At 45.4% G+C, this 115,343-nt stretch carries 105 protein-coding genes and 1 tRNA gene (1 of these 106 running past the window's edge); 54 read left to right on the top strand and 52 right to left on the bottom strand.

Annotated features, from left to right (window positions below; translation table 11 throughout):
• On the bottom strand, positions 1-340 hold the 5' end (the start) of the coding sequence (locus BLV62_RS13705) for a molybdopterin molybdotransferase MoeA (protein WP_089762530.1). The gene continues 866 nt to the left of window position 1, outside the view; the window shows 340 of its 1,206 coding nt (coding positions 1-340); it begins with the start codon at positions 338-340; the stop codon falls past the left edge of the window.
• Positions 341-389: 49 nt separating this feature from the next.
• Between BLV62_RS13705 and moaC the strand changes: the two genes are divergently transcribed.
• Both moaC and mobA read left to right on the top strand, forming a co-directional pair.
• Positions 390-875: a cyclic pyranopterin monophosphate synthase MoaC gene (moaC, locus tag BLV62_RS13700; protein ID WP_089762529.1), complete on the top strand. Its 486-nt coding sequence runs from the start codon at positions 390-392 to the stop codon at positions 873-875.
• Entirely contained in the window at positions 859-1,464 is a 606-nt protein-coding gene (gene mobA, locus BLV62_RS13695) for a molybdenum cofactor guanylyltransferase (RefSeq protein ID WP_089762528.1), read from the top strand. Before moaC ends, mobA begins: the two co-directional genes overlap by 17 nt.
• Here mobA and BLV62_RS13690 read toward each other — a convergent pair.
• On the bottom strand, positions 1,461-1,862 hold the full coding sequence (locus BLV62_RS13690) for a molybdenum cofactor biosynthesis protein MoaE (RefSeq protein ID WP_089762527.1): 402 nt from the start codon (positions 1,860-1,862) through the stop codon (positions 1,461-1,463). The genes mobA and BLV62_RS13690 overlap by 4 nt on opposite strands.
• A 16-nt stretch (positions 1,863-1,878) precedes the next feature.
• A complete protein-coding gene (gene moaD / locus BLV62_RS13685; protein ID WP_089762526.1) occupies positions 1,879-2,112 on the bottom strand; it encodes a molybdopterin converting factor subunit 1 in 234 nt (77 codons plus the stop codon).
• A 79-nt stretch (positions 2,113-2,191) separates the two neighbouring features.
• Here moaD and BLV62_RS13680 point away from each other — a divergent pair, with 79 nt between their 5' ends.
• Together BLV62_RS13680 and moaA are read left to right on the top strand one after the other, a co-directional pair.
• A complete protein-coding gene (locus BLV62_RS13680) occupies positions 2,192-2,557 on the top strand; it encodes a DUF7009 family protein (protein ID WP_089762525.1) in 366 nt (121 codons plus the stop codon).
• Between the two features lie 4 nt (positions 2,558-2,561).
• Complete coding sequence (gene moaA / locus BLV62_RS13675) at positions 2,562-3,527, top strand: GTP 3',8-cyclase MoaA (protein ID WP_089762524.1); 966 nt, start codon at positions 2,562-2,564, stop codon at positions 3,525-3,527.
• A 2-nt stretch (positions 3,528-3,529) separates the two neighbouring features.
• Here moaA and BLV62_RS13670 read toward each other — a convergent pair whose 3' ends face one another.
• The 6 genes from BLV62_RS13670 to BLV62_RS13645 all read right to left on the bottom strand — a co-directional run bounded on the left by BLV62_RS13670 (position 3,530) and on the right by BLV62_RS13645 (position 9,833).
• The gene (locus BLV62_RS13670; RefSeq protein WP_089762522.1) at positions 3,530-4,273 is read right to left on the bottom strand and encodes a sulfite exporter TauE/SafE family protein; all 744 of its coding nucleotides are present in this window, start codon (positions 4,271-4,273) and stop codon (positions 3,530-3,532) included.
• A 2-nt stretch (positions 4,274-4,275) separates the two neighbouring features.
• Positions 4,276-5,361 carry a HesA/MoeB/ThiF family protein gene (locus BLV62_RS13665; protein ID WP_089762520.1) on the bottom strand — a complete coding sequence of 362 codons (1,086 nt, stop codon included), beginning with the start codon at positions 5,359-5,361 and terminating at the stop codon, positions 4,276-4,278.
• A 42-nt stretch (positions 5,362-5,403) separates the two neighbouring features.
• The gene (locus tag BLV62_RS13660) at positions 5,404-5,952 is read right to left on the bottom strand and encodes a GNAT family N-acetyltransferase (RefSeq protein WP_089762518.1); all 549 of its coding nucleotides are present in this window, start codon (positions 5,950-5,952) and stop codon (positions 5,404-5,406) included.
• Between the two features lie 205 nt (positions 5,953-6,157).
• Positions 6,158-7,423, bottom strand: a complete 1,266-nt coding sequence (gene serS / locus BLV62_RS13655) for a serine--tRNA ligase (RefSeq protein ID WP_089762516.1) — start codon at positions 7,421-7,423, stop codon at positions 6,158-6,160.
• 44 nt (positions 7,424-7,467) lie between these two features.
• Positions 7,468-9,135 carry an NAD+ synthase gene (locus tag BLV62_RS13650; RefSeq protein ID WP_089762514.1) on the bottom strand — a complete coding sequence of 556 codons (1,668 nt, stop codon included), beginning with the start codon at positions 9,133-9,135 and terminating at the stop codon, positions 7,468-7,470.
• 17 nt (positions 9,136-9,152) lie between these two features.
• A complete protein-coding gene (locus BLV62_RS13645) occupies positions 9,153-9,833 on the bottom strand; it encodes a porin family protein (protein WP_089762512.1) in 681 nt (226 codons plus the stop codon).
• A gap of 72 nt (positions 9,834-9,905) precedes the next feature.
• Here BLV62_RS13645 and gldB point away from each other — a divergent pair, with 72 nt between their 5' ends.
• Entirely contained in the window at positions 9,906-10,922 is a 1,017-nt protein-coding gene (gene gldB, locus BLV62_RS13640; protein WP_443092638.1) for a gliding motility lipoprotein GldB, read from the top strand.
• Positions 10,923-11,019: 97 nt separating this feature from the next.
• Here gldB and apaG read toward each other — a convergent pair whose 3' ends face one another.
• Both apaG and BLV62_RS13630 read right to left on the bottom strand, forming a co-directional pair.
• Complete coding sequence (apaG, locus tag BLV62_RS13635; RefSeq protein WP_089762508.1) at positions 11,020-11,406, bottom strand: Co2+/Mg2+ efflux protein ApaG; 387 nt, start codon at positions 11,404-11,406, stop codon at positions 11,020-11,022.
• Positions 11,407-11,488: 82 nt separating this feature from the next.
• Positions 11,489-11,776: a hypothetical protein gene (locus tag BLV62_RS13630; RefSeq protein ID WP_089762506.1), complete on the bottom strand. Its 288-nt coding sequence runs from the start codon at positions 11,774-11,776 to the stop codon at positions 11,489-11,491.
• 148 nt (positions 11,777-11,924) lie between these two features.
• On the opposite strand from BLV62_RS13630, the gene BLV62_RS13625 reads away from it, so the two are divergent.
• Both BLV62_RS13625 and BLV62_RS13620 read left to right on the top strand, forming a co-directional pair.
• Positions 11,925-13,205 carry a UDP-N-acetylmuramoyl-tripeptide--D-alanyl-D-alanine ligase gene (locus tag BLV62_RS13625; protein ID WP_168927843.1) on the top strand — a complete coding sequence of 427 codons (1,281 nt, stop codon included), beginning with the start codon at positions 11,925-11,927 and terminating at the stop codon, positions 13,203-13,205.
• 112 nt (positions 13,206-13,317) lie between these two features.
• Positions 13,318-16,662, top strand: a complete 3,345-nt coding sequence (locus tag BLV62_RS13620; RefSeq protein ID WP_225889580.1) for a TonB-dependent receptor — start codon at positions 13,318-13,320, stop codon at positions 16,660-16,662.
• Between the two features lie 538 nt (positions 16,663-17,200).
• Here BLV62_RS13620 and mce read toward each other — a convergent pair.
• The gene (gene mce, locus BLV62_RS13615) at positions 17,201-17,602 is read right to left on the bottom strand and encodes a methylmalonyl-CoA epimerase (RefSeq protein ID WP_089762502.1); all 402 of its coding nucleotides are present in this window, start codon (positions 17,600-17,602) and stop codon (positions 17,201-17,203) included.
• A gap of 101 nt (positions 17,603-17,703) precedes the next feature.
• Here mce and BLV62_RS13610 point away from each other — a divergent pair, with 101 nt between their 5' ends.
• From BLV62_RS13610 to BLV62_RS13575, 8 genes are all read left to right on the top strand, one after another.
• Positions 17,704-18,894, top strand: a complete 1,191-nt coding sequence (locus tag BLV62_RS13610; RefSeq protein ID WP_089762500.1) for an IscS subfamily cysteine desulfurase — start codon at positions 17,704-17,706, stop codon at positions 18,892-18,894.
• Positions 18,895-18,951: 57 nt separating this feature from the next.
• On the top strand, positions 18,952-19,692 hold the full coding sequence (gene gldF / locus BLV62_RS13605; RefSeq protein ID WP_089762498.1) for a gliding motility-associated ABC transporter permease subunit GldF: 741 nt from the start codon (positions 18,952-18,954) through the stop codon (positions 19,690-19,692).
• A 13-nt stretch (positions 19,693-19,705) separates the two neighbouring features.
• Positions 19,706-21,418, top strand: a complete 1,713-nt coding sequence (gene gldG, locus BLV62_RS13600) for a gliding motility-associated ABC transporter substrate-binding protein GldG (RefSeq protein WP_089762496.1) — start codon at positions 19,706-19,708, stop codon at positions 21,416-21,418.
• A 66-nt stretch (positions 21,419-21,484) separates the two neighbouring features.
• Positions 21,485-22,423 carry a TerC/Alx family metal homeostasis membrane protein gene (locus BLV62_RS13595; RefSeq protein WP_089762493.1) on the top strand — a complete coding sequence of 313 codons (939 nt, stop codon included), beginning with the start codon at positions 21,485-21,487 and terminating at the stop codon, positions 22,421-22,423.
• Between the two features lie 62 nt (positions 22,424-22,485).
• Positions 22,486-24,972, top strand: coding sequence for a bifunctional UDP-N-acetylmuramoyl-tripeptide:D-alanyl-D-alanine ligase/alanine racemase (locus BLV62_RS13590; RefSeq protein ID WP_089762490.1), 2,487 nt, complete (start codon positions 22,486-22,488; stop codon positions 24,970-24,972).
• 61 nt (positions 24,973-25,033) lie between these two features.
• Positions 25,034-25,690, top strand: coding sequence for a lipoprotein signal peptidase (locus BLV62_RS13585; RefSeq protein WP_089762488.1), 657 nt, complete (start codon positions 25,034-25,036; stop codon positions 25,688-25,690).
• 417 nt (positions 25,691-26,107) lie between these two features.
• Complete coding sequence (locus BLV62_RS13580; RefSeq protein WP_089762487.1) at positions 26,108-28,969, top strand: TonB-dependent receptor; 2,862 nt, start codon at positions 26,108-26,110, stop codon at positions 28,967-28,969.
• Between the two features lie 64 nt (positions 28,970-29,033).
• Complete coding sequence (locus BLV62_RS13575) at positions 29,034-29,930, top strand: sulfite exporter TauE/SafE family protein (RefSeq protein ID WP_089762485.1); 897 nt, start codon at positions 29,034-29,036, stop codon at positions 29,928-29,930.
• On the opposite strand, the gene BLV62_RS13570 is transcribed toward BLV62_RS13575, so the two are convergent.
• From BLV62_RS13570 to BLV62_RS13550, 5 genes are all read right to left on the bottom strand, one after another.
• Positions 29,910-30,899: a 2-hydroxyacid dehydrogenase gene (locus tag BLV62_RS13570; RefSeq protein ID WP_089762483.1), complete on the bottom strand. Its 990-nt coding sequence runs from the start codon at positions 30,897-30,899 to the stop codon at positions 29,910-29,912. The genes BLV62_RS13575 and BLV62_RS13570 overlap by 21 nt on opposite strands.
• 67 nt (positions 30,900-30,966) lie before the next feature.
• Complete coding sequence (gene fumC, locus BLV62_RS13565; protein ID WP_089762480.1) at positions 30,967-32,367, bottom strand: class II fumarate hydratase; 1,401 nt, start codon at positions 32,365-32,367, stop codon at positions 30,967-30,969.
• A 102-nt stretch (positions 32,368-32,469) separates the two neighbouring features.
• Positions 32,470-33,246 (bottom strand): enoyl-CoA hydratase/isomerase family protein, encoded by a 777-nt coding sequence (locus BLV62_RS13560; protein WP_089762478.1) that lies wholly within the window; start codon positions 33,244-33,246, stop codon positions 32,470-32,472.
• 323 nt (positions 33,247-33,569) lie between these two features.
• A complete protein-coding gene (locus tag BLV62_RS13555) occupies positions 33,570-34,406 on the bottom strand; it encodes a hypothetical protein (protein ID WP_089762476.1) in 837 nt (278 codons plus the stop codon).
• Positions 34,407-34,495: 89 nt separating this feature from the next.
• Positions 34,496-34,915, bottom strand: a complete 420-nt coding sequence (locus BLV62_RS13550; protein WP_089762474.1) for a cobalamin B12-binding domain-containing protein — start codon at positions 34,913-34,915, stop codon at positions 34,496-34,498.
• A gap of 94 nt (positions 34,916-35,009) precedes the next feature.
• Here BLV62_RS13550 and BLV62_RS13545 point away from each other — a divergent pair, with 94 nt between their 5' ends.
• Positions 35,010-36,677, top strand: coding sequence for a glutamine--tRNA ligase/YqeY domain fusion protein (locus BLV62_RS13545; RefSeq protein WP_089762473.1), 1,668 nt, complete (start codon positions 35,010-35,012; stop codon positions 36,675-36,677).
• A 187-nt stretch (positions 36,678-36,864) separates the two neighbouring features.
• Here BLV62_RS13545 and gltX read toward each other — a convergent pair whose 3' ends face one another.
• The gene (gene gltX, locus BLV62_RS13540) at positions 36,865-38,397 is read right to left on the bottom strand and encodes a glutamate--tRNA ligase (protein ID WP_089762471.1); all 1,533 of its coding nucleotides are present in this window, start codon (positions 38,395-38,397) and stop codon (positions 36,865-36,867) included.
• 120 nt (positions 38,398-38,517) lie between these two features.
• Between gltX and BLV62_RS13535 the strand changes: the two genes are divergently transcribed.
• Positions 38,518-39,144, top strand: coding sequence for a polysaccharide deacetylase family protein (locus BLV62_RS13535; protein ID WP_089762469.1), 627 nt, complete (start codon positions 38,518-38,520; stop codon positions 39,142-39,144).
• A gap of 244 nt (positions 39,145-39,388) precedes the next feature.
• On the opposite strand, the gene BLV62_RS13530 is transcribed toward BLV62_RS13535, so the two are convergent.
• Complete coding sequence (locus BLV62_RS13530; protein ID WP_089762467.1) at positions 39,389-40,303, bottom strand: hypothetical protein; 915 nt, start codon at positions 40,301-40,303, stop codon at positions 39,389-39,391.
• Positions 40,304-40,408: 105 nt separating this feature from the next.
• Here BLV62_RS13530 and BLV62_RS13525 point away from each other — a divergent pair, with 105 nt between their 5' ends.
• The 4 genes from BLV62_RS13525 to BLV62_RS13510 all read left to right on the top strand — a co-directional run bounded on the left by BLV62_RS13525 (position 40,409) and on the right by BLV62_RS13510 (position 43,254).
• Positions 40,409-41,179, top strand: a complete 771-nt coding sequence (locus BLV62_RS13525) for a TatD family hydrolase (protein WP_089762466.1) — start codon at positions 40,409-40,411, stop codon at positions 41,177-41,179.
• Positions 41,180-41,205: 26 nt separating this feature from the next.
• Entirely contained in the window at positions 41,206-42,258 is a 1,053-nt protein-coding gene (locus BLV62_RS13520) for an asparaginase (protein WP_225889578.1), read from the top strand.
• 188 nt (positions 42,259-42,446) lie between these two features.
• Positions 42,447-43,076 (top strand): aquaporin Z, encoded by a 630-nt coding sequence (gene aqpZ / locus BLV62_RS13515; protein WP_089762464.1) that lies wholly within the window; start codon positions 42,447-42,449, stop codon positions 43,074-43,076.
• Positions 43,077-43,167: 91 nt separating this feature from the next.
• Positions 43,168-43,254, top strand: a tRNA-Ser gene (locus BLV62_RS13510).
• A gap of 88 nt (positions 43,255-43,342) precedes the next feature.
• Here BLV62_RS13510 and BLV62_RS13505 read toward each other — a convergent pair.
• Complete coding sequence (locus BLV62_RS13505) at positions 43,343-44,251, bottom strand: helix-turn-helix domain-containing protein (protein WP_089762461.1); 909 nt, start codon at positions 44,249-44,251, stop codon at positions 43,343-43,345.
• Positions 44,252-44,255: 4 nt separating this feature from the next.
• The gene (locus BLV62_RS13500) at positions 44,256-45,191 is read right to left on the bottom strand and encodes an NADP-dependent oxidoreductase (protein ID WP_089762459.1); all 936 of its coding nucleotides are present in this window, start codon (positions 45,189-45,191) and stop codon (positions 44,256-44,258) included.
• Positions 45,192-45,391: 200 nt separating this feature from the next.
• Between BLV62_RS13500 and BLV62_RS13495 the strand changes: the two genes are divergently transcribed.
• The 5 genes from BLV62_RS13495 (at position 45,392) to BLV62_RS13475 (ending at position 50,047) form a co-directional block, all read left to right on the top strand.
• Entirely contained in the window at positions 45,392-47,128 is a 1,737-nt protein-coding gene (locus BLV62_RS13495) for a hypothetical protein (RefSeq protein ID WP_089762457.1), read from the top strand.
• Positions 47,129-47,243: 115 nt separating this feature from the next.
• Positions 47,244-48,059 carry an AraC family transcriptional regulator gene (locus tag BLV62_RS13490; protein WP_089762455.1) on the top strand — a complete coding sequence of 272 codons (816 nt, stop codon included), beginning with the start codon at positions 47,244-47,246 and terminating at the stop codon, positions 48,057-48,059.
• Positions 48,060-48,123: 64 nt separating this feature from the next.
• Positions 48,124-48,576: a VOC family protein gene (locus BLV62_RS13485; RefSeq protein WP_211117745.1), complete on the top strand. Its 453-nt coding sequence runs from the start codon at positions 48,124-48,126 to the stop codon at positions 48,574-48,576.
• Positions 48,577-48,650: 74 nt separating this feature from the next.
• A complete protein-coding gene (locus BLV62_RS13480; RefSeq protein ID WP_089762453.1) occupies positions 48,651-49,415 on the top strand; it encodes a helix-turn-helix domain-containing protein in 765 nt (254 codons plus the stop codon).
• Positions 49,416-49,486: 71 nt separating this feature from the next.
• Entirely contained in the window at positions 49,487-50,047 is a 561-nt protein-coding gene (locus BLV62_RS13475; protein ID WP_089762452.1) for a dihydrofolate reductase family protein, read from the top strand.
• 33 nt (positions 50,048-50,080) lie between these two features.
• Here the strand turns inward: BLV62_RS13475 and BLV62_RS13470 are convergent, their stop codons facing one another.
• Positions 50,081-50,824 carry an SDR family oxidoreductase gene (locus BLV62_RS13470; protein ID WP_089762450.1) on the bottom strand — a complete coding sequence of 248 codons (744 nt, stop codon included), beginning with the start codon at positions 50,822-50,824 and terminating at the stop codon, positions 50,081-50,083.
• Positions 50,825-50,906: 82 nt separating this feature from the next.
• Between BLV62_RS13470 and BLV62_RS13465 the strand changes: the two genes are divergently transcribed.
• The 4 genes from BLV62_RS13465 to BLV62_RS13450 all read left to right on the top strand — a co-directional run bounded on the left by BLV62_RS13465 (position 50,907) and on the right by BLV62_RS13450 (position 55,160).
• A complete protein-coding gene (locus tag BLV62_RS13465; RefSeq protein ID WP_089762448.1) occupies positions 50,907-51,239 on the top strand; it encodes a winged helix-turn-helix transcriptional regulator in 333 nt (110 codons plus the stop codon).
• 195 nt (positions 51,240-51,434) lie between these two features.
• Positions 51,435-53,294, top strand: coding sequence for a tetratricopeptide repeat-containing sensor histidine kinase (locus BLV62_RS13460; RefSeq protein ID WP_089762445.1), 1,860 nt, complete (start codon positions 51,435-51,437; stop codon positions 53,292-53,294).
• 104 nt (positions 53,295-53,398) lie between these two features.
• Complete coding sequence (locus BLV62_RS13455; RefSeq protein ID WP_225889577.1) at positions 53,399-54,448, top strand: sensor histidine kinase; 1,050 nt, start codon at positions 53,399-53,401, stop codon at positions 54,446-54,448.
• On the top strand, positions 54,438-55,160 hold the full coding sequence (locus BLV62_RS13450; RefSeq protein WP_089762441.1) for a LytR/AlgR family response regulator transcription factor: 723 nt from the start codon (positions 54,438-54,440) through the stop codon (positions 55,158-55,160). Before BLV62_RS13455 ends, BLV62_RS13450 begins: the two co-directional genes overlap by 11 nt.
• Positions 55,161-55,204: 44 nt before the next feature.
• Here BLV62_RS13450 and BLV62_RS13445 read toward each other — a convergent pair whose 3' ends face one another.
• The 5 genes from BLV62_RS13445 to BLV62_RS13425 all read right to left on the bottom strand — a co-directional run bounded on the left by BLV62_RS13445 (position 55,205) and on the right by BLV62_RS13425 (position 58,797).
• Entirely contained in the window at positions 55,205-55,960 is a 756-nt protein-coding gene (locus BLV62_RS13445) for a hypothetical protein (protein ID WP_139170153.1), read from the bottom strand.
• 16 nt (positions 55,961-55,976) lie between these two features.
• Positions 55,977-56,504 (bottom strand): cupin domain-containing protein, encoded by a 528-nt coding sequence (locus tag BLV62_RS13440; RefSeq protein WP_089762436.1) that lies wholly within the window; start codon positions 56,502-56,504, stop codon positions 55,977-55,979.
• 11 nt (positions 56,505-56,515) lie between these two features.
• Positions 56,516-57,319 carry a TapB family protein gene (locus tag BLV62_RS13435; protein WP_089762434.1) on the bottom strand — a complete coding sequence of 268 codons (804 nt, stop codon included), beginning with the start codon at positions 57,317-57,319 and terminating at the stop codon, positions 56,516-56,518.
• Positions 57,320-57,667: 348 nt separating this feature from the next.
• The gene (gene tssD, locus BLV62_RS13430; RefSeq protein WP_089762432.1) at positions 57,668-58,054 is read right to left on the bottom strand and encodes a type VI secretion system tube protein TssD; all 387 of its coding nucleotides are present in this window, start codon (positions 58,052-58,054) and stop codon (positions 57,668-57,670) included.
• A gap of 50 nt (positions 58,055-58,104) precedes the next feature.
• Positions 58,105-58,797 carry a helix-turn-helix transcriptional regulator gene (locus BLV62_RS13425; RefSeq protein WP_089762430.1) on the bottom strand — a complete coding sequence of 231 codons (693 nt, stop codon included), beginning with the start codon at positions 58,795-58,797 and terminating at the stop codon, positions 58,105-58,107.
• Positions 58,798-59,431: 634 nt separating this feature from the next.
• Here BLV62_RS13425 and BLV62_RS13420 point away from each other — a divergent pair.
• Genes BLV62_RS13420 through BLV62_RS13410 form a run of 3 tightly spaced genes read left to right on the top strand, consistent with a single transcriptional unit; the run spans position 59,432 to position 61,231 of the window.
• On the top strand, positions 59,432-60,316 hold the full coding sequence (locus BLV62_RS13420) for an AraC family transcriptional regulator (protein WP_089762428.1): 885 nt from the start codon (positions 59,432-59,434) through the stop codon (positions 60,314-60,316).
• A gap of 44 nt (positions 60,317-60,360) precedes the next feature.
• On the top strand, positions 60,361-60,960 hold the full coding sequence (locus BLV62_RS13415) for a class I SAM-dependent methyltransferase (protein WP_089762427.1): 600 nt from the start codon (positions 60,361-60,363) through the stop codon (positions 60,958-60,960).
• A 25-nt stretch (positions 60,961-60,985) separates the two neighbouring features.
• On the top strand, positions 60,986-61,231 hold the full coding sequence (locus tag BLV62_RS13410; protein ID WP_089762425.1) for a hypothetical protein: 246 nt from the start codon (positions 60,986-60,988) through the stop codon (positions 61,229-61,231).
• 1 nt (position 61,232) lies between these two features.
• On the opposite strand, the gene BLV62_RS13405 is transcribed toward BLV62_RS13410, so the two are convergent.
• Positions 61,233-61,814: a redoxin domain-containing protein gene (locus BLV62_RS13405; protein ID WP_089762423.1), complete on the bottom strand. Its 582-nt coding sequence runs from the start codon at positions 61,812-61,814 to the stop codon at positions 61,233-61,235.
• Positions 61,815-62,021: 207 nt separating this feature from the next.
• Between BLV62_RS13405 and BLV62_RS13400 the strand changes: the two genes are divergently transcribed.
• The 8 genes from BLV62_RS13400 to BLV62_RS13365 all read left to right on the top strand — a co-directional run bounded on the left by BLV62_RS13400 (position 62,022) and on the right by BLV62_RS13365 (position 73,040).
• Positions 62,022-62,927, top strand: a complete 906-nt coding sequence (locus BLV62_RS13400; protein ID WP_089762421.1) for a bestrophin family protein — start codon at positions 62,022-62,024, stop codon at positions 62,925-62,927.
• Positions 62,872-64,467, top strand: a complete 1,596-nt coding sequence (locus BLV62_RS13395; protein WP_089762419.1) for a DUF3375 domain-containing protein — start codon at positions 62,872-62,874, stop codon at positions 64,465-64,467. Before BLV62_RS13400 ends, BLV62_RS13395 begins: the two co-directional genes overlap by 56 nt.
• 3 nt (positions 64,468-64,470) lie before the next feature.
• The gene (locus BLV62_RS13390) at positions 64,471-65,064 is read left to right on the top strand and encodes a DUF4194 domain-containing protein (protein ID WP_089762417.1); all 594 of its coding nucleotides are present in this window, start codon (positions 64,471-64,473) and stop codon (positions 65,062-65,064) included.
• On the top strand, positions 65,045-68,434 hold the full coding sequence (locus BLV62_RS13385; protein WP_089762415.1) for an ATP-binding protein: 3,390 nt from the start codon (positions 65,045-65,047) through the stop codon (positions 68,432-68,434). The genes BLV62_RS13390 and BLV62_RS13385 overlap by 20 nt, the downstream gene beginning before the upstream one ends.
• Positions 68,435-68,726: 292 nt before the next feature.
• Entirely contained in the window at positions 68,727-70,118 is a 1,392-nt protein-coding gene (locus BLV62_RS13380; protein ID WP_089762414.1) for a cytochrome ubiquinol oxidase subunit I, read from the top strand.
• A 4-nt stretch (positions 70,119-70,122) separates the two neighbouring features.
• A complete protein-coding gene (cydB, locus tag BLV62_RS13375; RefSeq protein WP_089762412.1) occupies positions 70,123-71,157 on the top strand; it encodes a cytochrome d ubiquinol oxidase subunit II in 1,035 nt (344 codons plus the stop codon).
• Between the two features lie 244 nt (positions 71,158-71,401).
• A complete protein-coding gene (locus BLV62_RS13370; protein WP_089762410.1) occupies positions 71,402-72,358 on the top strand; it encodes a helix-turn-helix transcriptional regulator in 957 nt (318 codons plus the stop codon).
• A 76-nt stretch (positions 72,359-72,434) separates the two neighbouring features.
• Positions 72,435-73,040: a GyrI-like domain-containing protein gene (locus BLV62_RS13365; protein ID WP_089762408.1), complete on the top strand. Its 606-nt coding sequence runs from the start codon at positions 72,435-72,437 to the stop codon at positions 73,038-73,040.
• 28 nt (positions 73,041-73,068) lie between these two features.
• Here the strand turns inward: BLV62_RS13365 and rnc are convergent, their stop codons facing one another.
• Genes rnc through BLV62_RS13350 form a run of 3 tightly spaced genes read right to left on the bottom strand, consistent with a single transcriptional unit; the run spans position 73,069 to position 75,312 of the window.
• On the bottom strand, positions 73,069-73,788 hold the full coding sequence (gene rnc / locus BLV62_RS13360) for a ribonuclease III (RefSeq protein WP_225889576.1): 720 nt from the start codon (positions 73,786-73,788) through the stop codon (positions 73,069-73,071).
• 10 nt (positions 73,789-73,798) lie between these two features.
• On the bottom strand, positions 73,799-75,052 hold the full coding sequence (fabF, locus tag BLV62_RS13355) for a beta-ketoacyl-ACP synthase II (protein WP_089762406.1): 1,254 nt from the start codon (positions 75,050-75,052) through the stop codon (positions 73,799-73,801).
• A 23-nt stretch (positions 75,053-75,075) separates the two neighbouring features.
• A complete protein-coding gene (locus BLV62_RS13350; protein WP_012788038.1) occupies positions 75,076-75,312 on the bottom strand; it encodes an acyl carrier protein in 237 nt (78 codons plus the stop codon).
• 434 nt (positions 75,313-75,746) lie between these two features.
• On the opposite strand from BLV62_RS13350, the gene BLV62_RS13345 reads away from it, so the two are divergent.
• The 4 genes from BLV62_RS13345 (at position 75,747) to BLV62_RS13330 (ending at position 82,159) form a co-directional block, all read left to right on the top strand.
• Positions 75,747-76,829 carry an efflux RND transporter periplasmic adaptor subunit gene (locus BLV62_RS13345; RefSeq protein ID WP_089762404.1) on the top strand — a complete coding sequence of 361 codons (1,083 nt, stop codon included), beginning with the start codon at positions 75,747-75,749 and terminating at the stop codon, positions 76,827-76,829.
• A 43-nt stretch (positions 76,830-76,872) separates the two neighbouring features.
• Complete coding sequence (locus BLV62_RS13340) at positions 76,873-79,998, top strand: efflux RND transporter permease subunit (RefSeq protein ID WP_089762402.1); 3,126 nt, start codon at positions 76,873-76,875, stop codon at positions 79,996-79,998.
• A gap of 64 nt (positions 79,999-80,062) precedes the next feature.
• Positions 80,063-81,352: a TolC family protein gene (locus tag BLV62_RS13335; protein WP_168927840.1), complete on the top strand. Its 1,290-nt coding sequence runs from the start codon at positions 80,063-80,065 to the stop codon at positions 81,350-81,352.
• 207 nt (positions 81,353-81,559) lie between these two features.
• The gene (locus BLV62_RS13330; RefSeq protein ID WP_089762398.1) at positions 81,560-82,159 is read left to right on the top strand and encodes a 3-keto-alpha-glucoside-1,2-lyase-like domain-containing protein; all 600 of its coding nucleotides are present in this window, start codon (positions 81,560-81,562) and stop codon (positions 82,157-82,159) included.
• A gap of 62 nt (positions 82,160-82,221) precedes the next feature.
• Here the strand turns inward: BLV62_RS13330 and BLV62_RS13325 are convergent, their stop codons facing one another.
• Positions 82,222-82,854 (bottom strand): carboxypeptidase-like regulatory domain-containing protein, encoded by a 633-nt coding sequence (locus tag BLV62_RS13325; RefSeq protein ID WP_168927839.1) that lies wholly within the window; start codon positions 82,852-82,854, stop codon positions 82,222-82,224.
• 238 nt (positions 82,855-83,092) lie between these two features.
• On the opposite strand from BLV62_RS13325, the gene BLV62_RS13320 reads away from it, so the two are divergent.
• From BLV62_RS13320 to BLV62_RS13305, 4 genes are all read left to right on the top strand, one after another.
• Entirely contained in the window at positions 83,093-84,025 is a 933-nt protein-coding gene (locus BLV62_RS13320) for a ribose-phosphate diphosphokinase (protein WP_089762394.1), read from the top strand.
• A gap of 259 nt (positions 84,026-84,284) precedes the next feature.
• Positions 84,285-87,791: a SusC/RagA family TonB-linked outer membrane protein gene (locus tag BLV62_RS13315; RefSeq protein ID WP_168927838.1), complete on the top strand. Its 3,507-nt coding sequence runs from the start codon at positions 84,285-84,287 to the stop codon at positions 87,789-87,791.
• An 11-nt stretch (positions 87,792-87,802) separates the two neighbouring features.
• Entirely contained in the window at positions 87,803-89,290 is a 1,488-nt protein-coding gene (locus BLV62_RS13310; protein ID WP_089762390.1) for a SusD/RagB family nutrient-binding outer membrane lipoprotein, read from the top strand.
• Positions 89,291-89,401: 111 nt separating this feature from the next.
• Entirely contained in the window at positions 89,402-90,106 is a 705-nt protein-coding gene (locus tag BLV62_RS13305) for a DUF2490 domain-containing protein (protein ID WP_089762388.1), read from the top strand.
• A gap of 152 nt (positions 90,107-90,258) precedes the next feature.
• Here the strand turns inward: BLV62_RS13305 and BLV62_RS13300 are convergent, their stop codons facing one another.
• From BLV62_RS13300 to BLV62_RS13290, 3 genes are all read right to left on the bottom strand, one after another.
• Positions 90,259-90,750: a YcxB family protein gene (locus tag BLV62_RS13300; protein ID WP_089762387.1), complete on the bottom strand. Its 492-nt coding sequence runs from the start codon at positions 90,748-90,750 to the stop codon at positions 90,259-90,261.
• A 23-nt stretch (positions 90,751-90,773) separates the two neighbouring features.
• Entirely contained in the window at positions 90,774-91,277 is a 504-nt protein-coding gene (locus BLV62_RS13295) for a hypothetical protein (RefSeq protein WP_089762385.1), read from the bottom strand.
• Between the two features lie 538 nt (positions 91,278-91,815).
• The gene (locus BLV62_RS13290) at positions 91,816-95,070 is read right to left on the bottom strand and encodes a vitamin B12-dependent ribonucleotide reductase (RefSeq protein ID WP_089762383.1); all 3,255 of its coding nucleotides are present in this window, start codon (positions 95,068-95,070) and stop codon (positions 91,816-91,818) included.
• A gap of 344 nt (positions 95,071-95,414) precedes the next feature.
• Here BLV62_RS13290 and BLV62_RS13285 point away from each other — a divergent pair, with 344 nt between their 5' ends.
• Entirely contained in the window at positions 95,415-96,170 is a 756-nt protein-coding gene (locus BLV62_RS13285; protein WP_089762382.1) for a phosphoglycerol geranylgeranyltransferase, read from the top strand.
• 87 nt (positions 96,171-96,257) lie between these two features.
• Here the strand turns inward: BLV62_RS13285 and BLV62_RS13280 are convergent, their stop codons facing one another.
• Positions 96,258-96,986, bottom strand: coding sequence for a LytR/AlgR family response regulator transcription factor (locus BLV62_RS13280; RefSeq protein WP_089762380.1), 729 nt, complete (start codon positions 96,984-96,986; stop codon positions 96,258-96,260).
• A gap of 72 nt (positions 96,987-97,058) precedes the next feature.
• Positions 97,059-98,087, bottom strand: coding sequence for a sensor histidine kinase (locus tag BLV62_RS13275; RefSeq protein WP_089762379.1), 1,029 nt, complete (start codon positions 98,085-98,087; stop codon positions 97,059-97,061).
• A 216-nt stretch (positions 98,088-98,303) separates the two neighbouring features.
• Here BLV62_RS13275 and dxs point away from each other — a divergent pair, with 216 nt between their 5' ends.
• Entirely contained in the window at positions 98,304-100,229 is a 1,926-nt protein-coding gene (dxs, locus tag BLV62_RS13270) for a 1-deoxy-D-xylulose-5-phosphate synthase (protein ID WP_089762377.1), read from the top strand.
• Positions 100,230-100,288: 59 nt separating this feature from the next.
• On the top strand, positions 100,289-101,335 hold the full coding sequence (locus BLV62_RS13265) for a ferredoxin--NADP reductase (RefSeq protein ID WP_089762375.1): 1,047 nt from the start codon (positions 100,289-100,291) through the stop codon (positions 101,333-101,335).
• Between the two features lie 99 nt (positions 101,336-101,434).
• On the opposite strand, the gene BLV62_RS13260 is transcribed toward BLV62_RS13265, so the two are convergent.
• The 12 genes from BLV62_RS13260 to BLV62_RS13205 all read right to left on the bottom strand — a co-directional run bounded on the left by BLV62_RS13260 (position 101,435) and on the right by BLV62_RS13205 (position 111,111).
• Positions 101,435-101,815 (bottom strand): hypothetical protein, encoded by a 381-nt coding sequence (locus BLV62_RS13260; RefSeq protein ID WP_089762374.1) that lies wholly within the window; start codon positions 101,813-101,815, stop codon positions 101,435-101,437.
• Positions 101,816-101,931: 116 nt separating this feature from the next.
• Positions 101,932-102,663 carry an HAD-IIB family hydrolase gene (locus tag BLV62_RS13255; RefSeq protein ID WP_089762373.1) on the bottom strand — a complete coding sequence of 244 codons (732 nt, stop codon included), beginning with the start codon at positions 102,661-102,663 and terminating at the stop codon, positions 101,932-101,934.
• Positions 102,664-102,767: 104 nt separating this feature from the next.
• A complete protein-coding gene (locus tag BLV62_RS13250; protein WP_089762371.1) occupies positions 102,768-103,481 on the bottom strand; it encodes a pirin family protein in 714 nt (237 codons plus the stop codon).
• A gap of 639 nt (positions 103,482-104,120) precedes the next feature.
• Complete coding sequence (locus BLV62_RS13245) at positions 104,121-104,531, bottom strand: OsmC family protein (RefSeq protein ID WP_089762369.1); 411 nt, start codon at positions 104,529-104,531, stop codon at positions 104,121-104,123.
• Positions 104,532-104,701: 170 nt separating this feature from the next.
• Entirely contained in the window at positions 104,702-105,331 is a 630-nt protein-coding gene (locus BLV62_RS13240) for an NAD(P)H-dependent oxidoreductase (RefSeq protein ID WP_089762367.1), read from the bottom strand.
• Between the two features lie 49 nt (positions 105,332-105,380).
• Complete coding sequence (locus BLV62_RS13235; protein WP_089762591.1) at positions 105,381-105,908, bottom strand: YceI family protein; 528 nt, start codon at positions 105,906-105,908, stop codon at positions 105,381-105,383.
• Between the two features lie 38 nt (positions 105,909-105,946).
• Complete coding sequence (locus tag BLV62_RS13230; protein WP_089762365.1) at positions 105,947-106,816, bottom strand: pirin family protein; 870 nt, start codon at positions 106,814-106,816, stop codon at positions 105,947-105,949.
• 100 nt (positions 106,817-106,916) lie between these two features.
• On the bottom strand, positions 106,917-107,828 hold the full coding sequence (locus tag BLV62_RS13225; protein WP_089762364.1) for a helix-turn-helix domain-containing protein: 912 nt from the start codon (positions 107,826-107,828) through the stop codon (positions 106,917-106,919).
• Positions 107,821-108,615, bottom strand: a complete 795-nt coding sequence (locus BLV62_RS13220) for a segregation and condensation protein A (protein WP_089762362.1) — start codon at positions 108,613-108,615, stop codon at positions 107,821-107,823. The genes BLV62_RS13225 and BLV62_RS13220 overlap by 8 nt, the downstream gene beginning before the upstream one ends.
• A gap of 236 nt (positions 108,616-108,851) precedes the next feature.
• Positions 108,852-109,796, bottom strand: coding sequence for a DUF3078 domain-containing protein (locus BLV62_RS13215; protein WP_089762360.1), 945 nt, complete (start codon positions 109,794-109,796; stop codon positions 108,852-108,854).
• Positions 109,797-109,882: 86 nt separating this feature from the next.
• Complete coding sequence (mscL, locus tag BLV62_RS13210) at positions 109,883-110,311, bottom strand: large conductance mechanosensitive channel protein MscL (protein ID WP_089762358.1); 429 nt, start codon at positions 110,309-110,311, stop codon at positions 109,883-109,885.
• Between the two features lie 53 nt (positions 110,312-110,364).
• Positions 110,365-111,111, bottom strand: coding sequence for a PPK2 family polyphosphate kinase (locus BLV62_RS13205; RefSeq protein ID WP_089762357.1), 747 nt, complete (start codon positions 111,109-111,111; stop codon positions 110,365-110,367).
• A gap of 104 nt (positions 111,112-111,215) precedes the next feature.
• On the opposite strand from BLV62_RS13205, the gene BLV62_RS13200 reads away from it, so the two are divergent.
• The gene (locus BLV62_RS13200) at positions 111,216-112,097 is read left to right on the top strand and encodes a DMT family transporter (protein WP_089762355.1); all 882 of its coding nucleotides are present in this window, start codon (positions 111,216-111,218) and stop codon (positions 112,095-112,097) included.
• Between the two features lie 81 nt (positions 112,098-112,178).
• Here the strand turns inward: BLV62_RS13200 and frr are convergent, their stop codons facing one another.
• Together frr and BLV62_RS13190 are read right to left on the bottom strand one after the other, a co-directional pair.
• Positions 112,179-112,742 carry a ribosome recycling factor gene (gene frr, locus BLV62_RS13195; RefSeq protein WP_089762353.1) on the bottom strand — a complete coding sequence of 188 codons (564 nt, stop codon included), beginning with the start codon at positions 112,740-112,742 and terminating at the stop codon, positions 112,179-112,181.
• A gap of 106 nt (positions 112,743-112,848) precedes the next feature.
• Positions 112,849-113,994, bottom strand: coding sequence for a glycosyltransferase family 4 protein (locus BLV62_RS13190; protein WP_089762351.1), 1,146 nt, complete (start codon positions 113,992-113,994; stop codon positions 112,849-112,851).
• A gap of 163 nt (positions 113,995-114,157) precedes the next feature.
• Between BLV62_RS13190 and BLV62_RS13185 the strand changes: the two genes are divergently transcribed.
• Positions 114,158-114,994, top strand: coding sequence for a transketolase (locus tag BLV62_RS13185; protein WP_089762349.1), 837 nt, complete (start codon positions 114,158-114,160; stop codon positions 114,992-114,994).
• A gap of 82 nt (positions 114,995-115,076) precedes the next feature.
• Here BLV62_RS13185 and BLV62_RS13180 read toward each other — a convergent pair.
• On the bottom strand, positions 115,077-115,343 hold a 267-nt coding region (locus tag BLV62_RS13180; RefSeq protein ID WP_139170151.1), incomplete at its 5' end, for a transposase.

Here is a 115,343-nt window from a genome sequence, read left to right as displayed (position 1 = left end):
CGGCTTCCAGGTGCTCATAGGGGATAACGGTATCTGTGAGTTCGGGCAGTATAGCGCCCGTCATTACTTCGATGCAGTTGGCGGTATTGGAAAGCTGCAACCTTGGCTGGCCGGCGGCTTGTATATCTTCTACCACAAAGATCTGTTGTCCTCTTTCATAACTATCAAAATTGATAGCTATTCCATCCATCATCACCCTGTCGAATGGCGGGAAAGGCCTGTCGGCCATTACCCTTTGCCGCAATATCCTGCCCGTTGCACGTTCAAAAGGCACGGTTTCTGTGCCCAGATCCCTGACGGTTTGCATGATTATTTCGTATGCGGCAGTTACAGTCAACATCCTTAAATTCGGTTTAAATTAGGTGATACTTGTTTAAATTTATGCTTTTATGTCCAATGAATCAAACAGTGGTTTCACCCACATCAATGAAACAGGTCAGCCGGCGATGGTCGATATCAGTGGCAAACACGATACCTATCGTATAGCCGTGGCAGAAAGCAGGATCTTTCTTCCTGCCGTTATCAGGGAACAATTCCAGGGTCAGGATATTCAAACCCGCAAGGGTAGCGTATTCCAGACGGCGATCATTGCCGGCATCATGGGCGCAAAGAAAACGCCTGAATTAATTCCCCTGTGTCATGGCATCCTGCTGGATGGCTGCGATATACAGATCCAGCTGGAAGGAGAAGAAGCAGTGATAAGATGCGCAGTTAAAACCACCGGCAAAACGGGCGTGGAAATGGAAGCATTGACAGGCGCCAGCATTGCGGCATTAACGATATACGATATGTGTAAAGCGCTCTCGCAGGAGATGGTGATACGCGAAACTAAGCTCATCAGTAAATCCGGGGGCAAACATGACTTTTCCAAATAACCTGAACGGTACTGCCAACATAAAAGGACTTATTCTCTGCGGCGGGTATAGCACCCGCATGCAGGAAGATAAAAGCATGATAGCCTATCATGGCGTTCCTCAATGGAAATACCTGGCGGAAGTATTGCAACAACTGGTACCGGAAGTATATCTTTCCTGCCGGGAAGATCAGTTGCCCGGCTTTGAATCGTACGACCGTTTCATTGTAGACTCAGTACCTGCCAAAGGCCCGTCGGCCGGCCTTTTATCTGCCCATCAGAAAGAGCCCGGTACTGCCTGGCTCGTAGTGGCATGTGATCTGCCCCTGTTAAGTGCAGAGAGTTTGCATTACCTGCTGCAACACCGCAATCCAGCTAAAGCCGCTACCACATTCGTAAGCCCGGTTAACCATCTTGCAGAACCGTTGATCACCATATGGGAGCCTGCTGCATTAAACGCGTTGAAGCGGAATGTAGAAAATGGAATGAATTGCCCGCGAAAAACCTTGCTGAACATAGACATAGAGCTGCTGAACAACCCCAGGGCAGAAGAACAGTTCAATGCCAATACGCCGGAAGACAGGGACACAGCGTTAAAAAGCGGCCGTTAAACCGGCTGCTCGTCTGCAAAAAATTCCTTCTTCCAGATGGGTACAGTTTCTTTCAATGTATCTATCACATACTCGCAGGCGTCAAAAGCAATACCGCGATGCGCTGATGCTACGGCAATAACAACTGCTATATCGCCAGGGTACAGGGCGCCGATTGCATGCAGCATCACCAGTTTTTCAATCGCCCATTTTTCTTTCACCTGGTCTGCGATCTTTCGCATCTCAGATAATGCCATGGGTTCATAGCATTCGTAGAACAGGTGAGTGACCGCACGTTTATGCGTGTGGTTTCTCACGGTTCCTGCAAATATAACTTCACCGCCGCAGGTAGGGGTTTGGATAAACGCCAATGCCTCTTCTACCGTAATCTTTTCTTTTATTGTAATTAATACGTCCATGGTCCTTTATTTCGGGTCATCCGCCGCTAACAGGCGGAATAACAGCTATTTCATCCCGGTCGGTAAATTCCTGGTCATCGGAGGCATACGACCGGTTCACTGCAATCATCAGCGACGAGAGTTGCTGCAGGGAAGGATATTGCTCATACAGCCAACGCTTTAGAGTTGCTACATCTTTTATATATGCAGGACAATCCAACACCGCGCATCCTGCCGTTTCCTTTACCACGCCAAACAATAGTATTCCCATACTGTTTAAATTGTCAGATAAAACTACAATTTACCTGCGATAAGTAGTAATTTTAAGATCGACGGACAATACGTTATTTATGAAAATAAGAATAAGGGGAAACAGTATCAGGTACCGGCTGGACAAAAACGATGTGGAATTAATGGAAACAACCGGTAAGGTAGAATCATCTACCCACATAGGCGCCGGCATCCTGCATTTCTGCATCCGAAGCAAAGAGATTGAAGAAGCGGCTATTAAACTGGAAGGGAGCAGCGTACATCTTTCTGTTCCTGCCGCACAAATAAAGAACTGGATAGAACCCGACCAGGTAGGATTTGACATCAGCATTCCCAATACCGACGGTTCAGTACTTGCCATACTTGTTGAAAAGGATTTCAAATGCCTGACGGAGAGAGGAGAAGATGACAGCAATGGTTTTGATAATCCAATGAAAAACTGCTGATAAGATGCTGCTTGATGCGCAACAACGGGTGATCAACTATGTCAGGCTTTCGGTGACCGACAGGTGCAATTTACGTTGCACTTATTGTATGCCGGCCGACATGAAGTTTGCAAAAAAGGATACCTTACTGACGGATGAAGAGATCATCACCGTTCTGAGCACCCTTGCCGCAGCAGGTGTTTCCAAGGTAAGAATAACTGGCGGGGAACCGTTTTTAAGACCAGGTTTGCTTTCTCTTTTAGAAAAGATACATAACATAGAAGGGATCGCCAACATCGCCGTTACCACCAACGGCGTATTAACTTCCGACTATATCCCGGCATTAAAAAAACTGGGCGCAGATCATATCAATCTAAGCCTGGATACCTTGCAGGCCGACCGCTTCATAAAAATTACAAGAAGGGATTCTTTTGCCGCCGTGATAAAAACTTTCGATAGCCTGCTGGCGCATCAGCTGCAGGTGAAAATAAACATGGTGGTAATGGATAACGTGAATACAGATGAAATAAACGATTTTGTTGCCCTGACCAAAGACGCCCCGGTATCTGTAAGGTTTATTGAAGAAATGCCTTTTAACGGGCAAGGACACGGGTTTTCGGGGATCAACTGGAACTACCACCGCATCCTGGAAACCATATCAGTACAATACCAGCTGCAGAAACTGAGCGATGCTCCTAATACCACTTCCATCAACTACCGGATACCAGGCCACCAGGGGAGCATAGGAGTGATCCCGGCATACAGCAGAACGTTCTGCGGCAGCTGCAACAGGCTGCGGATCGCCGCCAATGGCGGTGTAAGAACCTGCTTGTACGGCAATGATGTTTTAAACCTGAAGAAACTGATAAATACCGGCCAGCCATTGATGCCAGCCATTATAGACGCGCTGAACGCCAGGTATGCCGATGGTTTTGAGGCAGAAAAACATGCCAGTCTGGATAAAGCCAGCATGTCGCTGATCGGCGGGTAAAGTTATCTGATGAGCATCCTGACGCCTGCATACAGGATCAATGCCGCCGTTGCACCCGCTACCCACCGGGGTTTCAGAACCCTGGCGCTTAAACGGGCGCCCAGCTGACCTCCCACAATTACAGATAAGATAAGGGGCAAAGAAAAACGCCAGTCAAATGCGATGGGGTGCTTAACTGCCTGCCCCGCCAGGCCCGAAATGGAATTTACCAGGATGAAAAAGCTGCTAAGCCCTGCTATTCGTTTTGCAGTGTCATATCTTCCCAGCTTCAAAACCGGCGAAAGATAGATTCCGCCGCCAATTCCCGTCATCCCTGATAAAAGCCCTATAGCTCCTCCAATGATCCCATATGCCCATTCGCTTTCCTTTTCTTTAGGCGCTACTATCTCTTCTTTCTCAAAAAAGAACCTGTAACACATAGCCAGGGCGGCTAAGGTGAGAGCGATCCCTAATATGAGAAAAAAGGTTTCCTGTTTCAGCGGCAAATACCCTCCCACAAAAGCCAATGGAACACTGACCAGTGAAAGCTGCAAAGCTTTTTTCAGAGGCAGGTTACCGCTTTTATAAAAATGATATACGCCTCCTGTCACTACTGCGATATTGCATAACAGGGCCGTGGATTTCATCAGCTGAAAATCTATCCCCCACAATGCCAGGATCGCCAGGTAACTGGACCCGCCTCCAAAGCCGGCCGCCGAATAGGCCAGGGCTACCAGGAAAAAAAGGATACAAAGCTCTGTGATCACGGTTAGTAGGTTTGCATGTCAGGATCAATCTTGATGGCCCAGGCATGAATGCCTCCTTCCACGTTATATACATCGGGGAAACCTGCTGCCACCAGTTGCTGCGCAACGGCGCGGCTTCTCATACCATGATGGCATAATACAGCAACCGGCGTTCCGGAAGGAACAAGGGAAGGTTGCTGCAATACCTGCCCCATTGGCAGGTGAATAGCTTGCGGGATATGGCAGATCTCCCATTCATCATCTTCCCTTACATCTACCAGCACAAAATTCTCTTTCGCTTCTATCCATTGTTCCAGCTGGTTTACAGACAATGACTGTACTGTATTCATTTCACAAACTGTTTGATAATAATTATCGGCCAACGCCCTGATAGCCAGGTTGGCTGCATTAGGTTTAAACCTGAAAACCTGGTGAGTATTCTCTAAAGTATCTATCACCAGCAGCTGGTTGCTGAGTACCTGGCCGATACCGGTTATAATTTTTACTGTTTCATTTGCCTGGTAAGTGCCGATGATGCCCGGCAACACACCTAGCACCCCGATCTCGCTACAATTAAGCATCTGGCCCGCTTCCGGCGGCTCTGGAAAGATGCAGCGGTAAGTAGCGCCGCCCTGGTAATTAAACACGCTCACCTGGCCTTCGAACTGGTAAATAGCCCCATATACCAGGGGTTTGCCGGCAATCACACAGGCGTCGTTCACTAAATATCTTGTACCGAAATTATCTGTGCAATCTACTACTACATCATACCCGGAGATTATTTCAAGCGCATTTTCTCTTGTTATCCATACAGGGTGTTCAATAAACCTGACGGTGGGATTCAGGAGTCCCAGTCTTTCTATTGCCAGCTTTAGTTTGGGTTTACCCTCGTCCGCTGTCTGGTAAATTACCTGCCGTTGCAGATTGGTGATAGAAACTGTGTCCTGTTCGGAAATGCCGATGGTTCCAACCCCCATTGCCGTCAAATATTGCAGTACCGGCACTCCCAGCCCTCCGGCTCCAATCACCAGTACTTTTGCCTGTTGTAACAATGCCTGTTTAGCCGGTCCAAAACCTTTCAGCCTGGTTTGGCGATCATACCTGTCCATACGCCTGATTTTAACCTTAAAGTTAATTGTATCCCGGAGAAATTACACGATTGGTTTAATAACCTTATACATCGTTATGAGGTCGGTATAGCTTCCATCGGGCAGCTGAATGCCATGCGGAAGACGGCCGCATTCCATGAAGCCGAAGTTCCTGTACATCTGCATTGCTTTTTCATTAATGGAGAAAACATTGAGCGTCAGCAAACGGAGTTCGGGGCGGTCGTCGGCCCAGCGCAGCATAGCGGTCATCAATCTTCTGCCAATGCCCATGTTCTGCCACTTACTTTCCACAGAAATGCCTACTTCCCCGGTATGGGATTTCTTTTTAAACCCGGGGTGATTAACATTGATAGAGCCCACGATCTGGCCGCGTACCGTAGCCAGTAACAGAAGCTGTTCGGGATTATCGAGATAAGAGCGGATAAAGTCTTCTTCCGAAGCCACATCGAGGTCCATAGCTTCTGAATGGGTAAACAAAAGAAATTCTGTTTCCCGGGTCAAACGTTGAAAATTACTTAGCAAACCGGGAGCGTCGCGAAGCTCAGGCATCCTGATCACCAATTCATCCCCGTTCGGAAGAAAGTGCTTCATTTGTCAATCGTTTTTATTTTCACGCAAAGGCGCTAAGTTTTTTGAAGGGGCATAAGTTTTTTTTTAAAGGGCATAAGGATTAAAAGAAAAGCGAAGATTGTGTTATGAATATTATATAATCTTCTCCTTTCTTAATCCTTAAAAAACTTATGTCTCTTAAAAAAAACTTATGCCCCTTCAAAAAACTTAGCGCCTTTGCGTGAAACTAGATCATGCTGCTGCCGTAATAGCTCTGTAATACGGTTGGCACTTGTATGCCTTCAATGGTTTGGTTGTTTTCCAGCATACAGGCAAGTATTCTTGGTAAGGCCAGGGAGCTTCCGTTGAGGGAATGCACCAGTTGCGGTTTACCATTGTTTTCTTTGAAGCGGATCTTCATCCTGTTTGTCTGGTAACTTTCGAAATTACTTACAGAGCTAACTTCCAGCCATTTCTGCTGTGCGGCGCTGTAAACTTCGAAATCGTAAGTCAGCGCAGAGGCAAAGCCCATATCGCCGCCGCATAAACGAAGAATGCGGTAAGGCAGCTCCAGCTGGTTAATCAATGCTTCTACATGGGCAACCATTTCATCCAGCGCTTCGTAAGATTTATCAGGGTGTACGAGTTGTACGATCTCTACTTTATCGAACTGGTGTACACGGTTCAAGCCGCGTACATCTTTACCGTAAGACCCGGCTTCCCTGCGGAAACACGGAGTATAGGCGGTCATTTTTACCGGCAGGTCCGTATCTTTCAGGATCTCATCGCGGTAAATATTTGTAACAGGTACTTCGGCAGTAGGAATGAGATAATAGTCATCCTGGGTGAGGTACATCTGCCCTTCCTTATCAGGCAACTGGCCGGTGCCATAAGCGCTGGTATGGTTTACCAGGTAAGGAGGAGCGTATTCCATATACCCGTTGGAAGTGTTGTAATCCAGGAAATACTGGATCAATGCACGTTGCAGGCGGGCGCCTTTGTTTTTGAACACGGGGAAGCCGCTGCCGGTGATCTTATTGCCCAATTCAAAGTCTATCAGGTCGTATTGTTTGGCGAGGTCCCAATGCGGAACGGCGCCTGGGTACAGATCAGGTATCTTGCCACCGTTACGGATCTCTACGTTCTCTTCAGGCGTTTTGCCGGGAGGAACAATAGCCGCAGGCAGGTTGGGTAATTTCACCAGGGCGTTATGTAAAGCTGCTTCAGTTTCGTTCAATGCTTCGTTCACCGGGCCGAGCTTTTCTTTCAGCGCTGCTACGGCGGCACGTTGCGTTTCCCCTTCTTCTTTTTTACCCTGGCTCATCAGCTTACCTATTTCTTTAGACAAACTATTGATCTGCGCTTGGGTTTCGTCGTATTCCAGGGTTAACTTTTTACGCTTGTCGTCGAGTTCCAGTATCTCATCCACTACTTCCAGTTCCTTGAAATTTTTGAAAGCCAGTCGTTCTACCACAAACTCTTTATTCTGACGTATAAACGGTACTTGTAACATGTTGTATGATCAAATTTTTGCAAATATATTAATAAATAAAGGCGTTAGCTAAGGTACTTGCCTACAATCGGCATCCTGCGGCCTACGCCAAAGGCTTTGGAAGAAACCCTTATGATAGGGCAAAACTGGTTACGTTTGTATTCGTTGGTGTTCACCATTTTTAAGGTCCGCGAAACCAATGCGGCATCGAACCCTTGTGCCACTATTTCCCTGGGCCCTTGCCGCCTTTCGATATACTGGTACAGTATCCTGTCTAACACGGTGTAGTCAGGCAAACTGTCGCTGTCCTTCTGTCCGGGACGCAATTCAGCCGATGGCGCTTTTTCTATAATATTTACCGGTATAATTTCCTTTTCCCTGTTTATATACCTGGCCAGTGCATAAACCTGCATTTTATACAGATCTCCCAATACCGACAAGCCCCCGGCCATGTCGCCATAGAGGGTTCCATAACCTGTTGACAGCTCACTTTTATTGGAAGTGTTCAGCAGGATATAACCGAATTTATTCGCCAGTCCCATCAAGAGGTTGCCCCTGATGCGGCTTTGCGTATTCTCTTCAGCCACGTTGAAGGGCAGGCCTTTGAAATAGGGGTCCAGCGTTTTCAGGAAAGATTCGTAGATATCGTTGATCCTGATTATATCGTGCGGATTGCCCAGGTTCTCTGATAAGGCAACGGCATCGTCTACCGAATGACTGGTAGAATATGGCGAAGGCATTAAGATAGCCCTTACGTTTTCGCTACCCAGCGCATCGCAGGCAATGGCCAGGGTAACGGCGCTGTCTATACCGCCTGAAGAACCAAGGATAGCCTTTTTAAAGCCCATCTTCCCGAAATAATCCTTAATCCCCAGTACCAGGGCGTCGTAGATCCGGCCAATGTTATGATCGAATTCCAGCGTGGTCACGGGTGTCAGCACCTCGGGCTTAGCCAGCGGCAGCGGGCTGTTGAGCAATTCTTCCAATGTTACGCCATCCATTGCTTCCTGGAAGTAAGGAAATTCTTTTACGATATTTCCTTTACCATCAAAGATCAGGGACCCGCCGTCGAACACGATTTCAGTCTGCGATCCAACGGCGTTGCAGTAATACATCGGGATCTTGTATTTCAGCACATTGGCCAGGATGATCTCCTTCCTGTCTTCGTCATGATCGTAATCGAACGGGGAGGCAGAAAGATTGATCATTACATCCGGTTCCTGCGCCATCAGCTGGTCCATAGGGCACACACGGTAAAGCGGGTTATCGCCCAGGTTCCAGATATCTTCACAGATGGTGACTGCCAGTTTCCTGCCTTTGAACGGAATGACGTTCCATTCGAACGATGGCTCGAAATACCTGTATTCGTCAAATACATCATACGTTGGCAGTAAAGTTTTATGTACTACCTGCTTTACTTCGCCTTCATAAAGGAACCAGGCGGCGTTAAAGAGGTCTTTTCCTTCTTTCTGTGGATTCCTGGCAGGAGATCCTACCAGTACGGCAATATCCTGCGTATGCGCCTTGATCTGTTCAATAGCATGATAGCATTGCCTGATAAAATCTTCAAATTCCAGGAAATCGCGCGACGGGTATCCGCAGATACATAATTCAGAAAACACTACCAGATCGGCTCCCTGCGCCTTTGCAGCATGAACGCTCTCTATGATCTTCGCTGTATTCTGCTCAAAATTCCCGATATGATAATTCTGTTGCGCCAGTATTATTTTCATATAAAAAGTAGTCTGAATTAAAAGTAAATCCCCAGTCGTAGTGCAAAGCTATTCATATTTATCCTTCCGTCATCCCACTTTTTATTGCGGGTAACATCCACGAACCCGTTCTGGTAGGTAATGCCGGCGGTACCAACCAGGTTGCCGCCCAGCGGGTATTCGGCGCCTGCGCCGATCAACCAGCCGATATTGATACGGTTCATTTCAGGCAGTATATTCACCTTATCAGTGCTTTGGTTCAGCGACACCACATCTGCACGGCCAAGGATGGGAAAATCGAAATAGGTACCGAACTGGCCCCACCAGCGGATGTTGTTATCTGCCGAGGCTTTCAGCTTCAGCGCCAGTGGCACTTCGATATAAGTGAGCTTCATATTGTATTCTGCGGGATTGGCTTTAAAAGCGTTCAATCCTTTGCCTGCGTCGTATTTCAGGGTGCTTCCGGCAATCAGCACCTGGAAGCCGGATGCAACCGCGTAAGTACCGGTTTCGTTCAATGGAAAATCGGCGATCAGTCCGAAATTCAGTCCCGCTTTTGCGCTGTTCCGTTTTACCCCCGATTCCTGCGGCTTCAGCACAGAGATCAGCGGGCTTAATGTAAATCCAAGTCGTATGCCTTTGTTATCGTTATATCCGTATTGGCCCAGGCTTATTTTTGTTATCACTAAAGCTGTCAGCAAAAGGAGTGTCTTCTTCATAATTCATCGGTTTCGGCATCAAAATACGAATTAACCCACTATTCATTCACTTCTATTCGTATTTTTATGGCTATGCAAAGATATCTCACCCTATTAATCTGTTTAGGAACGCTGGCTTTGGGGAGTGCCTGCAACAGTGGCAAAAAATTACCTGATGTCAGTAATATACCCATGTCCGTTAGCTTGTCGAGATTTGATTCAGCATTCTTCCGCATCGACACCAACAATACAGTGGCCGGCATCAGGGAGCTGCAACAGCATTACCCTGTTTTCATGCCCCTGTATATTTCAGAGATCCTGAACCTCGGATCGATCCGGGATTCGGTGAATACGCCCAAACAACTGAGGTTGTTCCTGACAACGCCTGATTTCAGGGCGCTGGAATCGTCGGTGCAGGCGAAGTTCAAAAACCGGGACCTGACAGGGCAACTGGAGCAGGCTTTCAGGTATACGAAATATTATATCCCATCTTTTCACCCTCCAAAAATTATCACGTTTATTTCAGGTATTGCCAATTATGGAGCAATAACTATAGATTCGATCCTGGGAATCGGGCTGGATATGTACATGGGCGCCGATTTCCCTCCCTATTCGCAGATCCCCGATTACCCGGCGTATATGATCAGGAGATTCGATCCTGCTTATATCCCGGTAAACAGCATGCAGGTGATCCAGCAGCAGTTGTACCCGGCCGCCAAGAACAGCAACCTGCTGGAACAAATGATAGAGGCGGGCAAGCAACAGTATTTCCTGGATAAGGTATTGCCGGCGACGGCAGATACAATAAAACTGGGCTATACAAAGGAACAGCTCGATTGGTGTTTCGACAACGAACAAATGATCTGGCAATTCTTTGTGCAAAATAATTTACTTTATTCAACTGATTGGCAGGATATCAATCATTTTGTGAATGACGGGCCGTCTACACAGGGGATGCCGGAAGGCTCGCCCGGGAAGATAGGTTCCTTTGTGGGCTGGCAGATTGTAAAAAAATATATGGAGAAGCATCCTGAAATTTCTTTACAGCAGCTGATGGAGTCTAAAAATCTGTTGGAAATATTTAAAGCGGCCAAATACCGGCCCAAATAGCGGAATGCGGGAATTGCCTGTTTGTGGTGGCTCACAGCCAATTCCTGTTCCCTTTCAAAAGTCTGGCATCTGATACAGGTTCAACGAAAGACGGGACTTAGTTTAGTTTAAACGGAACAACCATTTGGAATTCAGGGATCTTTACTTCAAAAAGTTTTTTATCCAACTGGTTTTCCATCTGGTAGGTACCGTACATTTTTCCGATCTCAGTGCGGAGATTGGATCCGGACACATACTGGTATGTTTCGCCGGGAGCCAGCAATGGTTGCACACCTACTACCCCTTCCCCTTCTACTTCTCGGTGTGCGCCGTTGGAATCGATAATATACCAGTGACGGCGTAACAATTTGATTGGGAAGGTATTATTGTTTTCAATGGTAATACGGTAAGCAAACATGAATTCGCTCCCAATAGGATTGGAATAATCCGGTTGGTAAAACGTTTCTACGCTTATTGTGATGCCTTCTGTTACCTTCTTAACCATAAATCAACCTTTAACGTAAAAATAAGGAAAATAAAACCAGCTGCTCTAAAAATTATCTTTCACCCTCCACTTTAACGAATATTTAGCCAATTTCTATGTCTTCCAGCACGGATAAATCTTCTTCTGCCGCCCGGGCGGCTATTTCCAGCGAATTATTATAATACCCGTTCCTGAAATACTCCGTCATATACCTCCACAGGAATCCTATTTTACCATATTGTTGATATTGCTTAATATGGCAGGCTTCGTGTCGCATCCAAGCAATATCTGATAAAAACTGTTCCCTGCTGGCCCCATACAGGTAGATGGTGCGCCCTATTACCATGGCTACAGACTGCACCCTTAGCGAGCGGGCGGCTATTCTCGCCATCCACGAATTCTCCTTTATACGACATTTAATTTTTTCCAAATGCTGAAAGAAAATTGTTGTTTAGTTTTTTATAGCAGGAATAATGCCATCCGGATTTGGAGTAAATTCCACTATATTAGATTTATTTTGCAGCAAATACGACTCTACTGTGAATATCGAACAATTATACAGCATTTATCAGCAACATCGCTCAGTACAAACCGACACCCGTAAACTAAAACCGAACGACATTTTCTTTGCACTGAAAGGGGGCAACTTCAACGGGAATGAATTTGCAGCCAAAGCATTGGAAATGGGCGCCGCTTATGCTGTTGTAGATGAAGCAGCTTATTATACAGTTCCTGAAAAGATGATGCTGGTGCCCGATGCCCTGGAAGCATTGCAACAGCTGGCGTTACGGCACAGGAAACAACTGAACATACCTTTCCTGGCCATCACCGGCACCAACGGGAAAACTACTACGAAAGAACTGGTTAGCACTGCGCTGGCGGCAGGACTTAAAACCTACGCAACCGTTGGCAATCTCAACAATCATATCGGCGTACCGCTCACTATCCTCAGCATTCAGCCGGACGTGGAAATTGCAGTGATAGAAATGGGCGCCAATCACCAACACGAAATCGAAGGTTATTGTAAAGTAGCTTTACCAACCCATGGCATCATTACAAATATAGGCAAAGCGCACCTGGAAGGCTTTGGCGGGGTTGAAGGAGTGAAGAAAGCAAAAGGAGAGTTATACGATTTCCTCAGGGCCAATAACGGAACAGTGTTCGTATGCAATGATTACGACTACCTGCTGGAAATGGCAAAAGGAATTCCGCATATCGTGACATACGGAAAAACAGAAGCTGACTACGTTGGCGAAGCAGTGACAGATTCCGCTTTCCTGGGCGTGGAAGTAAGGGGCGACAGCCAGGTTGGTTTTATCCAGACGCAACTGGTAGGCGCCTATAACTTCCCTAACGTAATGGCTGCCGTAGCTGTAGCAACTTATTTCAAGGTTCCTGAAAGTAAAATAGGTCCGGCCATTGCCGGCTATGCACCAACCAACAATCGTTCGCAGGTTATGCAGGTTGGCGGCAACACCATCATCATGGATGCCTACAACGCCAATCCATCCAGCATGAAAGCGGCGATCGAAAACTTCGCCGGTTTGAAGGCTGATAAAAAAGTACTGATGTTAGGAGCGATGATGGAACTTGGAGAAGACAGTATTAAAGAACATGAAGCCCTGGTAGATCTTATAAAAAGCCATCCATGGGATGCAGTTGTACTGGTAGGAGGCGATTTCAAAAACATCCAGCATCCGTTCATTTACCTCGAAAACTCAGCAGCGGCAGCAGAATGGCTGAAGCGACAACAGCTGGCCAACGCTCATATTTTAATTAAGGGTTCGCGCAGTACCGGCATGGAAAAAGTGATTGCCTGACTATGTTGATAATCATGAAGATCCAGGTCTTCAGCATTTGTTAACGATTTCATAATTGCTTTAATTTTAATGATTACAGAACTCGGTTAACCTTTGCGAAAATCTGAATCGCATGCACAGAAAAATCTGCTATGTGCTCGGTATGCTGCTTTGCATACTGATGATAGCCCCTACTGCCCTAAAAGCTCAGGAAACAACCGCCGACATTGCGGGTATCGTTAACAGCCCCGATGGCCCGGTACCGGGAGCCAGCATCACTGCTGTACACCAGCCAACCGGAACCAAGTACATGACCATTTCGCGTAAAGATGGCAGGTACAATTTACCCAACTTAAGAGTGGGCGGCCCTTATGTTTTAACCGTTTCCTACATCGGTTTTAAGGAAGAAAAAAGAGAGAACATTTCCTTATCACTGGGCCAGGAATTCAAAGCCGATTTCAGGCTGGTAGCCAATACCAGCAGTCTTACCGAAATTGTTGTGACCACACAGGCCCAAAGTAAAGTGATCAACAAAGGAAGGACCGGCAGCCAGGAAGTGATCACCCGTTCGCAAATGGATAGGCTTCCTACTATTACCAGGTCGATGCAGGACTTTACACGCCTTACTCCTTCCGCCAATGGACTAAATATTGGAGGAAGAAGCAACCAGCTTAACAACATCACCGTTGACGGCGCCAACTTCAATAATTCATTTGGCCTGCAGCCTACATTAGGCTCCCAGACGGCTTCACAACCTATCAGCCTGGAAGCCCTGGAACAGATCCAGGTGAACATTTCACCCTACGATGTAAGACAGGGAGGGTTTTCCGGAGCAGGTATCAACAGCGTTACAAAAAGCGGTACCAATACTTTTAAAGGTACTGTTTATACTTACATTCAAACACCCGGTTTGCAAGGCCTGAAAGCCGGAACCGCCACGGTTCCGAAGCCGGATTTCAACTACAACCTCCGTGGTTTCTCAACCGGCGGCGCTATCAAGGCTAACAAGTTGTTCTTCTTTGTAAGCGCCGAGCAGGAAAGGATCTCAGCGCCTGCAACCAGCCTGGTTGCCAACAGGCAAGGCGGTACTCCCGGCGGAAACGTTTCACAGGCCAGTGCAGAAAAACTGGATGAACTGAAAAAATTCCTGATAGATAAATTTGGCTACAACCCCGGCGATTATGAAGGTTATACCTATCATACCCAAAGCGATAAGATAACCCTGAAATTAGACTGGAACGTAAATGCGAACAATACATTTACTATCAAATATAACTACCTGAAATCCGCCAAGGATATACCCGCCAGCAACAGCGGCGCACCAGGCGGAGGCGCCGTTGGAAGCGGGCGCCAGCCAAGCGCCACAGGCCTTCCGTTCAGCGGCAGCGGCTACACCATCAACAACAACTTCAACATCTTTATTGCTGAATTAAATACACGTATAGGCAACCGCGCTTCCAACAAACTGCAGGTTGGTTACTCTGCCCTGCGCGACTTCAGGAAAGCGTTGTCGGAAAAGGAATTCCCGATGGTAGATATCATGAACGGGCAAGGCGCCAGCTATACCGCGTTCGGTTATGAGCCATTTACCTATAACAACAAACTGAATACAGACGTATTCCAGCTGTCCGACATCTTTACCATGTATAAAGGCAAACACGAGATCACGATAGGTACGCAGAACTATTATAAAAAATTCCTGAACGGCTTTGCACCTAACTATATGGGCAACTACAGGTATAATACGTTGCAGGATTTTTATAATGCCGTAAACAACAAAGAAGCGAACGCCGTAAGGTATGCATTGTCTTACACTACAACCAAAGACGGCTCATTCCCTTATGCCAAAATAAACATGCTGGAACTGGGCGCGTTTATCCAGGATAAATGGAATGCTACCAATAACTTCACCCTGACTTATGGTTTACGTATAGACCTGCCAGTTATAGGCAGCACTTTCGACACCAACGAAGCGCTGACGAAACTTACTTTCCGGGATGGCGTAAAAGTAGATGTTGGGCAGGCGCCTAAAACCGCGCCACTGTTTTCTCCCCGCGTTGGTTTCAACTGGGATATCACAGGCGATGGCAAAACGCAGCTGCGGGGCGGAGCCGGTTTATTTGCTGGCCCTCCTCCGGGCGTATGGTTAAGCAACCAGGCAGGAAACAATGGGGTGCAGTTCGGCTCATTTGCCGCGCAGGTCGACAAAGATCATTCAACCATCCCGTATGTGTTCAACCCGAATGCTGATACTTACCGCGATAAATCAGGCAATTTATCTACCCAATACAACATTGCGGTAACAGATAAAAACTTCAAATATCCGCAGGTGATGAAAGTGACCCTGGCTATTGACCGCCAGTTGCCTTTAGGTATCATTGCTACCCTGGAAGGTAACTATTCGAAAGACATCAATGCCGTTTACTTTCAGAACATCAACCTGCCATCCGACGGCTTCCGCCTGGAGAATACTCCGGATAACCGTATCCGTTATAACTCCAGCAAAATATACGGAGCCGGTACCAGCCTGGATAATCCCAACATCAGCGATGCTATCCTGATGAAAAACACCAGTAAGGGTTACTCCTACTTTGCAACCCTGCAGCTGCAAAAAACCACGCCGCATTTCTACGCCAGCGCTGCTTATACTTACAGCAAATCAAAAAGTGTGAACGACGGAGGCAGTATTGCACAGAGCAACTGGCGCGATCGGCCGGTGACCGGCGATCCCAACGCCAATGTGCTGGGCTACTCCAACTACTATTTGCCTCACCGCGTAGTGGTAGCTGCTTCGTACCGCTTCACCTGGGCTAAGAATTTTGCCACCTCCTTTGGTATGTTGTATGAAGCTGCACCCAGCCTGAACGGGTTATACAACACCACCTCCTATACTTATAACGGCGATCTGAATAATGATGCGGCTAACGGGAATAATGACCTGATCTATATTCCAAGGAATAAAAATGAGATCGTGCTGGTGCCGGTAGGGTACAGCGATAAGGCTTTTGATCCTGCCACGAATGCAGATAAACGCACAGCAGACATCATCTGGAACCAGCTTGATAACTTCATCAAGCAGGACCCTTACCTGAGTCGTCACCGCGGCGAATATGCAGAACGCAATGCCGTAGCGCTGCCATTCTCTAAACGGATGGATGTGAATATCACGCAAGACATCTTCGTGTATACGGGCAAAGACAAAACCAAGCATACATTGCGTATCAGCTTCGATATTATCAACTTCGGCAATTTGCTGAACAGGAGATGGGGTATTTCCAAAGTGCCGAATATGCCGTCATTCCTGAAGTATGAAGGGCAATTGAGAGATGCGGCTGGCAAAGCTACCAATACGCCTGCGTTCTCGTTCCCTTACCAGGATGCAGCTAACCAGATCCCGCTTACCAATTCGTGGAGAGATAATACCAATACTATTTCCCGCTGGCAGGGACAGATCGGTATCAGGTATATGTTCAACTAACTTCTTCCGATATACATAAAACAAAAGGCATCTCTGTCAAATAGAGATGCCTTTGTTTTTTCCAGTTTTTAAGAAAATATTTGAGCAAACACAATTTTATTTTTCAGCAGCCGTTTTATTAGAAAAGCTGTACTATTCTATCTCTCTCCCCTAATTTAAAGAAGTCTTTTATTTGCCGGCCATGAATTGGCTATAAAAAAAAGACCTGCAAGCTAAAAAACCCGCAGGTGTTCATAACCTATGCCAACTTTAGAGTAATCGTTAGAATTCAAACGTTATTGATGAGCCCGAATTCTATAATATTTTTGAGTTATGTACTTTCTTTTGTTTGTGTGCGTCTGTATAGATAACATAACACAAAATGTATTTGTTCAAAAATCGAGAAAAAATTTTTCCCTCTTGAACTCCTTTGTGCTACCCTATCTCTATTCAACCGCTACAATATTACTTACGAACACATATTTTCTTTGGATTTACAAAAATGAAAAAAAATAAAAAAAAATATTATTATTTGTTTTTTTTATATATAACCAAATGTTTACTTGATTTCCTGGCAAACTTCGATCAGAACCCCGTTCGTGGATTTGGGGTGCAGAAAACAGATAAGTTTATTATCCGCTCCCTTCTTGGGTGATTCTTGTAGTAACAAGAATCCTTCTTTCTTCAACCGCTCCATTTCTTCATAAATATTCTCCACTTCGAACGCGATATGATGCATGCCTTCCTTTTGTTTTTCAAGAAAACGGGCTATAGCGCTGTCGGGCCCGGTAGCTTCCAGCAGCTCTACTTTAGTATCGCCCGACCGGAAGAAAGCCGTTTTTACTTGCTCGCTTTCCACTATTTCTTCCTTGTAACAGGGCGTATTCAGCAGTTTTTCAAATAACGGGATCGATGCGGACAACGACTTTACAGCTATACCAATATGTTCAACCTTCAGCATAATGCAGATTTTTCAGTGATGAGTAAGTATCCGGCAAAGCCGGTGTATTACGGTAAAAGTAAAACCTAAATCGTAAATTTGAGCGGATAGACCAATGCCATATGTTTCAACAACCAGTGTACCTCGACAATAACGCTACTACAGCTTGTGATCCAAGAGTAGTTGAAACGATGTTGCCATACTTTAGCCAGCTTTATGGTAATGCCGCAAGCAGAAGCCATGCCTATGGCTGGGCGGCGGCGGAAGCAGTAGATTATGCAAGAGAGCAGGTAGCCAGCCTGGTAGGCGCTGTCAAACAGGAAATCATCTTTACATCAGGAGCTACTGAAGCCATCAACCTGGCCATTAAAGGGGTATATGAAATGTACGCCGGTAAAGGCAATCATATTATTACCGTGTCTACTGAACACAAAGCGGTGCTGGATACCTGCAGTCATCTCGCCAGGAAAGGCGCCAGCATTACCTGGCTTCCGGTAAAGGCAGATGGATTGATAGATCTGCATGAACTGGAAGCAGCCATTACGCCTAAAACCATCCTGGTTTGCGTCATGTATGCCAACAACGAAACAGGGGTTATCCAGCCGGTAGAGGAGATCAGCGCTATTGCCCGCAAACACCAGGTGATCTTTATGTCGGATGCCACGCAGGCGGTAGGCAAGATCCCCGTTAATGTGCAAACTTCAGGGATAGACCTACTCGCTTTAAGCGCTCATAAATTTTACGGTCCTAAAGGCGTGGGTGCATTATACGTTAGGCGGAAAGACCCGCGGGTGCGGCTTGCAGCACAATTAGACGGCGGCGGTCATGAAAGAGGAATGCGTTCAGGAACCCTGAATGTACCGGGCATTGTAGGCTTGGGAAAAGCCAGTGAACTGGCAATGATGGAGATGGAAGAAGATATCAAAAGGATATTGCCGCTCAGGGATAAACTCGAAAATGCACTATTGCAACTGGAACAAACATATAGGAACGGGCACCCGGTTCACCGGTTACCGCATACCTGCAATTTATCGTTCAGCTACCTCGAAAGCGAGGTGCTGATGATGACGTTCAACAAAAAAATCGCCCTTTCTTCAGGATCTGCCTGTACTTCCGCCTCCATGGAGCCCAGTCATGTATTGAAAGCCATGGGCTTAAGCGATGAAATGGCCTATGCCTCCCTCAGGTTCGGATTAAGTCGTTTTACTACCGAAGAAGAAATAGATTTTGCTATCCAGACAATGATCGAAGGGGTAAATGAGTTAAGAAATAGGAGCATTGCCTGGGAATTGTACAAAGATTCCCTATCTTAAAAGCTATTCACGAATAGCTATATTTGTATCTTTATGAATCCTAATACATAACTGTTCATGCTAGCCATCTTTAAGAAAGAGATCCATCAATTCTTCAGCACTGTCACGGGCTATGTAGCCATCATACTTTTTTTACTGGCTAACGGACTGTTTTTATTTGTATTCCCGGAAACCAGCCTGCTGGACACAGGATATGCCAACCTGGACCCTTTGTTTAACCTGGCTCCCCTTATTTACCTGTTGCTCATCCCTGCTATTACCATGAGAAGTTTTGCAGATGAATTCAAAACAGGAACAATGGAATTGCTCAGCACCAAACCTGTGAGCAGCTGGGAGATCGTAATGGGAAAGTTCTGGAGCAGTCTTTTAATCGTCATCATCTCCCTGGCGCCTACATTAGTTTATTATATTGCTGTAAGAAGTTTGAGCGTAGATGTTCAAACGCTGGACAATGGCGGCATTGCAGGGTCTTATATCGGTCTTGTTCTGTTAGGCGCTACATTTACAGCTATCGGCATCTGGTCATCTTCCTTAACAGCCAACGCTATGATAGGATTTCTTATAGCGTTGTTCACCTGCTTTATTTTATACAACGGCTTTGACGCATTAAGCAAGATCCCTGCATTCACCGGGGGGATCGACTACTACCTGCAAATGGCCGGCATCAAATTCCATTACGCATCTATCAGTCGCGGCGTGATAGACACCCGGGATATTATTTATTTCATCAGTGTGATCGGTTTAATGCTCTATCTCACTAAACTATCATTACAAAGAAGGCTTTGGCAAAAAGGATAAAGCAACAAACAGCATGGCTACAAGAAAAAAATATATACAACGCGCAGTTGCCATAGTAGGGTTACTGATAGTTATCAACATTGCGGCTGCCTATGTTCATACCAGGTGGGACCTGACGGCCGAGAAACGATATACGCTCACGCAACATACTAAGCAAATGCTCCGGCAGTTGGATAGTCCTGTTACTGTTGAAGTATTTCTAAAGGGAGAATACCCTGCCAGTTTCCGCCAGTTGGCACAGGCTACCTCTGATCTGCTGGAGGAGTTCAGGGAATACGGCAGGCAGAATTTCAGCTTTGTTTTTGTCAATCCGGGGCAGGGATTATCAGACTCGGCGCGCATGAAATTCCTTGGTGAGTTGACTGCACAGGGCATCATGCCTTTTAATATGAAAGTGCAGCAGGACGGCAACCAGGGATTTGCAGAACAACTGATCTTCCCCGGCGCTTTAGTGAAATACAAAGACAAAACCATTGGCGTGAACCTGCTGAAAAGCCAGGGAGGACAGGATCCTATGCAGGCGATGAGCAATTCGGAATCGTTGCTGGAATACCAGTTCTCCAATGCTATTTCCAAACTGATGGAAAAAGAAAAACCATTGGTCGGTTACATGATGGGACATGGAGAGTCGCTGGGCATCGAGGTATACGATGCGCTAACCACTTTGCAGAGCAGCTATGCGCTGGATACGCTTACATTGCAATCCACTCCTTTTATTCCCCACGATTTTGATCTTATTTTATTTGCCAAACCTTCTTCTGCATTCAGTGAAACAGATAAACTGAAGATCGATCAGTATGTGATGAATGGAGGCAAGGTGCTTTGGTTCATAGACGAATCGGGAGCAAGCATGGATAGTTTGCATAAGCAACCGGAGTTCTTTGCATTTGATCAGCAGTTGAACCTGGAAGACCTGCTGTTCAAATATGGCGTGAGGATCAACCAGAACCTGATAATGGATCTGCAAAGCGATGTAGTGCCGTTGGTTGTTGGCAATATCGGCAACCGGCCGCAGATACAGCCAGTTCCATTTCCTTTTTTCCCGCTGCTGATGCCGACCAAAGCGCATCCTATCGTTAAAAACCTGGACCTGGTACTGAGCAGGTTTGTAAGTTCTATTGATACGATCCGGACAGATGGTGTCAGGAAAACAATATTGCTGACATCAGGACGTAACAGTAAATTAACGCGGCTCCCTGCCCAGATCAGCTGGGATATAGTGAAAGTGCAGCCTAACGTGCGGGAATACCGGCAACAATATTTGCCTACGGCTGTTTTGCTGGAAGGAAAATTTTCTTCCCTGTTCAATCATCGCCAGGACCCTGCAGCGGTGAAAGCTTTGGAACAGGCTTCCGGCAAGCCTTTCAGGGGAACGGGAACCGACGATGGCAAGATGATAGTGGTAAGTGATGGCGATCTGATCGCCAATGCAGTATCGCGGAAAGATGGACCATTGCAGATGGGGATCAATGAATTTAATCCCGGCTTCGCCTTTGCCAATAAAGAGTTTTTCCTGAATTGCCTCGAATACCTTAGCGGTAATGCCGGCATTATGGAAGCAAGAAACAAAGAATTAACAGTGCGCTTGCTGGATGCAGAAAAAATTAAGAAAGAGAAAACCAAGTGGCAGGCAATCTGTTTCCTGGTACCGATCGGGCTGATATTATTATTCGCAATGATATTTCAATTTGTGCGCCAGCGGGCTTATGCGGGAGAGATAAAGTAAAAGATATCCCTCCCCGTGCAAATTTGAATTCCTATCTTTGCCATTCATTTAAACCTGACAGTAACCATGACACCTACTCAATGGACCTATCTGATATTCGTTATTGTGATAGTGCTCGCATTGGTGTTTGATCTGGGTTTATTCAGTAAGAAAAATACTAAGACCACTATCAAAACGGCGTTGTGGCAAAGCATTTTCTGGGTAGGTTTATCTGTGCTCTTTTTTGGGTTCATGTGGTACGAAGATGGCTCTGAAACCGCTATCAACTTTATGAGTGCTTATCTGATGGAGAAATCGCTCTCGATGGATAACATCTTCGTATTTATTCTCATATTTGGATTCTTTAATGTAAAAGAAGAATATTACTCCCGCGTATTGCTTATAGGAATATTACTTGCCATTATCTTTAGAGCAATATTCATCAGCGTTGGTGTAGTACTTATCAAACAATTTGAGTGGATCCTCTACTTGTTTGGCGTGTTTCTGGTGTATACGGGGTATAAGATGTTCAGAACAGATGAAAACGCCGAATTCAAGCCGGAGGAGAACATTGTATACAGGTTCATGAATAAGCACCTGCGGATAACATTAGAAGATCCGAAAGGCCGGTTCCTGATCCGGCGGGATAATAAAAATTACCTGACTTCTTTATCATTGGTAGTGGTAATGCTGGCGGTAACAGATATTATCTTCGCGCTGGATTCTATCCCGGCCGTATTCGCCATATCGCAGCAACCGGTAGTAGTATATACTTCCAATATTTTTGCGGTACTGGGACTTCGGTCCTTGTTCTTTTTACTGAGGGGGGCAGTAGATCAGTTCGACTATCTGCCAAAGGGCATTGCAGTTGTGCTTGTTTTCATAGGATTGAAAATGCTGGCAGAACCATTTATACATATTCCCGTATATGTATCACTTTTAGTGATCGTAGTAAGTTTGACGGGGTCCATTATTTATTCCCACTACCATCAGAAAAAAGAATTAATTGAACCTGAAGAGAAGTAAACAGTGAAAGATGCAATGGTTAGTTGCATTATTCATTAAGTGATTATTCAAACCTGATTAACGTGTATAACGCAGCAAGTATCAGCAAAACCCTGAAAGGGGAATTGTTGCAAGAGACTGGATTTCCTGAGATCGAGCATCTTTTATTAGACAGCAGAAAGCTTAGCTTTCCTGAAACCAGCCTGTTCATTGCGTTGGTGAGCTCGCGACGTAACGCACACCAATTTATTGAAGAGCTGTATCGTAAAGGCGTGAGCAACTTTGTGATCAGCGAACCGGTGCCGCTTGAGAATTTTCCGAAAGCCAACTTTATTCTTGTAAAAGATACCCTCCATGCATTGCATACGCTGGTAGCTTTTCATCGCCAACAATTCCACATTCCGGTGATCGGCATCACCGGCAGCAACGGTAAAACCATCGTAAAAGAATGGTTGTTCCAACTGCTGGAAAAAGATTACAACATTGTCAGAAGCCCCAAAAGCTATAACTCGCAGATCGGGGTGCCCCTTTCCGTCTGGCAAATGAAACCCGAACACCAGCTGGCCATTTTTGAAGCCGGCATCTCCCAGCCGGGAGAAATGGTGAACCTGGAAAAGATCATCCGGCCTACCATCGGCATCTTTACCAATATCGGGGAAGCGCATAGTGAAGGCTTCTTAAATATTCGCCAGAAAATCAACGAAAAGCTTGTTCTCTTCGCAAAAAGTGACATTTTAATCTATTGCAAAGACTACCTCGCCCTTAACGAATGCGTACTTTCTTTCCACAGCCAGGTAGGCAACGGACCAAAACTATTCTCCTGGTCCCGTAAAACAGATGCCGACCTGCGGATCGTAAACGTGGAAAAAGCAGAGGATCACACCCGGATAGACGCGCTTTATCACCAGGAGCCGCTGCATTTCTCCATACCGTTCGTGGATGAAGGCTCTATAGAAAATGCCATTCACTGCGTAGCCCTGATGCTGCACCTGGGAAAAGAACAGGCAGTGATACAGCAACGTATGGACCAGCTGAGCAACGTGGCGATGCGCCTGGAAATGAAGCAGGGCATCAACAATTGCTCGGTGATCAACGACAGCTATAACCTTGATCTGGGCTCCCTCACCATTGCGCTCGACTTCCTTCAACAGCAACAGCAACACGCTACACGCACCGTTATCCTCAGCGATATCCTGCAAAGCGGTAAAAGCGATGCCAGCTTGTATGAAGAGGTAGCAGACCTCTTGCAGAAAAAAGGGATCAACAGGTTAATTGCTATCGGGAAGAATATAGCCCGCGAGAAAAAAAGTTTTCAACAGGTAGAAGGACTGAAAACACAGTTCTTTGCAACAACCGACGAATATATACAGCAGTTCAATTCGGATGATTTCCAGAATGAAACCATACTGGTAAAAGGTTCCAGGGTGTTTCAATTTGAAAGGATTGGAAAGCTGCTGGAGCAAAAAGCGCATCAGACCATCCTGGAGATCAATCTTTCAGCTATTTCCCACAACGTAAAGGTTTACCAGTCTTTACTGAAACCGGATACCAAGCTAATGGCCATGGTGAAAGCGTTCTCCTATGGCAGCGGCAGTTTCGAGATAGCCAACCTCCTGCAGTTCCATGGCGTCGATTACCTGACGGTAGCCTATGCCGACGAAGGCGTGGAGCTGCGCAGGGCAGGCATTACCATGCCCATCATGGTGATGAACCCCGAACCGGCCAGTTTCGACGCGATTTTGCAATGGCACCTGGAACCGGAGATCTATTCCATGCAGATACTGACCCAGTTTATGGAAGAAGTAACAGCAACAGGAAAAAGTGAATTCCCTGTTCACATCAAGCTGGATACAGGCATGCATCGCCTGGGCTTTATCAAAAGCGAAATCCCGGAACTGGCGCAGATCCTGACATCCACTCCATTGCTGAAGGTGCAGTCTGTGTTCAGTCACCTGGCCGCCAGCGAAGACCCGGAGAAAGACGCGCTGACGCAGAAACAGGGCCGTCTTTTCTATGAAATGAGCCATGAACTGCAAAAAGCATTAGGATATACCGTAATACGACATATTGCCAATAGCGCTGCAATCAGCCGCCATCCTGATCTACAGCTGGATATGGTAAGACTGGGGATCGGCATGTATGGCATCGATAGCAGCAAAGCAATACAGGACCAGCTGAAGAACGTCAGTACCCTGAAAACTACTATCGCGCAGCTGAAACACCTGGAAGAGGGCGATTCTGTGGGCTATGGCGCTACATGGACGGCTACCGGGCCTTCAGTTACCGCCACCGTGCGGATCGGGTATGCAGATGGGTACCCGAGAAGATTAAGCAAAGGCAAAGGCAAAATGCTGATCAAGGGCAAACTGGCGCCGGTAGTGGGTATTGTAGCTATGGATATGCTGATGCTGGATGTAACCCATATTCCGGATGTAATGGAAGGCGATGAAGTGATCGTTTTCGGAGAAGATCTGCCTGTCCAGGAAGTTGCTGAATGGGCTGAAACCATTCCCTATGAAATATTAACAGGAATTTCACAGCGTGTGAAAAGGGTATATTTCCAGGAATAATGAACTTGCAGGCTTCGACCTTTCAAATAAACCGTTATTTTTGATAAAATTTTAATATCAGTTGAAATATCGTCACGTCATATTTATCGTTGCTTTGATCCTTATAATTGATCAAACCCTGAAATTCTGGATCAAAACGCATATGTTCATGCAGCAGGAATTTATCATATTCCCTAATTGGTTCCGGATACATTTTATAGAGAATGAGGGAATGGCTTATGGACTTAAGTTCGGAGGGGATTTCGGAAAGATCTTACTGACGCTTTTCCGTTTGGTAGCTGTAGTGATAGGCTTTGTTTATATGAAGAAACTGGTGAAAGAGAAATACAACACCGGCTTGCTTGTCTGCGGCTCCCTGATCCTTGCCGGCGCTGCGGGCAACCTGATAGATAGTATGTTCTATGGCCTTATCTTCAACGACAGCGTAGGATATGAAGTAGCAAAATTCCTCCCTGCCGGCGGCGGGTATGGCAGCTTCCTTCATGGCCGGGTGGTAGATATGCTCTATTTCCCTATCTACGAAGGGTATTTGCCTAAATGGATACCATTCAAAGGCGGTGATTATTTCGTATTCTTCCGCCCTGTTTTCAACATTGCCGATGCCGCCATTTCTGTTGGCGTTATTACCATCCTGTTATTCCAGAAGCGTTTTTTCGGACATCACCTGCAGCATAAAACTACAGGGCAAGCGGTTTCGCAGGATCATGCGGTAGAATAAAAATATTTTCAGATAAGCAGAACGGGGCTGGCCAAAACCAGTCCCGTTTTTTATTCCAGACATTCCCTTTCGCCAGTTGCCTATCGTGATGACTTGAAATCATCAGGCCTCCTGATGCTGGCTCACCTCAGTATCAAAATTCTTTTAAACTAGATAACCATATCTTATTTTATTGATTTTCAATACAATACACTATAATAATCTTATATAACCCTCCCTTATACACGAAGATTTTTCTTTCCGGTGCTTTGAAATAAAAAATACCCGAGGTATATTTGTCTACTAATTCTATAGACTATATGGTTTTAAAATTTACAAAGCACTTATTATCAGACCGATGTTGAGGCACCAACACCGGCAAACTCCCCTTTAAACTCAAATTTATCTTTCCAGAATCTATTTAACGTTTCACATATTATGCAAAAGTTCTTACCTATAATGGCCAGATACCTCTTTATATTGTTGGTATTTAGTCCAGCCCTCGTAAATGCCCAATTAAACGGTTCGTACGTCATACAGGGACGGATCACAGACGACCATGGCGCAGGCTTGCCAGGGGCCACTGTACAGATAAAAAACACCTCTTTTGGTACGACTACCGACAGCACAGGAAAATTTGAAGTGACTACCAACTCCAAATTCCCGCTGAAACTGGTTATCCGCCTCATAGGCTATCAACCCCAGGAATTTGAAGTAAAAAACAGCAATAGTAAACTTGCTATACAGTTATTTACTCAATCGCTGTTGGTCAACGAAGTGGTAGTTTCTGCTTCCCGCCAGCAGGAAAAGATCCTCCGCTCGCCGGTCGCGATCGAAAAACTGGACATACGGGCTTTGAAAGAAACCCCTTCTTCTACCTTCTACGATGCATTAGGCAACCTGAAAGGCGTACAGATGACCACAGCGGGTCTTACCTTCAAAGTATTCAACACCCGCGGTTTCAACGTACCTAATAACTTCCGTTTCATGCAGCTGGTAGATGGTGTGGATAACCAGGCAGCTACACTGGGCGTACCGCTGGGTAACGCCATCGGGCCAACGGAGCTCGACATCAGCAGCGTTGAAGTTACCCCGGGCGCTTCTTCTGCGCTCTATGGCATGAACGCCATCAATGGTATGTCTAACCTCATTACTAAAAATCCGTTCCAATACCAGGGCGTAAGCGTTTACCAGAAAATTGCCGTTAACCACGTAGGCGATGCGGGCGGTGCAAAACCATTAACTGAAACGGCTATACGTTACGCGCAGGCGTATACCGATTGGTTTGCCTGGAAAGTGAACCTCAGCTATATGCAGGGTACCGACTGGTATGCCGACAGTCATAACGACTTCTCCCCGCAAACCAAAGCAAACCCCGACTTCCCGCAGTTAAGCGGCCCCAATAATATTGCCAACGACGCATGGAATAAATACGGCGATAACAGTAACCTGCAGGTAATAGACAAGGACGGTCGCGCTTACACCGTACACCGCACCGGTTACTGGGAAAAAGACCTGGTAGGCGATTTTACTGTAAGAAACAAAAAAGCCGACTTCTCTTTCAACTTCCGCCTGCCTCGCAAAATTGAATTATCAGCTTCTTACAGGTATGGGGAAATGGATGGTTTCTTCCAGCGTGGTAACAGGATAGGTCTGAAAGGTGTTACAGTACAAAACGCCAAGTTAGAACTGACCCATCCCGACTTTACCGTTCGCTCCTATATCTCCATCGAAAATACCGGTAATTCATACAACATGAACCCGCTGGCAGACAACCTGGAAAAATCTTTCAAACCAGACAAACAATGGCTGGCAGATTATACTAAAGGACTGAATGATGCCTTAACAGCAGGCGCCGACCTGGTAGCCGCTCACCAGGCTGCAAGGAATGCTGCCGATGCCGGCAGATGGACTCCGGGCACTCCCGCTTTTGATGCGCAGGTAGCCAAGATCAAAAGCATCAACGACTGGGATATTTACCCAACTTCCAAAAACCCCGCTAACACCAGCGGCGGCGCGGCCCTCCTGCAGAAAAGCCGTTTCTATCATACAGAAGGCACCTGGAACCTGCGCAAGTATATCACCTTTGCAGATGTACTGGTAGGAGCCGACTACCGGACTTACGAGATCATCCCTGACGGTAATAACTTCGTTGACTTCTCATTACCGGTCGACAAACGCAACCAGCCAGGCGGCAAGCATATCTGGTATGGCAAATACGGCGGCTTCGCACAGATCAGTAAAACCTTCTTCAATGATGCGTTAAAGCTCACGGGATCATTAAGGTATGATAAAAACGAACAGTTCGAAGGTAAAGTGAACCCACGTATAGCGGCGGTTTACAGCATCAAAGACAAACACAACTTCCGCATATCCTGGCAGAACGGGTTCCGCTTCCCGTCACTGTTTGAAGCCTATTCATTCGTAAACAACGGGCAGGTAAGGCGTGTAGGCGGTCTGGCCTTCATCGAACAGGGACTGGGTTACTTTAAGAATTCCTTCCTTACCAGCACAGTGGATGCCTTCGGCGTAGCTGTAAACAAAACCATCAATGCCGAACACGTTTCCAAAGAAGCGGCAGCAGCAAAAAATGCAGGCATCCTCAAAGTAGCGAACCTCGACCCCATCGTACCTGAAGAGATCACCGCTTTCGAAGCCGGTTATAAAGCCGTATTACTCGACAACAAACTGTTCATCGACGTAGACGGATACTACTCTTCTTACAAACACTTCATCGGCCAGATCGAAACCGTAGTACCTAAATCAGGTAATGTAAACAACCCTGATCAGCAGGTTCTACTGCAAATGCTGGATAAATCACAGCAGGATCGTTACAGGGTTTGGACCAACAGTAAATCCAAAGTAAGTAACTACGGTTTCGCAGTAGCAGTTACTTACGACATCTATAAGAACTATACAATAAGCGGCAACGCCAACTATAACAAGCTGGCACAGGATAAAACCAAAGACGATGCGTTGATCCCCGGGTTCAACACACCGGATTGGTTTACAAACGTGAGCATCGGCAACCGCAACGTATACAGGAACCTTGGATTTAACGTTGTATGGCACTGGCAGAACACCTTCTACTGGCAGAACCTCTTTGGCAACGGCGATGTTCCATCTTACAGCACGGTGGATGCACAGATCACCTACCGTGTGCCTAAGATCAACACCAGCTTCAAGTTGGGAGCGTCGAACCTGCTGAACACCTCTTACTTCCAGTATGTAGGCGGTCCCACCATGAAAGGATTATACTACCTGTCTGTAACGTACGATAACGTTTTCAAGAAAAAATAACCAGTAACCTTTGGCTGTATCAAAAGCGGTTTGCTTTTGATACAGCCTATACAAAACAACGATCATGGCTACACGTACTTCGGCTATCCCGGTTAAACGAATTGCTATCATACTCAGCTTAACTGCTGTAGTTGCAGGTTTGGTGTATGCCTACGAACGTCCATTGTTTCAACAGGAAGAAGTAGGGCGGTTTTTCTCTACTGTCTTCACCCCATCTTTATTCTTTTATATAATCGTGGGTTTATGCGCCCAGCTGGTAGACGGGGCATTGGGAATGGCCTATGGCGCCACTTCTTCGTCGCTGCTCTTAGGTTTGGGCGTATCACCTGCCGTTAGCAGTGCCAGCGTACATGTAGCGGAAGTATTTACAACCGGGGCTTCCGGTTTTGCGCATTTTAAACTGGGCAATGTAAACAAGAAGTTATTCCTCTGCCTGTTAATCCCGGGGATGATAGGCGCAATATCCGGCGCCTGGCTGTTATCAGACAAGATAGACGGCGACCTTATCAAGCCATTTATCAGCGTATATTTAATGATACTTGGGGTAATTGTTATAAGGAAAGGATTGTCGGAAAAAATAAAGAAAAGTAAAACCAAACGCATTGGTCCACTGGCCTTCATTGGCGGATTTATGGACGCTATAGGCGGTGGCGGCTGGGGACCCATTGTTACCTCTACCTTGTTAAGCAAAGGAAGATCCGTTCCTTATACTATCGGTTCTGTTAATGCGGCAGAATTCTTCATCTCTCTTTCCAGCGCAACCACTTTTATTCTTTTTACCGGTATCTCAGGCTGGCAGGTGATCATAGGCCTGGTGATCGGCGGCGTTATTGCCTCTCCGTTTGCCGCTGTACTGGTAAGAAAAATAAAACGCAAACCTTTGATGATAATGGTAGGCGTGTTGATTATCATATTGAGCCTCCGCACCATTATACCCAGCTTACTTCACCTCGTTCGTTAGTTCTTTCTTCTCCGAATAACAACGTATATTGTTTAACGTTACTTCCGCTATCTGTGTGAGCGCCTCCCTGGTAAAGAATCCCTGGTGCGCGGTGATGAGCACATTGGGAAAGGTAGTAAGCCTCGACAGCACATCATCCATGATAATCGTATCAGAAAAATCCTGGAAGAAAAGATGCTCTTCCTGTTCGTATACATCAATAGCCAGCGCCCCTATATGGCCTTTTTTCAGGGCGTCTACAACCGCAACGGTATCTATCAGCCCGCCTCTGCTGGTATTGACCAGGATCACTCCTTTTTTCATAGAAGCAATGCTTTCCCGGTTGATCATATGCTTTGTTTCCGGCATTAAAGGGCAATGGAGGGAGATCACATCGGCCTCGGTAATCACTTCCTGCAACGATTTATAAACAACGCCTGCCTGTACCAGTTCCTTGTTTTCATATACATCGTGTGCGATCACCTTGCAGCCAAAGCCCAGCATGATCCAGCAAAATACCATCCCGATGTTTCCGGTACCGATCACGCCAACAGTTTTTCCATATAGGTCGAACCCTTCCAACCCCGCCAGCGTAAAATTATTATCACGTATACGGTTATACGATTTATAGATCTTCCGGTTCAGGGAGAGCAACATGGTTACTGCATGTTCGGCTACCGCGTGGGGCGAGTACGCAGGCACCCGCACTACCCGGATACCCGCTGCTGCCGCGGCAGCCAGGTCTACGTTATTGAACCCTGCACACCGGAGCGCGATCAGTTCCACGCCTTTTTCCTTTAGCTGTGCAATTACCTCTGCATTCACCTGGTCGTTCACAAATACACAGATAACTTTCTCGTTTTTGATCAGGGCGGTATTGTCCACATTCAGGGGCGATTCCAGGAAACGGAGATTGTAAGAGGTCTTGAGGTTCGCTCGGGTAAAGTATTCGCGGTCGTAAGACTGGGCGCTAAAAAACAGGATATTCATATTGGTACAATTAAAAAGAGTCCCGTTTCTGATGTCGGGACTCTTCTACTTCATAAATATATTCTAGTTATTTTATTTCGCCTACCATGTGCGAAGGAACAACCCATTCGTCGAATTCGGCTGGCGTAACATAACCCAGTTTCACTGCCATTTCTTTCAGCGTAGTGCCTTCTTTATGGGCTTTCTGCGCAATTTCAGCAGCTTTGTAATAACCGATCTTGGTATTCAGCGCAGTTACCAGCATCAAAGAGTTTTCAACGTGTTTTTTGATGTTGGCTTCAATAGGTTCAATACCTTCAGCGCATTTATCGTTGAAGCTTACGCAGCCATCGCCTATCAGTCTTGCAGAGTGAAGGAAGTTATAGATCATTACCGGCTTGAACACGTTCAGTTCGAAATGCCCGGTAGCGCCGCCAACGTTGATGGCAACATCGTTGCCCAGCACCTGTGCAGCGATCATTGTCAGCGCCTCGCACTGGGTTGGATTTACTTTACCCGGCATGATAGAAGATCCCGGCTCGTTATCGGGGATATGGATTTCGCCGATTCCTGCACGTGGGCCGGAGCTCAGCATACGGATATCGTTGGCTATTTTCATCAGGCTCACCGCAACAGTTTTCAATGCACCGTGCGCCTCTACGATAGCGTCGTGGGCAGCCAGCGCTTCGAATTTGTTTTCTGCAGTAACGAAAGGCAAACCTGTGAGGGTAGCGATATTTTTAGCTACGTTTTCTGAGTAACCTTTAGGCGTATTGATACCGGTACCAACAGCAGTACCTCCCAGGGCCAGTTCGGCAAGGTGAGGAAGGGTGTTGTTGATAGCTCTTAACCCGTGATCCAGTTGGGATACATAACCGCTGATCTCCTGGCCCAGTGTAAGAGGGGTTGCATCCATAAAGTGGGTACGGCCTATCTTAACGATATGTTTGAAAGCTTCGGCTTTCTTAGCCAGCGTATCACGCAGTTTTTTTATCCCCGGGATGGTTACTTCCAGCAGCATTTTGTATGCAGCGATGTGCATAGCTGTAGGAAAGGTATCGTTGGAAGACTGGGATTTATTAACATCATCATTCGGATGAATGAATTTATCTTTATCTGTAAGCTGTCCGCCGTGAATAACGTGAGCGCGGTAAGCGATCACTTCGTTCACGTTCATGTTGGATTGAGTACCTGAACCGGTTTGCCATACCACCAATGGAAACTGATCGTCTAATTTTCCTTCCAGGATCTCGTCACATACCTGACCTATCAGATCGCTTTTTTCTTTAGGTAAAACACCAGCTTCCAGGTTAGTGATAGCTGCCGCTTTTTTCAGGTAAGCAAATGCCTTGATAATTTCTTTAGGCATTTTGTTGATATCCTGTGCGATCTTGAAATTTTCAATGGAGCGTTGTGTTTGAGCACCATAATAAGCGTTTACAGGTACTTTTACCTCACCCATCGTGTCTTTCTCTATTCTGTATTCCATGAGAGTTAAGCTTTTGATTAAAATTGGATACAAAAATAAAGAATTATGATTTTAGGACAGGAGGATTTTACGATCCTTCCTAAATATATAATTCACTGAATATCATTTCCCTGTAAAGTTCGGAAGCCGTTTTTGGATAAAGGCCGCGGTGCCTTCCTCCATATCCTTGGTGCCAAAACAGGCTGCAAATTCATCCAGTTCTACCTCATAACCATTCAATTGCTTATCCACGCAGGCATTCACACATTTGATCACTCCGGCAACCGCCAGCGGCGCTTTTGATTTTATTTTCTGAAGTATTGCCAATGTTTTGGGAAGCAATTCTGCCGCAGGGAACACATGGTTCACCAATCCCCAGGCCAACGCATCTGCCGCATTGATCATATCACCGGTCATCATAAGCTCCATGGCCTTGCCTTTTCCGATCAACTGCGTAAGTCTTTGAGTTCCGCCATAACCCGGTACCAGGCCAAGGTTTACCTCCGGTTGACCAAATTTTGCGTTTTCGCTGGCTACCCGGAAGTGACAGGCCATTGCCAGTTCGCATCCCCCGCCCAATGCAAACCCATTCACCGCTGCTACAAACGGCTTAGGGCAGCTTTCAATCCGCTGGAAGATCGTCTGTCCTAATTTGGCCAACTCCCTTCCGCCCTGTTCCGACAAGGTTAAGAATTCACTGATATCAGCGCCCGCCACGAATGCTTTTTCTCCTGCGCCGGTTATAATCGCTCCTTTAATATTCCGGTCACTATACACTTCGTCTATCACCAACGCAAGCTCCTTTAACACCTGCTGGTTTAAAGCATTCATCTTCTCCGGGCGATTAATGGTGATCATTAAAATACCATCTTCGAACTGTTTACTTATCATCTGATACATGAGCAGTAGTTTATTTTACCAATATTACATAATGTTTCACGAGTTTCACACAAAGACGCGGAGTTTCACGCAAAGACGCGGAGTTTCACGCAAAGACGCGGAGTTTCACGCAAAGACGCGGAGTTTCACGCAAAGACGCAAAGGAGCAAAGAGGCAAAGGATTTAAAACTGAAACGAATTTTAAGAAAGCAAAGGAACTGAAGATTATGTTATATATAACGTGCTCTTCATTTCCTTTGCTTTCTTTTTTTTTTCTTAAAAAAAATCCTTTGCCTCTTTGCTCCTTTGCGTCTTTGCGTGAAACTCCGCGTCTTTGCGTGAAACTAATAGTTCACTTCGATCTCCGCTTTGCCGCTTTTCATTTTCATGTAGTGCCTTTTGGATTTAATTTTAAAGATATCCATACCGCTGAAGTTGTAGCTCAGGGTTACGAATACCAGCTGGGCCTCTGTGTTTTTATACGGAGTGAAAACATTGTTATCCTTGTCTCTTGTTTTGAAGTCTTTGTTGAAGAAGTTCTGCGGATAGTATTGCACTTTCAGGCCAAAGCCGGGTTCAAACCTCATACCTGCAAAAAGCGAAGGCATGATCAGGGGAGTGCGGTCGCTGAACCACTCATTGAATTTGCGTACTTTTTTTCCGTCTACAAACTGCTTTTCTTTATAATTGAAGGCCAGGTCCACTTCTCCGCCGGCAAAGAAGAAGAAAGAACCGGAGTTAAGATCGCCTATTTTGAACCCTAACGGTACGCCAAGGGTATATACGCGTTGTTTCAGTTTCAGGGAATCATAGGGTTTAGAGATGAGCCCTATGTTCTTGATATTTATCCCGGTGAAAATGCCGAAGTTCTTGGAAAAATCTTTGTTGAAGTTAGATCCTACGTTAAAGAACAGGGTAAAACGGGGGATATTTCGTACATGCACCCCGTTATCCTTCATGGAAGCGAAGGAAAGAAGGGCCCCATTACCCCCGTGGGTAACATATACGCCTTGGCGGTGTTTGGGATATTTGCCAAAAATGATAGAGAAAGAGGAAGATATCCGCTCCGTGGTATCGGTATCATGCCTGGCTGCATTAGTGGAATCTTTCTGGTCCTGCGCATACGCATTACCGCATAACAGTATCAGTATCAGGATTAAAGGGCGTAACTTGTATTGCATAAACGGTCGTTGTGGTTTTTAGATTTGGTGGATTATTTGACTTAAAGACGACCCGGTTTATAAAATGTTACGCCGAAAACAAATATTTTTTAAAAATTTCTGTGTTTAGTTACCCAGTCGGTGATATAGGCTGCAATATCCTGGGTATTGGTACCCGGGGGGAACAATTCTCCCACCCCCATCTGCTTCAATTCCGCCATATCCGATTCGGGGATGATACCGCCGCCTGTTAACAGTACGTCTTTCAACCCTTTTTCCTCCATCTGGGCAATGATCTTAGGAAATACTGTCATATGTGCGCCCGACAGGATGCTGATCCCTATAGCATCCACATCTTCCTGCAGGGCGGCATTGACCACCATTTCGGGGGTCTGACGCAGGCCGGTATAGATAACTTCCATCCCGGCGTCGCGGAGCGCTGCGGCAATCACTTTTGCACCCCTGTCATGGCCGTCCAGGCCCACTTTTGCCACTAACACACGAATCGGACGATTTAACGCATTGACCATACCTTTTTTCTGATTGAGGGGTAAATTTACGAAAAAGCATAACGCATAAAGCTTTCAGCTTTTTTGTACATTTGCTCTCCAAGAAAAATTAAATATGAGCGAAGAAAGGTCCCTCAATTTTATAGAACAAATTGTAGAAGAAGACATAGCTAATGGCGTAAATAACGGGCGTGTGCTTACACGTTTCCCTCCTGAGCCCAATGGTTACCTCCATATCGGGCATGCCAAATCAATAGTCCTGAACTTTGGTCTTGCCCAGAAATACAATGGAAAAACCAACCTTCGCTTCGATGATACCAACCCCGTAACTGAGGATACCGAATACGTTGAATCTATTAAGAACGATATTCGCTGGCTGGGCTTCGAATGGGCTGCAGAGCTTTACGCATCAGACTATTTCGAGCAGATCTACCAGTTTGCCATCACCCTGATCAAAAAAGGACTGGCCTACGTGGAAGACGCCACAGCAGAGGAAATTGCCAAACATAAAGGAACGCCTACCACTCCGGGTACTCCAACCCCGTCCAGAAGCCGTTCTGTTGAAGAGAACCTCGACCTGTTCCAACGCATGCGGAACGGCGAGTTTAAAGACGGAGAAAAGACCCTCCGTGCGAAAATTGACCTGGCTTCTCCTAATATGCACATGCGCGATCCTATCCTGTACAGGATCAAGCATGCACATCACCACAGAACCGGCGATAAATGGTGCATTTACCCAATGTACGATTTCGCCCACGGCCAGAGCGATAGCATAGAGGAGATCACCCATTCCATCTGTACGCTGGAATTCATCCCTCACCGTCCGCTGTACGACTGGTTTATCAAAGAACTGGAAATATTCCCAAGCCGCCAGTACGAATTTGCCCGTTTAAACCTGAACTATACGGTAATGAGCAAACGTAAACTGAAGCTCCTGGTTGAGGAAGGTTTTGTAAAAGGCTGGGATGACCCGCGTATGCCTACCATCAGCGGTTTGCGCCGCAGGGGATACACCGCATCCAGCATCCGTGAACTGTGCGAAAGAGTAGGGGTACAGAAGAGAGATCATGTTATCGAGATAGGCCTGCTGGAATTCTGCATCCGGGAAGAACTGAATAAAACAGCCAACCGCGTAATGGCGGTACTGGACCCGGTTAAGCTGGTTATCACCAACTATCCCGACGGGCTGGTAGAAGAACTCACTGCCGACAATAACCCGGAAGATGAAAGTGCAGGTTCACGCACCCTGCATTTCAGCAAAACGCTTTATATAGAAAGGGAAGACTTCATGGAAAACCCAACCAAGAAGTACTTCCGCCTGGGGCCCGGCCTGATGGTGCGTTTAAAGAACGCTTATATCATCAAGGGAGAAAGCGTAGAAAAAGATGCAGATGGCAATATCACTACCATCTATGCAACCTACCTGCCTGAAAGCAAAAGCGGCGGCGATACCAGCGGTCTCACTGTTAAAGGTACCATTCACTGGGTGAGCGCCGAACATGCAGCCAAAGCTGAAGTAAGGCTCTACGACCGCCTGTTTACAAGCGAGAATCCTAACGCCGAGGAAGCTGACTTCAGAACCTTCCTGAACCCCGATTCCCTGCAGGTGATACCAGAAGCCTATGTAGAACCAAGCCTGCTGGAAGCCAAAGTAGGCGACCGGTTCCAGTTCCTGCGTAAAGGATACTTCTCCGTAGATCCGGACAGCACTAAAGACAAGATCGTCTTTAACCGCACCGTAACGCTGAAGGATACCTGGGCCAAGGAGTCCAAGAAAGCGTAGTTGCACGCAGAGACGCGGAGAGGAGCAAAGAGGCAAAGGATTTTTTTTAAGAAAATAATTAAGAAAGCAAAGGGATCGAAGATTGTGTTATATAACATAATCTTCGATCCCTTTGCTTTCTTATTATTCGCTTCGATCCAAATGTCCTTTGCCTCTTTGCTCCTCTCCGCGTCTCTGCGTGCAACCCCTACTTCGAGAAGGCTGCGAGCCCGTTAGCTATTCTGGTGCGGGTTTCCTCTACGCCCAGGGTGGCTACGATGTTGAAGACCGGAGGGCCGAATTTGCCGCCTGTCAGCATGATGCGGAATGGCAGCTGCACGTCTCCCATTTTCAGGTTCCTTTCTGTTGCCAATGCTTTGAATGCCGCTTCCAGTTCAACGTCTGTGGCCGTAGTCAGGCCTGCCAGTTGTTCAGACCAGGCATTGAAGAAGGCCGCTTTATCATCATTCCATTTTGGCAATACAGCTGCTTCATCGTAGGCCGCAGGGCGTTCGAAGAAGAAGAAACCGTGTTCCCAGATATCGTTAACAAAATAGCAGCGGTCTTTTACCAGGGCTGTTACCTTGGTGATATACGAAAGGTCTGACTGGATGTTCTTTTCTGCTAAAACAGGCTGGAACAGGGCTGCCAGCGTTTCATTGTCTTTATGCAGGATGTATTGGTGATTGAACCATTTAGCTTTTTCGAAGTCGAATTTTGCTCCTGCTTTATGTACTCTTTCAATACTGAATTTCTCTACCAGTTCCTGTAAGGAGAAGATCTCCTGGCCGGTACCATCGTTCCATCCCAGCATAGCCAGCATATTGATGAATGCTTCAGGAAGGAAGCCGATTTCACGGAATCCCTTGGTGAGTTCACCTGATTTAGGATCTGTCCAGTTCATCGCATATACAGGAAATCCGAGCCTGTCGCCATCCCTTTTGCTTAGCTTGCCATTACCGTCTGGTTTCAGTATCAGCGGCAGGTGCGCCCATTGCGGCATCTGTTCTTCCCAGCCGAGGTATTTCCATAGCAGCAGGTGTACAGGTGCTGAAGGCAGCCATTCTTCACCCCTGAAGGCATGAGAGATCTGCATCTGGTAATCGTCTACCACTACTGCGAGGTGATAGGTAGGCATACCATCAGCTTTCAGCAATACTTTATCATCTACCAGGGAAGTATTGAAAGTAACTTCTCCACGCACCATATCAACAAATGTCAGGTCTACATTGGCTGGCATGTTGATACGGATCACATGCGGCGTATTCTTCGCCAGCAGTTCCTGTACTTCTGCATCCGGAAGGGTCAGGGAATTGCGCATTTTTTCCCTTACCGCATGGTTATACTGCGGAGACGGATTTTCAGGCGTTTTCAGCCTGGTACGCATTTCTTCCAGTTCTTCCGGCGTATCGAAAGCATAATAAGCGTGGCCGGATGCAACCAGCTTTTCTGCATATTGCCTGTAATTGGCTTTACGTTCACTTTGACGGTAAGGGGCGAAAGGACCGCCTACTTCGGGGCTTTCGTCGGGATTCAGACCGCACCAGCGCAGGCATTCATAGATGTATTCCTCTGCGCCAGGCACATAACGTGTCTGGTCTGTATCTTCAATACGCAGCACAAAATCTCCGTTATGCTGCTTTGCAAATAAATAATTAAACAACACAGTACGGACACCGCCAAGGTGTAAACCGCCAGTAGGACTAGGTGCAAAACGCACTCTTACTTTTTTGTGACTCATAGACGGCAAAGATAAGCATTTCGGTTTTAGACAATTAAGCGAATAGCCTACGGATTATTAATGAATTAAAAATTTTCGGAGCCGCGTTATAGCACCGGCACAATAAGTATATTGCAGTATATGTTCTATCTTACTAAAACTCCCGGAATCCTGAAGGCCGTATACAAAAGCTGTATATGGAATATGCCCCCATCCGGCAATAAAGTATACCTGACATTTGATGATGGCCCCCATCCGCAGGCCACTCCTTTTGTCTTAGAGCAATTAGCCAGATACCAGGCTAAAGCTACTTTCTTTTGCATAGGAAAGAATGTTGTTGAACATCCTGGTATTTACCAGCAAATACTGGAAGCAGGCCACGCGGTCGGCAATCATACCCACAACCATCTTAATGGCTGGAAAACCGGTACAGAGAAGTATATAGAGAATGTATTGGAAGCCGGCAAATATATCTCTTCAACGTTGTTCAGACCCCCGTACGGGCGTATTACCCCGTTCCAGATCCGTCAACTCAAGGATAAAATACCAGGCGTTAAGATCATCATGTGGGACCTGCTAAGCGGCGATTTCGATACCGGCATCAATGGAGAAGCCTGTGTTCAGAACGTTGTATTCAAGCTCGCTCCAGGCTCAATAGTAGTATTCCATGATAGTACAAAGGCCTGGGACCGGATGGAATACGCTTTACCCCGCATCCTGGAATTCTGCAAGAAAAAAGGATTGGAGCCGGCGGCTCTGCAGTTCTAGTTTCACGCAAAGACGCAGAGAGGGGCAAAGAGGCATAAGGATTTTTTTAAGAGGCATAAGATGTTTTTTAAGAGACATAAGATGTTTTTTATAAAATTAATTAAGAAGCAAAGGGATAGAAAATTGTATTAATTAATATAACACAATCTTCTATCCCTTTGCTTTCTTATTCTCTTAAAAAATCCTTATGCCTCTTAAAAAAATCCTTATGCCTCTTTGCCCCTCTCTGCGCCTTTGCGTGAAACTATAATTTGATCTCCTTGGATTTGTCGCCCACGGTGATGGTAGCGGTACCGCTGCAGGTGATATTTGTATCTGTATATTCGATCACTCCTGTTGTCTTGTTCAGTTCTACCTTCAGTTTGCCTTTACTTATATGTTCGCAGGCCCATTTCTTGATCAAAGGGGTAACGGTAGTGAAATTAGCTGTTTCGCCTGCAGGTCCGCCCTGGTTGTAAGACAGGCTGGCGGTGCCTTCTACGCTGAATACATCGTCTATCGGGTTGCGCACAGGCGCGTTTACATCGAAGCCTGCTGTTTGTGTCACGGTTCTTTTGGTAGCATACTTCACGATAATTGTATCGGCCAGGCTAACCTCGCCATTGGCTACTTCCAGCGTATACCTGATACCGGTAGTTTTGGTATAGGTAGCGTTGCTGATGGTAAGATTGCCTTTAACGGTTTTGCCGTTGACTTTATAATTGCTTGGTTCCACTACTACAGAAGAAGTGCCGCTGAACAGGGGACCGTTAAAAGTTACGTTTAATACCCCGCTGCGGTAGTTGCCGTAATTATCGAGGCAGGAAGTACCGAAATCTATTTTTACCCTTTTTGGCCAGGTGTCGCCTGTTGCATCGAGCAACTCGGCAAACGGGCAGGGAGCTGCTTCAGCAAGGTTGCCGGATGGCTGCGCCTGGCGGGCGCCGGGAATGGCCGTACCCTGGGAAATGGCAACAGTAGATACTGTTTCAAACAGGTCGCCATACATGGCGCTGACCACAGCTTCATGTTGAACGGCAGCAATAGTGTTATTATCTGATTGGTTGTTAGGAGCTGTGTCGGTGGTTACCTCCTTTTTGCAGGCGAAGAAAACGGCGGCTGCCGCCACTCCTGCAAACGTCCAGGCCAGCACACGGTTTGTACTGAAATAGCTTTTCATAGTTTAGGTTTTTTTAGCAATTAGGTTTTTCGGTCTGTACCTTTGTAAATATAAAGATAGGCTTTAAATATTAAAGAAAATACAAATTTAAAAGAAAAATATAATATGCACTGGATAGACACCCATACTCACCTTTATTCAGAAGAATTTGACACGGATAGAACTGCAATGGTAGAAAGAGCGGTAGCCCTGGGTGTGGATAAGCTGTTATTGCCCAATATAGATGAGAATTCAATAGATGCGATGCTGAGGCTGGAAGCTGAATTTCCTGGGCAGGTATATGCTATGATGGGCATTCATCCGTGCTATGTAACAAGAGAAGTAGATGTGCAATTGGCGCTGGTGAGGTCGTGGTTTGAAAAGAGATCGTTTGTGGGAGTGGGAGAGATAGGGTTGGATTTTTACTGGGATAAATCGTTGCTTGACCAGCAGTACAAAGCCTTCAGAGAGCAATTGAAGCTGGCCAGGGAGTATAAGTTGCCGGTATCCATTCATAGCCGGGAAGCCACGAGGGAAGCGATAGATGAAGTAAGGCAATTGCAGGACGGGAATTTAAGCGGTGTATTCCACTGTTTTTCCGGCACTTTGGAAGAAGCCAGGGAAGTTATTGACCTGGGCTTTTACCTGGGGATCGGCGGAGTTGTTACGTTCAAGAAAGCAGGACTGGATAAGTTGCTGGAGGCTATTGACCTTAAACATGTGGTGCTGGAAACTGACTCGCCTTACCTGGCGCCGGTACCATTCCGGGGGAAACGCAACGAAAGCTCGTACATTCCATTGATCGGCGAGAAGATCGCGAATATAAAAAATCTAAAAATAGAAGAAGTAGCAGTTATAACAAGCAGTAATGCCGGCAAATTATTCAAAACGCTCTAACTGTTTAGTGAATACCTTTGCAGGCGATGGCTACCAGTAAAATGAGTAAAATTCTGATCATCTACACTGGCGGAACTGTAGGTATGATCTATGACGACAAAACCAAAGCGCTCCGCCCTATAGGCTTTAATGAAATACGGAATAATCTGCCGGAACTGTACAGGATGGGAATCGACTTCTACGTGTATACGTTCAATCCGCCTATCGACTCTTCCGACATGCAGCCAGAGATCTGGGTTGAATTAGCAAGTATCATTGAAGACCGTTATGATAGATACGATGGCTTCGTGATCTTACATGGTTCCGACACCATGGCATTCACTGCTTCGGCGTTGAGCTTTATGCTGGAAAATCTTTCCAAACCTGTGATCCTTACAGGCTCCCAGCTCCCTATCGGCAAGATCCGTACAGATGCCAAGGAAAACATTATTACAGCCATGGAAATCGCTTGCAGCAGGCATAATGGCAGTAATGTATCAATGGTTCCGGAAGTTTGCATCTATTTCGACTTTTCGCTTTTCAGGGGTAACAGGGCCAAGAAGTATAACGCAGAGAAATTTGAAGCGTTTTACTCCATGAACTATAACCGCCTTGCAGAAGCAGGTATCGACATCAAGTTCAGACCCCAGTTCATGCTGCCTACACCTACCAAGCCTTTGAAGGTGCATAAAGACCTGGAAACAAATATTACTGTGCTTAAGTTATACCCTGGTATTACCCGTAGCGCCGTGGAAGCTATATTGAGCGTTCCGGGTCTGAAAGGGGTAGTAATGGAAACATTTGGAAGCGGGAATACCAATACCCAGCCATGGTTTATAGAAAGTCTTAAGAAAGTTATTGACAAAGGCGCTATTGTGATCAACATCACCCAATGCGATGGCGGATCTGTTGAATTGGGCAAATATGAAACGAGCCAGCACCTGGTTGAAATAGGGGTTGTAAGCGGCCATGATATGACCTTTGAAGCCGCCATTACCAAGATGATGTTTGTATTAGGCCAGGGCCTTTCTGTAGAAGAAACCAAGAAGCAATTGGAGACCTCTCTCAGGGGTGAATTAACTCCGATCCAGGTATATTAGACCTTCGAAGGGGGGTTATGTACCGCATAATCCCCACTTTCCTCTCTTATCGTTGAACATTTTTGTTATAATTGTAGTTAACCAGATATATTATCTCAATTTCACCACAACTAAATTAACCTCGTTATGAATGTAACGCTAACTCAAAAATTCATCGCAGAACTTTTTGGCCCTTTGTATTGGTTTTTATGGGCTGCGGCAGCGCGGTTCTGGCCGGGGCGCATGTAGGTTTCCTGGGAATCGCTTTCGCTTTCGGTTTATCCGTTCTGGTTATGTGCTATGCGATCGGGCATATTTCAGGATGCCATCTGAATCCTGCTATCACCATTTCGATGTTGTCGACAGGCAAAATAACCGGTAAAGACGCCGGCGCTTATATAGTTGCTCAGGTACTGGGAGCTATCATTGCGTCAGCCCTGCTCCTGTTCATTGCCCAGGGCAAAGCGGATTACAGCCTGGCTGCCAACGGTCTCGGAGCTAATGGAGTAGAAGACGGATCACCCGACCACTATTCGCTGGTTAGCGGGCTGGTAGCCGAAATTGTACTTACTGCCTTATTCCTGGTAGTGGTTCACGGCAGCACCAGTAAAAACAACGCCAACACAAAATTTGCGGGTATTTCCATCGGCCTTTGCCTTACTCTCATTCATATTGTAGGCATTCCTGTAACCGGGGTATCAGTGAACCCAGCCCGGAGCATCGGCCCGGCCCTTTTTGTTGGCGGACATGCTATTTCCCAGCTTTGGGTGTTCATTGTTGGTCCGATCGTTGGAGGCCTGATAGGCGGCGGGATCTGGAAACTTTACGACAGGAATTAAAAAAAATTTGAAATACAAATGAAAAGATTATCTTTGCAACCCTGAAAAGGAAAATTCAACCGTTTTCCACTTATTTCAGAAAGATAATCACGGAAGAGTGCAGGAGTGGTTGAACTGGCACGCCTGGAAAGTGTGTATAGGTGAAAGCCTATCAAGGGTTCGAATCCCTTCTCTTCCGCAAGCTTTAAGCTCTCAGGTCGAAAGACTTGGGGGCTTTTTGTTTATAGCCGCTACTACACCCATAACCAATCACGGCTGTACCAATGCTAGCCAAACGACTGCCGGAATTCCAAAGGCGATTGATCCGTTTTTGTTTTAAACAACTTGCTGAACGACTGCAGATGCTCAAAGCCTAATGCGTAAGCAATTTCGCTAACTGACATATCGGTAGCAGATAATAACTCTTTGGCTTTAACAATGAGCTTTTCATGGATATGCTGTTGCGTATTTTTGCCGGTGATTGACCTCAACATGGCGCTTAAGTAATGTGGAGAAACGTTTAACTCTTCCGCTAAAACTGCAACTGTTGGCAACCCTTCCTTGGACGGCTTGTGGCTATCGAAATACCGGTTCAGCAGGTCGTCTAATTTGTCAAGTAGTTTGTGACTGGCAACCTTGTTCGTTTTAAACTGCCGTTGATAAAACCGTTCGATATATGTCAGCAATGCCTCGATCAAAGCAATCGCTATCTTCTGGCTAAACCCGTCCCTGGCTTTCTGGAACTCGTTAGCAATATTTGCAACAATGGTGTTTATTATAGTTTGCTCTTCATCAGACAAGAACAAGGCTTCATTGAAATCGTAGTAAAAAAAATCGTAGCTCCTTATCTTCCCGGCAAGTGATGTTTGTAATAAAAAATCGGGGTGAATGCAAAGCATCCATCCCGAGGCAACCGAACTTACAGCCTTGTTCGGTTCAACTTTTACTACCTGTCCCGGCGCCCGGAAACCTAACACGCCCCCGTCAAACCCCTCCGGTTGCAAACCATATTTTTCCCTTGCCGTATAGCCGCTTTTAAAAGATATTACATAAAAGCCAAAGACTACATTTCCCGACTCTATTTGGCTATATACCGGAGCGGTAGCAATATCTACAACACTGATCAATGGATGCTCAGGGGGAGGTAAATTTCTTAATTTATAAAACTGCCCGATTGTTTTTATTTGATGAATCATTCAGCTAAATTGTAAGTACAATTTTTCCTGCGGTACGACGGGTTTCTACCTGGGTATGAGCTTCCGCGATAGATGTAAAAGGATAAGTTTTAGCGATGTGGGATTTTATCAGGCCCTTAGACATCAGATCGGCGAAGGCTCTAAGATCTGCTCCGTTAAATTGTAACGCTCTTAAAGATAAATTTACTTTTTTTTCTTTTGCCCGGGATACCAGTTCCTTATCTGGCAGAGCTAAGATCGAAATAATAGAACCACCCGGTTTGGTAATATCAATAGAACGTTCTAAAGTTTCTCCGCCTATAGTATCAAACACCCAATCAACATCTTTAACTACCTCCCAGAAATTTTCAGCCTGGTAATCGATATGCCTGTCAGCGCCGAGAGCCATTACAAAATCGCGGTTCCTGGCGGAAGAGGTCGCAATTACCTCCGCACCCAGGTATTTGGCTATCTGCACTGCATAGTGGCCCACTCCGCCCGAAGCGCCATGAATGAGGATCTTATCGCCTTTTTTGATATTCATTCCGTGCACTAATGGCTGCCAGGCAGTTAATCCGGCCATTGGAGCGGCAGCAGCTTCCTCGAATGTAATATTCCCGGGTTTATGGGCTAACAACCCCGCATCTACAGCCACGTATTCTGCATATCCGCCGGCATTTTGAAGAAGCGCAAAAACTGCGTCCCCAATCTCAAATCCATCCGTATTTTCAGCCTTTTCAACAACCTCTCCGGCTATATCCCAACCCATTATAACCGGTCGCTGGTCGCCGAATATATGATTGATAAATGAGGGGGTGCTGCGATAAATTGCATCCGCTGGGTTTATGCCAATGGCTTTAACCTTAACCAGAACTTCACCGCTTTTTAAAGCAGGTTTCTGTGCTTCGCCGGGCACCAGCTTGTCAGGTCCGCCGGCCTCGTATAATAAATATGCTTTCATGGTTCAAAATTCGGAACAAATCGCAATCGTGGTTTAGCCAAAACGGGTTAATGTTTAGCCTAAACGGAGAGCGCCCTATCGCCCTATCTAAGTGATCGTTCCAGGCAATCTTCCTCCCCAAATTTTCATGTCCCGATTTTTCTTGTAATCAGCAAATATTGTTATAGTATTGTATTGCCTTATACCTAAAATCAAATCGAATGAAACTTGTTTACCTATCCCTAAGTGTAGCATTCCTTAGCCTTTCTGCCTATGCCCAAAAAACTTCTATCAAATGGGGCGATGAATTCAATCTTCGTAAAGGCAGTACCGACCTGCGGGTGATATCCGTAGAAAAGAACGCCGCCTACCTGCAGGAAAGCCATCCCGCCCTGAAATCATATTTCGTTGTAGGCGCTACTATGAGAGAATCCGCCTCGCTCGTGAAGATAGATAAAGACCTGAAAGAAGTCTATCGTAACGATTTCAATAAAGAGCTGCGCGGAAAAGAGTTTGTACAGTTCCTTCCGTTCGAGGATAAACTATATCTCTTCTCGTCAGATTACAGCAAACGAGACAGAACCCTTGAAATTTATGCGTCCGCAATAGATAAAAATACAGGGGAATTAACAGGGGAGTTCAGACAGGTTGCTTCGTTTCTCAAAGAAGAGAAGAAAGATGACATCGACTTTAAGATCACTTACAATGCCGACAGTTCAAGGGTTTTAATAGTAAGCAGCGTAAAGGGTGCAGAGAAAAATATTTATAAAGTGCAGGAACTGGGCAAGAACCTGAGAGCAGCAGGCCGCCCCGTAACTTTAACCAATGAGTTTGAAGAAGACAAATACCAGCTGGAAGACCTGCTGTATACAAGCGACCGTAAGATCATCCTTGTAGGCCGGATGTATGAATATGAAGAAGGGAAAAAACAAAAAAAGAAATTCCTTGATTTTACCAACTACAACATCCGAATCTATAACGATAAAGGGAAACAACAATCAGAGCTCAATACAACCATCAACGGCAAATGGCTTATCAGTACTAAGCTGGTACAGGAAAAAAACAAAGATCTCGTACTTGCTGCCTTCTACAGCAATCAGAAAAAAGGGAAGACCATAGACGGCCTATTGGTTCAAAGAATTAATACCGCCGACGGAACAGCAATATCAACCAGCGATAAACCTATCAACAATTCGTTATTGAACGGTATGGATGACGATAATAACGAGGATGTAGATGATAAAGAAGACAGTAAAGAAGAAAGAAAAATGCGTGAAAGCCTCGCCAAATTAAAGGATGAAGGCGAAGGATTCTCAAAATATATGCAGTTCAGGAACATCTTCTACACAGAAGATAAAGGGCTTGTTATTTTTGCAGAACATTTTCATCATTACATCACCACCTCACAATCTTATACCTCGGGCGTTAACGGGATGCCCGGCACCTGGTCGACCACTACCTATTCCAACTACATTTCGGGAGACCTCCTGATGTGTAAAATCGATGCCTCAGGGAATATCAACTGGTTGCAGATACTTCCTAAAATGCAACGGGAGGTAATACGATATGGCAGCTACAGAACTCCGGGCTATGGGTTCAGCATGCATATGAGCTACTTCGCGGAAGGCAACCGGCCATTTTACTCCGGCTTTGGCGCAATTCAATCCGGCAACACCATTCACATCCTCTTCAACGATAACACCAAAAATTCCGGTATCGTACAAGCCGGGCAAAAGGCAAAATCGACCGTTCGTTTTTCGAAAACAGATTGCTATGTTCTGGACCTGGACGAGAATACAGGAAAGCTCTCCAGGAAAACATTCTTCTCCAATAAAGATGTACCCACCGCTATGCCAAGGTTAGGCGCGGTTATAGGAAATGATATGTATATGGTTGGAAAATCAGACAGGATGATCGGTAAAAGCAAAATAGCCGTAGCTAAAATCTCAATGGAGTAATAGCGCCTAAGAATTTTTCGGGCCTCGCGTTACAAGACGCGAGGCTTTTTATTTTCAACCAAAGGCTTTTGAAATTAAGGCAGATTTTTTCTAATCTTGCCCTAAACATTCTGCCTTGCATCAACTATCAGACATCCGGCAATTATATAACCCTGTTCAACCAACCGTTAAACAGTCGGCCGATCATGTCACGTATGCAGAACTTATGCCGGCTCCGGGACTGCAACAATTCATTTACTGCTACTGGCAACTCCGGACAACCCAAGCACTATCGGAACAGTTTATTTACCGGGTAGTAGCCGATGGATGCATTGATATTTATTTTGAACTCAACAACCCCAGGGACAGCTACGTCATGGGATTCTGCAAAAAATTCACTGAATTCCCCCTGGGCAATGTTTTCAACTATGTGGGCATACGTTTCCTTCCAACCATGTTCCCTCAACTGTTCAAAATAAATGCAAAAGAACTCAGCAACCGGTTCGAACAACTGGATAACGTAATTCCTTCAACGGCAGATTTTATCAGCAATCACCTGGGTATTGAACAAACGCCTGCACAGATTAAAGAAATATTCGATCGCTATTTTTTGGATCTTCTTTCCAAAACCTCCTTCAACCACGATAACAGGCTGTACGACGCCATACACCTGATATTGCGGCATTGCGGTACAATAGATATTGAACAGGGACTTGATACCGGGATCAGCTCCCGGCAGCTGAGAAGGCTGTTTGACTACTACGTGGGAGATACCGCTAAAACCTTCAGCAAGGTTGTTCGCTTCCAGCATATACTCAGGGCCAAACCATCCACCCAGAGCCTCAGAAAGAACAAACTATTTTTTGACGCAGGGTATTACGACCAGGCGCATTTTATTAAGGAATTCAGGAATTTTTATGGTGTAACTCCTTCCAAAGCATTCGGAAGATAGTTTGTCCGATTTTTACAATGTTGTATTCCCGGTAAGATGGAATTTTGTTCCATCATTAGGAATTATGAAACAACTTACTGTACTATTTGTAGCAATTTGCCTGGCAACAGGCGCTTATTCTCAAAAAAATAAACCCGCCATGAAACTGAATGCAGGTATCGTAACCGACAGGCTGAAAGAAAGTAAGGACTTCTACACAAAGGTCCTGGGCTTCGGCGTGACTTTCGAAAATGAATTCTATCTTCTTCTGCACACTCCCGGTAAAACAGCCGAAATAAGCTTTTTACTGCCCGATCACCCAAGTCAGCAGCCCTTGTTCCAGAAACCATTCCCGGGCCAGGGAATGTACCTTACAATTGAAGTAGAGGATGTCGACAAATTGTATGAAGAAATTAAAAAGAAAGAGGTCCCGGTCATTATAGCTATCAGGGATGAGCCATGGGGCGACAGGCATTTTGCCATAAAAGACCCTAACGGGGTAGGAATTGATATTGTAAAATATACCGCACAGGAATAGCCGGAAATATAGACAGGGAAAGCATCAATCCTTTCCCTATTTCTTTTTATCTTTAGAAGGCTAAACAGAACAGGATGAAAGTAACATATCTAACACCCACTGAACAGGTTTCAGAATATGTACAAAACATTCTTGTTATAGAAGAGCATCAGCTTGCCAACCCTTTTTCCTTACCGCTATACGCCAACGGATGCCCTACTTTACTGTTCCAGACAGCCAAAGGAAGGATCCGGGACTCAGCAAATCACCTGACCCTGTTCGGGCAAACGGTTTCCCCCGAACAATTGCTCATTAACGAAAGCTTTACGCTCATTGCCTATTTCCTCCGGCCATACGCCATCAACTCCCTGTTCGGTATCCCCGCCAGCGAGCTAAAAGACAAGCCTATTGACCTCCAACTCGTCTATTCTTCCCATTCCTTCCAGGAACAGTTATTGAATGCGGGAGATGTGGAACAGATGATAAAGCTGATCGATCAATACTTTCTTTCCCTTATCGCCAGGATCAGGACAGATGATCAGTTGATCAGGTACGCCACTCAACAGATCATTGAACAGCCGTTCAAAGATGTGCTGTTAAAAACACAAAAGGAACTTTTCGTAACCGAAAGAACCTTCCAGCGGTTATTCGAAAAAAGTGTAGGATTATCACCCAATCAATTCAGGAAGATAAACCAGTTCAACAAAGCATTCCAACAGCTGAACAGGCGGCAGTTTTCCAGCTTTGCGGATATTGCATTCGAAAACGGGTATGCCGATCAAAGCCATTATATCCGCACCTTTAAAGAATTCACCGGTCTTACCCCTAAAGAATACCTGGACCTGATCTCAGGACTCTGAAATTCCATTTTGTCGGGTTTGTTCTATACCGCCATCTCCCTTTTCCCCAAATTTGTATCAAAATAAATGATATGCGTAAACTTATAGTAACCGAATGGGTGTCTTTAGATGGAATTTTTGACGCCAATTATATGCCTCAATGGTGGATGCCATTTGACAGCGCTGAAAGACAAAAATATATCCAGGACACGATCAACAACTGCGAGATCATGTTGTACGGCAGAACCACTTACGAAATGCTCTATCCTTACTGGTCGTCGTTCTCCCATAACGAACAGGGAGTAGCCGACAGGTTGAACCAGGGCAAGAAATATGTTGTATCCTCCACGCTTCAAAATGGCCCCTGGAACAATACGGAAGTCCTTGGCAACAATTTCGTTGAGGCTTTATCTGAGATCAAAAAAAACGGCGATGGTTATATCCTGCTGCAGGGAAGTTCCAGCCTGCTGAAGCCCTTACTGGAAGCGGGACTGGTAGACGAACTGAAATTGCTGGTTAATCCCGCCATTGTAGGGGAAGGGAAAAAACTATTCAGCGAGCAGGTGAATTGTGAGTTGGAGCTGGTGAACTCGCAGGCATTGGAGAAAAATGTATTGCAGCTTACTTACAAGCCGGTTGTAAAAGCCAAATAAACAAGGGGCTTCCGGTAAGCCCCTTGCAGTTTCTTACAACGTCAGGCCACCGTCCATGGTGATCTCGGCGCCAGTAATAAACCTGGCCGAATCGCCTGAAAGGTAAACTACCCATTTGGCTATGTCTTCGGCCGCTCCCATTCTTTTCAGCGGGATCTGTAATACCAGTTGCCTGGTCAACTGCTGAAGACTATCCTCATCCAGGCCCGACTTGCTCAGTATTTCTGTTTTGGTTGGGCCGGGGCTTACGATATTCACCCTGATATTTCTTGCCGCCAGCTCGGCCGCCGCCGTTTTAGCAATGGAATTCAGCGCGGCTTTACTTGCCTGGTATACGGAGCTGTTGGCATGATAGGTAGAAGCCACAATGGAAGAGAGGATTACCACGGAAGCGCCATCGCTTAACAAGGGAATGAATTTGCTCAGGGTGAAATAAGCTCCCCTGAAATTGATGCCCATTACACTGTCGAAGTTCTCCGTGGTCATTTGTTCTATAGGCAACTGCACACCGGTTATCCCGGCGTTGACGAACAGGATATCTACTTTTCCATATTGTTTTTTCACCTCGTCGAACAGCAGGGCGGTGTCTTCAATCTTTGCCTGGTCGGCTACAAACGGCAAGGCTCCTATTTCTGCAGCCGCCTTTTCTATAGCTTCCCTGCGCCGGCCGGTAATGATCACTGTTGCTCCCTGCGCTACCAATTCTTTGGCTGTAGCGTAGCCAATTCCACTATTCCCGCCTGTTACGATCGCAATTTTGTCTTTTAATTCTTTCATGATTGATAAGTTTTTGACAAAGGTATCGGCAAATTGATATACTTTTGTAACCAGTATAACAAAGTATACCAGGTATAATATTATGTTACGAAATCAGAAAGAAGAATTACAGGCGTTGCAAGACACCCTTTATTTCATCGGGGGCAAATGGCGGCTGCCTATCATCAACTCCATCTGCAACGGTAACAGGCGGTTCAGGGAAATTGAACGCAGTATTCCCGGGATCACTACCAGGATGCTGTCGAAAGAACTAAAAGAAATGGAAATGAACAAGCTTGTGAAAAGAACGGTATATACAGATACTCCTGTGTTGGTAGAATACGAGCCTACCGAGTATTGCCGTTCATTTGGCAATATCATTACAGAGATGATCAACTGGGGAAAAAAGCATAAGAAGATAGTGATCCAGAAATAGGCGTCGCAAACTGGTAAAGCTGCATTGGCAGGCCGGCCGCTACAAACCGATATATAATAAAATTTCTAAATACAAATTAGCTTTTACCTTGCAGTTGATCGACAAAACCTTACCGTTCATCGATGAGCCATAGAGATACCCCCAGGATGCATTATCTTGGCGGCTGGTTAACGCTATACACTTTATAGCCCCTTTATGAAGTACTGTTTTAGGTTCTGCTTTTTTCTTTTCATTCTGATACTGGATTGCCGGAATAGCGATGCCCGACAACAACCTGCGGATACTAACGCCATTCATACCTGGCTGAAGATTGCCACACAGAAACTGGATGCCAATGAACCCGATTCGGCTGAATATTACATCCTGAAGGCAAACGCCAGGGCCAAAGAATTGAACCTCACTAAAGAAAGGATAAAATGCCTGGGCAATTATGCAAACCTGCTTTTCTCCCGCCTTCGGTATAAAGAGGCCTTGCAGGTATCCCAGGAGCAGTTAAGCATAAGCCAGCAATCCGGCAATTACGCCGGGGCGGCCAATGCCTACAATAATATGTCTATCCAATACAGGTCGCTGGGACAATTGCAACTGGCTGCCGAAAGCATGTTAAAAGGCATCAGGCTCATTGAAGGACTAAAAGACTCCGTCAATCTCCGCAAATATTATAACAACCTGGCCTCCGTGTTCCTAGACCTGGGCGACGCCCGGAACAGTCTTTATTATTCCCGCAAAAGCGTAGCCATTGCGATGGCGCTAAAAGACACCCTCCTTACAGCCAGAAGTATGATCAACCTGGCTTCCAGCGAAGTATTGGACAATAAATACGACTCGGCCATCGCTCATCTTAAACAGGTGATCAATATCGCTAAATCTAAAGAGGATGCCGATCTGCTGCTTTATTCCTACATCAACGTAGGAGAGATCTACAACAAGATCATGCAGCCTCATATAGCCATCACTTACTATGAGAAAGCCAGCGCTATGCTGAAAAAGGAGCCGAATACAGACTTCCAGATGTATACAGACTATGGAATGGCCTATTCGTACTATAATCTTAACGAACCGGTATTAGCGAAAAAATACCTGGATAAGGTCATTGTACCGGCTGGTGAGCTGATGCCTAAAAACGATCTGAAAGAAGTATACCAACTGGGATCAAAGATCAACGAGCAGCTCAACAACGCTTCAGAGGCCTTAAAGTTCCTGAAACGGTATACCGCCCTCAATGATTCTATTATCAACGAAAAGACCCAGAAAACAATACATGAGGCGGAAATCAAATTCCAGAGCTCTAACAAAGAAAAAGCCATTGTTCAGCAACAGCTGCTGATAAGCAATAAGAACATTGAACTGCAGAAAAAGAACAGGCTGATACTGATCTCCATCGTAGCCATCACCCTGCTGGTAAGCGGCTGTATCATCATCTACCTGATCTACAGGAACAAAAACCAGTTGATAGAACTGAGCCTCTTAAAGGCACAGATCCATCCTCATTTCCTGTTCAATACACTCAATAATCTATACGCCCTGACGCTCAACAAATCCGATCAATCTCCGGGCGTAGTAATGGAGCTTTCGCATATACTGCGGTATATCCTGTACGAGTGCAATACAACCACGGTATCGTTGGAAAAAGAACTGAAGATGATTGAACGGTATATCTCGTTAGAAAAAATACGCTATGGCAATCATCTCGAAGTGAATATGAGTTTATCGGGTAACCTGGAAAATCATAACATTGTACCATTATTGCTTCTTCCCCTGGTAGAAAACGCATTTAAACACGGCATCGGCAAACTGGCCGAGGAAGGATGGATCAATATTTCCGCGGGCATTAAAGACAACAGGTTTACGTTTAAAATATCCAACAATAAATTACCATCCGCCGACGGCAATGCACAGCGCTCAGATTATGGAAATATAGGACTGTATAATATACGCAAACGCCTGGATATCCTTTACCGGGGTAAATATGACCTGAAGATCATTGATGAAGAAGACGTTTTTGTAGTAGTGATGAAGATCGAACTTGAACCAAATAAAGCAGGCAGGATGTAGTTGATCGATGAAAATTTGCGGTATATCTTCGATATAAAAACAATGCAGATAGAGGATATATCTTTGCTGGTATCTGTTTATGCACTAAAATGACCCAAACACTTGTGAAACATATTATCTTCTGGATAATCGTCACTTTCGTACTCACCATTTTTTATGGTATGGGTATGCCCAACTATGGCATTTCCCTGATCGTGATCCTCTCCATCCTGCCTGTACACATCGCTTACTTCTATACTATCGTTTACTGGATACTTCCGCGCTTCCTTTATCGCCGGAAATACCCCCAGCTCTTTTTATCCCTGTTGTTCAACGCCTTTGTTGCCGCTTTGCTTTTCAGGCTGCTGGAAATAGGGTTCACAGACCCGTTTATCCTGAAAGCGGTAAGGGCAGAACGGCCCGACTATCAATGGCATAAACTGGATGGCACATTCTGGCAGCAACTGACCAAACCAATTTACATAGTTAACGCGCTGGAACAAAGCAACCTGGTTGTTTGGGTAGCCGTATCACTCAAATTTGTGCAGATGTGGTACGAAAAAAGGCAACTGGCCGTACAATCTGAACTCAGCGCTCTTAAAAGCCAGATACATCCGCACTTCCTCTTCAATACATTGAACAACCTCTATGCGCTTACGCTGAAGCAATCCACACAATCGCCCGCTATTGTACTGGGATTATCTGATATACTCCGGTATATGTTATACGAATGCAGTACAGATAATGTTGCATTAAAAAGAGATGTTGAGATCATGCAGCATTACGTAGAGCTGGAGAAGCTGAGATATGAAGAGCGTTTAGACCTTAACTTCAGCGTCAGCGGCCGGATAACAGATCAGCGGATCCCGCCCCTGTTAATGCTCCCGCTGATAGAAAATGCTTTTAAACACGGCACCAGCGAAACCGTGGAAGATGCCTGGATCAATATAGATCTGTCGGTTAAAGGACATAAACTGAAATTCAAAATATCCAATAGCAAACCGCCGGAGAGCAATAAAAAAACAGGCGGACAAATAGGCCTGGATAACGTAAGAAAAAGGCTGGCACTGCTTTTCCCATATGCGCATCAGCTGCAGGTATTCGATGAAGAAGAAATATTCGTCGTAATACTGCAACTGGACCTCAAACAAAATCTGGTACAAAATGAGAATTAAAACATTGATCGTGGATGACGAACCCCACGCCATTGAAGTGATTGAAAAGTACACTGAAAATTTTCCCGAGATAGAACTGATCGGTAAATGCAACAATGCCATCCAGGCATTCCAGGTATTGCAACAAAACAAGATCGACCTGATCTTTCTTGACATAAAAATGCCCGGCCTGCTGGGAACTGATTTCATTCGCAGTCTTAAGCACCCGCCTAAGGTAATTTTCACCACTGCATACCAGGACTATGCCCTGGAAGGGTTCGACCTCAGTGCGGTAGACTACCTGCTCAAACCTATCCCGTTCGACAGGTTCCTGAAAGCCATAGACAAAGTATTTGCGCTGTTCAAGGTGAACGGTTCTCAAAAGATCAGCATCGCGGAAAAACCCGCCGATCAAAAGAACGACACCTTCCTGTACCTGCGGGTAGAAAGAAAAATGGTGAAAGTTAATGTTGCAGATATTTACTGGATAGAAAGCCTGAAAGATTATGTAAAAGTGGTGTTGAAAGATAAGGTGCTGATATCGAAACAAAAGATCAGCTTACTGGAAGAGCTGTTACCCGAAGAAAAATTCATGCGCATCCATCGTTCTTTCATTGTATCTACAGAAAAGATAGAAAGCTACCATGCATATTCGATAGAGCTGTTGGGAATGGAATTACCGATAGGAAGGAATTACAAAACAGAATGCCACAAGCGGCTGAAAAATATATAAAAAAAGCACCCGGAAATAATTCCAGGCGCTTGTCAAACGTAAACCTAAAAAGTATATTTAATACCGATTCCACCATATTCGGCAGAGAAACCACTATTATCATCATACCCGTCTTTCAGCAGGAATGAAGGTTGCCAGTCGGCGCTCACCGCTACAGGGAAGCCCCTGAACTTGTATTCAGCGCCCAGTATGGCGGTAAGTCCATAATATGTTTCTCCTTTTTTACCATAATATGCTTCGTAAACATCCCTGTATTTCTTCTTCAAAGTAAACCGCCCGCCGAACAAACCGGCGCCTGCAAACCACCGGAGGCCGGACACGGGTATATCTCCATGATATTCGTACAGTAACGATAAGGTCAGATCTGTACCTACATTACGGTATCCCCGTATTTTGAATATCGCCTCAGCAGCATGATTTGGTTTGAAGAAATGCTTCCCGGTTACGGCAACTCCCCAGAGGAATTTCAGTCCAACCGCAGAAGAGTAAAGTGCCTGCTGGCTGTTATAAGCCGATGGGGTAACAGACACCTTCTCTTCTTTTTGGGAAGTAACTGCTGGTTTAGATTCAGCAGGCGGGTTTTCGGTTTTAGGAGCAACGTCTTCTGTTTTTTTGGAATTAACAGTAGTGGATGCGTCAGTAGATTTAGCTGTAGTCGCCGGCTGTGACGCCGGCTTTTTGACTGCAGCTGGTTTAGCATTAGTTTTTGGGGCTGGCTTCTTTTGAGTTGATTTTACCTGGGCTGTTGTTGCCAGTTCAAAACAAAAGAATAATGCAAACAGAGATAAAATTGTTTTCAAGTGCTTCATTGCTTTTTTAGGGATTATTAAATCTGCTATTAAATTTTTTTAAGCAGAAAATGGGGAATAATAATATATACAGGAGTTGCTGTACCAGGTAGGCAGGTTGCTCCAGCCGGTATGTCTTTCCATATCTTTTCAGCAGGTATACCATAACAGGAAGTGAAGGCCGTCCTTTGCTGTCTGTGGCTCCTTCGTTAGAAAGCCGGGCCATGGTACGGAGGAATACCGCGGTATCCATGGCCGGCTCCACCCGCCAGTTGACAATGGTTTTCCTGAAACCTGAATTCCATGTACTATGCCTGATATTTTTGGGGATGTGGATCAACGATCCCTGCCTGTAAACATTGATCTCCCCATTCATCCTTATTGTCAGTTCTCCTTCCACTACCTGTATATACTCATCCTGGAACGGATGGTAATGAATGGGGGGTTCTACTGAAAAAGGCAGGTAGGTCGATTGTATTTCCAGGGAATTATCATTGGTTTCAATGAACCTGATAGCCTGACCGGTTACCAGGTTCTTAATCGTTTGATCGCACATAAAAGACCTTGCTACTGGATCGCTTTCAATTGAGTGGTGGTAGTTTCGCCTTCAGATACTGATACTGTTTTCACAGGCCCGATTTTATGCGCCATATAGGTAGTTTCCTGGGTCCTGTGTGTTTCATCCGTCATTACGGTTTGACCGAGCTTCAGCACTATCCTGGTGTCGTATTCGTTCACGAACTTGGTGCATTTGAACTTGCCTGCAGGCACTGTAATATCTTCAACTGCTTTCACCTCGCCGCCGTAGTATTTTACAGTTTGTGTCAACTCCAGGGTCTGGCCATCTTCTGTTTTCAGTTTAAGTTTTAAACCTTGTTCTGCCTCTCCCTGGAATGTTAATTTCCTGCCTACTTCCATAGGATTTTCGTACAGCCGGTATGCGGGGTAACCGATCATAGTAGATTCTTCAACGGTATAGCCGTTTGCAATCAGGTCGGCAATGGCTTTATACCAGAACTCCGGTATATTCATGCCGTAAACTGTTTTACCGTTTGTTACGAAAGTGCTGCTGTTGGAGGTCACTTCTATGTCTTCGCTGACTGCCTTTGTAGCAACGTAGTAAACTTTAAGGCCCGCTGAGTCTTTTGAACCGGCTACCCATGTAGTCATGTTCATTGTTTCATCTCCGCCTGTCAGTTCGTACACATACTTTTTGTTGTTTTCGGGGATATAACTTTCTTCTTTGTTATTCCCTCCTCCGGGATCATCTGTTTTGTTCTTGTCCTTTTTACAAGCTGTTAATAAACCTGCCAGCGCCACTATAAGGGTTGCTGATCTGAATAAACTGGGGTAACTGTTACTTCTTGTCATTTTGTGAAATTTTTGTTTTGACACTGCAATATTGGATCGAAAATTTTTTCTCTGCAAGCACTATGGACACAAGGCGGGCACACCGGTATTTACGACCTGAAAACGGGCATGAACCGCACTTCCGCTGAATTAGCTGCAATGCGGATGATAAATAATGCAGTTCGTCGACAAAACTGTTATTTACGGATATATGGGGATAGGAGTGCTGTTATTTATACCGGCAATTGAAGATCATTGTATTCAAATCAGATTCTTGCGGTCCGGGGGCTTCAGGAGTTGATTTACTAAGCATCGCTCATCACTTGTTATAAGCGGCGGCGCTTTAAACAAGCGCCTGCCGCTACTTTTTCAAGGCCATGGATTCTGGTACACGGCATGGTTCAGATGCAGTTCCCTGCACGATAACACAAGGTTTATCTGCATAGCCTGTTCGTTCACCGCGTTGAATTTCTCGCTGTAGCCAATACAGTATCCGTCTGTAAACTGCAATGTTTTAAGTTTCGACATGGCATCCCGCCTGAAGAAGACGATGCTGCCGCTTTTTGTAAGCGTGTTGGAGATCATCCAGTCAAATAACCTGGTATGGCCTGTAGATTCGACCAGCAGATGGATCAATCCTCCTTTAGGCCTGGCAATGGGTTTGCCGGAATAATCGACCTGCTGGGATAAGGAAAACCTGCATTCAAGGATGTTCAATTCCTCTCCGTCAATGTTTAATGTGGCTTTAAAAGACATGGTTGTATTAGGTTAACAAATGAAGAAAGCGCAAACTTAAGGATAAGTTATCAGATCAGGTCGAATGCCTGTGCAAAACTGGTTATATCGTAACTCGACTGGGCGCCGATTTTGGCTTTGATGTTACGGCGGTGGGTGATGGCGGTTTTCTCGGAAATATTAACCTTTACGGCTATTTCGGAAGCGCTGAAACCGAGAGCCAGCAGGCGCAGTATTTCTTTTTCCCTTTTGGTGAGAACGGCAAAGATATGTTGATTGCGTCTCAGGAAATTGTTCTCTTCCAGCAGCCTGTTAACTTTACTTGTAACATGATGCAGCGGATCGATGGGTATCACGCAGGTAATGATATGTGTAGGCAGGCCGTTTGCGTCGCGGATAAAAACCCTGGTAGATCCCAGGTACCAGGCCCAGTCGGCCGATTGAGCCGTTCTGACCTGTTGGAAAAAAGTAACTGCTTCGTTGGCTGATGCGGGCGCCCGGAGCATCTTTTCGATCTTGGGAACATAATCTGCCGCGTCGTGGGGATTAAAGAACCTGGTGTAGTAGGATTCACCCATGGCTTTTAGTTCGTCCAGCGATACGCCCAGTTCCTGCCTGCCGCGGGGCGACATATATTCTACATGATTCTTCATAACGTTCATAACGATTATAACGGCTGGAATTTCTGAATCAATTAACTGTAAGGCCTGCAGCTTCTCCATCAGGCCATTCGTAGTACTATCGAATTCTCTGTGCTCTGTCATGTAAGCGGTGCTGATCTTGTATAGGTGAAAGCAGTGTGACTAATTGTTATAACAAATGTATAAAAAAGAAGGGTCCATTCTGGTGAATAGACCCTTTTTTGGGGAAATAAATATGGTGATATATTAAAAAGTTTATCGACTTAAGTAGTATTGGTGCAAATATAAGACAGCCCGACAATCTGTCAAATACCTATTTCTAAGTATTTTTTTATTTTTTAGTAAAGAAAGATGACCTTAAAACAGTATACCCGTTTACGTTATATGCAATGTATTGAGTGAGTTGTACTTAATAAAGAAGTGTTGCGGGGAGGCGAGGGAGTTGTATGGCAGTCTTTCCGCGCCGGGCAGGTAATTATTTTTTACCGCAGCGTTCCCCTGGAAAAACGAGGCTGCCTGATCTTTCCCTGTCACAGGCCAGGGGGTATTCTATCTAAATTATAATACTTTTTTATCCATTCATCGCACTTAAACAACTGGCATCGTTATTTTGAACCATGATATAATATCGTCTAAACCTGGCAATTAAAAGAGTTTACAGAAATTTTCTTTTTTCATACCTAATGCTTAATTTCATAATGTTTTTTTATCTGGTTGAATAACCTATTCCACGTACCAAATTGCTTCGCATCTTAGTATGAAGAGTAAAATTTTAAGGGAAATAACACCACTGACACAGAGCGACTGCTTTACCTTGTTCTCCAGGGAGAAAAGGGATTTCGACTTTCCCCTGCATTATCATGATGAGTTTGAGCTGAATTTTATCCAGTACGGAAAGGGAGCCAAACGTATTATCGGCGATCATATAGAAGAGATCGACGAGCTGGAGCTGGTGCTGGTAGGGCCTAACCTGCAACATGGCTGGTTCAATCACAAGCATGACGGGCGGTTGATGAAAGAGATCACCATACAGTTCCACCGCGACCTGTTCGACGAGAAATTCCTGCAACGGAACCAGATGAGTTTTATCAGGAATATGTTTGAGAAATCTTTGCGCGGCATCCTCTTTTCGACAGAAACCACCAGACTGCTGATGCCGAGGCTGATGAAGCTGGCGCAGCAACAGGGGTTCGATTCGGTGCTGGAGCTGATGTCGATACTCCACGACCTTTCGACCAGCCGGAATATGCGCATCCTTTCCGACGCCACTTTCGGCAACGTAGAGTCCTTTTCCTATAATAGCAGGAGAGTGGAAAAGATTATGAACTACCTGAACGCCAATTTCGATAAAAATGTTTCCCTGGGTGAGGCTGCCAGGCTGGCATCTATGACAGAAGTTGCCTTCAGCAGGTTTTTCAAGGCCAGAATCGGGAAAACATTCGTGGATACCCTTATCGAAATACGGCTCGGACACGCCAGCAGGATGTTAATAGACACCACTCATACGGTGAATGAAATAGCATACAAGTGCGGTTTTAATAATATTTCCAACTTCAACAGGATCTTTAAAAAGAAAAAAGATTGTACGCCAAAAGAGTTCAGGATGGCGTATACAGCGTCGGGCACAAGAACCTTTGTTTAAAAAATGCTTCAAACCTTGCGTTAAAAGCTTAACTTTGCGGCCGCATGCAGAACTTTATGTTTTTAAAGCCAAACTGTTTTATTAATGACGCGGCGTTTGACTGGCTGTATCCTGAAAAGGTGCAACAACATTCGAAACGGCATTGGACGCCCCTGGGCATCGCTAAAACAGCCGCACGCTTCCTTGCATATGCGCCCGGCAAAAAAATCTTGGATATTGGTAGCGGAGTGGGTAAATTTTGCCTGGTAGGAGCACGTCATTACCCCGAGGCTTACTTTTATGGAGTGGAACAACGCAACGACCTGCACCAGTATGCGCAGGATGTTAAAGCAGCCACCAACATCCATAACGCCTTTTTTATACAGGGGAATTTTACGCAAATCAACTTCTCAGAATACGACGGCTTCTATTTTTACAATGCTTTTTTTGAAAATCTGACAGATCAGGATCATATAGATCATACAGTAGAATATTCTGCCAGCATATATCACTACTATTGCCGCTATATGTTCAAACAACTGGAAAATTGCGCCAGCGGCACGCGGTTAGTGACTTTCCATAGTCTGGAAGATGAAGTTCCGCCTTGTTTTCAACTGGTAGATGCATCTAACGACTTAATGCTAAAAATGTGGATCAGAAGATAGGATACGCTATATAAAAATTACTATTATGACGACAGAGGAACATGCTTTACAGATAATAGCTAAACTTTCTACAGCTACAAATTACGAACAGGCAGACCAGATACTGGCAGCTGCCGAAAAAGAACACCAGTCATTATTCCAGGAAATACTTCCTGTATTGGAAAATAAAATATCGGCACTCTCTCCATTAGATTGCAATAGCCTGCAATGGAGCATCTACAAATATACGCTGCTGCAAACCCGTAAAAGCACGCATAGCGAAATGGCCTGATCTATGCCCTTTTGGCAAGCTGGTTGCCGATTGCCGCTACGATTTCTTCAACCGGTAAAGCCGATTGTAAATAAGTATCTACAAATGCATAATTGATCTCTGATGCAGCGTTCAATACATAAACTGCAGGCGTAGGCACATCTTCATTTACACCGGCAACACGGCCCCAGATCGGGTCTGTATCGTTGTATAAACCCACTTTGCGGGCTATACGGAATTGTGCATCATATACTACATCCACTTCCCAGTTTTCGGGGTGGACAGCCTTCGCCTGCTTCTTATCTTCCGCAGATATGATCAGCAGCCTGGCCCCTGCTGCCTCTATGGCGGCCTGGGATTGCTTTAACTCCTCCCATAAACGATCTCCGTACCTGTTCCAATGCCATGAGTAAAACACTACCACGGTAGGCTGGCCGAATAATTCAATACCATTTCCTTCCTCTGCGGGAATTTCGGGGAAATAATTACCTGCTGTTAATGGGTTAATACGTTCCCTGTTGCGGTTAGGGCTGGGGAAATTTTCGGGTACCGGGGTTTCCAGGTAATCTGCGTATCTGTAAAGCGTAGAAGAAACTGTAGACATAATACTTATTTTTTTAAATGGTTGATATCCGGCAGCTATTTTTAAGCTTTGGTTTTGATTTCTGGATCAAAGATAGAACAAAAAATTTAATTCCCTACTATTCCTATAGACTAATAGGTAAAATAAATTCTAATTAATTGGTTTTTAACCAGATAATTTTTTGCATTTTTTTATTTACCTTGAAATAAGCGTTTAAACCCTAAGAACATGCTGCTGAAACATAGCCTCTCCATCCGCCAGGTATTCGCTTTTACCTGGAAAGTAGACCTGATGCTGCTCGCCTGTTGCAGCCTGCTGTATTTCCTGGACACTCATTACTTTCTCCTCCAGCTGGCCATCCCGGCTTCCATTTCAACAGCCCTGGGTACTGCCCTGGCCTTCTTTATAGGTTTTAACAACAACCAGGCTTATGACCGCTGGTGGGAAGCACGTAAAATATGGGGCGCCCTCGTCAACGACTCCAGGTCCTGGGCCCGCAGCCTTCTTTACTACCAGTCGAATACCGAAGCCGCCCCCCAAACCATGGTCCGGCACATGATATACCGGCACCTGGCTTTCGTATACGCCCTTAAAACCGTATTGCGCAAACGGCCCGACGATTATTATACCCGCTACCTCACCCGGGAAGAAATAGAACAGGTGCAAAAAGAAAACAATATTCCCAACGCCATCCTGAACCTGCAGGCCCGCGACCTCCAACATCTCCGGAACACCGGCGCCATCGACGGCTTCACTTTTATGGAAATGAACCAGCTCCTGGTAAAGCATTGCGACGAAATGGGCCAGTCGGAACGGATAAGGAATACCGTATTCCCTCCCAGCTACCTGTATTTTACCCGGATGTTCATCTGGTTCTATGTACTCATGAATACACTACTCATGATAGATACCATCGGCATTTGGTCTATCCCCTTCGGCTGGATGTTCGGGTTCGTATTTCATGCCACCCACCTGAACGGAACTTTTCTCCAGGACCCCTTCGATTTCCAGCCCATGGCCATTCCCCTCGATAATATTTCCAGGACTATAGAAATAAATACTATCCAATTGCTGGGCGATGAACCCGTGCCGGCTCCCGTACAACCAAGAATGGACGGGCTTTATATCATGTAGGCATAGCCACCCTGAAGACTATACGCAGATGACGGATTGCTTTTTAGTAATTCGTAATTTCCTATTTTTACAGTATATGACGTATGAACAACTTTGTAATCTATACGCCCAATCGGTAACTCTGAGAATTTTAAGGGCCCGTAGCGCCCCTTTGATGCTGTCATTTTTTCATTACACCTTTAAAGAAAAAAATCAGACAACCATATCAAACGTAGAACTGGTAACAAGGTTATCAGATTACCTGGGCATGACCGGCTACAAGGCAACCGACGACGAAATAGATGCCAGCAGCCTGCTGGACAACGACGACGAAAAAGCCAGGAAATACATAGAACAATGGAGCAATAAAGGCTTTCTCCGGAAATACCCCGACGACGACGGCGTAGATATCCATGAACTAAGCAGCGACATGGAAAAAGTAATGCACTGGATCTCTACCCTTCAAAAACGGGAATTCGTAGGTACCGAAAGCCGCTTCAAAGATATCTTCTCCAAGGTCAAAGAACTGGTAGATCAAAGCAATAAAGATCCCCAGCAAAGGATACAGGAACTGGAAAGAAAAAAATTCGAGATAGAACAGGAGATCAAAGCCATCACCATTTCAGGCAAAGTCCAGGTGTTCGACGATACCCAGATCAAAGAGAGGTTCTACGATGTAAACCGCATGTCGCGCGAACTGCTCAGCGACTTTAAGGAAGTAGAACAGAACTTTGAACAGATCACCCAGGAGATCTACCGCAAACAAAGCGAAAGAGACATCGCCAAAGGCACCCTCCTGGCCTATACCCTCGATTCTTTCGAAGCGCTCAGGGAAAAAGACCAGGGAAAAAGCTTCTATTCGTTCTGGGAATTCCTGATGGATGAAAAGAAACAGGATGAAATGAGAATGCTGATAGAAAAACTCTATGAGCTGCTGGAAGACAGGAACATTGAATATAAAAATGACCGCTTCCTGAAAAAACTCAAACAATACCTCCATGCCTCCGGTAAAAAAGTGATAGATGCCAACAAGAAGCTAAGCGATAAACTGAGCCGCGTACTCAGCGAAACCAACTTCACCGAACACCGCAAGGCCATGGAACTGATCAATGATATCAGGCAACTGGCCTTCCAGTCGCTGGACCAACCACCAGGCGACGAGTTTTTCATCGACCTGGAAAGCGATCCGGAAATCGACCTCTTCGACCGCTGGGATCTTGCAGAAGAAAAGAAACCTAACCTGCAGGTAACCTTCCCGGACGGCCTTGGCGGCAACGATTTCGAAGCATCCGACCTCCAGGCCCTGTTCAACCAGTTCAATATCGACAGAACATTGCTGGAAAACAGGATCGCCACCCAGCTGGAAAATAAAAAACAAGTGAGCCTGAAAGAACTGGTAGAAGTTTATGGAGCAGAAAAAGGACTGACAGAACTGATCACCTATTTCTCCATCGCCAGCCAGTCTTCGCATCACATCATTCTTGAAACACCAGACCCGGTGACCCTCGGTAACCGTACCATCAATATGCCTATGGTACTGTTCACCAATGCTCAAAACTAATTTATGGCCGAAAAAAATACATCGCCCTTTGCACACGTGTTCCTGAAACTCATGCAGGGACCCATTTACGAAGAAGATAAAACTTACTGGAAAGACCTCCTGGGCTGGCAAACGGAATTAAGCAAATACCTGCAACAGGTAGGCCTGCAACTGGTGATCAGCGAAAGCGACGGCTTTGCCCGCATCGTTCAGCCGGAAGCAGACGAAAGCCTTGCCGATAAGCCGCTGCCAAGACTTATGAGGAAAACCCGGCTCACCTACGAGGCAACCCTGCTCTGCATCGTGCTCAGGGAAGCCCTCGACGAATTTGATATTAAAGGAAGCGGCACCAGGTTGTTCCTCACGCAAAAAGAGATCAAAGAACGGCTGGCCATCTTCTTTAAAGACCGGCATAACCGGTCAAAACTGCTTAAAGACCTTAACAAACCTATCAACAGCCTGCTCAATGTAGGCGTCCTGAAAGTAACACGGGAAGATGCTGTCAATAAAGAATTACAGCAATACGAAGTTAAGAGGATCATCAAAGCGCTGGTAAATAACGAAAAACTGGAAGAGATCAAATCAAAATTAAAACTGCATGTCAACCCTGTTCAATAGTGATGCCAAGGAAAGCGGATTCCGGTTGCAGTATTTTGAAATATACAACTGGGGAACCTTTCACAATAAAATATATCGTGTTAATACCAATGGTCAGACTTCACTGCTGACCGGCGCTAACGGTAGCGGTAAAACTACCCTCATCGACGCCCTGTTAACACTGCTTGTGCCCTCCAATAAACGTTTCTATAACCAGTCATCCGGTACAGAACAAAGGAAGGACAGGGGAGAAGAATCGTATTTCTGGGGATACTACGGGAAAACATTCTCTGAAGAATCCCAGCAATCGAAAACCGATCAACTCCGTCACAAGGAAAACAACCCGTATTCAGTATTGCTGGCCTACTTCTACAATGCCGCAACCATGCACCAGATCACGCTGGCGCAGGTAAGATGGTACGCCGGTGAAATGAAACGCCAGTTCATCGTATCGCCGCACAAACTGAATATCAACGACCATTTCGGAAACGGGAAATTTGATGTAAAAGGCGACTGGAAGAAAAAACTTCGCCTCGAATATCCAAAAACCGAGATCACCGACAGCTTCAAGGAATACTCTGCATTGTTCAGCAACATCTTCGGGCTGCGCAGCGAAAAAGCGCTCTCGTTGTTTAACCAGACGGTAGGGATCAAAGTACTGGGCGACCTGAACTCTTTTATCCGCGGCCAGATGCTGGATGAAACAGACAGCGAAGGCGAATTCCTCAAACTACGGGAGAACTACGAAAGCCTGCTCACCAGTCACCGCGCCATCCAGAAAGATGAAACACAGCTGAAAATGCTGGAACCCATCATCGAAAACCGGGAGGCATGGAAAGCGTTGCAGGAAAGGAACAGGGAACTGCAAAACCTTCAGGATATACTCCCTGCCTGGTTCAATAAACAGGAGAAAGACCTGCTGGAACAGGAACTCCAGGTACTGCAACAGGAACAGGAACTCACAGCTACCAATCTTACTGCCATCAACAACCAGCTCAAATCCCTGCAACTCAGGAAAGATGAACTGATAGCGCAGAAAGCCAATAACAGCGTAGATGAACAGCTCCGTTCCATGGAAAAGACCATTCACTACGAACTGAAAGCCCAGGAGGCCAAGCGTAGTAAAATGGAAGAATACAATAAGCTGGCAGAAAGGCTAAACCTCGCTGCATCGCCGGACGAACAGCGGTTCCACGACAACATTGCCAGGGCCGAAAAACAACTCAGCGGCCTGGATAAACAAATAGATTCCTTACAGGAAGAGATCTTCCATCATAAAAGCAGCCTGGCCGCCGAACAATCGGAAGCTGCAAGGCTCGAAGAAGAGATCGACTCTTTCCTCAACCGGAAAAACAACATCCCTTATGAACTGATCCGCATCCGCCAGCAACTGGCAGATATGCTCGATATTTCAGAAGATGCGCTGCCGTTTGCAGGAGAGCTGATCAGGGTAAAAAGCTCCGAGAGCCACTGGGAAGCCGCTATCGAAAAAGTATTGCACAACTTTGCATTGCGCCTGCTGGTACCGGAAGACTATATCAGGGATATCAACAAATACATCAACGAAAACAACCTGCAAACCCGGCTGGTATACCATAAAGTGGAAGAGCAATCCTATACCATGCTGCGCATGCCTTCAGAAAAGGATAGCCTCCTGCAGAAAATCGAGATCAAACCGGGCACAGAATTTAAAGAATGGTTGGAGCAGCAGTTAATCGACCAGTTCGACTATACCTGTACCGACAAGATGGATGTATTCAACAAGTCGAAAAAGGCCATCACTTCAAATGGATTGATCAGGCAATCGTCGCGCCACGAAAAAGACGACAGACCAGCCCGTGGACAAAAGAATAATTACGTGCTGGGCTGGAACAATAAAAATAAACTGCGCCTGCTGAAAACGGAACAGGACGAATGCAATGCCAATATAGAAACCCTGCAGCACAGCATTTCACAGCTTGAAACAGCCCGTAAAGGTATTGCCGGCAACCACTCCCTGTTAACCGCGTTCCTTTCATTGCGCAATTATTCAGAAATAGACTGGCAATCGCATGCCGAGGTGATTGAAACATTCACCAGGGAAAAGAATGCGTTATTGCAGACCAGCGACAAATACCAGGTGATCTGCGAACAGCTCGACGAAACTACTGCCAGCATTGCCGCCAAAGAGCAGGAAAAGGAAAAGATGTTGCAGGAAAAAGGCCGGCTGGATGATAAAACAGCAGAGAAACAACGTTATTTCAAACAACTGCGGGTCAACAAACTGGACGATGCATCCCAGCAAAAAGCGCTGGAATTCCTTACAGACCTGGCCATTACCGAAACGGCGCAAACAGTTTCCCAGTTGGCTGCTTACAGGAAAAAGGCAGATGAAAGCCTGAGAACTTCCATGACGGAAGCATTACGCCTGTCGACCGATAAAGAATCTGAGATCACCAGGCAGCTATCTGCTTTTGTAATGCCTCCTAAATCGATCCACGACCTGTATCCCGACTGGTTAGGCGACGTTACTGACCTTCAGCCTCATGTGAAGTATTTAGACGAATTTACGGCCTTATATGAGCGAATTAAATACCAGCGCCTGATAGAGCATAAAGAACGTTTCCGCAAATACATGGATACCAGCATGCTCAACGCTATTACCAACTACCGGGCATGGATATACGGCCAGGAAGACCTGATCCGCGAAGTGATCGACGACCTGAACGAACCGCTGCGCAATATCACCTTCAACAAGAATCCGGATACTTACCTGCAACTGGAATGCAGGATGGTAAAGGATGTTGAAATACGCAACTTCAAGGAGAAGCTGAGCGGCGCGGTACCTGACAGCTACAAATACCATATGGAAAAAGATGAAGCTTACGGCGAACAACTTTTCCAGAATATCAAATTGTTGATCGATGAATTGCAGCAGAACGAAGCGTGGAGACGAAAAGTAACCGACGTCCGCAACTGGCTGGATTTCGGGGCAAAGGAATTTTACATTGCAGATAACCGGGCCTTCAAATATTATGAAGATACTGCCAGCTTATCGGGTGGAGAAAAAGCCCAGTTCACTTATACCATCCTGGGAGCTGCCATCGCCTACCAGTTTGGCATCAATGAAGCCAACCGCCAGCACCGCAGTTTACGGTTCATTACAGTGGATGAAGCTTTCAGTAAGCTCGACCCTGAGAAAAGCCATTACCTGATGGAATACTGCGGCCAGCTGAACCTCCAGCTACTGGTAGTTACGCCGTTAGATAAACTGAATATCGCAGAACCGTATATACATGCCTGCCATTTTGTTGCGAACAAGAACAAACGCGATTCCGTTGTATACAACTTCACGATGGAAGAATACATAGAACGCAAAAAAGAATTCGAATCAATGGCGGCCTTGTCTTGATTTCACGCGGAGGTTTCACGCAGAGAGGCATAAGAAGCAAAGAGGCATAAGATTTTTTTGATCTGAGCGAATATTAAGAAAGCAAAGAGGTGAGATTATATAACATAATTTCCTTCTTTGCTTTCTTATTTTCTTTAAAAAAATATCTTATGCCTCTTTGCTTCTTATGCCTCTCTGCGTGAAACCTCTGCGTGAAAAAAGGAGTAGAAACATTATATTTATATTAATACATGATAAACATCAGGTTCATGGATTAATACACCTGCTACCTTTGTAACAATAATTCAAGTTTATGCCTTCCGTAGAAATACTTTCAAGGATACAATTCGCCTTTACCATTGCGTTTCACTATATCTATCCCCCGTTGAGTATAGGATTAGGGGTTTGCCTTGTGATCATGGAAGGGTTATACCTGAAAACGGGACTGTTGCTGTACAAAGACATTACCAGGTTCTGGATAAAGATATTTGCCCTGATATTTGGTATCGGGGTAGCAACAGGTATCGTCATGGAATTTGAATTCGGTACCAACTGGGCTACTTATTCTCATTATGTAGGCGATATTTTTGGCAGTGCGCTGGCGGCAGAAGGCATCTTTGCATTTGCGATGGAATCGGCTTTCCTTGGCGTATTGCTCTTTGGCTGGAACAAAGTAAACAAAGGGGTCCATTTCTTCTCTACCTGCATGGTGGCGCTGGGTTCTATCTTCTCTGCGCTCTGGATCGTGATCGCCAACTCCTGGCAGCAAACGCCCGCCGGCTTCAGGATAGAAGGCGAAGGCCTGAAAGCCAGGGCCGTTGTAACAGATTTCTGGGAAATGGTTTTAAATCCTTCTTCCGTTGATCGTTTTTCGCATGTTATTATAGGCGCATTCCTCGCCGGTTCTTTCCTGGTGATCAGCGTGGGCGCCTGGTATATACTGAAAGAAAGGCATATCAAACATGCCCAGGCAATGTTTAAAGTTGGTTTAAGCGTAGCCGCTGTTGCTGCGTTATTGCAGCTTTTCACAGGTCATCGTTCTGCGCATTACGTAAGTAAATACCAACCCGAAAAACTGGCGGCAATGGAAGGGCATTACGATAGTTCTGCTGTTGCACCAATGTATATAGTAGGATGGGTTGACAATAAAGCGGAGAAAACTACCGGCATCAAAATTCCGGGAGGTTTATCATTCCTTACACACAACAGCTTTTCTGCGCCTGTACAGGGTTTAAATGCTACGCCAAAAGAAGAAAGACCTACTGCAGTGAACTTCGTTTTCCAGATGTACCATATTATGATCAGTATAGGCGTGGCGTTAATAGCGCTCACCATATTTGGAGTAGTTCTTTTATGGAAAAACAAACTGTTCAATAAACGCTGGCTGATGATCATATTCTGCTGGTCGGTGTTATTGCCCCAGATCGCTAACCAGGTAGGATGGTATGCTGCTGAAGTAGGCCGCCAGCCCTGGGTGGTATATAAATTACTGAAAACGTCAGACGCGCTTTCCAAAAAGGTAACAGCAGACCAGGTGATGTTCTCGTTGATCCTTTTCACCTTTGTATATGTAGTATTGTTCGCTTTGTTCATCTACCTGCTTAACAGGAAAATACAGCATGGGCCAGATATATCTGAACACGCGGAAAGCGAATACGATGGCTATTATCACGATAATATAACCTTTCATCCTACAAAATTATAACAGCATGGAAACAATACTTGGATTAGACCTTCCAACCTGGTGGTTCCTTGTAATTGGCGGTTTGATAACAGGATATGGAGTGTTAGACGGATTTGACCTTGGCGCCGGTTCTTTACATCTTTTCTTTAACAAGGAAGAAAGCAGGCGGCTTGCTTTGAATGCTATAGGCCCTGTCTGGGATGGAAATGAAGTTTGGCTGGTAATTGCCGGGGGCGCTTTGTTCGCCGGCTTCCCGCTGGTGTATGGCGTTGTATTATCTACCTTTTATATTCCCTTCATGCTGTTCCTGGTAGCGCTGATCTTCAGGGCTATCTCTATAGAATTCCGGAGTAAGGAACCCTGGAAATGGTGGCGTAAAATGTGGGATATCAGTTATACAGTTTCCAGTACAGCTATCACCCTGTTACTGGGCCTGGTGTTGGGAAACCTGATCCATGGCCTGCCTATTAACAAGGAACATGAATTTACAGGCAACCTGCTGACCTTCTTCAATCCTTATGCTATCCTGATAGCAGTTACCACCTTATCATTATTCATGCTCCATGGAGCTATTTACCTGGTGATGAAAACAGAGCACAGGCTTTATACAAAATTGACGGTGATTGTGAACAATTGCAGCAAGTTCTTCATTCTTTGCTTCATACTAACGTCGATGGCCACACTGATCTATGTGCCTCATATGACCGCCCGTTTTAAAGCGTACCCGGAGCTTTTTGCAATCCCTTTAGGGGCCGTGCTGACGCTCCTGAATATTAAAAGGAATATTGATGCCAGGAAATACTTTACCGCTTTCCTGTTCTCCTGTATTATCACTGCCTGTTTATTGATCCTGTTTGCAGTGGGGCTGTTCCCGAATATCGTCATTTCGACTATCGACCCGGCGTACAGCATCAGTATCTATGCCGCCGCTTCCTCTGCAAAATCGCTTAAGATCATGTTATTGATAGCTGCTATCGGAACGCCTATGGTAATAGGATATACAACTTTCCTGTTCTGGACCTTCAGGGGTAAAGTGAAGCTAAACGAGATGAGTTACTAGGGAAGGGCTTAAAAAACAGGTCCCCGCAAGAAATTGCAGGGACTTACCATTTAACCTATATTCTGTACTGTAGCATCGTTTTTAGAGATCTCCCTCTTCGTCAATTGTCTTTACCTCTTTTGCCGTGCTGGTTGGGAGACGTCGTATATAAGACCTTCTGCTATTTCAAAAGTTTAATCGGCAACAAAAAAATTCTGAAAATAATTTTTACGCCCGAAATTAGTAGGCGAAAATAAGCAATTCCATGAATCGTATTGACCGTCTGACTGCTATTTTAATCCAGCTTCAGGGTAAAAAAATTGTTAAGGCTGCCGAAATCTCCGACCGTTTCAACATCAGCTTGCGTACCGTGTACCGGGATGTTAAAGCCTTGCAGGAGGCCGGCGTGCCCATTGGAGCGGAAGCTGGCACCGGTTATTATATAGTGGATGGCTACCATCTGCCCCCTATCATGTTCTCCAAAGAAGAGGCCGCTGCGCTGCTGACAGGTGAGAAGCTGATGGCCCAGTTCAGCGACATCAGCAATCGCAAACAGTTTGGGTTGGCAATGGAAAAGATCCGGTCTGTACTCCGGGGCGCCGAAAAAGACTACCTGGAAACCCTTGACGACAATATTGCCGTACTCAGGGCCCGGCCCCAGTTCGAGGATATGCAGTTCCCTAACCGCTTCCTCACGGAGATACAACAGGCCCTGGGTACCAACCATGTCATTAAGATCGACTATTATTCTCTTCAAAACCAGGATAGCGCCAGGGAAGTAGAGCCTATTGGCATCTTCTACACCAGCAACTACTGGCACTTGATCGCTTATTGCCGTTTAAGACAAGGGTACCGCGACTTCCGGATAGACAGGATCAGGAAACTGACCATCCTTTCCCACTCTTATAACCGTAATAATCACCCTTCTTTACAAACCTACCTGGAAGAGAGGAGAAATAAAGAAGAAGCTCCTTCTTACCTGGTGAAGATCGCAATAGACAATGAGGTTATGCGGTTTGTGCACGATCAGAAGTATTACTTCGGGCTTATGGAAGAAACAGTGGTAGGTAATAAAACGGAATTAACCTTCCTCCAGCCTCATTTGTCGTATTTCGCCCGCTGGCTGCTGATGCTTGGCAGAAGCGCAGAAGTAAGGGAACCCCAGGAACTAAAAACAGCCATCTCTGACCTGGTAAAAGAATTACATGATCATTATCAGTAAGATTGAAGACTACTGACATAGGGTTGTCACCATGGGACTTTTATTTTGTGCTTCATTACAAACTTGATTGAAAACCATGGCAAAACTAGACCTTACAAAAGCGTACAAAAAGTATTTTACCGCCACTCCCACACCTCATGTAACAGAAGTTGAAAAAGGCTTGTACCTCACTATTACAGGCCAGGGAAACCCCGACGGAGAACAATTTGCAGCTGCCGTGGCAGCGCTTTATTCCGTTGCCTATGGAATAAAGTTCGACAATAAGGCAAAGGGAAAAGACTTTGTGGTGAGCAAGCTGGAAGGGTTTTGGTGGGTAGATGCAACTGGTATTGATCCGCTGCAGGTACCGCGTGATCTCTGGCATTACGAGCTGGCTATCATGTTGCCCGATGATATTTCCCAGGCCCAGTTCAGGCAGGCGGTTGAAAAAGCTATGGCTAAAAAGAAATCCCCGCTGGTTAACCAGGTTCAGCTCAAACAAATGGAAGAAGGACTATGCGTACAGGTCCTGCACGAAGGGCCTTTCAGCGAAGAGCCAAGAACCCTGAAGAAACTGCATGGTTATATTGAGCAGGAAGGATATGCGTTCAATGGCCGGCATCATGAGATCTATCTCTCCGATTTCAGGAGAACAGCGCCTGAAAAGCAGCGAACTATTCTACGCCATCCTGTGAGGAAGTGATGTCGAAAGTCTTTAAATGAGAAAGTGATTATTCGGTTAACCCCAATTGAATAATAGCTTGTTGAGCGGCTATCTGGCTGGCGTCTTTTTTATTGAAGGCTTTACCGCTGCAGATCAGTTCTCCGTCTACCACGGCGCCTACTGTAAAGATCCGGCGGCCGTTATCTACCTGTTCTTCCAGGAGTTCGAACTCGAGGGTCTTGCCATTTTTGTTGGCCCAACCATATAATTTGTTCTTATGATTCATTTCAACTGCTTCCAGTTGGTCCATATCGATATATGGCATTAAGATGCGTTTATGAACAAATTGCTGGGTTTTGGTATAGCCTTTATCGAGGTATACGGCGCCTACGAGGGCTTCCAGGGTATTACCAAAGATCTGGCTGATCTTGAGGAAGCTGTTGTATTTATCGTAAATGGTCAGTTTACGCAACCCCATTTTGATGGCGATGTCGTTCAATTGTTGCCGGTTAACGATCTTGGAGCGCATTTCTGTTAAGTAACCTTCTGTTTTATAGGGGTACTTTTTGAACAAATAGTCTCCCACGATGGCGCCGAGAATGGCGTCACCAAGGTATTCCAGCCTTTCGTTGCTTTCCAGGAACTTTTCTTTACTGGAACGATGGCTCAAGGCAACTTCATAAAGGGCAAAATTGCCCGGAGGGAAACCGAGCAAGTTATGAAGCTCTTTATATAAGTGCCTCTTTTTGGAAACAAATCGATATAAAAAACCTGGCAGTAATCTCACACAATCAAAATCAAGGAACAAATTTTTTGAAAATAACGGAAGCGTTATGCCCGCCAAACCCGAAGGTATTGGAAAGCGCAGCCCTTACTTCTCTCTTTTGTGCGATATTGAAAGTAAAATTTAATTTCGGGTCCAGCTGAGGATCGTCTGTAAAGTGGTTGATCGTAGGAGGAACTATGCCATCAATGATGGACATGATCGCAGCTATAGATTCAACGGCGCCGGCAGCCCCGAGTAAGTGACCGGTCATAGATTTGGTAGAACTGATGTTCAGGTTATAAGCATGTTCTCCAAATACCTGCTGAATGGCTTTTACTTCGGCAATATCTCCAAGTGGAGTAGAAGTACCGTGAACGTTGATATAATCGATATCAGCTGGTTGCAAGCCGGCATCTGACAAGGCGTTACGCATTACATTCTGTGCGCCCAATCCTTCCGGATGGGGGGCTGTAATATGGTAAGCATCGGCAGTTGCACCGCCTCCAGCTAATTCTGCATAAATTTTAGCGCCTCTTGCCTGGGCATGCTCCAACGATTCCAGTACCAGGGCTCCTGCTCCTTCTCCCATTACAAAACCGTCGCGGTCGAGGTCAAAAGGCCTGGAAGCTGTTTTAGGATCGTCGTTTCTTTCGGACAAGGCCTTCATGGCATTGAAACCGCCCACACAAGGTTCGTTGATCACATTTTCTGATCCCCCGGTGATAACCATGTCGGTTTTCCCGTAACGGATGCTGTACATTGCTTCAATAATAGCATTGGTTGCTGATGCACAAGCAGATACAACAGAAAAATTAGGCCCGCGGAAACCGTGGCGGATAGAAATGTATCCGGCCGCAATATCCAGGATTAGCCTTGTGATGAGGAAAGGACTGAAGCGGGGTGTACCGTCCCCTAAGTGAAATTCTTTAAGCTCGTGGCTGAAATTTATCATTCCACCTACCCCTGTACCCCAAATTACACCGACCCGATCCGAATTGATCTTGTCTTTTTTAATCTGGGCGTCCAGGATCGCCTGATCTGCGGATATTACCGCTGTTTGAATAAAGGGGTCCATTTTCCGGGCCTCCTTTTTGTCCAGGTAATTAGTAGGATCGAAATTTTTCAGTTCGCAAGCAAAACGGGTTTTGAACTTGGAAGCATCAAATTGCTTGATATAATCCGCGCTGGATACACCGTTCGTCAATCCGCTCCAGAATTCGGCTACGGAATTGCCGAGCGGTGTAAGAGCGCCTAAACCTGTAACGACAACTCGTCTTGGTTGCATTAAAACAATTCTGATTAGTAGGATTATTTTACATGTTCTTCCAGGTAAGCAACTGCCTGGCCAACAGTAGTAATAGTTTCAGCTTGTTCGTCAGGAATGGAGATGTTGAATTCTTTTTCGAATTCCATAATCAGTTCTACCGTATCCAAAGAGTCAGCGCCTAAGTCGTTGGTGAAGCTGGCTTCAGGAGTTACCTCGGCTTCGTCAACGCCCAATTTGTCAATGATGATCTTTTTAACTCTTGATGCAATGTCTGACATAATTTTAAGTGTTTTTGGTTTAAAACTTGAGTGCAAAAATATAATTTTTATTGAATTGCCAACAGATAGCCCAAATTTTAAAGGCACGACATCTCCTACATTCCCGCCAAACCCACTACAGTTAACATATTCGTAGCTTTGTTAATAAAAGAATTTATACAATTTTGATATTCCCTCACTTACAGATTTGCAATTTTTCACTCAAAAGTCATGTTTTTCTCCCAGAATAGAGAGAATCTCTGCCAATTCCCTTTTTTCCTCCATTCAACCTCCTTTTTTGCCACTTATCGAATCCATTAACGCTAATTAACAGTCGCCCGTACCTTTCAGACCCCTCTTTGCTTAAATTTGTCCGGCTTATGAGGAATTACCTCTACTTAGCCCGTTTCGTTGTATTGATATAGCCTAACCAGCTGGAAAATTATTTAATTGATATGGCCATCACCAAAAAGACAGTTCGAACAATCCTAATCCTGGCTGTTGCCTGCATTGCTATCTTCTTCCTTTATAAGAAAATAGCCGGCAGTAAAGCATCCGGGGAACCCTCTGCCCAAAATGCCAAAAGCAGCGGACCAAAGCTCCTGTTAACCGACGCCTGGGTTGTAAAAACAGGCCTCCTGAACCAAACAATAGAAGCCAGCGGTACCCTGCAAAGCAATGAAGAAGTAGAGGTAAAACCAGAGATCAATGGCCGTATAATCAAACTGTTCTTCAAAGAAGGTACCAATGTCAGGAAAGGGGATATGCTCGTTAAACTATACGACGAAGACCTGAAAGCCCAGCTTCAAAAGCTCAAATTACAGCAACAACTGGCTAAAACCACGTTAGAAAGACAAGAGAACCTTTTAAAGATCAATGGAATAAGTCAACAGGATGTAGATGTTACCCGTAACCAGGTAAGCGCTTACCAGGCAGATATGGAATATACACAGACCCAGCTGCAGAAAACAGAACTCAGAGCTCCCTTCAGCGGGAAACTGGGCCTCCGCAACGTCAGCGAAGGCGCCATCGTATCTTCCGCTACCATCATCACTACCCTCCAACAGATAGATCCCCTGAAAATGGACTTCGCCGTTGCCGAAAAATACCGCAACGCCGTTAAAGTAGGCGACCAGGTGATCTTTAACGTAGCGGGCGACAGAAACGATTATAAAGGAAGCATTTACGCAATAGATCCGAAAATAGACCTTACCACCCGTACAATGAAACTGAGGGCAATCGTTCCTAATAACAGCGGCGTATTGTTCCCCGGCTCTTTCGCCAAAGTAAAGATCATCCTTAAAGATATTCCCGACGCCATGATGATCCCTTCACAGGCTGTCATACCCGGAACCCGCGATAAAAAGGTGATCATTGCCGACCAGGGCGTCGCTAAATTTGTAGTAGTAGAAACCGGCCAAAGAACCGAAAGCTCCGTACAGATAACCAACGGACTTAAACCTGGCGATACCGTTATCACAACAGGTATCCTTCAGCTTAAACCAGGTATGCCATTGAAGTACAATAAAATACAATAATGAAGACAGCCCCCGTCGCTGCTTCATTCTAAATATATTCAACATGAGTTTACCTTCCTTATCTCTCAAACGCCCGGTATTTGCTATCGTGATGAATATCATTATCGTGATATTCGGTCTGGTGGGCTTCACTTTCCTGGGGGTAAGAGACTTTCCGGCCATTGACCCTCCTATCGTAAACGTACGTACGTCATACGCCGGCGCCAACTCTGACATCATTGAAACGCAGATCACCGAGCCATTGGAAAAACAGATCAATGGTATTGCCGGTATTAAAAATATTTCTTCCAGCAGCAGCCAGGGCAGCAGCAATATCACCGTGGAATTTGAACTGGGACAGGACCTCGAAGGCGCCACCAATGATGTGCGCGACAAAGTATCCCAGGCCCTCCGCGCCCTGCCGCCGGATATCGACGCGCCTCCTGTAGTTTCCAAACAGGACGCGAACTCCGATGCGATCATCTCCATGACGGTACAAAGCAACACCCGCAACCAACTGGAAGTGACAGAATATGGTACCAACGTTTTGCTGGAAAAACTGCAGACCATCCCCGGCGTCAGCGCCATCCAGATCTGGGGAGAAAAAAGATATGCCATGCGTATCTGGATGGACCCTGCAAAACTTTCTTCCTACCGCCTCACGCCAAGCGATGTACAGGTGGCGCTGCAAAGAGAGAACGTAGAACTTCCGTCCGGTAAAATAGCCGGTAATGCTACCGACTTCACTGTACGCACCTTTGGCCGGCTTGTAACGGAAGACGATTTTAATAACCTCATCATCCGCAACGTAAATGGCAGCGAGATCAGGATCCGCGATATAGGACAGGCCGTATTAGGCCCAGAGAACGAGGAAACAGTGCTGAAAGAATCAGGCAGCCCGATGATCTCCCTGGCCCTCATTCCTCAACCGGGGTCCAACTATGTTGCCATCGCCGACGAATTCTATAAACGATATGCCCAGCTGCAGAAAGATATTCCTGAAGACTTTAAAGTGAATATCGCTATGGATAACACCCGCTTCATCAAAAAATCAATTGAAGAAGTGGAGGAAACCCTGATAGTAGCCCTGGTACTGGTGATCATTATCGTTTACCTGTTCTTCCGCGACTGGCTGATGGCGCTCCGTCCGTTGATCGATATACCGGTATCCCTGATCGGGGCATTCTTTATTATGTATGCCTGCGGATTTACCATCAACATCCTTACCCTCCTGGCCATCGTTCTGGCAACAGGCCTGGTGGTGGATGACGGTATTGTAGTAACTGAAAATATTTATAAGAAGATAGAAGCCGGTATGCCAAGGATGAGGGCCGCCCGCGAAGGATCGGAAGAGATCTTCTTCGCGGTGATCGCCACCTCCATTACCCTGGCTTTCGTATTCCTTCCGATCATCTTCCTGCAGGGATTCGTAGGACAGCTGTTCCGCGAATTCGGTATCGTAGTAGCCGGCGCAGTATTGATCTCAGCATTTGTATCGCTTACCTTAACGCCGGTACTGAACGTAAAACTGGGCCGTAAAACCCATACACATTCCTGGTTCTATCTTAAAACTGAACCTTTCTTCCGCTGGATGGAAGATGGTTATAAAAATTCGCTGGAAGCGTTTATGCGTTTCCGTTGGGTAGCCGGACTTATCATCGCCGGTTGCGTGGTAATGATCTACTTCCTCTTCAAAACATTGCCGGCCGAACTGGCGCCACTGGAAGACCGCAGTACTTTCCGCCTGTCTATCACCACGCCTGAAGGCACCGCCTTCGACTACATGGATAAATACGTGGATAAGCTCACCAACTTTATGATAGATTCCATCCCCGAGAAGAAGATCATCCTTAGCGTAACTTCTCCGGGCTTCAGCGGATCAGGAGCTGTTAACACCGCCTTTGCCAACGTCATGCTCACCGAACCTAACGAAAGGCAACGGTCGCAGAAAGACATTGTAAACATGGTAAACCGGAACATGAGCCGGTTCCCCGAAGGAAAGGTATTTGCAATAGAACAACAAACCATCCAGGTAGGGCGCCGTAGCGGCCTGCCCGTTTCCTTTGTACTCGAACATATCAACTTCGATACACTGACCGCCGTACTGCCTAAGTTCATGGAAGAAGTGAACAACAGCACTGTATTCCAGGGAACGGATGTAGACCTGAAGTTCAACAAACCGGAACTCCGCATACATATCAACCGCGATAAGGCCACACAGTTAGGCGTTTCGGTGCAGGACATTTCCCAGACCCTGCAGCTGGCCCTCAGTAACCTGCGCTATGGTTACTTTATCAGGAACGGTAAACAGTACCAGGTAATGGGCCAGGTATTCCGCGCCGACAGGGACGATCCTATGGATCTGCAGAACCTGTACGTCCGTAACTCCAACGGGGAAGCCATTCAGTTAGATAACGTGGTGAGCATCGAAGAGGAAACCAGTCCTCCTATCATCTATCACTTCAACCGTTACAAATCCGCTACTATCTCCGCTGGTCTTGCTCCCGGCAAAACGATCGGGGATGGTATCAACGAAATGTACAGGATCTATAATAAGCTGCAACAGGAAAAAATATTGGACGATTCATTTACCACAGCGTTATCCGGATCATCCCGCGACTATGCAGAAAGTGGTTCCAACACCATGTTCGCCCTGGGCCTTGCATTGGTGCTGATCTACCTGGTGCTGGCAGCACAGTTCGAAAGCTGGATAGACCCGCTTATCATCATGTTAACAGTACCGCTGGCATTTGCAGGAGCGCTGTTATCACTGTGGTTATTCAACCAGACGTGGAATATTTTCTCCCAGATCGGCGTGATCATGCTGATAGGGCTGGTAACCAAGAATGGTATCCTCATCGTGGAATTTGCCAACCATCAGCGCGACAGCGGCATGAATAAAGCAGATGCGGTAGTTACAGCCTCCTCGCTTCGTTTGCGTCCTATCCTGATGACCAGCCTGGCTATGGCTTTGGGCGCATTGCCGATCGCCATGTCGCTGGGTGCGGCAGCAACCAGCCGTATACCGCTGGGTATCGTAATCGTGGGCGGGATCGTATTCTCTCTCGTTCTTACCTTATATGTAATTCCGGCGATGTATACTTTCTTCTCACGCAGGGGAAATAAATCGCATGACGACGAAGAGGAAGAAGAAATTGAAAAAGCAGATATTCATACTGCCCATGCCTAATTAACGACGAATCGTTTTTATGACAAATTATATGATAAGGCGTTGCTTACTTTTATGTTGTCTGTTGTGTAGCATAGGTGCATTAAAGGCGCAACAGCAGATACTTACTTTAGAGCAGGCTATAGATGTAGCATTAAAGAATAATTACAATATACGTTTGGCCAGGAATTCTGCAGAACTCTCGGCTAACGATTACGCCTATGCGAATTTTGCTTTTTTTCCAAGGGTGAATGCCTCTGCCGGTACTACCTGGTCAAGAACCGCTACCAAACAGGAGTTCGTAAACGGAACCTCCCGCGATACCAGCGGTATCAAATCCAATAACCTTAGCGGCAACGTTACTTTGGGATGGACATTGTTCGATGGTTTGAAAATGTTCGCCACCCGTAATAAACTGGAGTCTATCCGTGACTACGGGGAACTGGTAGTGAAAGACCAGGTGCAGAATACGATCGCTACGGTGATCACAGGGTATTACAATATCGTTCAACAAAAACAGCAACTGAAAGCGCTGGCAGAGCAGATGTCGATCTCCGAAGAGCGGGTTAAACTGTCTGACGCGAAATTCAGCACCGGCCTGGCTCCGAAAACCGACCTGCTTCAGTCAAAAGTAGACCTGAATGCCCAAAAAGCGTTATACATCCGTCAAATTACGGTGATAGAACAAAGCAAAGCCCTGCTAAACCAGCTGATGGCAGTTCCATCGGGCGCCACGGGTTACGAAGTAGTGGATTCTATCCCGCTGGATACCGGCCTTTCCTACGCCGCATTACAGCAAAATGTTATGAACAATAACACTGCTGTAAAAGTGCAGCAGCAAAATGTGAATATCTCTGCACTTACGATTAAAGAAAGGCAGGCCGATTATTTCCCGGTGATCTCTTTCAACTCAGGATATAACTATACCCGCAATCATTCCAACGCTGCATCCAATGCATTCAGTCCGAAGTTCAGCAGGAATGGGGTATTGAGTTACGGTCTTACCGCCGCTATTCCTATATTCAACGGCTTCAATGTAAAACGCCAGGTACAAAATGCGAAACTGGATTTCGATTACCAGAATATTACCCTGGATAATGTGAAGTCGCAGGTTGACCTGTCGTTGAATAACGCATTTAAAGATTATGAATATTATAAAAAAGCTGTTGAGCTGGAAGAAGAAACCAATGAGCTGGCCCGTGAAAATGCAATGGTGGCCCTGGAAAGATTTAAACAGGGCGTTTCAACTTTGCTGGAAGTAAAGATCGCGCAACAGAGCCTGGAAGATTCGTATTACCGCCTTATACAGGCCAGGTATAATACAAAAGTGGCGGAAACGGAATTAGGACGACTCAATGGAGTATTGTTAAAATAAAATTCTATCTTAATTAAAAAAGGGCAGTCTGTGAACCAACAGGCTGCCCTTTGCACTTTTGGTACTTGATACGTACGGGGTTGAACAAATTTTTTTCATTTCCGGACACATATGTTAAATTCATTATTCAAAACAACCTACTTTCCAATAACAATGAAGCCGGCATAATTTTCAACTTTTAAACCTCAATATTAAATTATCAGTATTATGTTTCGAATTTTCATCCTCTTTAGTTATCTTGTATTAATTGCAGGCTTCGGGAATGCCCAGGTTTTGCAAACTGTGAACAGGAGCGTTACTGTAGATTCGCTGATTCACGTCAACGAAGCTCCGGGAGCAGGTCTTGTATGGCTGAAGAAAAAACTCGCGTTCAGGAACTTTTCGAATGGTACTATTGAATTTGACTGCAGAGGCCGCGACGTATTGCAACAAAGCTTTGTAGGAATAGCTTTTCACGGAGTAAATGACAGTACCTATGATGCCATTTATTTCAGACCTTTTAATTTTCAGGCTGCAGAAGAAATAAGAAGGAAACATTCGGTACAATACATTTCGATGCCGAAATACGATTGGGAATTATTAAGAGAGGAACACCCTGGTAAGTACGAAAATGAGATAACACCTGCCCCTGATCCTAATACTTGGTTTCACGTTAAAATAACTGTTAATTGGCCACAGGTTGAGGTCTGGGTGAACGGTCAAAGTGTGCTGCATGTAACCCAACTGAGTGAGCAGAAAAAAGGAAGAATTGGTTACTGGGTTGGCAACAACTCGCCAGGCGACTGGAAAAACCTGACCATAAAATAAATAAAGACTGTTGATTGTTAAGTTAGAAGTCGGGCTTTAAGGCGTGAGTCTTAAAGCCTTCTTTATTTTTCAGCCTTCGATTTTTTATATTCTTCGAATGATTGTTTGATAAACAATAAAAGATCATATTCTGAGGCTGAATTCAGGAATTGATAGGTAGGACGGTATTTGAGCATGAAAGAGTCCAGCTCCGGGCTTTGCAGCTTCGTCATCTTCTCCACCACTTCCGGGGAGTAACGGTAATCTATATATTTTTCTTTCTCCCAGTAAACGAGCTGTTCTTTAAATTCTTCCTTTCGTTTACGTGCCTTGCTGGGCACCAGGTATGTGAGAGCAGTGATAGGATTGGCAGGTAATGTTTTCAAGACATCTACCGCCCCGGGCTTCTTATAATTAAAATAACGCCCATACTCTTCCCTCATCGCCAACGAGTCGTTGTGATAGTTCTTTCCTTTTACATTCACTCCCTGCAGGTCAAACAACCGCTTCTGCAAATAGATATCATGAGTAGATGACATGCTGGGCACGGTAAACAGCCTGCTGGTATAACTCAGCATCGAGAACTCCAGCGTATCGCCGGGAACGGCTTCAATATAAAACCTACCACTCTCACTGCTGAGAGTTCCTGTCATAGTTCTTTTGTTTATAATGGAAACAAAAGGTAATCCTGTTTTCGTGTCCTGATCTGCCACCATACCCGATATTCTTACCTGTGCTAAAGTATCCTGTAGGCTAATAAAAAAGAAAAAAAACAGTGCTCCGATGTATGTCGTAAAACGAATCATGAAAATAGTAATCCTTCAAATTTAACGTTCCACCCGCAAATGAAAAGTTAAAACCCGGTAACAGATAATTGCCCGCCCGCAAAATTATTAATAATCAGGCCAGTAAATATCCGCTCAATAACATATTTTTACAGATATACGTTGGATTATGCCGCAAAAAATCATCTTCGCAACACAACATTATAAATATCTGAAAGATCGTATCCTCGCTATTACCGGCGAGGCATGGGAAAATGGGGAATTAGAGATACGGGATTTCCCAGATGGGGAACATTATCATCGTATCCTGAGCGATGTTAGTCACAAAGAAGTGGTGATCATCGGCGGAACGATCGATGATCAGGCAACCCTGGAATTATTTGATCTGGCAAGTGGATGCATACAATTGGGTGCATATTCATTAACGATTATCATCCCTTATTTTGGTTACTCTACCATGGAAAGGGCGGTAAAATATGGAGAAATAGTGAAAGCCAAAACCCGTGCAGTACTTTTTTCTTCTTTACCCAATACTTCCCGCGGCAACCGGATTGTGATGATAGACCTGCATGTGGATGGAATTACCTGGTATTTTGAAAACGATATCCGCCCCGTACACCTGTATGCTAAAGGATTTGTGCTGAATGCAGCACAGGAACTGGCGGGAGATAAACCATTTGTATTAGCCAGTACAGATGCAGGGCGGGCTAAATGGGTAGAGTCGCTGGCGAACGATCTGCATGTTCCCGCAGCCTTTGTTTTCAAGCGCCGGATCTCCGGCGAAGAAACCGCCATTACCGCTATCAGCGCAGATGTAAAAGATAAAACAGTGATCATTTATGACGATATGATCCGTACGGGAGGCTCTCTTGTTCACGCCGCCGAAGCCTATCACGAAGCCGGGGCAGCCGGCATTTGTGTGATCACAACTCATGGGATCTTTGCCGGCAACGGGTTTGAGAGAATTAAAAACAGTGGACTTATCAGCAAGGTTGTTTGTACAGATACCCACCCCAATGCATTAACTATTCATGATCCTATGCTGGAAGTAAGATCAGTAGCACAACTGATCGTCGACTACTTTCATTATCAATCCATCTGATAAGGGTTGGCAAGTTATTTGTCTTGCACCCTTCCGTCAATTGCTATAAACATGGTTGTTAGCTCTTCGTATAATCGAGTACGGTAGCTGTGTATACAGGAAGATGGATCGTTGAAGTGAGATTGTCAATTTTTTTTCTTTACACACCCATTGTAAAGGCGCTTTTGATTGTATTGTTATATTGATGGACCAGCAATATAACAACAGACAGCATCAATGTACTGTCAGAAGAATTTGTAACCAAACAGTTAATCATATCATGAGAAGCCAAGTACTAGCCTGGTTGGGGCTGTGCTATGCCTTTTTCTGCTCTGTAAGCAGCGCATATGCTAAACCCGAGGGCCATTCTCCCGTCTTTCAAGCTGATACTACAGTTCCGGTAGTTATTAAACCCGCTGCTGATACCAGTAACCCATCTAAGCAAGATACATCCAAGCCTGCTGTAAAACCCGCACAGGATACTACGAAACCAGTACAGGACACAGCTAAACAAGTTCAGGACACAACTAAAAAAGTGACCGAGAAACCAAAAGAAGACACAGCTCTTATCTTGCCTCCGGATCCGGCTACCGCCAAATCTGAAGTGAATAAGTTTAATATCACAGGCGTAGTAAAAGATGACAAAGGCGCGCCAATTCCCGGCGCCGTAGTCAGGAACAAATCTGCCCAGCTCAACGCCCAGACTGATCCTGCAGGTAATTACACCATTAAAGCACAGGTTGGGGACACCATCCTTGTTACTGCTCCTACCTTCGCTGAACAGGCGATCAATATCACCAAACGCGGGCCTGTAAACTTCTCGCTTGTACCCAGCAGCGCTACCAAAAAAGTGCTGGGCGAAGTAGTAGTGACCGCGTTAGGTATTAAAAAGAATCCCCGTTCCGTAGGTTACGCCATCCAGGAAGTTGCCGGAAACGCAGTACAGGAAGCCAAGGAAGTGAACTTTGTAAACGCTCTTACTGGTAAAGTACCAGGTGTTCAGATCAATACCAACACCGGATCTATGGGCGGCGCCACCAAGATCACTATCCGCGGTGTTAAATCTATCTTAGGTGATAATAATGCTTTCTTTGTTGTAGACGGTGTTCCAATGCTTAACAGCGTAACCAACGATCCCGGCCAGCAAAACGGCGGGGGCGGTTACGACTATGGCAGCCCGATGCAGGATATCAACCCGGAAGATATTGAAAACATTTCCGTACTGAAAGGAGCTGCTGCCACTGCATTATACGGTAGCCGCGGCGCCAACGGCGTATTGCAGATCACTACCAAAAAGCGCCCCGACACAGAACGTGGCATCGGCGTTACATACAGCCTGAACGCACAGATCGACCAGGTTTATGTACTGCCAAAATATCAAAACCAATATGGTGGCGGTAGCGCAGGTAAATTTGATACGCTTTACTACAACCAGCACCCCGAAGCATTCCTGAATGAGCAGGCTGCCACTTACGATGATAATAACGGGAAAGGACGTTACGACCTCCTGCCTCAATATGCCGTAGACGAGTCATGGGGCCCGAAACTGGACGGACGCCTTGTTCGCCCTTACTGGTCATGGGATAAAAACAAAAACAATCCTTACTTCGGCCAGACAGCTCCATGGATCGCTCACCCTAATAACGTAAAAGATTTCTATAGAACAGGTTTTACTCTTACCAATAACATATCTCTCGCCGGCTCTAACGATAAAGGCGCTTTCAGGTTATCCTACGGCAATATGGACCAGTCATTCGTGCTGCCAAATGCCACCAATAAAAGGAACAACCTCTCTGTCAATGGTAATTACGAAGTAACAAAAGGCGTAAGGGCGGTAGCTTCTGTTAACTATACTTCCCTGAACGTTAAGGGCAGACCGGGAACCGGCTTCACCGGACCAAACCCCGCGCTTCAGTTTACCATGTATGGGCAGCGCCAGCTCGACCTGGATATGGAGAAAAGATATAAATACGAAGACGGTTCACAGATCACCTGGAACCGCAGAGCCTGGGATGATCCAACCGTTGCTTCCAGCAATGGCCCATACTGGAACCGGTATATGGATTATGAAACAGACAGCCGCAACCGCCTCTACGGTTATGCAGGCGTAGATGTGGATGCAACAAAATGGCTCTCCTTCACCGGCCGGGTATTTATGGACGATTATAATACCCTGGAAGAAGAAAGAACAGCAAAAGACTACTCTGTGGGCGGTTACATCAAACGTGTACGCACTACCCGTGAAATGAACTACCAGTTAACAGCCGATATCAAAAAGAACTTTGGCGAAGACTTCCAGCTGAATGCTACAGTGGGTGGAAACATTATGCACCGTAAATGGACGGTAACCGGCGGATCTACTGTTGGCGGCCTCATTACCAAAGATGTGTATAACCTGGCCAACTCTGTGCAAACAGCAACGCCTATCGACCAGTTCTATGAAAAACAGATCAACTCTGTTTTTGCAACTGCCAACCTGGGATACAAGAATTTATTGTTCTTAGACCTGACAGGCCGCAGCGACTGGTCGTCTACCCTGAAAAAAGGCAATAACCAGTACTTCTATCCTTCAGCTTCTGTTTCTTTTGTGTTCTCAGACCTGCTGAAAGACTGGAAATGGCTGTCGTACGGCAAGATCAGGGGTAGCGTAGCCGCTGTGGGCAGCGATGCTGCAGATCCATACAGGATCTATAACACCTACGATTTTGTTCCTCCATTCGGAACAAATCCTATTTCACAGTTCACTCCAACACTCTATAACGAAAACCTGAAACCTGAAAGAACTACCGAAGTTGAAGGCGGTACAGAACTAAAATTCTTTGATAACAGGATAGGAGTTGATTTCACCTACTACCGCAGGGTAACCAAAGACCAGATCATTACCCTGGCAATGCCTGCTGCAACCGGGTTTGTGGGAGCGTTTGTAAACGGCGGTACTGTAGAGAACAAGGGTATTGAAATAGGCCTTAACCTGAACCCGATCAGGCTGAAGAACGGTTTCCGCTGGGATATCAATGCTAACCTGGCCCGTAACCGTAACAAAGTACTGGATCTGAATATCGAACAATACAATACGTCGCTGGAATACCTCACCATCGGTACCGACCGCAGAACGCAGAAAGTTTCAGTGGTAGGACAGGTAGGCGAACCGCTGGGTACTATCAGGGGTACAGATTATACTTACCTGAATGGTCAGAAAGTAGTGGATGAATTAGGAAGATATGTACCAAGTGAGATCAAACCTATCGGTAACGCATACCCTGATTATGTTGGCGGTGTTACCAACACCTTTACATTCAAAGGTATTTACCTGAGCGCCCTGGTTGATTTCCAGCATGGCGGTAACTTCTTCAGCTATACGAACCTGTATGGTAATAAATCAGGTTTGCTGGAATCGACCGTAGAAAACGGGATCCGTGAAAACGGCATCATAGTTCCCGGCGTGACTGCAGATGGCCATCCTAATACTACCAGGATCACCGCGCAGGACCACTTCAATTATAACGGAGGTAATGTGATCAGCAAAGCCAATTTGTATGATGCAAGTTATATCTATCTGAGAGAAGCCAAGATCGGTTACAACTTACCTGAGAACTGGTACAAAAAGATCGGCGCCCAAAGCGCAAGGATCTCGTTGTATGGCCGTAATCTCTGGCTGATCAAGTCCAATGCTCCGAACGTAGACCCTTCCAACATCCTCAACTCCGCGTCTAACGTACAGGGGATAGAAGGTGGAGCACTCCCTTCTCTGCGTTCCTATGGATTTAACCTGAATGTATCATTCTAAATTTTGTGACGATGACTATTAAACATTTTCTTAAATATAGCGGCGCCATACTGGCATTGGTTTGTCTGATCGCCAGTTGCAGGAAGTTCGATGATATGGCGCATGACCCAACTAAACCTACGACTGCCGACCCTAAGTACCTGTTAACAGGTGCACAGAAAAGTGCTATGGACCTGATGTATAGCGGTCTGCAAAACGGTTTTATTGCGATGAACTACGCACAGTACTGGACAGGGAATTCCCGCACCAACGACAGCCAGTTCAATCTTGATGAAGGTAATAACACCGCCCTCTGGAATAACCTGTACAGGATATCGCTGCACAACCTGGAGGATATTATCAAACAGCTACAGAGCAAACCCGGTGAAGCGAATACCGCCAACCAGATTGCTGTTGCCAGGATCACCGAGGCCTGGATCTACCAGATCCTTGCGGATGCATATGGTAACATTCCATACACCCAGACATTTGAGAGTGCAACCAACATCACTCCTAAATATGATGATGCTGCCACCGTTTACAAGGCATTAATAGATACCCTGGAAAAACAGATCACTGTGATGAATGATGCAGAAATCAGCTTTGATGCAGGTGATGTGATCTATGGCGGTGATGTAGCAAAATGGAAAAAACTGGCTCACTCACTGATCCTGAGATTAAGCATCCGTATGGTGAACGCGAGCCCGGATCTTGCCAAACAGAAAATAGAAGCGCATTATAAAGACGCGATCAGCAGCAATGCAGAAGGCGCACAGTTCCAGTACCTGGACGCTGCGCCTAACAAGTTCCCGTACAACGAATCTGAACGCCCGATCATCGACTTCTCTGTTACCGAAACACTGGTAAACTATATGAAGAGCGTAAACGACCCTCGTTTACCGATCTATGCACGCCCTGCGAAAAATACAGATACCATTAAAGGTATGCCTTATGGCTGGGCGGCATCAGATACCAACAGGTTAGCGTTAGATTTCTATTCCTACCCTGGCAGACAGATTTACAGCGCTACTATGCCTGGTATCCTCATGGGTTACCCTGAAGTGGAATTCATCCTGGCAGAAGCGGCTGCAAGAGGTATGCAGGTGGGCGATGCAGCTACGCATTATGAAAATGGTGTAAGAGCTTCTATCAACTACTGGAAAGACCTGACTAAAAACGCAGATATCACTGACCAAACGATCTCTGATTATCTGAAAATCGTGCCTTATGTAGCCGGTGACTGGAAAAACGTGATAGGCACTCAAAAATGGCTGGCCCTGTACCCACAAGGCTTCCAGGCCTGGTTCGAAAGAACAAGGCTCAATTTCAGCAAACCTGGCGGACAACCATTGTTCATAGCACCGGTTTCAGGCTCCCTGGACCCAAGTGTTAAAATGGTTCCTTACAGGTTAACTTATCCACAGTCTGAACAAACGCAGAACAAAGCCAGTTACGAACAGGCTGTCAGCGCGCTGGGTGGCGATACCAAAGGCACCAAGCTGTGGTACAATAAATTTTGATACAACAATCAACTATAGCTAAACAACAATCTGCCGGCGCCTGCTTCTGCAGGCGCTTTTCTTTTTTCCTCCCGTTTTGGTATCTTTAGCGCCACCTATATTTCATAATTTATGAGGAAAGTACTGTTAGCGTTGACCATGCTGGTCATTGTTCGCACTTCGTATGCACAAAAAGTAGCACAGGCTTATCAACATTGGTACACTTATTTTGGAACCGTTAAAATGAATAGCAAATGGGCGATACCTTTCGATATCCAGGGCCGGATAAGAGATGGGATCAGTGATAAAGGCCAGTTGCTTATCAGGGGAGGACTTCAATATTCCCTTACCAAACAAGACCAGGTTTTGCTGGGTTATGCCTTTGTACCAACCTATAACAATGTTAGCGGTACCTGGCTGCCGGAGCACAGGATATTCCAGCAGTATATCCGCAAAGCCAAGACAATTGACATGACGCACCGGGTAAGACTGGAACAAAGATGGGTTTCCCAGCCTTCCGCACCCGGCTCAGTACATGCGATCGGTGACTGGAAATACGGCAACCGGGCCAGGTATTTCAACCGTACACAGTTGCCATTGAATAAAACGCCCTTTTATGTGGCCTTGCAGGATGAAATTTTCCTGAATCTTTGGGGAAATGACATCAGCAACCTGTTTTTTGATCAGAACCGTTTCCTGGCGGCATTTGGTTACCAATTCAATTCAAACCTGAAGGCCGACATCGGGTATATGAACCAATACCTTCAAACCGGCTCAGGGGCTAAAAGCATGAATCATATACTGCATTTCAGCGTGTTCCAGACGATTAACTTATAAAAATGGGCTCCGGTCCATTTTCTCCAACGGGCTCCTGTTCTTTTCCGGGGAATTGTCCCGGTCATGATTTATTAAACAAGCAGGCGTACGCCCCGATCTTTACAACCGGGCATAAAAAAGCCGGCTTACACAGCCGGCTTTATAATAAGTTGTTATTTATAATTGGAAAATTTGCTTTTCAGCAACCCGGCAAACTGCCGGTAGGCATCCTGGTTGGGAAAAGCTGAAATGGGGATCAGGAAGAATGTTTTTTTATCCCTGTACAGGAAGAAGAACTTTTTAGTTTCCACGATCTGCGAGAAGTTGTTCCAGCCGATGGCCCGCTGGTGATCGCTGGCCCGGGTAGAGATCAGCAATCCTTCGTCTGAATAATTCAGGTGAATATCGTCCTTAAATGTGGCGGCTTTATTATAGATGGAAACAGGTAGCAGATACCAGAACACCCATCCGATGAGGGCTGTCATGATAAAGATCCCGGTCAGAGCGCCAGGAGTAACTACACTGAAAAAGTATCCAGTTAAAGTGGCTAGCAGTAAGATAATGAGGGTATTGCGAAAAACCTTGATCTCCCCACGTTGCATAAAATGGTAGCGCAATGCATGTAATACCTCACTTTTGTCATAACTAAACTCTAAACTCTGCATGCAAATCGAACTCCAAAACGAATTTATCTGGTTACGGATATTGACATTGGGTTATCCATCTCATCTCGCACAGTAACAGGTGCTTCTTTCTTCCGTGGGCGTTTTATGTTGGACAGGTCATCCTCTCCGAAACCCGGAAAGTTCTTTTTGATGAACAGGAAATATTGTTGCAAGGTTTTAGGATCTACCTTAAAAGGGAAAGCTCCTTCCTTACCACTTCCTTTCAGGAAGTCGTTTGTATTTATCTTGTTTTCGTTTTGTAAATACCACTTATACAAATCTACTATAGCTTTCTCCAACTCGGCTTCGTCAACTTTTTCAGTTGGCTCTACTCGTGGAAACATTAACACAAACTCTTCTACCCTTACAGGTTTGGCAGCTGACGTGTTTTTGGAGTTATTACGGTTATCGTTGTTGTCTCCACCGTTTTTATCCCCATTATTGTCCCCGTTTTTGAAACCAGTGCTGGCGTTTGCTGAAGTGACTGCGGTCAAAACTGCCAACAGTAAAAACAACAGCTTCTTCATAAGGTGTCAAAATTTTCGAGTCTAAAAATACGATTATCTTTTGAAGATTTACAACAGGCGGTCAAAATTTATAAAATTCATCTAAAAAACAAAAGCAATGGGCGAACCATTGCTTTCGAGAGTCATTTACAGTGCATGATGAATCATGCGGTGTAGGAATATTTGGTTTTTCATAGGACAGTAACCATAATAAAAATTAATACAATAACAAATATAATAAAATTATATCGTGTGTTGGGCGAAGAATCAAATATTAGAAAAAATTAAATATTACAACTTATAATTTTAAAAGCTGCAATTAAAACCGTTTTTACAGAAAATTTTCAAATTGAAAAAAAGGGAAGTGGGAAATCGATAGCAAAAGGATCGACTAAAAAGGAGGGGTTTCTTTTAAAAAGTAAGGGCGCCTAGAAAAGCGCCCTCAATTTGTTACTATCCTATGAAAACCCTATTTGAATACAAAGGTAAGGGTGTGTTATTTTTCTTTGAAATTTTAAAGGCACAATAACATATCATTAACAAGAAGTTGCAACATCCATCAGCTGCAACCCATGCTGGTGCCGCAATTCAGGCATTTATAGCAGGTTCCGGACCTAACCGTAATATGCCCGCATGTTGTACAGGCCGGAGCATCGCTTTGCATCTGCTTTAAATACTCCTGTTCCTGTTGCCCGCTTCCCGCATAAACCCCGGAAACCTTTACTACAGGCGCACTTACAGGCTTCGACGGAGCCGGCGCCCGGGGCGTTTCCGGTTCGTCGTCCTGCTCATCCAGCACATGTACCAGGTCATTACGTTGTAAATACTCGTACCCTAACACCCTGAAAATATAGTCGACCAGCGAGGTAGCGGATTTAATATTCGGATGATCCACCCGCCCTGCCGGCTCAAACCGGGTAAAAATGAACTTATCCACGAATTCTTCCAGCGGAACGCCATACTGCAGGCCTACCGAAACGGCTATCGCGAAACAGTTCATAAGGCTGCGTAATGTCGACCCTTCTTTGGCCAGATCTATGAATATTTCGCCCAATGTGCCGTCATTATATTCTCCGGTCCGCAGGAAGATCACCTGTCCGCCTACATTAGCTTTCTGTGTAAAGCCCCCTCTCTTCGACGGCAGCGATTTGCGTTCAATGATCCTCGACAACTGCCGTTTCAGCTCCGTATCGCTGCTGGCGATCATCCGCTGGTTGATCTCCTCCAACAATGCGTCTGTAGGCAGTTGTTGCAATTCGTTCACCGGGGCTGCGTCGCCTTCTGTTTTCTTCTTTTTATCAGCTTTATTGCTCAACGGCTGGCTTAATTTGCTGCCATCCCTGTACAGCGCACAGGCCTTTAGTCCCAGCTCCCAGCTTAGCCTGTAAGCATCGGCAATTTCCTCGACAACCGCTTCATGCGGCAGGTTGATGGTTTTGGAGATCGCGCCGGAAATGAACGGCTGCACCGCCGCCATCATCCTGATATGCCCATGCGGGTGAATATAGCGTTCTCCCTTCTTTCCACATTTATTGGCGCAATCAAACACCGGCTGATGGGCCTCTTTCAGGTAAGGGGCGCCTTCAACCGTCATTGTACCACAGATGTAGTCATTTGCCGCATCTATCTGCTCGTCTGTAAACCCTAACGCATGCAACAAACTGAATTCCAGGCTATAGTATTCTTCCGATTCGAATCCTAACCGCTGCAAGCACTCTTCTCCCAGGGTATATACATTAAAAACAAATGATATGTCAAAAGAAGAAGCCACAGCATTGTCCAGCTTCTTCAGTTCTTCTCCTATAAACCCTTTTTCGCTCAGGGTCTGGTGATTGATATAAGGCGCGCCGGCAAAACTTCCGGTTCCTTTGGCATAATCTACAATCGCCCTGATCTCATGCTCCGTATATCCAAGATTCTTAAGCGCTGCAGGGATCGACTGGTTGATGATCTTAAAATAACCGCCTCCCGACAGTTTTTTGAACTTCACCAGCGCAAAATCCGGTTCTACCCCTGTAGTATCGCAATCCATCACCAGCCCGATAGTGCCGGTAGGTGCAATAACTGTTGCCTGCGCGTTCCGGTAGCCGTATTGCTCTCCCAGTTTCACAGCCTCGTCCCAGGCCTTGGTAGCTGCTTTCATTAAATAATCAGGACAATACCTGGCATCAATCCCTTTAGGCTTGATCTCCAGCCCATCGTAGGCTTCGGATGCATCGTAGGCTGCTGCACGGTGATTGCGCATTACCCTGAGCATATCTTCCCTGTTTTCTTCAAAACGGGCAAACGGCCCCAGGAAAGCAGCCATTTCTGCAGAGGTTTTATATGCTACTCCCGTCATAATAGCGGTAATTGCTCCTGCAATGCCCCGGGCTTCTTCACTGTCGTAGGCAATACCGCTTACCATAAGCAGGGATCCCAGGTTGGCGTATCCCAATCCCAGGGTCCTGTAGTCGTAGCTTAGCTGAGCCACTTCCTCAGACGGGAATTGCGCCATCAGCACAGAAATTTCCAGCACCGTTGTCCATAACCTTACCGTATACTCGAAACCTGGTACGTCAAATAACTGTTTTTCTTCATCAAAGAACCGGCGCAGGTTCACTGAGGCCAGGTTGCAGGCCGTATTATCCAGGAACATGTACTCGGAGCAGGGGTTGGAAGCATTGATACGACCGCCTTTAGGACAGGTATGCCATTCGTTGATGGTAGTATCATATTGGGTTCCGGGATCGGCGCATCTCCAGGCTGCATAGTTGATCTGGTCCCAAAGTTCCCTGGCCTTTACGGATTTAATAGGTTTCCCGGTTGTTCTGGCGATCAGGTCCCAGTCGGCGTTTGCGTCCAGGGCTTTAAAGAAACTGTTCGGAACCCGCACAGAGTTATTGGAATTCTGGCCGGATACCGTTCTATAGGCTTCTCCTTCATAATCGGACGAATAGCCGGCTGCTATCAGGGCGGCCACTTTCTTCTCTTCTTCCACCTTCCAGTTCACAAACTCCATAATCTCAGGATGGTCCAGGTCCAGGCACACCATTTTGGCAGCCCGGCGGGTAGTACCCCCGGATTTTATGGCGCCGGCAGCCCGGTCGCCTATTTTCAGGAAGCTCATTAACCCGCTGGAAGTTCCGCCGCCGCTTAGTTTTTCGCCCTCGCCGCGGATCGACGAGAAGTTGGTACCAACGCCGGAGCCATATTTGAATATCCTGGCTTCACGGGTCCAGAGATCCATGATCCCTCCTTTGTTTACCAGGTCGTCTTTCACGCTCAGGATAAAACAGGCGTGGGGTTGGGGTCTTTCATAGGCAGAAGTGGATTTTTCCAGTTTCCCGGTTTTTTGTTCCACGTAAAAATGGCCCTGGGGAGAACCTTTGATCCCATAGCTGGAATAAAGGCCTGTATTGAACCATTGAGGGGAATTTGGCGCACAAGATTGGTTGAGCAGCGAAAACACCAGTTCATCATAGAATATATCTGCGTCTTTCTTTGATGCAAAATATCCATATTCTTCTCCCCAGCTTCTCCAACAGTTTACCAACCGGTGTACTACCTGTTTCACGGAGGTTTCTCTTCCGGTGCTGCCATCGGCTTGCGGCACCCCTGCTTTTCTGAAATATTTCTGGGCCAGGATGTCGGTCGCGATCTGCGACCATCCCGACGGTACCTCTACGTTGTTCATTTCAAACACAACGTCCCCTCCCGGGTTACGGATCACGGAAGAACGCAACTCATACGAAAACTGGTCATAAGGACTCACATCATCCTTTGTAAAATGGCGGGAAAAGGCAAGCCCGCGCTGATTGACAGGATTTTTCATGCACATAGATTTTCTAAAAAATGAATAGAATGAGGTTAGTGATCGAGAGTTAACTAAAATTACTTTTAAAATGCCGGAGGACCTTCCTTTATTTTGCACAGATGTGGATAATTGTCAGAACAGTTTAGCCCGACAATTGTTATAACAGCATAACCCTTAACAAATCCGGCTTAAAATTTGTCTGATGGGAAGTATTACGAATGTATTATTGAAAGTGTATCGTAGGTATCAAGAAGAAGTTGAATAGAAAATACATTGTATTCATATTTATTTAGTTTATCAGGCAATGTGTGTTATTAATAAAAATATTATACATTTGCGACAACCGGAACAATGCGCTATTGATGTACAATAAAATATACACTTCGTTCATCGAAAGAAAGGCTAAGAAAGAAAAGGCATTCGCGGTTTTAATAGATCCGGATAAGGTAACGCCTGCCGGTATAATTGAACTTGCAGCCAAATGCACAGCTGCCAAAGTTGATTACATCTTCCTTGGTGGCAGCTTGGTTATTTCCGACCATCTTGATGAATGCGTGCAACAACTCAAAGCAAGCTGTGATATTCCAGTTGTATTATTTCCTGGCAGCCCTTCACAAGTTTCAAAATACGCTGATGCTTTGCTTTATTTGTCAGTGATCTCCGGAAGAAACCCGGAATTGCTGATTGGTCAACATGTTGTCTCAGCTGCTGCTGTTAAAAAGAGCGGCCTGGAAGTTATTTCAACAGGGTATATGGTAATAGATGGCGGCGCGCCTACCACTGTTTCTTATATCAGCAATACCACTCCAATCCCCGCCGACAAAGCCGATATTGCGCTTTGCACAGCTATGGCAGGCGAAATGCTGGGCATGAAAGTAATCTACATGGATGCAGGCAGCGGCGCTAAAGTACCGATCACCGAATCCATGATCAATAGGGTAGCCTCACATGTACAGGCGCCTATTATCGTAGGCGGAGGGATCCGGGATGCCGAAAAGGCCTACCTGAACTGTAAAGCAGGAGCCGATATCCTGGTTGTAGGCAATGCCATCGAAAAAGATCTTTCCCTGATAAAAGAGCTGGCTGATGCAGTACACTCTGTACCGGTAAACGCCTGATAAAATAATTTAATAAAGAAATAAAGAAAGGATTTTGTAACGGTAATTCGTTCACAAAATCCTTTTTATTTTTAGGTGGAAAAGACACTATAAACTCATCATTTCCTTGAATTTTACCGCCTGCCTTCTGCTCACTTCAATCTTTTCCCCTCCTTTCATTTCCAGCAGCAATCCCCCGTTAAAGTAGGTATCGATCTTCTCGATCATACGAAGGTTGACGATATGCTTCCTGTTTGCGCGGAAAAACGTGCGCTCATCCAGCCGTTCCTCCAGTGCATTCAGCGATTTCAGGATCAGCGGCTTGTTAGCTTCGAAATACACCCTGGCATAGTTCCCTACGCTTTCGAATAAACGTATTTCCTGCAGCTTTACAAACCAGCACCTGTCGCCGTCTTTCACGAAAACCTGGTCGTTCTCCGACAGCAGGGAACGTACCCCGCCCGAGGTGGCGATCCTGTCTTTCTCATCCTGCTGGTGCAGCTTGTGAATAGCGTCGGCCAGGCGTTTAGGCTCAACAGGCTTCAGCAAATAATCCAATGCGTTATACTCAAACGCTTTCAGTGCGTATTCATCATAAGCAGTTGTAAATATCACCTGCGGCGCCTTTTCCAGGTCGGCAAGAAGATCAAAACCTGTTTTATCCGGCATCTGTATATCCAGGAATAACAGATCCGGGTGCAAGGTCTCTATTTTTTCTATACCATCCTTCGCATTCACTGCTTCTCCTACCACCACAATTTCAGGGTGATCTGCCAGTAGTTTTTTAAGTTCGCTTCTGGCGAGTCGTTCATCATCTATTATCAATGCTTTTTTCATTGGCAATATGAAGTTTGGTTGATGATTTAATATTGTTTAAAAATTTTTGTGATCATACGTTAAAAATTCCTGTCAGTACAACGGCATCACTACTTTGGCTTCCACCGTTTGCCCATCTTTGTTCCGTATCTCAAACGAGGCCTTGCTTCCGAATAACAAGCTCAGTCGCTGACGGGTACTCTGCAAACCAAAACCTTTGCCCTTATCGTCGATGATCTGACCGGTATTCTCTATAGTAATGATATGTTGCGCCCCCTTTACGGAAGAGTGAATGTTCACATAGCCCCCCATTATTATACGCGAAATTCCGTGTTTTATCGCATTTTCAACCAGGGTTTGCAACATCATTGGCGGAACCTGCAATTCCAGGGTATCCGGGTCAATATCATACTGTACAGTTAACCGCTCCTCGAAACGGATAAGTTCAAGTGCAAGGTAGTCTTTTACTATATTTAATTCATTCTCCAGGCTGACAGTCTCTGCCTTTTCCGTTTGCATAGAGCTTCTCAGGATATTCGATAACTCTGTAATAGCTGTTCTGGCCCTTTGCGGGTTTTCATCGATCAACGCCCGGATGCTGTTTAGCGCGTTGAAGATAAAATGCGGGTTCATCTGTGCTTTAATGGTTTTCAGCTCCAGCTCCTTCACAGTCGCCTCCAGCTTCAGCTGGTCTACCTGCCCCATCCTGTTACGTTCCACGTAATGCCACAAAAAATACAAAAACCACCATAAGGTGGTGATCAGCAAGGCCGACGCAATCCCTACAATTATAGGCGTGGTCAGTATTTTCAGTAAAAAGACCACTACAAAGTAATAGCCGGCATATAGCGTTAACCCCGAACCAACCATCAATCCGAGGAACAGTAATATCTGCTTTTCAAAGCTGAAATTCACCCAGTCGAGCCGGTGAATCAGGTTCCTGAAAAGATGGGTAGACAAGAAACCGAATAAGGTCATGATCAGCAACGCAATGACAAATGCCCTGAAGTAGTTTCCACCATCCCTTTTATCGTTTGTTAAGGCAAAGAATAAATTGATCAGAATATACGTAGACCACCCCAAAATCTGACACCACCAATATTTGTTTAATTGTCTGAACATTTAATCAATTTAGTAAACTATACCTATATTCCAAAAATACCCTTCCACTTCCCGCATTTAAACCTAAATGTTATAAATGGCTAATCAGCGTCAATAAATGGCACAGGGAAACAACTGAATGGCGAAATATAGGGAGAGGGAGGGAATTTCCCCATTTCAGATCATATTTTATATGTATTTTTGTTTCCTGATAAACATAAAAATCCGAGCCACAATATGAATATAAAGGCAGGTCAACTGTTAAGCCAGATCGACAACCCCGCCGATTTGCGTAAGCTGAGTAAAGAGCAGCTGCACCAGGTATGTGAGGAGCTGCGTCAGTACATTATTGACGTAGTAAGTGTGCACGGCGGCCATTTTGCGGCCAGCCTTGGCGTTGTTGAGCTGACGGTGGCGTTACACTACATTTTCAATACACCTTACGACCAGTTGGTATGGGATGTTGGCCACCAGGCCTACGGCCATAAGATCCTGACAGGACGCAGAGACGTTTTCCCTACCAACAGGAAATATAAAGGGATCAGCGGATTCCCTAAAAGGGATGAAAGCCCGTACGATACTTTCGGCGTCGGACACTCGTCTACCTCTATCTCCGCTGCGCTGGGCATGGCTATGGCCTCTCATTACAAAGGAGAATTTGACCGCCAGCATATTGCGGTGATCGGAGATGGCGCCATGACGGCCGGTATGGCTTTCGAAGCCCTGAACCACGCCGGTGTGGCCAATGCCAACGTACTGATCATACTGAACGACAACTGCATGTCCATAGATCCTAATGTGGGTGCATTGAAAGAATACCTGACAGATATTTCCACTTCTCCCGCCTATAACAAACTGCGCGACGATGTATGGAACCTGCTGGGAAAATTGCCTGTAGGCAAGAAATTCACACGCGATATGGCCTCCAAACTGGAAGCCAGCGTGAAAGGCGTAGTATCCAAATCCAGCAACCTCTTTGAGGCGCTGAAACTTCGGTACTTCGGCCCTATCGACGGTCATAATATCATCAAACTGGCAGATACCCTGCAGGACCTGAAAGATATCCCGGGGCCTAAACTGCTGCATATCGTTACTACGAAAGGAAAAGGATATGCCCTGGCAGAAAAAGACCAGACCACCTGGCACGCTCCCGGACTGTTCGATAAGATCACCGGCGAAATATTCAAAAAACCGGTTACAACTCCGCAACCGCCTAAATACCAGGACGTTTTCGGCCATACCATCATCGAGTTAGCCGAACAAAACGATAAAATAATGGGGATCACCCCCGCCATGCCTTCCGGCTCTTCCCTCAAGTTCATGATGGAAAAAATGCCTGACAGGGCCTTCGATGTGGGGATCTGCGAACAACACGCAGTAACCCTCTCTGCCGGCCTTGCTACCCAGGGTATGCGGGTGTTCTGCACCATCTATTCCTCTTTCTTCCAGCGGGCTTTTGACCAGGCAGTACATGATGTGGCCATCCAGAAACTCCCCGTGATTTTCTGCCTCGACAGGGCAGGATTAGTGGGCGACGACGGACCTACCCACCATGGCGCATACGATATCGCCTATATGAGAGGTATTCCAAACGTGATCATCAGCGCCCCGATGAATGAGGAAGAACTTCGTAACCTGATGTATAGCGCTCAGTTGCCGGATAACGACATGCCATATGTGATCCGTTATCCACGCGGCCAGGGCGTTATGCCTGAATGGCGCACGCCTTTCAAAGCGATTAAAACCGGTACCGGCCGCAAGATCCGCGATGGTAAAGATATCGCTATCCTCTCCATCGGTCATGCCGGCAACTTCGTAACAGAAGCCTGCAAAGAACTGCTGGCAGACGGCCTGCAACCTGCGCATTACGATATGCGCTTTGTTAAGCCATTGGATACCGCCCTGCTGCATGAAGTATTCCAGACCTACGATAAAGTGATCACCGTTGAAGATGGCACTATCGTTGGCGGCTTAGGCAGCGCGATCCTTGAATTTATGGCAGATAACAATTATACCGCTTCCGTTAAACGCCTTGGCATCCCCGACAGGATTGTGGAACATGGCAAACCGGAAGAGTTGCACAGGGAGTGCGGCTACGATGCCGCCGGCATCGCCAGGACAACCCGGGAAATGATGAAAGACAAGATAACTGTCACAGTTTAAATAAATGGAAAAGAGGTTGTAAAAAATACAACCTCTTTTTTTTAGCAATTGAGAATATCATGTACCTGCAGCTTCGCATCACTAATATTGTTAAAGAAACACCAGGAACAAATACTTACTTTTTTGAAGAAGCAACCGGGCAGCCTGTGACCTACACCGCCGGCCAATTCCTTACGTTCATCATCCTGCTCCATGGGAAAGAATACAGGCGTTCTTACTCTTTCAGTTCAACACCGGGAGTCGACGATTACATTTCAGTAACCATCCGCGAAAAGGAAAATGGTGAAATATCACGCCATGTACTCAAAACCTGGCAAAAAGGAGATATCGTTACCGCGGTAGAACCATCCGGCAGGTTTATCTATCAACCTTTGACCAAAGGCCCGAAAGATGTATTCATGCTGGCAGCAGGCAGCGGAATTACTCCCGTTTACTCGATCCTGAAACAAGTACTGCATGAAGATCCATCTGCCAGCATCACCCTTATATACAGCAACAGCACGCCCGAAAGAACTATCTTCTACCAGCAGCTCCTGGAATGGCAGGCCAAATATCCACAGCAATTAACCTGTGTTTTCCTTTTCAGCAACGACCCCGATTCCCACCATACATACAGGCGCCTGAATAACGCCTTGCTTGAAATACTGGTGAATAAACATATGAAGCATAATCCCGCCAATGCTTTATTCTACCTCTGCGGGCCATTCGATTACATGCGTACCATCCTGCTAACGCTGACATTCATGGGCTTTTCGGCCGATCAGCTTCACAAGGAGAACTTCGTTATCAATACCGCCGTAAAAATTGCGAAAACACCTCTTCCGCAGGAAACCGATGCAAGGAAAGTTATTATCCATTACCGGAACGAAACTACTGAGATGAAGGTTCCTGCCAATCAAACCATCCTGGAATACGCTTTGGACAATAATATACAGCTGCCATACAGTTGCAGGGGAGGCGTATGCGGCTCCTGTACAGCTCAATGTGTAAGCGGTAAAGTTTGGATGTCGGTAAACGAAGTACTGACAGATAAAGAACTGCAGGAAGGACTGGTACTTACCTGTGTAGGCTATCCCGTTACTGAAGAGGTAATATTGGAAATTTAAGAAGCTATGACAGCATGTAGCAAAGTATTGCTGCCTGGTATAACGATGCAGCAATACTTTACCAATGGCGTTTATAAATACGAGGATAAATTGAAGAGCCTACATCGATTCATTACCTGGTATAAAACGGTTGAATTCGTTCTTTAGCTCCATATATAGTTGCTGGAAAGTATCCATCCTGAGTTGCATAGTCTCGAAACTGCAAATAGGCGGGTCGTGGTGTACTACGTTAACTGGTTGGTCTGAAAGTTTCTTTGCACACTGTTTAAGATCGTGAAACATTTCATCAGCTACTTCTCGTTGGCGTAACAGGCGGTTTTCGAAATGTTCAACTTTTGCCATTACATCTTTGGGGGCGTCGCTCAGGGCTATTTGCTCTAATCTTTCTCTCATCAACTTCACTTCATTTCTTACTTCATTAACCTCTTCCTTCCAGGAAGATAATTGCTGTAATTCTTCAGAAAGTGTTGTCATTTCCATGGTACATGATTGTCTGGTTAATAATTGCTCAAACCTCATTTCCAACGCAAAATATCAAGACTTCAAATTACCGGTAAAGACCACTATGAAGATACGACAATTTTAAAGACAGCTCTTTATTTCAGTTCTTCTTTTGGTAAGTACTCCTTAAATTCGGGGAAATGCGCCATCGCTTCCAGGATACCGGCTGCGCCTATTTTTCCGGCCTGTAGCACATGCGGCATATTTGCAGTGCTTTCAATTAATGCAGGCTCGGCGCCGCCAACAACCACACCTTTAAAGCCGGCTTCAAACAGTGCCAGATCGTTCATTGAATCGCCGGCTACTAACACCTTCTGATGAGGAAATGCCAGCACTTTTAATAACTCGGTCAGCGTAAAGCCTTTATTTACTCCATTAGGTAAAATATCCAGGTATTTGCCTGCAGACAAGAGGAGGTCGCACTGCCAGGTAGCAGCCAGGGTCCGGGCGTTTTCAATATCTGTATGCTCGTCGTAGTAGTAAGAACAACGGTATTGCTGATGTGCTTCCTGGTGCAGCAATCCTTTCACTTCTTTCATCGATTCTCTTACTGCCTCTCCGGGCCAGCGGGAGGCGATTAAAGACTGTACAGGCTCTACAGACTCCAGGGTAGCAAAATGTGTAACGGTTGCGCCAACATCGCAGATCATGTAATCGGGCCGGGGAATAAAATCATCTTCCAGCAGGTTCATTACGCTGCGTACGCCGCGGCCTGTAACAAAAACGAGGGTAATGTCTTTATTCTGTTTAAGCAGTGTGTATAAGAGTTGGCGACTGTGTATATCTCCTCCTAAAAAAGTTCCGTCAAGATCTGTTGCTAGTATCATGCTAAAATACGCTATAGTGGCTGTAATAAAAGTATAAAAAAAAGATCAGCCTTTCAGCTGATCTTTTTATATAACGGGTTAGTAAGAAAAATATTCTGTAAGAGCTATTGTAACATAGGAACATCTATCAACAAAAACTCTGCCGCTTTGTTCACTTTGATCAACTCTTCAGTATATTCTGATAACCCGATTGCATCACGTTTATTCAATACTTCTCCAGCAACTTCTATTTCGCCATCCAATACAAACAGGTAGGTACCCATATTTTCACCTTTCGATTTAATGCTGGTTGGTTTACCTGCATCGAACTTCCCTAATGTAAACCATGCATCCTGGTGCAGCCACAGGTTACCGGCAGTACGATCCGGTGAAATGATCTCCTGTAATGTATTTTCGCGGGCCGCAGGATCAAATGTCTTTTGCGCATACCTTGGCGTTACATTTCTTTCGTTCGGGAAGATCCAGATCTGCAGGAAACTAACATCTTCAGTTTTTGAAGCGTTGAATTCTGAATGCACCACACCGGTTCCTGCACTCATCAGCTGCACATCATTCCTCCGTATCACTTCCTGCTTGCCTGTATTATCTTTATGTTCCAGCGCGCCCTCTAAAACGATAGACACAATTTCCATATTATCATGCGGGTGTGCGCCAAAGCCCATTCCTCCTTTCACAGAATCGTCGTTCAACACTCTCAATGCACCAAAGTGGATCCTTTCTGGGTCGTAGTAATTCGCGAAGCTGAAAGTATGATGGCTCTTTAACCAGCCATGATTTGCAAATCCTCTTGAAGCAGCGCGATGTATTATCTTTTTCATAACTCTTCCTTTTTTTAACACTACAAAGATCGCTCTCTACCTCCCCTAAAGAAATGGATGAACCCCCGAAAAACGTGGACTATTTCACGCAGAGGCGCTAAGAAGGCAAAGAGGCGTAAGTTTTTTTAAGGGAGCAAAGATGTTAAGGAGAGAAGATTGTAGCGGATTTTAAGAGAGATAACGTGGACTATTTCACGCAGAGACGCTAAGAAGGCAAAGAGGCGTAAGTTTTTTTTAAGGGAGCAAAGATGTTAAGGAGAAAAGATTGTAGCGGATTTTAAGAGAGATATGGATATAATAATGTAATGATAAAAAGCAAAGAAGAAGAAAACCATGTTATACAACACAATCTTCTCCTCCTTTGCTTTCTTAATTTCCCTTAAAAAATCTTACGCCTCTTTGCCTTCTCAGCGCCTTTGCGTGAAAAAAGCAAAGAAGAAGAAAACCATGTTATACAACACAATCTTCTCCTTCTTTGCTTCCTTAATTTCTCTTAAAAAATCTTACGCTTCTTTGCCTCCTCAGCGCCTTTGCGTGAAAAAAAACATGTTATACAACACAATCTTCTCCTCCTTTGCTTTCTTAATTTCCCTTAAAAAATCTTACGCCTCTTTGCCTTCTCAGCGCCTTTGCGTGAAACTAAGCAAGCGTAGCTTCGCTGGTGATAGTAGCGTTCAGCAGTTTGCTTACAGGGCAGTTTGCTTCTGCATCCTTAACGAATTCTGCGAACTTAGCGGCATCCAGGCCAGGTACGCTGGCTTTTACTTCCAGGTGGCTGGTAGTGATAGTACCGTTATCTAAAGTGATAGTGCATTTAGTGTCGATGCTGGTTGGAGTAAAACCTGCGCCTGAAATAACGAAGCTCAGTTTCATAGTAAAACAACCGGCATGTGCGGCAGCGATCAGTTCTTCTGGGTTGGTACCGATACCGTCTTCGAAGCGGCTGGAAAAAGAATACTGAGTGCTGTTGAGTATAGTCGACTGGGTAGTTAAAGTACCTTTACCTTCTTTACCGGTACCTTGCCAGTTTGCAGATGCGAATCTTTTCATGTTTTATTTATTTTTTTCGTTAGAAAAATGCAGTGCGGAGGCCCAAATTACGAAAAAAAAGGAAAAAGCAATGATAACAAAATGCTATCTCCCATAACATAAAAAAAGAGGAAAAGATTGGCCTTTTCCTCTTCTCTTTTTGCATTCATCTAATTCCGACCCGGAAAGGATCAGATGATCTCTACGAGATCATCCAGGGATTTACGCACTTTCCTGGCATGTTGCATCTTATCGTCCGAAGCTCTGAACCCGATTGCAGCAATCACAACTGCTGACAATCCCTTTTCTTTCAGTTCTAAAATATCATCGTACTGTGCCGCATTGAATCCTTCCATCGGGCAGGTATCAATACCTTCTACCGCAGCTGCAGCCAATAAAGTACCTAATGCGAGGTAAGCCTGTTTGGAAGTCCATACTGCTGTTCCTGTCTCGTCTAACTGTCCTACCACCTGCTTCATCATGCCCGAAAACCCCGCCAGGCTCTCCAATGGAATATTGCGGGTATTGGCAATATTCTGCATATAGGCGTCTACGTGTTTATTGCCCAGGTCTGTATGCCTCGCAAATACGAGCAGCTGAGACGCATCTGTGATCTGTGACTGGTTATTTGAAGCGGCTTTCAGCTTCTCTCTAACTTCAGGATCTTCGATCACCAGTATTTTATAGGGTTGCAGCCCATAAGAAGAAGCTGATAACCTGGTTGCCGCCAGCAATCTGTTCAACTGTTCAGCGGTCAGTTTCCTGGTTGGATCAAATTTCTTCACGGCATAACGCCACTCCAGTTTCTCTATAATATTCATATATCCAAAGCAGGAGGAATAATGGGAGGGCCATTATTCCCCCGTTCTTTTATTGCTGTTTAACCATTTGTACACTTGCCAGCAGGCGAACTTCATCACTTAACAGTAAACCTCCGGTTTCGGTAGTTGCATGGAATGTAAGACCGAAGTCCTTACGATTGATCTTACCGCTCAGTTCAAATCCTGCTTTGGTCTGACCATAAGGGTCTACCACTTCACCGCCAAATTCAACATTCAGCTCCACAGGGCGGGTGTTTCCTTTGATAGTCAGATCGCCTGTTACTTTGTAGCTATCGTCATCCACTTTTTTCACTTCTTTAGAAACGAAGGTCAGCTTAGGATAAGTAGCCGCTTCAAAGAAATCTGCAGCCTGCAGGTGCTGATCCCGCTGTGCATTCTGGGTAGAGATACTGTCTACATCCGCTTCAAAAGTGATATTTGCGGTACTGAAATCGTTGCCGGTTGTTTCCATAGTTGCATCAAATTTTGCAAACTGACCGGTTACGGTAGTGATCATCAGGTGTTTTACTTTAAACTGTACATCACTGTGAGAAGGATCTATTTTCCAGGTAGCCATATTGTGTATTGTTTTAGTTTTATTAAGAATTTTAGTTTTTATAAGCTGCCCCATTTACCGGCATTGTAGTCGTTGATCGCAGTAACAATTTCCTCTTCGGTGTTCATTACAAACGGGCCGTAAGCGAAAATCGGTTCGTTGATAGGTTCGCCGCTCAGCAGCAACAGGTTGGTATCCTGTGTGGCGGTGATGGTAATTTCCGTACCATCCTGCCCGAACAACGCTGTTTGCACCGCTTTTACTTCCTGTTCGTTGATCTTCGCCGCTCCCTGCATTACAACAGCAACTGTATTGAAATGTGCAGGAATAGAGAAGGTCTGGGTATCGCCGGCCTTGATATGCACGTCGTATACATTCACCGGCGAAAAGGTAGTGGCAGCGCCTTTAACCTCGTTATATGTTCCGGCAATCACTCTTACAAAGCTTCCTTTATCGTTTGTTATTACCGGGATGTCTGCTTTGGTAAGGTTCTGGTAAGCGGGAGGGGTGTTTTTGTGAGCTTTGGGAAGATTTACCCACAGCTGTGCGAATTCACCTTTTCCGCCCTGTTTGCTGAATTCTTTACTGAATTTCTCTTCATGCAGGATGCCTGCACCAGCGGTCATCCACTGTACGTCGCCAGGGTAAAGTTTACCTTGACTGCCTGTAGAGTCCCTGTGTTCCAGTTCTCCCTGGTATACGATAGTTACTGTTTCAAAACCTTTATGCGGGTGTTCGCCTACTCCTTTAGGTTGCGGAGCAGGTGGAATGTAGTTGGGAGCGGAGTAGTCCATCATAATAAACGGACTGATCCTGTTGTTTTCAGACCGGGTGCCCCCAGGAAGGGTGCTCTGTACCCTGAAACCGTCGCCCACCATATGCGGTGCGGCAGCTATAACGATTTGACTGATGTTCTTTTGTGTTTTCATAATGTCTCCTCAAACTTGATAACACAAAATTACATGTTACAACACCATTTTGGAATGGATAAAACGCCGCGAGTGATGGACTTTTTTAATCCATACTTTTTTAGGAGGCAAACGGGCTTACTGAAGTGCGGGAAGCGTCCTTAAATTCGGATGGACTTTGGTTGGTGTACTTTTTAAAGAAACGGCTGAAATAATGGGGATCGTCGAAGCCTAGTTTATAGGCAATTTCTTTGGCTGTCAGGTCGGTGTTGTATAAATAGCGTTGGGCCTCTAAAATAACCCGGTTCCTGATATGTTCGCCTGCCGTAATACCTGAGAGCTGCTTGCTGATCTCGTTCAACAGAACGGGCTTTATATGCAGCAAAGCGGCATAGTCGGATACCGTTTTAAGAATAGTATATTTTTCCTCTATGAGGTTTTTGAATTTAAGGAAGATAGAGCTGTTATGGGCAGCATGCTGATCGGGGCTGATCGCCACATTTTCGCCCTTGATACGGGAGGCCAGTACCAGGAAATACCGGAGCAGTCCATGTAAAGCCATTTCATATTCAGGTTCCCGTGTGGTCAGTTCTTTCATCATTAACCTGACTACTGCTTCTATATCCTTTTCCTGTTCGTCGTTCAGGTGAATAATGCTGCTGAACTGGTTGTTGAAGAAAAGACCGGAATTGATGCCCGAAACCTGTGTCTGGTCTTTCAGGCACATAAATGCGTCGCGGAACGCGATCATATATCCTTCGATCTTATCGCTTGCCTGCAGGTTATGCACCTGGCCGGGGGCGATAAAAAAGAGGGTGTTTTTCTTAACCTCGTAAGTGGTTGCATCGATGGTATGGAGGAGTTTACCCCTCTTTATCCAATAGATGGTATAGAAATCATGACGATGGGGTACGCCTATCTGGTCGAAGAAGCTGTTTCCCAACTCGCATAGCCCCGAAACTACAAACCCGGGATCCGCCTGTGCATATTCAGGCAGTGTTACAATTCCGATATTATCACGTTTCTCAGCCATCTATTACAACTCCTGCTGGTTCTTCCTCCCTGTCGGAAGGATCTATATATTCAATAATAAAATTATTTCTTCCTTCTCCCACCATAATTCCCAGGTGTTTCATCTGTACCAGTTCCAACATGCTGAGGAAGAGGAAAATGGCATGTACCCTGTCTTTACAGTGATCGAATATCTTTTCGAAAGATAAGGTCCTTTCAGCGCGGGCCAGTTCTTCCATGTACATCCTCGAGCCTTCCATGGTATAATCGTATTTATATACCACGTGCTGGGGCTTATTATCCCGCTCTTTCATCCGCTGGATCACCTTTTCGAAGGTCTTGGCCAACTTGAAGAGGGTAAGCGTCTGTACTTCTGTTCCTTCGCTGGTGATTTCACCTATCTCTGCCAGTTCCTTGGCAATATTCCCGCGTTTTACCTGCAACATGCGCTCTGCTTCCATTTCCGCTAATTCGGCAGCCGCAATCTTGTATCGCTTGTATTCCAGGATCTTATCTATCAACTCCATTCGCGGATCAATCTCGTTGCCTTGTTCATCCAGTTCTTTACGCGGAAGCAACATTTTAGCCTTGATGCGCATCAGCGTAGATACAAACAGGATAAACTCGCTGGCCAGCTCGATGTTCAGCGATTCGATATGATGGATATAATCCAGGAAGTCCTGCGTGAGTTTATTGATGGGGATATTATAAATATCCAGCTCATCACGCTCGATAAAGAACAGCAACAGGTCAAACGGCCCTTCAAACTGCGGTAACTTAATCTTATAGACAGGTGCTTGTTCGCTCACGTTAATATTTTTTTATGTCGCGGAGGGTCCACGCAAAGACGCAAAAGAAGCAAAGACGCAAAGGAATTACTTTAAGGAAATAAGGAAGCAAAGAGACAGAGAGCGGAGATTGTGTGATAAGTATTGTAAAAAATAATATCATCCACCTCCCTTTCTTTACAAAATTCCTTTGCGTCTTTGCTTCTTTTGCGTCTTTGCGTGAACCCTTTTATCAAAAATAACGAAAATAGTCCGAATCAGAACTTAGCCGCAAACCCGACCCCTATCACCTGTTTGACCTGCAGTCGGGGGCCCATAACGCCAGTTTCCTTATTTTCAAACACTTTCACATCATCATCATATATCATATCAAGCGTCAGTAAAGCTGATATCCATTTATTTACCTTGAGTTCCAGGGCATTGGTAAAAAATATGTCTACGTTTTGTGGATTATGGCGATAATCGGAGAAGAGGTCTAATCTTCCTTTATAGCTCATATTTTTTGCAAAGGTCTTTACGTAGTTGGCAGAAAGATAGGCGCCAATCTCGTACCTGAAATGCTTTCCTGTATCTACCCCGTACGCTCCCTGGCTTGCCAGGAATTTATCCATTACCAGCACAAAGCGGGAAGTGACAGGAGAAAGGAATAAGGAGAATGAATTATCCGGTTTATAGTCGAAACCTGGTGATACCAGTATATAAGCTGGTGAAAAGAATTTGGAAGATAATGTTTTGGTAGTATCGTTCGGGTAGAGATAACCATTGGCAAATTGCGTACGCAGGTTCACAAGGCCGCTTACATACCATTTTTTGCCTATTTCATAACCATATTTGGAGGTAAGATCTATACGGTCGTCGCTTTTCCTGCCACCCAGGCTGGTAGTATTGATATACCCAAAAGCCAGGTCGGCAACGTTATCCCACGACCTTCTTCCATTCTTGTAAAACGCCCACGCATATACGTTGGAACCTATTGAGAAGGAAAATTTATCGCCACCCGCAGCCCAGTTGGTAAGTGATCCCTGGTTGATGTTAACGTTAAGGTTCATTCCTTTTCTCCATACTCTGCTGGACGTGTCTGAATCATCCTTTTTAATTTTCCCGGCTACTTCTTCTCTTGATTTCTTCGTCCAGTCGTTTTGCGCCTGCAGCGACATGACTCCCAGCAGCAAACAGGCAATGGATAAAGTAAATTTCTTCATTGATTTATGTTTAAGGTAAGTATATACGACTTTTACCGCCAGGTGGATGTTCCTGGCGGTTTAGAAAATAAGTTTAAAATATTTTGTCAGGATTTCTTTTTTAATTCGTCTCTGATCTCGATCAGCAGTTTGTCTGTAGATGAAATTTCAGGTGCTGCAGGTTCTTCCTTCTTCTTTTGGGTAAGTTTATTCACGAACTTAACCAACAGGAAAATACAGAAAGCGATGATCAGGAAGTCGATCACGCTCTGTATGAATGCTCCGTAAGCAAAAACCGCAACGCCTTTGGCTTTTGCATCGGCCAGTGAGTGTACCGGTTCTTTACTGGTGTCCAGTTGTACGAAGAGGTCATTAAAGCTTCTGCCTTGTGTGAAGAGGCCAATAATAGGCATCAGGATGTTGTCTACCAACGATGTAACGATCTTTCCAAACGCACCACCAATAATCACACCCACAGCCAGATCCATTACATTGCCCCTCATGGCAAATTCTTTAAATTCTTTGAAGAACGACATAATGCAAGGTTTTTATTGAACAAAAAATAAATGACAAAGCTACAAAGGCATTTTTATTTCTTCAAACGTGGATACTTCATATTCAAAGCCTTAAGTGTATCCCTTAACGTTAGTGCCACCAGGTATTCTTTATACCAGTTCTGATCTGCCGGTACAATTAACCAGGGTATATAGTTGCAGTTATTAATAGCATCCTCGTATGCATCCATATACTTATCCCAGAGTTTAGACTCCTCGATGTCCTGTTCGTTGTACTTCCACATCTTGCGCGGATCTTCCGTTCTTTCCACCAATCGCTGCTGCTGGGCTTCGTGCGATACATGCAGGTAACATTTGATGATCTGGGTATTGTTATGCACTGCTAACAATTTCTCGAAATCATTGATCGCGTTCATTCTTTTTGCAGCGGTTTTATCATCTATCCATTTATGAACCCGTTGTATCAGGATATCTTCATAGTGCGAACGGTTGAATACCTGTATCATTCCTTTGGCCGGCGCCTGTTTGTGCACCCGCCACAGGAAATCATGGTCCGATTCATCTTTGGTTGGTGCTTTAAACGAATATACTGTTACACCCTGTGGGTTTAATGTTCCCGTAACATTTTTAATAACGCCATCTTTCCCGCTGGCGTCCATTCCCTGAACAATAAGCAGGACGCTGTATTTATGCTGGGCGTATAAGAGGTTCTGGAGCTCGTCCAGTTCTTCCAATATCTCACGGGTAGCGGCTTTTACTTTGTCTTTGTCCAGTTTTTTCGGGGCATTGGTACTAATTGATGAGAGCTTAATTTTGGCCATATAGATGCATTCTTATCATTAAATTTAACAAAATCAGCCCATAACTGTTTTGTACGATGAATTATATTTTAATCCCCCTACCTTTATAGCCTGAAATAACACCCATGAACCAACGATTTGCTAACTGGGGAGTCTTCGTATTATTATCCCTTACGTGGGGAAGTTCGTTTATTTTAATGAAGATCGGCCTGGAATCTTTTACCCCTTACCAGGTAGCCAGTTTACGGCTGGTAGCCGCAGGACTGGCCCTGTTGCCCTTTTTACCAAAAGCATTGAAACAAACGCCTGCTGCCAAGTTACCGGTTATATTCCTTTCCGGCTTATTGGGTAACGGGATACCCGCTTTTTTATTCTGTTTGGCAGAAACAGAAATAGACAGTTCCCTCGCAGGTATACTGAACGCTCTAACCCCGCTGATGGCATTACTTTCCGGGATTGTAATATTTAAAAGCCCGTTTTGTAAAGAACAACTTACAGGTATCGTATTAGGCCTGGCAGGGGTGATTTTACTATTTACTTCTAAAGGTATCAGTTCTAACGGGCATTGGTATTATGCCTTGCTGGTAATCCTGGCAACCATTAGTTACGGTGTAAATATCAGCCTTGTTCATCATAATTTAAAAGGATTCAGTTCTATACAGCTGGGAAGTATTGCGATGTTCTTTTGCGGCCTTCTTACTTTTCCTGTCCTCTGGTTTAGCAATTTCTTCCCGCAGTTTGCGGGGCCGGATGCGCCATGGCGTTCTCTTTCTGCCGGGCTGGTATTAGGGGTAATGGGAACCGGCGTGGCGGCTGTATTATTTTTCTTACTGATCAAACGTGCGGGATCTGTGATGGCATCCATGGTGGCCTATGCCTTGCCGCTGGTAGCAGTAGGCTGGGGTATTGTGGCAAAAGAAAGCATCACATGGATCCAGGTATTCAGCATGGCGATCATCCTGCTGGGTGTGTACCTGGTGAACGTAGCCAGCAGAAAAATGCATTAACTTAACTGATAACAAAAGAGGTTGCACCGTTCGGATGCAACCTCTTTTGTTATACTTTATAAGTAGGAAAAACGTCGTTAACTATATTGACATAATTTCTTTTTCTTTTGCTTCACAGTGTTTATCTACCAGCACGATGTGCTTATCCGTCATTTGCTGGATATCTGCTTCGGTGTCTTTAGCTGTATCTTCGCTCAATCCTTCTTTCTGTAATTTCTTCACTGCTTCAATAGCATCGCGACGGATATTGCGGATAGCGATTTTAGCCTGTTCGCCTTCGTTATTCACCCGTTTTACGAATTCTTTCCTGCGTTCTTCTGTTAACGGAGGAAGGAATAAACGAATGATCACACCATCATTTTGAGGGTTAATTCCGATGTTAGCTGCGATGATAGCCCTTTCGATAGGTTGCAGCATATTTTTTTCCCATGGCTGTATAGTGAGGGTACGAGCATCGGCTACACTTACGTTAGCTACCTGGTTAAGCGGGGTAGGAGCTCCGTAATAGTCAACATTAATACCATCCAGGATTTGTGGATTTGCTTTTCCGGCCCTGATTTTAGTAAGCTCTTGTTCCAGGTGACCAAGAGCCTTCTTCATTGTGCTTGCAGCATCTTCAATGATAAGCGTTAGATCGTCTTGCATAACAGATAAAGTTAAGTGCGTGCAAACCTACAGGTTTTCTTTTAATCGTCAAAGTCACGATAAAGAATAGGCAGGGATTTGGTCCCTGCCTAGCCGTTAAACTCTTTTATTTATCTTGTAAGACCCCGTCTGTGGTCACTCTTAGTATTTTAGTACCGTCTTTGACCGGGGTAGTTGTAATAGGTTGTAAAACCGGTTCGGGGATAACCTGGGCCGCCATCCGTTTCTTCCTGGCCATATATAAGAAGCCTGTAAAGAAGGTGGCTGAACCGATGACAATCATCAGGAGAAGTGTAACACCAAGACCTTGCAGGATAAACGCTCCCAGGATGTAAGCGGCATTGATAGCCACTGATACCAGGGTGGTTTGCCTGTGGTTCAGTTTAAGATCAAGCAGGTAGTGGTGAATATGGTTCCTGTCTGCAGAGAAAGGCGATCTGCCTTGCAACATGCGAACTGAGAATACTCTTAATGTATCGAACAATGGAACAATAAGGATAGCGAATGCGACTGCCGGGGTGGATGAAATCGGCATCTTGGCGGCAGGATTGCCTGCAACCTCGATAAATTTCAGGACCAGCACAGCATTTACAAGCCCGATCAGCAATGATCCTGTATCGCCCATAAATATTTTAGCCGGAGAGATATTGTATATAAGAAAGCTGGCTAAACCGCCTGCCATTGCAAAACCGATCACTGCATAAGTAAGCTCTCCCACATGCAGGAAGTAAGCGCCTAATACCGCACTCACCAATAAGCCTATACTACCGGCATGGCCATCAACACCGTCAATAAGGTTAAATGCATTGATGATCACTATAAAGGTGAAGTAAGTAAAGATGAGGCTGATATTAGGAGGAAGTGTATATATACCGAAGATACCGTACATGCTCGTGAGCTGCAGGTTGCCAAGGTAAATAATTGCGAAAGAGGCGGCTAATTGTCCGATTAGCTTTTTCAGAGGCGATAATCCTACGAGGTCATCTTTCATTCCCACCATGAAGATGATGAAGAATGCAGCCATCATATACTGGAACGGGGAGTTGGCTACGGCTGGTACACAGATAGCGGTAGCGATGATGAAACCAGAAAAGAATCCGATTCCGCCCAGCGTTGGAATACGCTTTTTGTGGGTCTTTCTTGCGTCCGGTTCGTCGTATAAATGCTTTAATTCCGCAACCTTGATCAGAATTGGAATTGAAAAATAGGTTACCACAAAACTCAGGACGGTAGCAATTAATACATTCTCCATTGGTGGGGCTTAATTGTGCAAAGATATTAATTTCAACCAAATGTGAAAAAGAAAGGCTGAAAAATTTGAAAATTTTGAATACTTTGGACCCGCAAAAAAATAACAACCGCCACAAAATCTTCTAAAACTTATTAGTTTTGCGGCTCTAAAAATAACAACTATCATGCCACAGCTTACAGATATTGCTACTCAGATCAGACGAGACATTGTCAGAATGGTTCATGGCGTTCAAAGTGGCCACCCTGGTGGTTCTTTGGGATGTGCCGACTTCTTTACCGCTTTGTATTTTAAGGTGATGGACCACAAGCCTGAACCATTTGATATGGACGGTAAAAACCAGGATCTGTTCTTCCTGTCTAACGGTCACATCTCTCCGGTGTTTTACAGTGCGCTGGCCCGTTCAGGTTATTTTCCAGTACAGGAGCTCAGCACTTTCCGTAAGCTGAACAGCCGCCTGCAAGGTCACCCTACTACCCACGAACACCTGCCTGGTATCCGTATGGCTTCAGGCTCGCTGGGTCAGGGTATCAGCGTGGCTATCGGCGCCGCCCTAACGAAAAAACTGAATAAAGATAAGAACCTGGTATTCTGCCTCACCGGAGATGGTGAACTGGAAGAAGGACAGATCTGGGAAGCACTGATGTTTGCCCCGCATAATAAAGTCGACAACCTGATTGTAACTGTAGACCTGAATGGACAACAGATCGACGGTACAACTGCTGATGTAGCTGGCTTGGGCGATGTTGGAGCAAAATTTAAAGTATTTGGTTGGGAAGTATTGGAAATGAATGGAAATGATATGGATGATGTGGTTGCAGTACTGGAAAAAGCTAAAAGCCTCACCGGTAACGGCAAACCGATCGCCATCATGATGAAAACCGTAATGGGACAAGGTGTCGACTTCATGGAAGGCCACCACGAATGGCATGGTATTGCCCCTAGCGACGAACAACTCGCTAAAGCCCTCGCACAATTGCCTGAAACCCTGGGCGATTATTAACCTAGTTTCACGCAAAGATTCTGTGTTTAAAACCAAATAATATTTAACTTAGTAGTCTATAAGGCAACCTAAGTTAGCCTGTTTAGAGAGTTGTACTTGTACAGCTCTCTAATTTTTTATAGTATAGTTTATCGTAGGGAACTTGCTTTTTAAAGATAATAAAGGTCATCTCCAACAATTTCCTTTGTATAGCAGCAATAGCTTTCTTTTTTATACCATGTCTTGCAACTAGTTTATTAAATATATCTTTAAAGTGATCATCACTTCTGATAACGGATAAAGCGGGTAGGTAAAAGGCCTTTCGTAGGTGTCTATTACCCTTTTTAGACAATCTGGGTTTGCTTTTAAC

This window comes from Chitinophaga terrae (ex Kim and Jung 2007) (assembly GCF_900107795.1).
Classification (GTDB): domain Bacteria; phylum Bacteroidota; class Bacteroidia; order Chitinophagales; family Chitinophagaceae; genus Chitinophaga; species Chitinophaga terrae.
The sequence above is the reverse complement of the archived record's forward strand: the minus strand, read 5'-3'. Positions and strand labels throughout refer to the sequence as shown.

Excerpts from the sequence above, each read along its gene's own strand:
- BLV62_RS13505 (WP_089762461.1), bottom strand. The coding sequence starts at position 44,251 with ATGATTCATCAAATAAAAACAATCGGGCAGTTTTATAAATTAAGAAAT.
- BLV62_RS13575 (WP_089762485.1), top strand. The coding sequence starts at position 29,034 with ATGGCTACACGTACTTCGGCTATCCCGGTTAAACGAATTGCTATCATA.
- BLV62_RS13295 (WP_089762385.1), bottom strand. The coding sequence starts at position 91,277 with ATGAAGAAGCTGTTGTTTTTACTGTTGGCAGTTTTGACCGCAGTCACT.
- BLV62_RS13370 (WP_089762410.1), top strand. The coding sequence starts at position 71,402 with ATGAATCGTATTGACCGTCTGACTGCTATTTTAATCCAGCTTCAGGGT.
- BLV62_RS13440 (WP_089762436.1), bottom strand. The coding sequence starts at position 56,504 with ATGTGCGATCAAACGATTAAGAACCTGGTAACCGGTCAGGCTATCAGG.
- BLV62_RS13285 (WP_089762382.1), top strand. The coding sequence starts at position 95,415 with ATGTACAATAAAATATACACTTCGTTCATCGAAAGAAAGGCTAAGAAA.
- moaC (WP_089762529.1), top strand. The coding sequence starts at position 390 with ATGTCCAATGAATCAAACAGTGGTTTCACCCACATCAATGAAACAGGT.
- aqpZ (WP_089762464.1), top strand. The coding sequence starts at position 42,447 with ATGGGCTGCGGCAGCGCGGTTCTGGCCGGGGCGCATGTAGGTTTCCTG.
- BLV62_RS13325 (WP_168927839.1), bottom strand. The coding sequence starts at position 82,854 with ATGGTGGCAGATCAGGACACGAAAACAGGATTACCTTTTGTTTCCATT.
- BLV62_RS13495 (WP_089762457.1), top strand. The coding sequence starts at position 45,392 with ATGAAACTTGTTTACCTATCCCTAAGTGTAGCATTCCTTAGCCTTTCT.
- BLV62_RS13525 (WP_089762466.1), top strand. The coding sequence starts at position 40,409 with ATGCACTGGATAGACACCCATACTCACCTTTATTCAGAAGAATTTGAC.
- BLV62_RS13405 (WP_089762423.1), bottom strand. The coding sequence starts at position 61,814 with ATGTCTACAGTTTCTTCTACGCTTTACAGATACGCAGATTACCTGGAA.
- mce (WP_089762502.1), bottom strand. The coding sequence starts at position 17,602 with ATGCTGAAGGTTGAACATATTGGTATAGCTGTAAAGTCGTTGTCCGCA.
- moaD (WP_089762526.1), bottom strand. The coding sequence starts at position 2,112 with ATGGGAATACTATTGTTTGGCGTGGTAAAGGAAACGGCAGGATGCGCG.
- BLV62_RS13235 (WP_089762591.1), bottom strand. The coding sequence starts at position 105,908 with ATGGCTACCTGGAAAATAGATCCTTCTCACAGTGATGTACAGTTTAAA.
- BLV62_RS13315 (WP_168927838.1), top strand. The coding sequence starts at position 84,285 with ATGAGAAGCCAAGTACTAGCCTGGTTGGGGCTGTGCTATGCCTTTTTC.
- BLV62_RS13610 (WP_089762500.1), top strand. The coding sequence starts at position 17,704 with ATGTTTCAACAACCAGTGTACCTCGACAATAACGCTACTACAGCTTGT.
- BLV62_RS13265 (WP_089762375.1), top strand. The coding sequence starts at position 100,289 with ATGTACCTGCAGCTTCGCATCACTAATATTGTTAAAGAAACACCAGGA.
- BLV62_RS13345 (WP_089762404.1), top strand. The coding sequence starts at position 75,747 with ATGGCCATCACCAAAAAGACAGTTCGAACAATCCTAATCCTGGCTGTT.
- BLV62_RS13690 (WP_089762527.1), bottom strand. The coding sequence starts at position 1,862 with ATGGACGTATTAATTACAATAAAAGAAAAGATTACGGTAGAAGAGGCA.
- BLV62_RS13650 (WP_089762514.1), bottom strand. The coding sequence starts at position 9,135 with ATGAAAATAATACTGGCGCAACAGAATTATCATATCGGGAATTTTGAG.
- BLV62_RS13415 (WP_089762427.1), top strand. The coding sequence starts at position 60,361 with ATGCAGAACTTTATGTTTTTAAAGCCAAACTGTTTTATTAATGACGCG.
- BLV62_RS13485 (WP_211117745.1), top strand. The coding sequence starts at position 48,124 with ATGAAACAACTTACTGTACTATTTGTAGCAATTTGCCTGGCAACAGGC.
- gldB (WP_443092638.1), top strand. The coding sequence starts at position 9,906 with ATGCAAAGATATCTCACCCTATTAATCTGTTTAGGAACGCTGGCTTTG.
- BLV62_RS13435 (WP_089762434.1), bottom strand. The coding sequence starts at position 57,319 with ATGACAAGAAGTAACAGTTACCCCAGTTTATTCAGATCAGCAACCCTT.
- BLV62_RS13215 (WP_089762360.1), bottom strand. The coding sequence starts at position 109,796 with ATGAAGAAATTTACTTTATCCATTGCCTGTTTGCTGCTGGGAGTCATG.
- fabF (WP_089762406.1), bottom strand. The coding sequence starts at position 75,052 with ATGCAACCAAGACGAGTTGTCGTTACAGGTTTAGGCGCTCTTACACCG.
- mobA (WP_089762528.1), top strand. The coding sequence starts at position 859 with ATGACTTTTCCAAATAACCTGAACGGTACTGCCAACATAAAAGGACTT.
- BLV62_RS13580 (WP_089762487.1), top strand. The coding sequence starts at position 26,108 with ATGCAAAAGTTCTTACCTATAATGGCCAGATACCTCTTTATATTGTTG.
- BLV62_RS13680 (WP_089762525.1), top strand. The coding sequence starts at position 2,192 with ATGAAAATAAGAATAAGGGGAAACAGTATCAGGTACCGGCTGGACAAA.
- BLV62_RS13620 (WP_225889580.1), top strand. The coding sequence starts at position 13,318 with ATGCACAGAAAAATCTGCTATGTGCTCGGTATGCTGCTTTGCATACTG.
- BLV62_RS13290 (WP_089762383.1), bottom strand. The coding sequence starts at position 95,070 with ATGAAAAATCCTGTCAATCAGCGCGGGCTTGCCTTTTCCCGCCATTTT.
- fumC (WP_089762480.1), bottom strand. The coding sequence starts at position 32,367 with ATGGAATACAGAATAGAGAAAGACACGATGGGTGAGGTAAAAGTACCT.
- BLV62_RS13660 (WP_089762518.1), bottom strand. The coding sequence starts at position 5,952 with ATGAAGCACTTTCTTCCGAACGGGGATGAATTGGTGATCAGGATGCCT.
- BLV62_RS13385 (WP_089762415.1), top strand. The coding sequence starts at position 65,045 with ATGTCAACCCTGTTCAATAGTGATGCCAAGGAAAGCGGATTCCGGTTG.
- cydB (WP_089762412.1), top strand. The coding sequence starts at position 70,123 with ATGGAAACAATACTTGGATTAGACCTTCCAACCTGGTGGTTCCTTGTA.
- BLV62_RS13305 (WP_089762388.1), top strand. The coding sequence starts at position 89,402 with ATGAGGAAAGTACTGTTAGCGTTGACCATGCTGGTCATTGTTCGCACT.
- BLV62_RS13310 (WP_089762390.1), top strand. The coding sequence starts at position 87,803 with ATGACTATTAAACATTTTCTTAAATATAGCGGCGCCATACTGGCATTG.
- BLV62_RS13545 (WP_089762473.1), top strand. The coding sequence starts at position 35,010 with ATGAGCGAAGAAAGGTCCCTCAATTTTATAGAACAAATTGTAGAAGAA.
- BLV62_RS13595 (WP_089762493.1), top strand. The coding sequence starts at position 21,485 with ATGACACCTACTCAATGGACCTATCTGATATTCGTTATTGTGATAGTG.
- BLV62_RS13365 (WP_089762408.1), top strand. The coding sequence starts at position 72,435 with ATGGCAAAACTAGACCTTACAAAAGCGTACAAAAAGTATTTTACCGCC.
- BLV62_RS13465 (WP_089762448.1), top strand. The coding sequence starts at position 50,907 with ATGTTACGAAATCAGAAAGAAGAATTACAGGCGTTGCAAGACACCCTT.
- BLV62_RS13420 (WP_089762428.1), top strand. The coding sequence starts at position 59,432 with ATGAAGAGTAAAATTTTAAGGGAAATAACACCACTGACACAGAGCGAC.
- serS (WP_089762516.1), bottom strand. The coding sequence starts at position 7,423 with ATGTTACAAGTACCGTTTATACGTCAGAATAAAGAGTTTGTGGTAGAA.
- BLV62_RS13300 (WP_089762387.1), bottom strand. The coding sequence starts at position 90,750 with ATGCAGAGTTTAGAGTTTAGTTATGACAAAAGTGAGGTATTACATGCA.
- BLV62_RS13320 (WP_089762394.1), top strand. The coding sequence starts at position 83,093 with ATGCCGCAAAAAATCATCTTCGCAACACAACATTATAAATATCTGAAA.
- BLV62_RS13190 (WP_089762351.1), bottom strand. The coding sequence starts at position 113,994 with ATGGAGAATGTATTAATTGCTACCGTCCTGAGTTTTGTGGTAACCTAT.
- BLV62_RS13400 (WP_089762421.1), top strand. The coding sequence starts at position 62,022 with ATGCTGCTGAAACATAGCCTCTCCATCCGCCAGGTATTCGCTTTTACC.
- BLV62_RS13340 (WP_089762402.1), top strand. The coding sequence starts at position 76,873 with ATGAGTTTACCTTCCTTATCTCTCAAACGCCCGGTATTTGCTATCGTG.
- dxs (WP_089762377.1), top strand. The coding sequence starts at position 98,304 with ATGAATATAAAGGCAGGTCAACTGTTAAGCCAGATCGACAACCCCGCC.
- BLV62_RS13205 (WP_089762357.1), bottom strand. The coding sequence starts at position 111,111 with ATGGCCAAAATTAAGCTCTCATCAATTAGTACCAATGCCCCGAAAAAA.
- BLV62_RS13500 (WP_089762459.1), bottom strand. The coding sequence starts at position 45,191 with ATGAAAGCATATTTATTATACGAGGCCGGCGGACCTGACAAGCTGGTG.
- BLV62_RS13250 (WP_089762371.1), bottom strand. The coding sequence starts at position 103,481 with ATGAAAAAGATAATACATCGCGCTGCTTCAAGAGGATTTGCAAATCAT.
- BLV62_RS13460 (WP_089762445.1), top strand. The coding sequence starts at position 51,435 with ATGAAGTACTGTTTTAGGTTCTGCTTTTTTCTTTTCATTCTGATACTG.
- BLV62_RS13450 (WP_089762441.1), top strand. The coding sequence starts at position 54,438 with ATGAGAATTAAAACATTGATCGTGGATGACGAACCCCACGCCATTGAA.
- moaA (WP_089762524.1), top strand. The coding sequence starts at position 2,562 with ATGCTGCTTGATGCGCAACAACGGGTGATCAACTATGTCAGGCTTTCG.
- BLV62_RS13665 (WP_089762520.1), bottom strand. The coding sequence starts at position 5,361 with ATGGACAGGTATGATCGCCAAACCAGGCTGAAAGGTTTTGGACCGGCT.
- BLV62_RS13645 (WP_089762512.1), bottom strand. The coding sequence starts at position 9,833 with ATGAAGAAGACACTCCTTTTGCTGACAGCTTTAGTGATAACAAAAATA.
- gldF (WP_089762498.1), top strand. The coding sequence starts at position 18,952 with ATGCTAGCCATCTTTAAGAAAGAGATCCATCAATTCTTCAGCACTGTC.
- mscL (WP_089762358.1), bottom strand. The coding sequence starts at position 110,311 with ATGTCGTTCTTCAAAGAATTTAAAGAATTTGCCATGAGGGGCAATGTA.
- gltX (WP_089762471.1), bottom strand. The coding sequence starts at position 38,397 with ATGAGTCACAAAAAAGTAAGAGTGCGTTTTGCACCTAGTCCTACTGGC.
- BLV62_RS13555 (WP_089762476.1), bottom strand. The coding sequence starts at position 34,406 with ATGCAATACAAGTTACGCCCTTTAATCCTGATACTGATACTGTTATGC.
- frr (WP_089762353.1), bottom strand. The coding sequence starts at position 112,742 with ATGCAAGACGATCTAACGCTTATCATTGAAGATGCTGCAAGCACAATG.
- BLV62_RS13230 (WP_089762365.1), bottom strand. The coding sequence starts at position 106,816 with ATGAAAACACAAAAGAACATCAGTCAAATCGTTATAGCTGCCGCACCG.
- BLV62_RS13520 (WP_225889578.1), top strand. The coding sequence starts at position 41,206 with ATGGCTACCAGTAAAATGAGTAAAATTCTGATCATCTACACTGGCGGA.
- BLV62_RS13380 (WP_089762414.1), top strand. The coding sequence starts at position 68,727 with ATGCCTTCCGTAGAAATACTTTCAAGGATACAATTCGCCTTTACCATT.
- gldG (WP_089762496.1), top strand. The coding sequence starts at position 19,706 with ATGGCTACAAGAAAAAAATATATACAACGCGCAGTTGCCATAGTAGGG.
- BLV62_RS13255 (WP_089762373.1), bottom strand. The coding sequence starts at position 102,663 with ATGATACTAGCAACAGATCTTGACGGAACTTTTTTAGGAGGAGATATA.
- BLV62_RS13550 (WP_089762474.1), bottom strand. The coding sequence starts at position 34,915 with ATGGTCAATGCGTTAAATCGTCCGATTCGTGTGTTAGTGGCAAAAGTG.
- BLV62_RS13475 (WP_089762452.1), top strand. The coding sequence starts at position 49,487 with ATGCGTAAACTTATAGTAACCGAATGGGTGTCTTTAGATGGAATTTTT.
- apaG (WP_089762508.1), bottom strand. The coding sequence starts at position 11,406 with ATGGTTAAGAAGGTAACAGAAGGCATCACAATAAGCGTAGAAACGTTT.
- BLV62_RS13350 (WP_012788038.1), bottom strand. The coding sequence starts at position 75,312 with ATGTCAGACATTGCATCAAGAGTTAAAAAGATCATCATTGACAAATTG.
- BLV62_RS13260 (WP_089762374.1), bottom strand. The coding sequence starts at position 101,815 with ATGGAAATGACAACACTTTCTGAAGAATTACAGCAATTATCTTCCTGG.
- BLV62_RS13480 (WP_089762453.1), top strand. The coding sequence starts at position 48,651 with ATGAAAGTAACATATCTAACACCCACTGAACAGGTTTCAGAATATGTA.
- tssD (WP_089762432.1), bottom strand. The coding sequence starts at position 58,054 with ATGTCTTTTAAAGCCACATTAAACATTGACGGAGAGGAATTGAACATC.
- BLV62_RS13535 (WP_089762469.1), top strand. The coding sequence starts at position 38,518 with ATGTTCTATCTTACTAAAACTCCCGGAATCCTGAAGGCCGTATACAAA.
- BLV62_RS13200 (WP_089762355.1), top strand. The coding sequence starts at position 111,216 with ATGAACCAACGATTTGCTAACTGGGGAGTCTTCGTATTATTATCCCTT.
- BLV62_RS13425 (WP_089762430.1), bottom strand. The coding sequence starts at position 58,797 with ATGACAGAGCACAGAGAATTCGATAGTACTACGAATGGCCTGATGGAG.
- BLV62_RS13530 (WP_089762467.1), bottom strand. The coding sequence starts at position 40,303 with ATGAAAAGCTATTTCAGTACAAACCGTGTGCTGGCCTGGACGTTTGCA.
- BLV62_RS13395 (WP_089762419.1), top strand. The coding sequence starts at position 62,872 with ATGAACCCGTGCCGGCTCCCGTACAACCAAGAATGGACGGGCTTTATA.
- BLV62_RS13245 (WP_089762369.1), bottom strand. The coding sequence starts at position 104,531 with ATGAAAAGATTCGCATCTGCAAACTGGCAAGGTACCGGTAAAGAAGGT.
- BLV62_RS13280 (WP_089762380.1), bottom strand. The coding sequence starts at position 96,986 with ATGAAAAAAGCATTGATAATAGATGATGAACGACTCGCCAGAAGCGAA.
- BLV62_RS13560 (WP_089762478.1), bottom strand. The coding sequence starts at position 33,246 with ATGTATCAGATGATAAGTAAACAGTTCGAAGATGGTATTTTAATGATC.
- BLV62_RS13185 (WP_089762349.1), top strand. The coding sequence starts at position 114,158 with ATGCCACAGCTTACAGATATTGCTACTCAGATCAGACGAGACATTGTC.
- BLV62_RS13225 (WP_089762364.1), bottom strand. The coding sequence starts at position 107,828 with ATGGCTGAGAAACGTGATAATATCGGAATTGTAACACTGCCTGAATAT.
- BLV62_RS13275 (WP_089762379.1), bottom strand. The coding sequence starts at position 98,087 with ATGTTCAGACAATTAAACAAATATTGGTGGTGTCAGATTTTGGGGTGG.
- BLV62_RS13240 (WP_089762367.1), bottom strand. The coding sequence starts at position 105,331 with ATGAATATTATAGAGAAACTGGAGTGGCGTTATGCCGTGAAGAAATTT.
- BLV62_RS13570 (WP_089762483.1), bottom strand. The coding sequence starts at position 30,899 with ATGAATATCCTGTTTTTTAGCGCCCAGTCTTACGACCGCGAATACTTT.
- BLV62_RS13410 (WP_089762425.1), top strand. The coding sequence starts at position 60,986 with ATGACGACAGAGGAACATGCTTTACAGATAATAGCTAAACTTTCTACA.
- BLV62_RS13470 (WP_089762450.1), bottom strand. The coding sequence starts at position 50,824 with ATGAAAGAATTAAAAGACAAAATTGCGATCGTAACAGGCGGGAATAGT.
- BLV62_RS13630 (WP_089762506.1), bottom strand. The coding sequence starts at position 11,776 with ATGGCGAGAATAGCCGCCCGCTCGCTAAGGGTGCAGTCTGTAGCCATG.
- BLV62_RS13390 (WP_089762417.1), top strand. The coding sequence starts at position 64,471 with ATGGCCGAAAAAAATACATCGCCCTTTGCACACGTGTTCCTGAAACTC.
- BLV62_RS13330 (WP_089762398.1), top strand. The coding sequence starts at position 81,560 with ATGTTTCGAATTTTCATCCTCTTTAGTTATCTTGTATTAATTGCAGGC.